Source organism: Pseudomonas cichorii, assembly GCF_015471405.1.
GTDB classification, from domain to species: Bacteria; Pseudomonadota; Gammaproteobacteria; order Pseudomonadales; family Pseudomonadaceae; genus Aquipseudomonas; species Aquipseudomonas serbiensis.
The window spans coordinates 55684-163630 of the sequence record NZ_BLVZ01000015.1 but is presented as its reverse complement, the minus strand read 5'-3'; the positions used below and the strand labels follow the sequence as shown (position 1 = coordinate 163630).

Annotated in this window: 91 protein-coding genes and 1 other RNA gene (1 of these 92 cut by a window edge); 20 read left to right on the top strand and 72 right to left on the bottom strand. The window is 56.4% G+C overall.

The window, feature by feature from the left end; translation table 11 throughout:
- From JL015_RS22400 to JL015_RS22375, 6 genes are all read right to left on the bottom strand, one after another.
- Positions 1-3926 (bottom strand): DUF6531 domain-containing protein (locus JL015_RS22400; RefSeq protein WP_201019986.1); only part of this gene is annotated, 3926 nt, incomplete at its 3' end.
- Positions 3923-4666, bottom strand: a complete 744-nt coding sequence (locus tag JL015_RS22395) for a DUF4123 domain-containing protein (RefSeq protein ID WP_201019985.1) — start codon at positions 4664-4666, stop codon at positions 3923-3925. The genes JL015_RS22395 and JL015_RS22400, both read right to left, overlap by 4 nt.
- Positions 4656-6698 carry a type VI secretion system Vgr family protein gene (tssI, locus tag JL015_RS22390; RefSeq protein ID WP_201019984.1) on the bottom strand — a complete coding sequence of 681 codons (2043 nt, stop codon included), beginning with the start codon at positions 6696-6698 and terminating at the stop codon, positions 4656-4658. Before tssI ends, JL015_RS22395 begins: the two co-directional genes overlap by 11 nt.
- 79 nt (positions 6699-6777) lie before the next feature.
- A complete protein-coding gene (locus JL015_RS22385; RefSeq protein WP_201007432.1) occupies positions 6778-7293 on the bottom strand; it encodes an Hcp family type VI secretion system effector in 516 nt (171 codons plus the stop codon).
- Positions 7294-7803: 510 nt separating this feature from the next.
- The gene (locus tag JL015_RS22380) at positions 7804-8409 is read right to left on the bottom strand and encodes a TetR/AcrR family transcriptional regulator (protein ID WP_201019983.1); all 606 of its coding nucleotides are present in this window, start codon (positions 8407-8409) and stop codon (positions 7804-7806) included.
- A gap of 129 nt (positions 8410-8538) precedes the next feature.
- Positions 8539-9555, bottom strand: coding sequence for a 1-aminocyclopropane-1-carboxylate deaminase (locus JL015_RS22375; protein WP_201019982.1), 1017 nt, complete (start codon positions 9553-9555; stop codon positions 8539-8541).
- Between the two features lie 153 nt (positions 9556-9708).
- Between JL015_RS22375 and JL015_RS22370 the strand changes: the two genes are divergently transcribed.
- Positions 9709-10215 (top strand): Lrp/AsnC family transcriptional regulator, encoded by a 507-nt coding sequence (locus JL015_RS22370; RefSeq protein WP_201007386.1) that lies wholly within the window; start codon positions 9709-9711, stop codon positions 10213-10215.
- Between the two features lie 6 nt (positions 10216-10221).
- Here JL015_RS22370 and JL015_RS22365 read toward each other — a convergent pair whose 3' ends face one another.
- On the bottom strand, positions 10222-10701 hold the full coding sequence (locus JL015_RS22365) for a transketolase (RefSeq protein ID WP_201019981.1): 480 nt from the start codon (positions 10699-10701) through the stop codon (positions 10222-10224).
- A gap of 224 nt (positions 10702-10925) precedes the next feature.
- Between JL015_RS22365 and JL015_RS22360 the strand changes: the two genes are divergently transcribed.
- On the top strand, positions 10926-11726 hold the full coding sequence (locus JL015_RS22360) for an AraC family transcriptional regulator (RefSeq protein WP_201019980.1): 801 nt from the start codon (positions 10926-10928) through the stop codon (positions 11724-11726).
- Here JL015_RS22360 and JL015_RS22355 read toward each other — a convergent pair.
- Positions 11679-12329, bottom strand: a complete 651-nt coding sequence (locus JL015_RS22355) for a LysE family translocator (RefSeq protein ID WP_201019979.1) — start codon at positions 12327-12329, stop codon at positions 11679-11681. The two genes, JL015_RS22360 and JL015_RS22355, sit on opposite strands and share 48 nt — an antisense overlap.
- A complete protein-coding gene (locus tag JL015_RS22350; RefSeq protein WP_201019978.1) occupies positions 12330-13619 on the bottom strand; it encodes a hypothetical protein in 1290 nt (429 codons plus the stop codon). It abuts the gene before it with no gap.
- A gap of 213 nt (positions 13620-13832) precedes the next feature.
- On the opposite strand from JL015_RS22350, the gene JL015_RS22345 reads away from it, so the two are divergent.
- Positions 13833-14741, top strand: coding sequence for a DUF808 domain-containing protein (locus JL015_RS22345; RefSeq protein WP_201019977.1), 909 nt, complete (start codon positions 13833-13835; stop codon positions 14739-14741).
- On the opposite strand, the gene JL015_RS22340 is transcribed toward JL015_RS22345, so the two are convergent.
- The 8 genes from JL015_RS22340 to puuE all read right to left on the bottom strand — a co-directional run bounded on the left by JL015_RS22340 (position 14671) and on the right by puuE (position 22101).
- A complete protein-coding gene (locus JL015_RS22340) occupies positions 14671-15507 on the bottom strand; it encodes a phosphatase PAP2 family protein (protein ID WP_374063460.1) in 837 nt (278 codons plus the stop codon). The genes JL015_RS22345 and JL015_RS22340 overlap by 71 nt on opposite strands.
- Before the next feature lie 51 nt (positions 15508-15558).
- Entirely contained in the window at positions 15559-16248 is a 690-nt protein-coding gene (locus JL015_RS22335; RefSeq protein WP_201019975.1) for a histidine phosphatase family protein, read from the bottom strand.
- Between the two features lie 155 nt (positions 16249-16403).
- The gene (locus JL015_RS22330) at positions 16404-17189 is read right to left on the bottom strand and encodes an outer membrane protein OmpK (RefSeq protein WP_201019974.1); all 786 of its coding nucleotides are present in this window, start codon (positions 17187-17189) and stop codon (positions 16404-16406) included.
- A 507-nt stretch (positions 17190-17696) separates the two neighbouring features.
- Positions 17697-18992, bottom strand: a complete 1296-nt coding sequence (locus JL015_RS22325) for a urate hydroxylase PuuD (protein ID WP_201019973.1) — start codon at positions 18990-18992, stop codon at positions 17697-17699.
- Between the two features lie 32 nt (positions 18993-19024).
- Positions 19025-19528: an ureidoglycolate lyase gene (locus JL015_RS22320; RefSeq protein ID WP_025259262.1), complete on the bottom strand. Its 504-nt coding sequence runs from the start codon at positions 19526-19528 to the stop codon at positions 19025-19027.
- 89 nt (positions 19529-19617) lie between these two features.
- Complete coding sequence (alc, locus tag JL015_RS22315; protein WP_201019972.1) at positions 19618-20613, bottom strand: allantoicase; 996 nt, start codon at positions 20611-20613, stop codon at positions 19618-19620.
- Between the two features lie 52 nt (positions 20614-20665).
- Entirely contained in the window at positions 20666-21181 is a 516-nt protein-coding gene (gene uraD / locus JL015_RS22310) for a 2-oxo-4-hydroxy-4-carboxy-5-ureidoimidazoline decarboxylase (RefSeq protein WP_201019971.1), read from the bottom strand.
- Positions 21178-22101: an allantoinase PuuE gene (puuE, locus tag JL015_RS22305; RefSeq protein ID WP_201019970.1), complete on the bottom strand. Its 924-nt coding sequence runs from the start codon at positions 22099-22101 to the stop codon at positions 21178-21180. The genes uraD and puuE overlap by 4 nt, the downstream gene beginning before the upstream one ends.
- 367 nt (positions 22102-22468) lie before the next feature.
- On the opposite strand from puuE, the gene uraH reads away from it, so the two are divergent.
- Together uraH and JL015_RS22295 are read left to right on the top strand one after the other, a co-directional pair.
- Complete coding sequence (gene uraH, locus JL015_RS22300; RefSeq protein WP_201006107.1) at positions 22469-22822, top strand: hydroxyisourate hydrolase; 354 nt, start codon at positions 22469-22471, stop codon at positions 22820-22822.
- Positions 22823-22909: 87 nt separating this feature from the next.
- Positions 22910-23662 (top strand): GntR family transcriptional regulator, encoded by a 753-nt coding sequence (locus JL015_RS22295; RefSeq protein ID WP_201019969.1) that lies wholly within the window; start codon positions 22910-22912, stop codon positions 23660-23662.
- A 130-nt stretch (positions 23663-23792) separates the two neighbouring features.
- Here the strand turns inward: JL015_RS22295 and guaD are convergent, their stop codons facing one another.
- The 4 genes from guaD to xdhA form a co-directional block, all read right to left on the bottom strand.
- Positions 23793-25112 carry a guanine deaminase gene (gene guaD, locus JL015_RS22290; protein WP_201019968.1) on the bottom strand — a complete coding sequence of 440 codons (1320 nt, stop codon included), beginning with the start codon at positions 25110-25112 and terminating at the stop codon, positions 23793-23795.
- 7 nt (positions 25113-25119) lie between these two features.
- A complete protein-coding gene (xdhC, locus tag JL015_RS22285; protein ID WP_201019967.1) occupies positions 25120-25959 on the bottom strand; it encodes a xanthine dehydrogenase accessory protein XdhC in 840 nt (279 codons plus the stop codon).
- A 121-nt stretch (positions 25960-26080) separates the two neighbouring features.
- Positions 26081-28435, bottom strand: a complete 2355-nt coding sequence (gene xdhB / locus JL015_RS22280; RefSeq protein WP_201019966.1) for a xanthine dehydrogenase molybdopterin binding subunit — start codon at positions 28433-28435, stop codon at positions 26081-26083.
- The gene (xdhA, locus tag JL015_RS22275; protein WP_201019965.1) at positions 28428-29882 is read right to left on the bottom strand and encodes a xanthine dehydrogenase small subunit; all 1455 of its coding nucleotides are present in this window, start codon (positions 29880-29882) and stop codon (positions 28428-28430) included. The genes xdhB and xdhA overlap by 8 nt, the downstream gene beginning before the upstream one ends.
- Before the next feature lie 263 nt (positions 29883-30145).
- On the opposite strand from xdhA, the gene JL015_RS22270 reads away from it, so the two are divergent.
- From JL015_RS22270 to JL015_RS22250, 5 genes are all read left to right on the top strand, one after another.
- A complete protein-coding gene (locus JL015_RS22270; RefSeq protein WP_201019964.1) occupies positions 30146-30805 on the top strand; it encodes a GntR family transcriptional regulator in 660 nt (219 codons plus the stop codon).
- Positions 30806-30809: 4 nt separating this feature from the next.
- Positions 30810-34298, top strand: coding sequence for a chromosome segregation protein SMC (smc, locus tag JL015_RS22265; RefSeq protein WP_201019963.1), 3489 nt, complete (start codon positions 30810-30812; stop codon positions 34296-34298).
- A gap of 251 nt (positions 34299-34549) precedes the next feature.
- On the top strand, positions 34550-35398 hold the full coding sequence (zipA, locus tag JL015_RS22260; RefSeq protein ID WP_122320733.1) for a cell division protein ZipA: 849 nt from the start codon (positions 34550-34552) through the stop codon (positions 35396-35398).
- A gap of 146 nt (positions 35399-35544) precedes the next feature.
- Positions 35545-37908 carry an NAD-dependent DNA ligase LigA gene (ligA, locus tag JL015_RS22255; protein WP_201019962.1) on the top strand — a complete coding sequence of 788 codons (2364 nt, stop codon included), beginning with the start codon at positions 35545-35547 and terminating at the stop codon, positions 37906-37908.
- Positions 37909-38046: 138 nt separating this feature from the next.
- Positions 38047-39189: a zinc-binding metallopeptidase family protein gene (locus tag JL015_RS22250; RefSeq protein ID WP_201019961.1), complete on the top strand. Its 1143-nt coding sequence runs from the start codon at positions 38047-38049 to the stop codon at positions 39187-39189.
- 107 nt (positions 39190-39296) lie between these two features.
- On the opposite strand, the gene JL015_RS22245 is transcribed toward JL015_RS22250, so the two are convergent.
- The gene (locus tag JL015_RS22245; RefSeq protein WP_122320727.1) at positions 39297-39572 is read right to left on the bottom strand and encodes a hypothetical protein; all 276 of its coding nucleotides are present in this window, start codon (positions 39570-39572) and stop codon (positions 39297-39299) included.
- Between the two features lie 455 nt (positions 39573-40027).
- Here JL015_RS22245 and ffs point away from each other — a divergent pair.
- Positions 40028-40124: signal recognition particle sRNA small type (ffs, locus tag JL015_RS22240), an RNA gene on the top strand.
- A gap of 691 nt (positions 40125-40815) precedes the next feature.
- Here ffs and JL015_RS22235 read toward each other — a convergent pair.
- The 7 genes from JL015_RS22235 to JL015_RS22205 all read right to left on the bottom strand — a co-directional run bounded on the left by JL015_RS22235 (position 40816) and on the right by JL015_RS22205 (position 47920).
- Positions 40816-41556, bottom strand: coding sequence for a DUF5343 domain-containing protein (locus JL015_RS22235; protein ID WP_201019960.1), 741 nt, complete (start codon positions 41554-41556; stop codon positions 40816-40818).
- A gap of 667 nt (positions 41557-42223) precedes the next feature.
- Positions 42224-43060, bottom strand: a complete 837-nt coding sequence (locus tag JL015_RS22230; RefSeq protein ID WP_201019993.1) for a hypothetical protein — start codon at positions 43058-43060, stop codon at positions 42224-42226.
- An 89-nt stretch (positions 43061-43149) separates the two neighbouring features.
- The gene (locus tag JL015_RS22225) at positions 43150-43665 is read right to left on the bottom strand and encodes a hypothetical protein (protein ID WP_122320721.1); all 516 of its coding nucleotides are present in this window, start codon (positions 43663-43665) and stop codon (positions 43150-43152) included.
- Entirely contained in the window at positions 43662-44408 is a 747-nt protein-coding gene (locus tag JL015_RS22220; protein WP_122320719.1) for an alpha/beta hydrolase, read from the bottom strand. Before JL015_RS22220 ends, JL015_RS22225 begins: the two co-directional genes overlap by 4 nt.
- Positions 44409-44410: 2 nt before the next feature.
- A complete protein-coding gene (locus JL015_RS22215) occupies positions 44411-44908 on the bottom strand; it encodes a PAAR domain-containing protein (protein WP_122320717.1) in 498 nt (165 codons plus the stop codon).
- A 280-nt stretch (positions 44909-45188) separates the two neighbouring features.
- Positions 45189-46991, bottom strand: a complete 1803-nt coding sequence (locus JL015_RS22210) for a glycosyltransferase (protein WP_147471842.1) — start codon at positions 46989-46991, stop codon at positions 45189-45191.
- 455 nt (positions 46992-47446) lie between these two features.
- A complete protein-coding gene (locus JL015_RS22205; protein ID WP_025259285.1) occupies positions 47447-47920 on the bottom strand; it encodes a hypothetical protein in 474 nt (157 codons plus the stop codon).
- Positions 47921-48075: 155 nt separating this feature from the next.
- Here JL015_RS22205 and JL015_RS22200 point away from each other — a divergent pair, with 155 nt between their 5' ends.
- Complete coding sequence (locus JL015_RS22200) at positions 48076-49062, top strand: helix-turn-helix domain-containing protein (RefSeq protein WP_025259286.1); 987 nt, start codon at positions 48076-48078, stop codon at positions 49060-49062.
- Positions 49063-49336: 274 nt separating this feature from the next.
- Here JL015_RS22200 and JL015_RS22195 read toward each other — a convergent pair whose 3' ends face one another.
- From JL015_RS22195 to JL015_RS22120, 16 genes are all read right to left on the bottom strand, one after another.
- Positions 49337-52678, bottom strand: coding sequence for a glycosyl hydrolase (locus JL015_RS22195; RefSeq protein WP_201019959.1), 3342 nt, complete (start codon positions 52676-52678; stop codon positions 49337-49339).
- A 323-nt stretch (positions 52679-53001) separates the two neighbouring features.
- A complete protein-coding gene (locus tag JL015_RS22190) occupies positions 53002-53475 on the bottom strand; it encodes a hypothetical protein (protein ID WP_025259288.1) in 474 nt (157 codons plus the stop codon).
- A 475-nt stretch (positions 53476-53950) separates the two neighbouring features.
- Positions 53951-55321 carry an outer membrane porin, OprD family gene (locus JL015_RS22185; protein ID WP_122320711.1) on the bottom strand — a complete coding sequence of 457 codons (1371 nt, stop codon included), beginning with the start codon at positions 55319-55321 and terminating at the stop codon, positions 53951-53953.
- 48 nt (positions 55322-55369) lie between these two features.
- Complete coding sequence (locus JL015_RS22180) at positions 55370-56395, bottom strand: NAD-dependent epimerase/dehydratase family protein (RefSeq protein ID WP_025259290.1); 1026 nt, start codon at positions 56393-56395, stop codon at positions 55370-55372.
- Positions 56392-57567, bottom strand: coding sequence for a DegT/DnrJ/EryC1/StrS family aminotransferase (locus tag JL015_RS22175; RefSeq protein WP_201019958.1), 1176 nt, complete (start codon positions 57565-57567; stop codon positions 56392-56394). Before JL015_RS22175 ends, JL015_RS22180 begins: the two co-directional genes overlap by 4 nt.
- Before the next feature lie 52 nt (positions 57568-57619).
- Complete coding sequence (locus JL015_RS22170) at positions 57620-59500, bottom strand: glycosyltransferase family 2 protein (protein WP_081741919.1); 1881 nt, start codon at positions 59498-59500, stop codon at positions 57620-57622.
- Between the two features lie 64 nt (positions 59501-59564).
- Complete coding sequence (locus tag JL015_RS22165; RefSeq protein ID WP_025259291.1) at positions 59565-60770, bottom strand: DUF1501 domain-containing protein; 1206 nt, start codon at positions 60768-60770, stop codon at positions 59565-59567.
- Between the two features lie 14 nt (positions 60771-60784).
- On the bottom strand, positions 60785-62707 hold the full coding sequence (locus JL015_RS22160; RefSeq protein WP_025259292.1) for a DUF1800 domain-containing protein: 1923 nt from the start codon (positions 62705-62707) through the stop codon (positions 60785-60787).
- A 636-nt stretch (positions 62708-63343) separates the two neighbouring features.
- The gene (gene argE, locus JL015_RS22155) at positions 63344-64492 is read right to left on the bottom strand and encodes an acetylornithine deacetylase (protein WP_201019957.1); all 1149 of its coding nucleotides are present in this window, start codon (positions 64490-64492) and stop codon (positions 63344-63346) included.
- Complete coding sequence (locus tag JL015_RS22150) at positions 64489-65166, bottom strand: DUF1028 domain-containing protein (RefSeq protein WP_201019956.1); 678 nt, start codon at positions 65164-65166, stop codon at positions 64489-64491. Before JL015_RS22150 ends, argE begins: the two co-directional genes overlap by 4 nt.
- A gap of 11 nt (positions 65167-65177) precedes the next feature.
- Positions 65178-65594: a RidA family protein gene (locus tag JL015_RS22145; RefSeq protein ID WP_025259295.1), complete on the bottom strand. Its 417-nt coding sequence runs from the start codon at positions 65592-65594 to the stop codon at positions 65178-65180.
- A gap of 40 nt (positions 65595-65634) precedes the next feature.
- On the bottom strand, positions 65635-66936 hold the full coding sequence (locus JL015_RS22140) for a flavin-containing monooxygenase (protein ID WP_201019955.1): 1302 nt from the start codon (positions 66934-66936) through the stop codon (positions 65635-65637).
- A gap of 126 nt (positions 66937-67062) precedes the next feature.
- Positions 67063-67794, bottom strand: a complete 732-nt coding sequence (locus JL015_RS22135) for a class II aldolase and adducin N-terminal domain-containing protein (protein ID WP_025259297.1) — start codon at positions 67792-67794, stop codon at positions 67063-67065.
- Positions 67795-67852: 58 nt separating this feature from the next.
- Positions 67853-68686 carry a transporter substrate-binding domain-containing protein gene (locus JL015_RS22130; protein WP_025259298.1) on the bottom strand — a complete coding sequence of 278 codons (834 nt, stop codon included), beginning with the start codon at positions 68684-68686 and terminating at the stop codon, positions 67853-67855.
- Between the two features lie 27 nt (positions 68687-68713).
- Positions 68714-69586 (bottom strand): phytanoyl-CoA dioxygenase family protein, encoded by an 873-nt coding sequence (locus JL015_RS22125; protein ID WP_025259299.1) that lies wholly within the window; start codon positions 69584-69586, stop codon positions 68714-68716.
- Positions 69587-69617: 31 nt separating this feature from the next.
- Positions 69618-71138, bottom strand: a complete 1521-nt coding sequence (locus JL015_RS22120) for an amino acid ABC transporter permease/ATP-binding protein (protein WP_025259300.1) — start codon at positions 71136-71138, stop codon at positions 69618-69620.
- A 468-nt stretch (positions 71139-71606) separates the two neighbouring features.
- Between JL015_RS22120 and JL015_RS22115 the strand changes: the two genes are divergently transcribed.
- Positions 71607-72551, top strand: a complete 945-nt coding sequence (locus tag JL015_RS22115; protein ID WP_025259301.1) for a LysR family transcriptional regulator — start codon at positions 71607-71609, stop codon at positions 72549-72551.
- 50 nt (positions 72552-72601) lie between these two features.
- Here JL015_RS22115 and JL015_RS22110 read toward each other — a convergent pair whose 3' ends face one another.
- The 3 genes from JL015_RS22110 to JL015_RS22100 all read right to left on the bottom strand — a co-directional run bounded on the left by JL015_RS22110 (position 72602) and on the right by JL015_RS22100 (position 75743).
- Entirely contained in the window at positions 72602-73099 is a 498-nt protein-coding gene (locus JL015_RS22110; protein WP_236250258.1) for an N-acetylmuramoyl-L-alanine amidase, read from the bottom strand.
- A gap of 105 nt (positions 73100-73204) precedes the next feature.
- Positions 73205-74881: an acid phosphatase gene (gene acpA / locus JL015_RS22105; protein WP_201019954.1), complete on the bottom strand. Its 1677-nt coding sequence runs from the start codon at positions 74879-74881 to the stop codon at positions 73205-73207.
- Between the two features lie 109 nt (positions 74882-74990).
- Positions 74991-75743, bottom strand: coding sequence for a substrate-binding periplasmic protein (locus tag JL015_RS22100; protein WP_201019953.1), 753 nt, complete (start codon positions 75741-75743; stop codon positions 74991-74993).
- A gap of 151 nt (positions 75744-75894) precedes the next feature.
- Between JL015_RS22100 and dnaX the strand changes: the two genes are divergently transcribed.
- From dnaX to recR, 3 genes are all read left to right on the top strand, one after another.
- The gene (dnaX, locus tag JL015_RS22095) at positions 75895-78024 is read left to right on the top strand and encodes a DNA polymerase III subunit gamma/tau (RefSeq protein ID WP_201019952.1); all 2130 of its coding nucleotides are present in this window, start codon (positions 75895-75897) and stop codon (positions 78022-78024) included.
- Positions 78025-78085: 61 nt separating this feature from the next.
- On the top strand, positions 78086-78412 hold the full coding sequence (locus JL015_RS22090; RefSeq protein ID WP_025259308.1) for a YbaB/EbfC family nucleoid-associated protein: 327 nt from the start codon (positions 78086-78088) through the stop codon (positions 78410-78412).
- Positions 78413-78612: 200 nt separating this feature from the next.
- Complete coding sequence (gene recR, locus JL015_RS22085) at positions 78613-79215, top strand: recombination mediator RecR (RefSeq protein WP_025259309.1); 603 nt, start codon at positions 78613-78615, stop codon at positions 79213-79215.
- A gap of 61 nt (positions 79216-79276) precedes the next feature.
- On the opposite strand, the gene JL015_RS22080 is transcribed toward recR, so the two are convergent.
- Positions 79277-79825, bottom strand: coding sequence for an adenine phosphoribosyltransferase (locus tag JL015_RS22080; RefSeq protein ID WP_201006163.1), 549 nt, complete (start codon positions 79823-79825; stop codon positions 79277-79279).
- Between the two features lie 62 nt (positions 79826-79887).
- Positions 79888-80622 (bottom strand): fumarate/nitrate reduction transcriptional regulator Fnr, encoded by a 735-nt coding sequence (fnr, locus tag JL015_RS22075; RefSeq protein WP_201006166.1) that lies wholly within the window; start codon positions 80620-80622, stop codon positions 79888-79890.
- Between the two features lie 151 nt (positions 80623-80773).
- Between fnr and JL015_RS22070 the strand changes: the two genes are divergently transcribed.
- Positions 80774-81238 carry a chemotaxis protein gene (locus JL015_RS22070; protein WP_201019951.1) on the top strand — a complete coding sequence of 155 codons (465 nt, stop codon included), beginning with the start codon at positions 80774-80776 and terminating at the stop codon, positions 81236-81238.
- Between the two features lie 14 nt (positions 81239-81252).
- On the opposite strand, the gene hemN is transcribed toward JL015_RS22070, so the two are convergent.
- From hemN to ccoN (JL015_RS21990), 16 genes are all read right to left on the bottom strand, one after another.
- The gene (gene hemN, locus JL015_RS22065) at positions 81253-82635 is read right to left on the bottom strand and encodes an oxygen-independent coproporphyrinogen III oxidase (protein ID WP_201019950.1); all 1383 of its coding nucleotides are present in this window, start codon (positions 82633-82635) and stop codon (positions 81253-81255) included.
- A 130-nt stretch (positions 82636-82765) separates the two neighbouring features.
- A complete protein-coding gene (locus JL015_RS22060) occupies positions 82766-83449 on the bottom strand; it encodes a sulfite exporter TauE/SafE family protein (RefSeq protein ID WP_201006170.1) in 684 nt (227 codons plus the stop codon).
- Positions 83442-83663 carry a cbb3-type cytochrome oxidase assembly protein CcoS gene (gene ccoS, locus JL015_RS22055; RefSeq protein WP_201006172.1) on the bottom strand — a complete coding sequence of 74 codons (222 nt, stop codon included), beginning with the start codon at positions 83661-83663 and terminating at the stop codon, positions 83442-83444. The genes JL015_RS22060 and ccoS overlap by 8 nt, the downstream gene beginning before the upstream one ends.
- Positions 83642-86107 (bottom strand): heavy metal translocating P-type ATPase, encoded by a 2466-nt coding sequence (locus tag JL015_RS22050; protein ID WP_201019949.1) that lies wholly within the window; start codon positions 86105-86107, stop codon positions 83642-83644. Before JL015_RS22050 ends, ccoS begins: the two co-directional genes overlap by 22 nt.
- Before the next feature lie 124 nt (positions 86108-86231).
- Positions 86232-86759 (bottom strand): FixH family protein, encoded by a 528-nt coding sequence (locus tag JL015_RS22045; protein WP_201019948.1) that lies wholly within the window; start codon positions 86757-86759, stop codon positions 86232-86234.
- A 12-nt stretch (positions 86760-86771) separates the two neighbouring features.
- On the bottom strand, positions 86772-88187 hold the full coding sequence (ccoG, locus tag JL015_RS22040; RefSeq protein ID WP_201019947.1) for a cytochrome c oxidase accessory protein CcoG: 1416 nt from the start codon (positions 88185-88187) through the stop codon (positions 86772-86774).
- A 190-nt stretch (positions 88188-88377) separates the two neighbouring features.
- Positions 88378-88830, bottom strand: a complete 453-nt coding sequence (locus JL015_RS22035; protein ID WP_201006176.1) for a type II toxin-antitoxin system VapC family toxin — start codon at positions 88828-88830, stop codon at positions 88378-88380.
- Positions 88830-89081: a type II toxin-antitoxin system Phd/YefM family antitoxin gene (locus tag JL015_RS22030; protein WP_201006177.1), complete on the bottom strand. Its 252-nt coding sequence runs from the start codon at positions 89079-89081 to the stop codon at positions 88830-88832. Before JL015_RS22030 ends, JL015_RS22035 begins: the two co-directional genes overlap by 1 nt.
- A 151-nt stretch (positions 89082-89232) precedes the next feature.
- Complete coding sequence (gene ccoP / locus JL015_RS22025) at positions 89233-90210, bottom strand: cytochrome-c oxidase, cbb3-type subunit III (protein ID WP_201019946.1); 978 nt, start codon at positions 90208-90210, stop codon at positions 89233-89235.
- Positions 90207-90401: a cbb3-type cytochrome oxidase subunit 3 gene (locus tag JL015_RS22020; RefSeq protein WP_201019991.1), complete on the bottom strand. Its 195-nt coding sequence runs from the start codon at positions 90399-90401 to the stop codon at positions 90207-90209. Before JL015_RS22020 ends, ccoP (JL015_RS22025) begins: the two co-directional genes overlap by 4 nt.
- Positions 90402-90406: 5 nt before the next feature.
- Positions 90407-91015: a cytochrome-c oxidase, cbb3-type subunit II gene (gene ccoO / locus JL015_RS22015; RefSeq protein ID WP_122320699.1), complete on the bottom strand. Its 609-nt coding sequence runs from the start codon at positions 91013-91015 to the stop codon at positions 90407-90409.
- The gene (gene ccoN, locus JL015_RS22010) at positions 91015-92457 is read right to left on the bottom strand and encodes a cytochrome-c oxidase, cbb3-type subunit I (protein WP_201019945.1); all 1443 of its coding nucleotides are present in this window, start codon (positions 92455-92457) and stop codon (positions 91015-91017) included. Before ccoN (JL015_RS22010) ends, ccoO (JL015_RS22015) begins: the two co-directional genes overlap by 1 nt.
- 361 nt (positions 92458-92818) lie before the next feature.
- Entirely contained in the window at positions 92819-93769 is a 951-nt protein-coding gene (gene ccoP / locus JL015_RS22005) for a cytochrome-c oxidase, cbb3-type subunit III (protein WP_201019944.1), read from the bottom strand.
- Positions 93766-93969 carry a cbb3-type cytochrome oxidase subunit 3 gene (locus tag JL015_RS22000; protein ID WP_201006186.1) on the bottom strand — a complete coding sequence of 68 codons (204 nt, stop codon included), beginning with the start codon at positions 93967-93969 and terminating at the stop codon, positions 93766-93768. Before JL015_RS22000 ends, ccoP (JL015_RS22005) begins: the two co-directional genes overlap by 4 nt.
- 3 nt (positions 93970-93972) lie before the next feature.
- Positions 93973-94581 (bottom strand): cytochrome-c oxidase, cbb3-type subunit II, encoded by a 609-nt coding sequence (ccoO, locus tag JL015_RS21995; RefSeq protein WP_025259327.1) that lies wholly within the window; start codon positions 94579-94581, stop codon positions 93973-93975.
- Positions 94582-94591: 10 nt separating this feature from the next.
- Positions 94592-96016, bottom strand: a complete 1425-nt coding sequence (gene ccoN, locus JL015_RS21990) for a cytochrome-c oxidase, cbb3-type subunit I (protein WP_201019943.1) — start codon at positions 96014-96016, stop codon at positions 94592-94594.
- Between the two features lie 90 nt (positions 96017-96106).
- Between ccoN (JL015_RS21990) and JL015_RS21985 the strand changes: the two genes are divergently transcribed.
- A complete protein-coding gene (locus JL015_RS21985; RefSeq protein WP_201019942.1) occupies positions 96107-96796 on the top strand; it encodes an alpha/beta family hydrolase in 690 nt (229 codons plus the stop codon).
- On the opposite strand, the gene JL015_RS21980 is transcribed toward JL015_RS21985, so the two are convergent.
- From JL015_RS21980 to JL015_RS21970, 3 genes are all read right to left on the bottom strand, one after another.
- Entirely contained in the window at positions 96797-97255 is a 459-nt protein-coding gene (locus JL015_RS21980) for a hypothetical protein (protein WP_201019941.1), read from the bottom strand.
- A 102-nt stretch (positions 97256-97357) separates the two neighbouring features.
- Positions 97358-99259: a hypothetical protein gene (locus JL015_RS21975; protein WP_236250257.1), complete on the bottom strand. Its 1902-nt coding sequence runs from the start codon at positions 99257-99259 to the stop codon at positions 97358-97360.
- A gap of 44 nt (positions 99260-99303) precedes the next feature.
- Positions 99304-101181 carry a hypothetical protein gene (locus tag JL015_RS21970; RefSeq protein ID WP_236250256.1) on the bottom strand — a complete coding sequence of 626 codons (1878 nt, stop codon included), beginning with the start codon at positions 101179-101181 and terminating at the stop codon, positions 99304-99306.
- Positions 101182-101883: 702 nt separating this feature from the next.
- Between JL015_RS21970 and JL015_RS21965 the strand changes: the two genes are divergently transcribed.
- Positions 101884-103776 carry an autotransporter outer membrane beta-barrel domain-containing protein gene (locus JL015_RS21965; protein ID WP_236250255.1) on the top strand — a complete coding sequence of 631 codons (1893 nt, stop codon included), beginning with the start codon at positions 101884-101886 and terminating at the stop codon, positions 103774-103776.
- 49 nt (positions 103777-103825) lie between these two features.
- On the opposite strand, the gene JL015_RS21960 is transcribed toward JL015_RS21965, so the two are convergent.
- The gene (locus JL015_RS21960; protein WP_236250254.1) at positions 103826-104293 is read right to left on the bottom strand and encodes a hypothetical protein; all 468 of its coding nucleotides are present in this window, start codon (positions 104291-104293) and stop codon (positions 103826-103828) included.
- A gap of 562 nt (positions 104294-104855) precedes the next feature.
- On the opposite strand from JL015_RS21960, the gene JL015_RS21955 reads away from it, so the two are divergent.
- Positions 104856-105533, top strand: coding sequence for a hypothetical protein (locus JL015_RS21955; protein ID WP_201019939.1), 678 nt, complete (start codon positions 104856-104858; stop codon positions 105531-105533).
- Between the two features lie 77 nt (positions 105534-105610).
- Here JL015_RS21955 and JL015_RS21950 read toward each other — a convergent pair whose 3' ends face one another.
- On the bottom strand, positions 105611-107176 hold the full coding sequence (locus JL015_RS21950) for a methyl-accepting chemotaxis protein (RefSeq protein ID WP_201006194.1): 1566 nt from the start codon (positions 107174-107176) through the stop codon (positions 105611-105613).
- Positions 107177-107285: 109 nt separating this feature from the next.
- Positions 107286-107947, bottom strand: partial view of a CPBP family intramembrane glutamic endopeptidase gene (locus tag JL015_RS21945; protein WP_201019938.1) — the 3' portion only. It continues 130 nt past the right edge of the window; 662 of the gene's 792 nt are visible here — the last part of the coding sequence; its start codon lies off the right edge, out of view — the gene reads right to left on this strand; the stop codon is at positions 107286-107288.

Here is a 107947-nt window from a genome sequence, read left to right as displayed (position 1 = left end):
TGGCCGTCGACGGTCTTGGCGATGCGGCGGCCAAAGGCGTCGTATTTGTAGCTGGCGACACTGCCGCCCGGCAGGCTGACGCCGATCAGGCGATGTTGGGCGTCGTAGCGGTATTCGGTGACGAGTTTCTGGCCGGCGCCACGACGTTCGCGGATCTGGTTGCCGTAGGCGTCGTAGTCGTAATGGCGGTCGCCCTGCATTAGCAGGCGGTTGCCTTTGACGTTGGCCAGGTTGGCAGTGGGCAAGTCGCCTTGGCCCAGCAGGTTACCGGCTGGGTCGTGGGCGAAGCTTTCCGGCGTGGCACCACGGACGTTGATCAGGCGGTCCAGCGGGTCGTAATGATAGCTGCGGTTGCCTTTACGGCTGTCATCGATCCCCGCCAGGTTGCCGTTGGCATCGTAGTCGTAGCGACGATGGAACAGATTACGATCCTGCTGGCTGACGCTGTGTGCCTGCAATCGACCTTGTTCGTCGTACTGATACTGGCTGAGCAACAGACCTTGCTGACGCTGTCGTTCCCGACCGCCACTGAACTGGTGAGCGGTCAGGCGCGAACCGTTGAGGTCGATGCTGCTCAACTGACCGCCGCGCTGATGGTGGTAATCCAGCGTGCTGCCGTCGGGCAGGCGGCAGTGTTTGAGCTGGCCGACGCTGTCGTACTCGTAGCGCAGGGTGCCCCAGCCCTGGTGCTCGGTGATGAGGCGGTCTTGCAGGTCGTATTCGTAAGCCAGCGGCCAGTTGCCGTCGTCGACGTTGACCAGACGGCCAAGGGCGTCGTAGCTGTAGTGAATCTCTTCGCCGTCGGGCAGGGTCTTGACCAGCAGGCGGCCTGCGGCATCGCGCTGGTACTCGGTCACTAACTCGCTTTCGTCATCGCCGAATTCGGTTTTCTTCAGCAACTGGCCGTTGAGGTCGTACTCGTACGCGGTGCGACGACCGTCGAAGCCGGTTTCCTGCTGGATCAGGCCGTTGGCGTAGTAATCGAGGTGGTAATGCTCGCCACGTTCGTTCTCGATCTCGGTGAGCAGCAGGCGCGAGTTGTCGTAGCGGTAGCGCAACTGGCTGCCGTCCGGGTTGATGCGGCGGCTGACCAGATGCAGGTTGTCGGCGTATTCGTAACGGGTGATGCGACCCAGCTCATCGCGCTCGGCGGTGACGCGGCCATACGGGTTGTAAGTGAAGGCGCGGGTGGCACCGCCTGGCAAGGTGACCTGGCTCAGGCGATTGACCGCATCCCACTGGTAATGGGTGATGGCACCGGTTTCGTCCTGACGGGTGATCTGCCGACCGAGTGCGTCGTAACGGTATTTGCGCTGGCCACCGTCAGGCAGACGCTCTTCCAGCAGTTGGCCCAGACCGTTCCAGCCCAGTTGATGACGGCTGCCATCGGGATGACGGATTTCCAGCAGACGGCCCTGACGGTCGTAACTGTAATGGGTTTCGTTGCCGTGCGGATCGATCTGCCGGGTAATGTCGCCTTGTTCGTTGCGGTCATACTGCCAGCGGGCTTTGCCGCGCAGGACCTCGACCAGTTGCCCGTCGAAGTAGTTGTAACGGATCGTTGCGTCTTCCGGCGGGATCACGGCGATCAGGCGCCCGGCGTCGTTGTACTGATACTCGGTAATGGCCCCCAGCGGATCTTTTACAGCAATCAGGCGGCCTTTATCGTCATAGGCTTTCTGGGTTTCTGCGCCATCGGGAGTGGTTTCGCTGATCAGACGTGCATTTTCGTCATGCACATAGACCTGCTCGCTACCGTCAGCGTTATGGACGGTGACCGTGCCCTTGTCGTCCCACTCATAACGCGCTTCGAGTTGTGAGTAGTTGGCCCAGTGGCGCACGCACCGTGAGAATTTGCCTTCACGTTCCCATTCCCAGAAGAAGCTCGCACCACCGGCCATTTGCCGCTTCAGAATGACGTGCTGGTCGTTGTAGCGGTAATACTCGGTTTCACCGACCGCATTGGTTGCAGACACGAGTTGGTGAAGGGCGTTGTAGTCGTAGGTAACAAGGGTCTGGATGGTCAGCCACGGGTCCTGGCGCTCCCCACGCTCGTTATATTCCGGGCGTTGTTGCTGGTGATCCACGGCAACGATATGGCGGTCGTCGTAGCGCAGGAGCAGGGCGCGGCCAGCTCCGTTGTCGATGCGCTGAATGCGGTCAACCAGGTCGTAAGTGATGTGAACCTGGTTTTCATACGGGTCGCTGATGGTGGTCAAGCGACCGGCCCGGAAATGATAGAAGCGTGCTTTTGGCCCGGCCTGGGTGAGGATCAGTTCGCCAGGAGCATCGCCCAGGTAAATGGCGGCCTGGGCAAGGCTGTTGGTGATGGCCGGACGTTGCTCGGTCGGCATAGGGAAGCGGGTCTGACGGTTTTCGTTGTCCGTCCAGAGCACGCCTTCGTCGTCCAGTTGCAGACGATGGGACAGGGAATGGCTCCAGCCGTAGCCAAGACGGCTATCGATTTCGACCGCGCTGCTGCGGTACAGGCGTGTCCATTCCAGAGGCAACAAACCACCGAGTTCGCCATCGGTCAGGGTCAGCAGTTCTTCGCCGGTCACCATCGATACCGGTTCGCCGTTGGTGCAGGTCTTGTCTGCGCACTGGGCGGGCTGCTTGGCAGGAGTTTGCGATTGCTTGGCTGCGTCGTCGGTCTTTTCCGCCTGTTCGAGGCGCGTTGCGTTTTCCGTCTTGGCCCGTGCGCTAATCTGCGCATCCGTTTCAACGGTACCGCCTGTAACGGGCGGCTTGCGCTTGGGAGCCGTCGCGGTTTCGGCAGGTTTCGGAGGGGCTATTTCAACGCTGGTCTTGCGCGCCGGGTTCATTGGCGAGTTGCCATTGAGCAGCAGAGGCTTGGCGGTTTCTGCGTGACCGGTCGCGTTCTTCTTGCTGATATTCATCAGCATGGAGGTGAAGTCTTCGATCAGCTTGATGACCTTGCCGCCGTTTTTGGCGGCATTGAGGCCCTTGGCGCTAACCCGCACGGCCAGGCCGATGCCGCCCGTCAGGACGATACCGATCAGGATGTTCAGCAGGACTTCGGTGGTCAGCTCTGCGAGAACTTCCGTGCAGGTCTGTGGCGGCAGCATCTTGACCCAGGCCACGATGGCCGCGACGTAAATCCACATCAGTGGCTCATCACTGGCGATCAACAGAGCCGTCTGGATGGCTTCCTTGGAGGCGTTATAGATCTTCTTGATCTGTTCCTCGGTGAAGAACTTTTTCAGCTTTTCGTAGTTTTCACGAGGGTGAGCAACCAGGTCGTAGAGGTTCTTGATATCCCCCCACAAGCCCATGATCGCCTTGAGAAAGCCTTTCCAGGCAGACTCCAGTTGTTGCATCGCTTTGCCGGCCATGGAAGCGTTGGTGTGCGCTTGCCACAGAGGCAGAAAGTCCGTGCTCCATTCGGTTTGCAGCCAGCCGCTCAGATCACCGATGACGCCCTGATAGGAGTTGAACAGGCTGTCGATCTGCGCACGGGTAGGGTTCGGGAAAAAGGTGATCTTGTATTGCTGATTGGGCTTGAGGCCTGGAACCTCCAGAATCCCGCTTGGGCCGATTTTCAGATCAATTGCCTGGCCGACCTCGTTTTTGCCGATGAGGAGACCATCTTCCACGGGCACCAGACGCACCGGCGTGTTGCCAATCGGCACAAAGCGCGCCGACTCGAAGCTGTGTACAAGCTTGAGCTTGCCGTTGGCCGGACAGTTGGCGTAAAGGGTGTTTTGCTGTTTGCTGTCCTTGTCCGCAGTGCCGACCTCGTCGCCCACTTTGAACTGTTGTTCGGCATCCAGCACGCCGCCGTACCAGGCTTCGGCATGCTCGCGATAATCCGCCAGGCACTTCTTGAAGTCGTTGATGATGGCCTGAGCATCAGGCTGTTTTGCCGTGAGGGCTCCGGTGATTCCGCCCATCAAAATGCTCATGCCGCCACCTCATTTTCCAGATAGGCCTTCAACAGCCCGGTAAAGTTTTCTTCCGTGAGCGGTGTACGCTTTACGAAACGCGCCACTTTTTTTTGCAGGTTGGATTCAGGGAACGAGAAGTACAGGTCGGCATGTTCATCCCGCAGCCACTGCATCATGTTGCCGATCACCGTGGATGGATTTTCAGCCATCAAACTCTCCAGCAAGTCCTTGGGCACCTCCCACCACGGCCAGTCCTTCGCTTTCGGCACTGTTCTTTGTCCGACTTCCAGAGTGCGGCCATTGATCAGATAGCGCTCGAACATCGGCATCAGTTCACCCGCCGATTCACCCAGCCCCTCAAGAATCGGATAGATATGCCGCCCGTCCCAGAACCGGAAAAACACTTCGGTCCCGTCAGGCATCTTCACTTGCGTCAGGCTGCGCAGATGCTCGAACACGGTATTGGGTTCCGAGCGCGATACCGCGAGCCAGCCCCAGTCGAGTGCATCGGTTTCGGCGATCCATTGCAGAAAACCCGCAGTGGGTTTCAGCACGGCAAGATAGGGCATCACAGGCTGCCAGTCGGCGTAAGGCGTGCCGCCCCAGATCGGGATCAGTTGCGGCGCCTGGCCTTGCTGGTAAAAGGCCTTGAGAGGTTCGGCGTCGCTGGCTGCGCTGATGATCAGGTACAGGTGCTCGCCTTGTTGCAACGGCTGTTGCTCCAGCCAGGCCTGAGGGTTCAAAAGATCAGATCGCACAGGCACCGTCCTTGCACTTCTCGCACTCTTCACAGAAAGGCGCGTTGCGTTTAAGCGTATTGATTTGTGCCGGTGTCAGAACCGCACCGGCTCTGGCGGCATCGGCCTGTTTCAACAATCCGGGCAGCAACGCCGCTATGCCTGTCCCGACGCCTGGGCTGCCGCCTGTATTGACGTTGACCGCAGGGCCGCTCATTGTCACGCCGCCCGCATCGATCTTGACGAAGCTGCCACCGGCCTTGAGGGTCAGTTCTGCGCCGGCTTCGAGCACGATTTTCAAACCGCTGCTCAGGTGGATTTCCTGACCCGCTTCGATGAACTGGCCAGTGCCTATCTTGACGTGTTGGGTTACGCCAACGCTCAGGTGGTCATCTGCGCGGGCTTCGACTTTGCGGTCGGCATAGACCGTACGATGCTCTTCAGCCTTGAACTCGCTGTAGCTGTTCTGCTCGACGGTGTCATGGCGTTCGTTGCCGACACGGATCTTCTGGTCGTTCTCGATGTTCTCGTCCCAGTCGCGCTGGGCGTGGAGGTAGATCTGTTCCTGGCCTTTCTTGTCTTCGATGCGCAGTTCGTTGTAGCCGCCACCGCCCGGTGAGCTGAGGGTCTTGAAGGTGCTGCGGGTCTTGTTCGCAGGCAACTCGTAGGGGACGACGTTTTCCTTGTGGAACAGGCAACCTGTGATCAGCGGTTGGTCGGGGTCGCCTTCCAGGAAGGTGACGAGCACTTCCATGCCGATGCGCGGGATGGCGATGCCGCCGTACTGGGCGCCGGCCCAGGCGGAGGAGACGCGCAGCCAGCAACTGGTCTTGTCGTCGGCCTGGCCTTCACGGTCCCAATGGAACTGGACTTTGACGCGGCCGTATTGGTCGCAGTGGATCTCTTCACCCTTTGGCCCGGTGACCACGGCGCTCTGGCTGCCGAGGATGCGCGGCTTGGGGTGGCGAAGCGGCGGGCGGTTCGGCACGTCCCAGGGCGTGGCCTGGAAACGGTTGCGATAGCCCTGATGGAAGTCGTCCTTGAGCGTTGTCGTGTCACTGCTGACCGACTCTTCCAGCACTTGCGGCTGTTTGCCTTCGTGGAAGATTTCCGTCAGCAGCCACAGGTCGTTCCATTTGGCCTTGGGGTGTTGGGTCAGGGCAAGGAAGTGGCCGCTGACCAGCAGCGGCTGATCGCTTTTGCCTTCGGCGAGCTGGTAGTCGCTGCGATGCCTTTCAAGAGAGCGCCTGGCCAGGTGCTTGCCACGCTCGCGGTCCACGAAACGGCCCGGATAGTCGTAGTCTTCAAGGTCGGGCAGGGCGTCGCTGCGGTTTTCGCTTTCCAGCGTCAGGCGTGGTTTTTCAAAGTCGTAGTCGCGGCGGGTGGTGCGGCTGGTGCGAGTCTCCAGGCGCATGTCGAAGCGCTTGATCACCGGGTCGTTGGCGACCATGCCGGAGTCTTGCTGATAGGCCACTGGCGCGAGTTTCGGGAACACCGTCTGGTCATCGCCGAACACCAGTTTGTGGGCCGTGTTGCTGTGCTGGAAGTGGTAGTGAATCCCTTCTTCCTCGCACAGGCGCTGGATGAAGTGCAGGTCCGATTCATCGTATTGAACGCAGTAGATGCGCTCGGGATAAACCGACCCGACTGTGAATGCGTAGGCGTTGCTCTGGATGCCATGCTCTTCAAGGACCTGGGCGATGATTTTCGGCACGCTGAGGTTCTGGAAGATACGTTGGTTGATGCGGTGCGCCAGGTAGGACAACTGCGGGCGCAGGGTCACCGAGTAGCGGGTCAGGCGTTTGCCGGAGTCACCCTGAGCGGCGCGATAGATCTGGCCGTGAATGCCACTGCCGTCAGGCGAAAGTTGCAGGAAGGCCGGTTTGTGCAGGAGCGTTTCGAGGTCCAGGGACGGCTGCTCACTGACCAGTTCGACGTCGAACACGAACGGTTGGCTGATGGCTTCCCGCCCGGTGAGGGACAGGACCTGAAGGTCGCTGTTGAGTCCTTCTACGGTCAGGCTGAAGTGAGTCTGATTAGCCGGCGCGAACATCCCTTGTTCCTCAATTCTGGAAGAGCGTAAACAACATCGACCAGCAGAAGCTGGTCGATGCTTGAAGCGTCAGCCGTTATCAGGCGACAGGCGAGCGCCAGTCATCGGAGCCCGAAGTGCCGGAGACTTCGTGGGTCCAGGTGATTTTGCGGTAGGTCATTTCGATGTCTTCCAGGTGCGTGAAATGAGCGTTCGCAGGGTCCTGGCAGTTGTGCATGTAGTCCTTGGAGCTGACGAGGATGGCGTCTTCCAGAACGGTGGTGTAGTAGTGCTCTTGAGTGCCTTGAGCGGAAGTGCGGAACCATTTGATTTCGACTTTGCTCAGGCGCTCGCCGGAAGTCAGGGCCGCTTGCAGCAGAGGCGAGGACTTGTCGAACACTTTGGTGATTTTCACCGGTTTGTGAACGCGCTGGCCGGTAGGCTGGCCGGACTGAGGGTCACGCGGGATGATCACGTCGTGATGGAAAGCCTGGACCATTACTTCGTCTTCGTGGCCTTCCTGATAGGTGTTGCCCACGGAGTCGGCGGTGAATGCGCCGGCAGTGATCAGGCCTTGTTTTTCGCCAGTGATGGACATGTACGCGGGTGTAGCCATGGGTGCTCTCCTTGCTGAAACATTGAGTGTCCCGGGAGGCGAATTCGCCAGGTGGGTGGCGATTACAGATCAAGCTTCGTGCCAGATAATATATTTACTATATAAATCAGATAGATAGGTGTTTTGTTGTCGGGTTTTCATGATTTTCACATGGAAAACCCCTTAAAAGTGCGCAAGAAGTTGCGCAGTGGTGCGCAACTTCTTGCGCACTCGTCTGTGAGCTTTTAATTACAAGGGTTACAGAGGTCTATCCACAGGATATGCACAAAAAAGTGCGCAACTTCTTGCGCATAATGGCTATGTGGCATGCCTTCGCAGAAGACGGGATTTGACTGCTCTGAATGGCTGCCTGATGAGTTGATGCTCATCAGTCAAGGCACACACACTTGCAGGAGGCAGCTTGCTGGCGAAAATACCTGAAACCCGGCAGATATTCTGTGTCTGTACGCTGAAGTCACCAGCAAGCTGGCTCCCACAGAGTGATTCTGAGCGGCATTTCAGATCACGCGATCAATCCGGTTCGCAACCTTTGAGTACCAGCCTCAGGATGGTTTGCGTCGCCGCTTCGTAGTCGCTGTCTTCAAGCTTGTCCTTGCCGGTGACGGTAGATATCTGCCAGTCGAAGTCGGCATAGGTCTGGGTCGCGGCCCAGATGGTGAACATCAGGTGATGAGGGTCCAGGGGCGCAATCTGGCCACTGTCGATCCAGGCCTGGATGCACTCGATATTGTGTCTGGCCTGGCCGTTTAGCTGCTCGATCTGTTCGGGCGTCAGGTGCGGTGCGCCGTGCATTATTTCGCTGGCGAACACTTTCGAGGCGAAGGGCAGTTCGCGGGAAATCTGGATTTTCGAGCGGATGTAACTGCTGAGCACTTCCGTGGGAACGCCTTGGGGATTGAAGGGCGTCGAGGCACGCAGGATCGGCTCGATGATGCTTTCCAGCACCTCGCGATAGAGGTTTTCCTTGGACTTGAAGTAGTAATAGACGTTGGGCTTGGGCAGCCCGGCCTTGGCGGCGATGTCGCCGGTCTTGGTCGCGGCAAAACCCTTGTCGGCGAATTCTTCACTGGCGGCGCGCAGGATAAGTTCTTTGTTGCGCTCGCGAATACTGCTCATGACCAGATTCCTGCACGGCGGGTGCGCATGGTAGCACTGAGCTCGCGCAAGGCTCAATGATGAGCCTGGGACGGCGTAGGAGCGAATTCATTCGCGAATGAATTCGCTCCTACGATAAGTCATGTGCGATCAACCATCCTTGAACAGGAAGCTGTAGGCATTGAGTGCCGGTACGCCGCCCAGGTGTGCGTAAAGCACTTTCGAGCCCTCGGGGAATTCGCCGTTGCGGACCATGTCGATCATGCCGTGCATGGATTTGCCTTCGTAGACCGGGTCGGTCAGCACGCCTTCCAGACGGGCGCAGGTGCGGATCGCATCCAGGGTGCCTTCGTTTGGCAGGCCGTATTCCGGGTACGCATAACGAGTATCGAGGACCACGTCATCGGCGGTGATTTCACGGCCCAGATCCACCAGTTTTGCGGTGTTCTGAGCAATGCGCAGCACTTGCTCGCGGGTCTGATCCGGTTTTGCCGAGGCATCGATACCGATCACCCGCTGAGCACGGCCATCGGCAGCGAAACCGACCACCATCCCGGCGTGGGTACTGCCGGTGACCGAACAGACGACGATGTAATCGAACTTGAAGCCCAGTTCTTCTTCCTGTTGGCGCACTTCATCGGCAAACCGCACGAAGCCCAGGCCGCCATAAGGGTGTTCCGAGCAGCCTGCCGGAATCGGGAACGGCTTGCCGCCACTCTCGACCACATCGGCCATGGCTTTTTCCCAGCTCGGGCGGATACCGATATCGAAGCCTGCCGAATCCAGACGCACATCAGCTCCCATGATGCGGGACATCTCGATATTGCCCACACGGTCGTACACCGCATCGGAGTAGTTCACCCAGTTCTCCTGGACCAGCACGCACTTCATGCCCAGGTGAGCGGCGACGGCTGCTACCTGACGAGTCTGGTTCGACTGGATACCGCCGATGGACACCAGGGTGTCATAACCGCCTTCGATGGCTTCGGGGATGAGGTATTCAAGCTTGCGCGTCTTGTTCCCGCCAAATGCCAGACCGCTGTTGCAGTCTTCGCGCTTGGCATACAGCTCGACCTTGCCGCCCAGATGCTCGCTGAGACGCTTGAGCGGAGTGATAGGCGAAGGGCCGAATGTCAGGGGATAGCGCTTGAATTTGGTCAGGTTCATATCGAGTCTCCAATGAGAGGAATCATTAACGTGCTGCGATGGGACCTATCATAGAAAATCGATCAATAATCGTGGTTGCAAAGAATTGTCTATTTAGGAAATGAAAGTTAGTCTCTGGAAATTGAAAATTAATTTTATTTCTAGAAAGTCCATATGAAAGCAATAAATGAACGAGGCAAAAAGCCGGACGCCGATATCACGCCGCTGCTCGACAGGATCGACCGGGCCATCCTCAAGACGTTGCAGCGTGATGCGTCCATTTCCAACGTGGCGCTGGCCGAAAAGGTCAAACTGAGCCCGCCGGCCTGCCTGAGGCGTGTCGAGCGGCTCAAGGACGCGGGTGTCATAAAAGGCGTGGTGGCGCTGCTCAACGGCGAAGCGCTGGAAGCGGGGATGGTGGTACTGATCGGCGTGGTACTGGATCGCTCGACCCCGGACTCATTCGCCCAGTTCGAGGAGGCTGCGCAGAAGGTTTCCGGCTGCATGGAGTTTCATGTGGTGACCGGGGAGTTCGACTATTTCATGTTGCTGCGCACCAAAGACAGCCAGAGCTTCAACCGGCTGCACGCCGAGCAACTGCTTTATCTGCCGGGCGTCAGGCAGATCCGCTCCTTCATGGGCTTGCGTCAGGTGCTTTCAACCACCCAGATCCCCATGTAGGCACGGTCAGGAGGGCGACATGAAATGATCCTGCAGGTAGTTCTTCACCAGATGCCGGGTCGCCGCCAGTATTTCTTCTACCTGTGAGTCCATCGAGGCCTTGGACGGGGTCTGTTCTTCCAGCTTCTCCAGCTCGAAAAAGTGCAGCTTGTGCCCGCACACCGAACCCAGCCAGGACAGATGCGCCCGATGGCTGGCTTCCACATCCAGCAGATGGCAGGTCTTGGGGATTGAACTCAGCAAGCCATTGGCTTCGCAGCTCGAAGGTTTTTGCGCACTGAAGGCCCGGTTTTCAGCATCGAGCCATTCCTCTTCCAGTTGGGTCGATTGCTTGATGACCAGATAAGCCACCTGTTCCCAGTCACTGATTTCGGTATTGAGTGTGTCGATGATGTATTGAGGCAGGTTTGCATTGGAAACGATGATGACGCCCGTCTCTTGAGAGGTCGGTTTCAACCATTGCGCTCGTTGCGAATCAGTGTGCATGACAGCCCCTTGTTGTTGGTGCAGCGATCAATAATCGGGTTTCGTGATGCAACACTCACGCCACAAGTCGGGAAGGGGGAGTTGCTCGCTTGAACCCCTGATACAAAAACGATACTGTGCGTTTGTAGGACAATCTCACTCAAGCGCCTGTATTTACTCGGCCGGCGCGGGCTCGATCTGGAGATCGGGGCAGGGACTTTCAGAGCAGTTAACGGAATAACACTATGACGCCGATCATCGAAGCCCTTTCAAAACGCCCGTTTGCCGAGTGCTCTCTGGTTTCAGCATGCAACGCTGAGTTTCCTCGCCATACCCATGAAGAATATGTGATCAGCGCCAATCTTTCCGGTCGCGAACGTATCTGGTATGACGGCCGCTCTCAGGAAGTGCTGCCCGGTCAGGTCACCCTCTATAACCCGATGACGGTCCAGTCTTCCCGATTCTGCTCGGCAGGTGCCAGGTTCATCAGTGTTCACCTGGATGCCGCTCACGTGGCGTCGGTCTTTGGCGATACCCAGGGGCCGCTGTTTGACGAAGGCGCGTTCATCGACGGTGCCCTGTTCAAGGCCATCGCTGCGCTGCACGCGGCCAATGACTCTTCCCGCCGCGAAGAGGCACCTTATGAACTGTTGGCCGAACTCTCCAGGTTTCGGGATCAAGGCAGCGTTATCGTCGAACTTGATGTGGTTTCCCGAGTTGTGGAATTCATGCTCGACAACCTTTACGAAGACATCGACCTGCAAGATATCAGTGCCATGGCAGGGCTCTCGAAGTTTCATCTGGTGCGCAGTTTCAAGATGGTGAAGTCTCTGGCGCCTATGCAGTTCCTGAAGCAGCTCAGGCTGATCGAAGTGCGCAAGAGACTTCGCCGGGGCGATGCGGCGGCAAGGGTTGCCACTGAACTGTACTTTTATGACCAGGGCCACATGTGCAATTCGTTCCGCCGGGTGATGGGCATATCCCCTAATCGCTATGCATCAATGTTCAATAACGGGCTGCGCACTGACGAACTCCATATAGCCTGAAATGACGACGTACAGGGTGAAGTAGGCAAATATCAGCGCCGATGCGATGTAGGTCCATCTGAGCATCTTTTCACCCAGCAGCTGGCCACCGTGGTAGGCCAGGGTACACAGCACCAGTGCCCAGAAAATACCTGCGCTGAAAAAGCCCGAGAGGAAGAGAACCGAGCTGTTCAGGTCCACGCCCTGTTTGGCGATGATTGCGCCGCCTACCGCAGCAAACCACAGGATCGCGCTGGGCGAGGACATCGCCAGAAAGATGCCCTTGGAGAAAAGCGCGAAATTCGTGTTGCCCCACTGCATTTCCGATCCGCTGACCCCAGCCTTGACCCGCATGGCGCTGGCAACCATCTTGAAGCACAGGTAAGCCAGTACCGCCGAGCCACCCAGCCATAGCGCCCAGCGAACCGCCTCGTACTGAAGCAGCACCGCCATGCCCGCCAGAGCGAGAATGGCGTAGACCAGGTCGCCGATGCAGGTGCCTACGCCCAGCCAGACGCCCTGTCTGAACCCGCGCTGCATCGACAACGTGATCATGGCCATGTTGGCCAGACCGATCTCCAGGCACAGTGAAAGGCTCAATAGAAAGCCGTTGTAAAACTCCACTTATGTGTTCTCCAGCAAGGACTGTTCATAGAAAAGGGTGGTTTCACAGACGGGCAGCCCGAACAGCAGATCCGCGCCTTGGGCAAGGTGGGCGCCATAGTTTTTCAGGAAGCCGTCGAAAGCCTGGATATCATCGGACATGACTGCGGTGAGCAGCGTGCGGGTGATATGGGCCATGGCCTGCGGGAACGCTTCGGAGTCTATGGCGATGGTGCCCGGTTTGAGCACCGACAAGACGCCGGCTTCTTCCAGCATTTTCAGTTGGACGTAAGCGGCGCCAGCGTCCGGGAACTGCTCTGGCCCGCGCCGCAGGTAACGGAACAGCTCCAGCACATAGAGCCGCATCATCATGACCGGGTCCAGTTCAAGCCTTTCAGCAATCGCCGGGTCCATTGCCAACATGAAACCAAACACATCGGCCACGGTTTCCTGGGCAATCATCGAGCCCCAGCGGTCATGGCGACTCAGCTTTCGGTAATCGGTGTTCTTGAGCACGATCGAGTGGCCAAGGTCATGCCCGCGGAACCAGCCGATCAGGTAACGCTCGGCGTCCTGTTCTGCTGGCAGATCAGCATCCGTCCAGCCAAAGATACCCTTCTGCTCCAGCGCGATTTGCCGGTAGAGGTTCAGGTACGTGTTGGCGAACACCACCGTGCGCTTGAACGGCGCGTATTTGATGCCCTGATCTTCGGGCATGAAATAAGCGAAATGCTTGGGGAAGGTATCGGCCTCACCGGCAATCGCACACAGATCGATGATCTTGTAAGAACAGGCTGGCAGCCGCTGAAGTTCGACGTCAAAACGCTCGGAAAGCCTGGCCACGCTGCTCTCGAAGTGATGGTCGATCACATCCGAGACCGCCTGGAGCTTCTGGTTCGGCGTTCCGAAAAATGCCGAAAACCCTGTTTCCCGTGACTTGCCCAGCCATGTCGACAGCGGCCCGACGTAACCCACCAGTTCATTCTCATTCAGTGCTGCCAGCGCGGGGCCGGCATTTTCGAGAGCCATGCACCCCATCAGCCCTTCTGCAAGCAGGCCCATGGCTTGTCTTGAAGCTTCATCCGTCAGTTGGCCGGAGGCGGTCGCCAGATGATTGGCAATCGACAGCACGATGTTTTTCACCAGCACTGAGTCTTTGCTGCCAGCGCGTTCGAGCTCCCGGATGGCATTGGACATTCGAGTGATGTTTTTCAAGGAGTCGAGCAGTTCGGGTGGGAACGTGTCGGGCTTGGCAAGCTGGACGGATCGGATCAGGTGCTGTTTTCGCCTAGGCCAGAAAATGCTGTTCATGATGGCTCCCGGTGGATGAGGGGGCCAATCAAAGCAGTCGGGACGGAGCGGGTATTGGAAATAATTGCTGTTGTGTGACAGTCGTGAATGTGGGCAAAACGTTGTGAGTCGGCGCGGGTCAGATGATTCTGAAGCATAGGGTCATACGATTGACTGTAGCCTGTGATTCAATAAGCGCCGTTTTGTTTTTCTATTTGTTCAAGGATATTGATTGTGGCTGCTGGAAGCTTGCTGACCCTGCTCGATGACATTGCAACCCTGCTCGACGATGTGGCACTGGCCACCAAAAAGACGGCGGGTGTGCTGGGCGATGACCTGGCCCTCAATGCGCAACAAGTCACGGGCGTCTCGGCCGACCGGGAGTTGCCGGTAGTGTGGGCGGTGGCCAAGGGCTCATTGCTCAACAAGGCGATTCTGGTGCCTGCCGCATTGCTTATCAGCGCCTTTGCGCCATGGGCGATCCTGCCTTTGCTGATGATCGGCGGTGCCTACCTGTGTTTCGAGGGGGCTGAAAAGATTGTCCACAAATGGCTGCATTCCGATGCAGGTCAAGAACACGAAGAGCGTAAACAGGCTGCTGGCGATGCATCAGTGGACATGGTTGCGTTCGAGAAGGAACGGATCAAAGGCGCCATCCGCACGGACTTCATCCTTTCGGCAGAAATCATCGTCCTGGCACTGGGCGTGGTTTCAAGCCGGCCGTTCCTTGATCAGGTTGGCGTACTGGTGATAGTCGCGGTGCTGATTACAGTCGGCGTATATGGTTTGGTGGCCGGTATCGTGAAACTCGACGACCTGGGCCTGCACCTGAAAAAGAGCGCCAGCTCCGCTTCGCAAAGCATAGGCAATGGCTTGCTCTGGCTGGCTCCGGTCTTGATGAAAGCGCTGTCTATCCTTGGCACCGCCGCCATGTTCATGGTCGGCGGCGGCATTCTGGTGCATGGCTTGCCGTTCGCCCATCACTGGGTCGATGGCATCACCGAAAGCGCGACCAGTGCTGTCGGCGGCTTCTCCATCGTAGTCCCGACCCTGATGGATGCCATTGCCGGAATCATTGCCGGTGCGGCACTGGTGGTCGTGGTGACGCTGGCGGGTAAGGTGTGGAAGTCGGCAAGGGGTTGAGCCTGTCGTTGCCCGGCTCAAGTGATGCCTGAAGTGCTGGTCGTCCATAGAAGAACAGGGCGGTCAGCAGTATCGTTAGCCATACCAGAATCCCGGACCAGAAGGTGTGGGACATGAAGTGCCAGCCTTGCAGGACGCGGGTCGTGCCATACACCATGCCCAGCAGCATAACCCAGCCCAACAGCTTGCGAGCATGTCGCCAGCGGTAGCGGCGGGCGACGAAGTACAGCGCCAACAGGGTAAAACCGCTTGAGGCGTGACCACCGGGCCAGCAGCGTCCTTTTCCGGCTTCATGCAGCAGGTTGAAGTTCTCGAACCATTCTTTCTTTTCCTGAGTACCGCCATACAGGGTTGTTTCGACCGGGCAGTAAATACTGGTGTGGCTTTTGAAGTAATGAACCATGCCAGTGGTTATCGCGAAGGCAACGACAACGAAGATAAAGTCACGGCGGTGACGGGCAAGAAACTTGAGCGCCCTGGCGATACGAAGTCTTTCCAGAGTGGCAATCAGGCGCTGATGTTTGTCGGCCTTCAACCTGGGCCATACAAATGAAAGCACTGCTCCGATGATTGCCAGCTCACCTGTCCAGTCCGGAATGATCCGTGGCCAGCGATGTGTCAGGTTTTCAAACAACCGGTCGTGCTGGAACGGGAATACTTGGGTAACAGGGTCGTACAACAGATTGCTGAGGGTGATATCCAGTTCGGTCAGGTCGAAGACGACAAAGACCAGAGCCGCCAGCAATAAAGGTATGCCGACATTCATCAAGTAGAAGCGATTTTTTAGAGTATTCACGCGGCCGGGTTTCCTGATGGCTTATGGATGTTGCGGCATGACGGACTTCCAGTCCTGGGCATCGAGAAAGCCCAGAATCCTGGTGCTGTGATCTTTGGGGTTAACAGCCACGAACAGGGCGCTGCCATAGTCGGGCACGGTGCGTGCCGAAACTTTCAGCGACTTCTCCAGTTGGTTGAAACACTCGCTGTGAGTGACCAGCACCATGTTGCGTTGATCGACTTTGTGCTGCTGCATGTCTTCCAGCATCGTGTGGCGACAGTTGCCCAACCAGTCCTGAGGAATGCTTGCGCCTTTGAACGCAAAGCCTGCGGTCTGGGCCGTACGCAGCAGGGGGCTGTTGAAAATGTCCGTGTGGCTCAGATCAAGGGCTCTGAACGAATTGCCCAGTTCCTGTGCTACTAACTGACCTTTACGGGTAATGCCGTCGGGTGGTCCAAGACAGGGATTGGTCGAGTGATCGCAACGCTCTGCATGGCGCACCAGAATGACCAGATCACCTTCGGCCCAGTGGGCAAGCACGCCGGCCTTGCGCAGGTTGTGGCCCAGTGAGAGATCGAGTGGGCCAGAGGGCGTCAACAGCGAGGTGCCCAGCCATATAGCGGCCAGCATCAGCGGCAGTAGCCACAGCGCTTTTGGGTCATGGGTAAGGTTTCTGTAGCCAGCGTGACTGGCAATGGCCAACTGGTCGTAGAGCGATTGGGTATTCAAGGCTGGTCGCCGTCACAAGAGGAGGACTGGACCGCAGAGTAGGGCGCGACAGGTCAATGACCGGTCAACGAGATGTGAAAAAACAATTGAGAAAGAGGGTGTTCAGTACTGGCGAGGCGGCACCGCAGTGCAACCTCGCCCGATGCTGCCTGTGATCAGAAGAACACTTTGACCAGCAGGCTTGCAGTGTTCTGGTCGGTATCAAAGGATGAAGTGTCCTTGATGCCGTACTTGTTGCTCCAGTAGTCGTATTCGATACCGACGTAGAGTTGTTTCTCAGGGAAGTTCAACGCCTTGCCCAGGTCGTACTTGATCTGTGGGTTGATGTGCAGGTTGGCGTGGTAGGTGCCACGGGCGTTCTTGTCGTTATCCACGACCCAGTCGATGAAGCCGTCGATGACCACATCGGACTTGCCCGCTGGAATGGTGTAGGACCATACCGGCGTGATCTGCCATACGCCGTCACCCGGGCGATTGCCTTCGGTCTGGCGCTGGTAGAAGTTCAGCTGGAAGTAATCGAAGCCCGGAATGTTCAGGTCAAAGCCCGGACCGATCAGGTACGACTCGTTATCGCCTTCACCGAACTCGTAGGTTGCCGCCAGCAGCACGTCCGAGATAGGGCCCAGTTCAAACTTCTGGCCGAAGATCTTGCCCATCGACAGGCGTGGCGAGAACTCACCGTAGTAAGTGTTCGGGCCGCTGGTCGCGTCTTTCTTGCCGTTGTAGAAAATCTTGTCGACGAAGAAGAAGTTATCGCCGTATTTCCAGCCATCCGCATGTTCGAAGGTGAAGGTCTGTTGAATTTCCGGGTTGACCGTGAAGTCCCGACCGTTGAGGTAGGTCAGGCTGTTGCTCTGCCATTGCAACAGATCGCCGGCCGTGGCCGAGCCTGCGGCCAGCAGACTACCGGCCAGTAACAGGCTGGAAAAAGTACGGTTCATGCGGTTGCTCCCTTGAGGTTAGATAGCTGTTCTTGAGGTGGGCGTTCTGTTTGTGACGCCTTTGCTCTGGTTGTAATAAATTGTCTGTTCGGTCAGCTTCGTGAGTTAGCAAAAGCTGAGCCAACCCCGGAGAAAAAACAGGCCGATACCTGAAACACTCAGGAAGGGGCGTTTTTTGACGGTTTTTCCGAGGGACAGGACCTGACTGAGCGGACAATTTCAGTTCAGGTGTATGAAACGGCGGCTTTTGAAGCGGCGGCGGAGAATACTGGGTGGTGAGTGCCAGCTCAAGTGCTCCAGAGCGGAGCATGACAGGCGAAAGTGGGGCGTTTTTCCTCTTGAGGTCACAAATCACTTTGTGGGAGGCAGCTTGCTGGCGACTTCAGCATACGACGCAGAATATCTGCCAGTTTCAGGCTTTTTTCGCCAGCAAGCTGCCTCCCACAAGTGTTGTTTGTGCCTTAACTGATCGGCATTAACCTGTGCGGATTCATCCGCGAAGAGTGTTCAATGAACACTGGCCCCTTGATCGATCCATGCGCCCACAAGATCCCGTTCCTCCTGGGTCATCTGGGTGATGTTGCCCAAAGGCATGATCGGTGTGGTGATGGCCTGGGCCTTGATGCGCGGGGCCAGTTGCTGGATCTGTTCTGGCGTATCGAACATCACGCCCGCAGGCGCGGCGCTGAACAGGTTGCTGGTGGGGTTGGCCGAATGGCAAACGGTGCAACGTTGCTGGATGACCTCATGAACCCTGGCGAACTCTATCCCTGCAACCTTGGCGGTTTCAGCCGGTGCGGGCGCAGCAACCGGTTCGGGGCGTTTTTCGTCGGCTCTGTAACCGCCCACGGCTGTGCCGGGAAGTGGCTGATACTCGATTTTTGCCGCCGCATCATGAGCCTTCTGCGGTTGCGCGGGGCCGGTGACGTAGGCCAGACAAATCATGCCCAGCGCCGCGAACGGCAAGGTCCAGAAGAATCTGTGGCTGTCATGTCGGGTATTGAAGTAATGGCGTACCAGCACCGCCAGCAAGGCAATCACCGCCAGGATCAGCCAGTTGTACTGGCTGCCATAGGTGCTGGGAAAGTGGTTGCTGATCATGATGAACAGCACCGGCAGGGTGAAGTAGTTGTTGTGCCGTGAACGCAGCAGGCCTTTGGCGGGCAGAGCCGGGTCCGGCGTACGGTTCTCGGCGATGGCCGCTACCAGTGCGCGCTGGGCCGGCATGATGATGCGGAACACGTTGCCGACCATGATGGTGCCCATGATGGCGCCCACATGCAGATACGCTCCACGCCCGCTGAACACCTGGCTCAAGGCGAAGGCCGCCGCGACCAGCAGCACGAACAGGATCACACCCAGCAGCGCAGGGCGTTTGCCCAGTGCCGAGTCGCACAGAAAGCTGTACACGAACCAGCCGACAAACAAGGAGCCAAGGCCGATATGCACGCCAGCGGCAGGCGAAAGGCTGCTGCCCGGAGCCAGCAGATAAAGTGTCGGGTTGGCGTAGAACACCACACACAGCAGAGCGACCCCGGACAGCCAGGTCGAATAGGCTTCCCATTTGAACCAGTGCAGGTTCTCGGGCATGGTCGGCGGCGCGAGCTTGTACTTTTCCAGGTGGTAGATGCCACCACCGTGGATGGCCCACAAGTCACCCGACAAACCGTCACGCGGGTTTGAGCGATTGAGGTTGTTTTCCAGCCAGACAAAGTAGAAAGAGGCGCCGATCCACGCCACGCCCACAATCATGTGAATCCAGCGCACGCCCAGATTCAGCCATTCCATCAGATGTGCCAGCACGGTATTTCCTTTTGCCTAGGGGCCAGGCCTTCCTATTGGTTTGGATCGAGCACCATCAACTGGCTCTCTTCAAAAAAATGCTCATCGCAGTTATTGCCGGTTCCACTGCGATCAACCACCAGGAAGTCATCCCGCTTTTCGATCGTCAGCACCGGATGGTGCCAGACGCCGCGATGGTAATTTACACCCTGCCTGCCGTTGGACACGAAGGCGCGGGTCAGCTCTGGATCAGGTACATCGCCAAGTGGCGCGACCACGATCAGAAAAGGGTTGCCGAGCAGCGGTATGAAAGCCTGGCTGCCCAGCGGGTGACGCTCCAGCATGGCAATGGTCAACGGCATCTCCAGCGCTTCGGCGCGGAAGATGCTGATGATTGCCTTGTCGTCAGGCGAGGCGGTTTCGACCTCGGCCAGACGATGAAAGCGCTGGGTCGAGCCGTTGTTGATCATGAAGTGAGCGCTGCCATCGGTTTCGATCACATCACCGAACGGGGCAAAGGCTTCTTTGGTCAACGGCTCGATAATCAGTTTGCGCATTACAGTCTCTCTGGGCCTGTAGGAGCGACTTCAGTCGCGAATGGCCATCGCCGATTCACGAATGAATTCGCTCCTGCGGGAGGGTGTGTTTATTTGGTTATTTTGCCCAATACTCGCAAGCGACTCACGCCGCCATCCGGGAATACATTCAGACGGATATGGGTGATCGGGCCGATAGCCTTGATCTGCTCGGCGAAGTCATGTTCGGCGTGCATGCTCAGTTTCTGGCTGGGCAGCAGTTCGCGCCAGAACAGGCTTTGGGTTTCGATCTGGCTGTCGGTGCCGCCTTTGACGAAGGCGCCCTGGATCGAGCAGCTGTCCGGGTAGTTGCCTTTGAAGTGCAGTGTATCGACGATGACTCTTTCCACTTCGCCCGGATGCCCCAGCGCGACGATGACCCAGTCATTGCCCGGCGTGCGGCGGCGTGCGGTTTCCCAGCCGTCGCCCATGTTCACACCGCGACCTGGGTTCAGAATGTTGCTCATGCTGCCGTAGTGCTCGTCGGAGCAGGCAATCGCACGGCCGCCATTAAGGGCTGCGACCAGATCGATCTGCTCGCTGTCGCTGACTTCTGTCCAGTCACGGAAGGGGATGCCGTGTACGCGCAGGCGTGCCACGCCGCCATCGGGGTAGATATTGAAACGCAGGTGACTGAACGCTTGATCGTTGCTGATGGCGTGGTAGTGATGGCTATTGCCTTGCAGCTCTACCGACGGCAGCACTTCAACCCATTGAGTGTTTTCATCAGGGTCGCCCGATGCCAGGAAGCAGGCTTCCAGCGAGGCGGAAGGCGGGAAGTTGCCGGTAAAGAACGAGGTGTCGATATCCACGCCCTTGATGGTGCCCGCCACGCCCAGGCGGATCACCGCGCTGTCATAACCTTCAAAACGCTTGCGCCGCGATTCCCAGCCGTCCATCCATTTGCCGTTGTCATCGAACACGCCTTCTTTCCAGACCGCAGGGGTCGGCTGGAACAGGCGGTTGGCATCGGCGAACCAGTCATCGGTGACGGACAGGACTTTGGTCCCCAGGCGTGCGTCGGCCAGATTGACGAACTTCTCGAACGGTGCGGCGTAAACTTTCATTCTTTTTGTCTGCCTTTCTCGATGGGCTTGGAAGGAATGGGCTAGGTAGTGTCTACAGGGTCAGCAAGCGAAACAGGGCAATCTTGTTGATCTCGGCCAGCGCGCAGGCGAACTCGGCTTCTGCCGAGTGATGGATACGCTGCTCGAAGGCCGCCAGGATCTTGTGCCGGTCGCTTCCCTTGACCGCCATGATGAACGGGAAGCCGAACCTGGCCTTGTAGGCCTGATTCAACTCGGTAAAACGCTGGAACTCCTCGGCTGTGCATTGATGAATGCCGGCACCGGCCTGTTCGCTGGTGCTGGCTTCGGTCAGTTCACCCTGGATGGCGGCTTTGCCTGCCAGATCCGGGTGAGCGTTGATCAGCGCCAGTTGCCGCTCATGATCGGCGTTGAGCAGGATTTCGCTCATGCGCGCATGCAGGCTTTCGACCTGATCCAGCTCAGGGCTCACGCCCAGTTCATAGGTCTTTTCAGCGACCCATGGCGAGTGTTCGTAGATATCGGCAAAGGCTGCAATGAACGCTTCACGGCTCAGAGACGAGGGCTTCAGTGTCTGGAACTGGCTCATTGCGCGGCCTTGAAAGGATGTTGAGTGTGCCAGTGGCGAGCGATATCGACACGGCGGGTAAACCAGACCTGTTCGTGGCTCTTGGCGTACTCGATGAAGCGCTTGAGTGCAGCGAGGCGGGCAGGGCGACCGATCAGGCGGCAATGCAGGCCGATGGAAAGCATTTTCGGGGCCTCTGCACCTTCGGCGTAAAGCACGTCGAAAGCATCCTTGAGGTACTGGAAAAACTGCTCGCCATTGTTGAAGCCCTGCACCTGAGTGAAGCGCATGTCATTGGTGTCCAGCGTGTAGGGAATCACCAGATGCGGCTTTCCTGTCGGGTTGTTCGGCTCCCAGTAGGGCAGGTCGTCGTCGTAGGTGTCGCAATCGTAGAGAAAGCCGCCTTCCTCCATCACCAGGCGACGGGTATTGGGGCCGGTGCGGCCGGTGTACCAGCCCAGCGGGCGTTCGCCGGTGATTTCGGTCAGGATGCGAATGGCCTGGAGCATGTGCTCGCGCTCCTGGGCTTCATCCATATTCTGGTAGTCGATCCAGCGATAGCCGTGGCTGCAGATTTCATGACCGTCAGCGACCATGGCGCGGATCACATCCGGGTGACGCTGGGCAGCCATGGCCACGGCAAAGATGGTCAGCGGGATATCGAATTGCCTGAACAGCTTGAGAATGCGCCACACACCGGCACGGCTGCCGTATTCGTACAGCGACTCCATGCTCATGTTGCGCTGGCCTTGCAGCGGTTGCGCCGCGACCATCTCGGACAGGAAGGCTTCGGATTCCTTGTCGCCATGCAGAATGTTGCGCTCGCCACCTTCTTCGTAATTGAGGACGAAGGAGAGGGCGATACGCGCATTGCCGGGCCAATGAGGATGGGGAGGATTGCTGCCGTAACCGATCAGGTCGCGTGGATAGTCAGCGCTCACTGCAAGCTTCCTTTAGGTGCGTGAAATCTGGTGCGGTACAAGCCCTGTGGCAGAAAACCGCGCTGCGCCGATTGTATACAAAATAATATCAACTTTGTAACCCGTAAAATTTCGCACGCTAGCGCTTTGAGTCATGCAATAAACTTGCCTGAGTGGTCAGCTTAAAATGAAAAACCTTAATGCTTTCCTTTGCTTCAGTGTTTTCGGCACTAAACCTCTGCTCAGAAATTTCAGGACTCACGGACGCAGGTTTTATTGTGTACAAGTTTTTTTAAAAGTGTCTTAATCGATCTCTGTCTACGATTGGCAAGCACCCTGATGGTGCATCATGCCCGCAATTCAACCATTCAACGAGGTGCTGATATCAATGGGACGATTAACCACGCATGTGCTGGACGCCGCGCACGGTTGCCCCGGCAACGGCATCCACATCGAACTTTACCGGGTTGAAGGCGAGCGTCTTGAACGAGTCGCCACGGCGGTCACCAACAGTGATGGTCGTTGCGATGCTCCCCTGCTACAGGGCGAAGCTTACCGCACAGGTGTCTATCAGCTTCAGTTTCATGCGGGCGATTACTACCGCGGGCGTGGCGTGACGCTGCCTGAGCCGGCCTTTCTCGATGTGGTGGTGCTGCGCTTCGGGATTGATGCAGGTCAGGAGCATTATCACGTGCCGCTGCTGGTCTCGCCTTACAGCTACTCGACCTATCGTGGCAGTTGATTGCACAGCGCGAGGCGCGCCCTTGTGCTGGCGCACTGTGTACAATGCGTCCGTCCTACGCCGTAAACCACTTGCACACGAGTGCCCATGAACGAACAGTCCCTGCCCCTGAAGAAACAGCCACGCGCGGTCAAGTCAGCCCGTAACGCAACCCAGGACGATATCGTCTATGCGCATATCTTCGAGGCGATCCTTGAGCAGCGTCTGGCGCCGGGCACCAAGCTGAGCGAAGAGGCACTGGGCGAAATCTTTGGTGTGAGTCGCACCATCATTCGTCGCGCCCTGTCGCGCCTGGCTCATGAAGGTGTCGTGCTGTTGCGGCCCAACCGGGGGGCGGTGGTCGCCAGCCCCAGCGTCGAGGACGCGCGTCAGGTGTTCTTCGCCCGGCGCATGGTGGAAAAGGCCATTACCGAACTGGCGGTCGAACACGCGACCGCCGAGCAACTGGCCGAGTTGCGGCAGATGGTCAGCGACGAGCGCGACAGCTTTGCCAGAGGGGATCGTGGCGCCGGGATTCGCCTGTCTGGCGAGTTCCACCTGCAACTGGCAGTGGCCGCCCGTAACGCACCGCTGATCAGCTTTCAGCGCAGCCTGGTGTCGCAGACCTCATTGATCATCGCTCAATACGAAAACGGCAATCGCACCCATTGTTCCTACGATGAACACACCCAGTTGATCGACGCCATCGAAGCCCGCGATGCCGCATTGGCCGTGGAGCTGATGATGCATCACATGGACCACATCGACAGCAAGCTCAACCTCGACGACGACGGCGCATCCGATGATTTGCATGCGGTGTTTTCGCACCTGATGGGCAAGAAGAAACCGGGCAAGGGGTAATGCCTGGTAGTCAAGGCGTACAGGTCTCTGTGGGAGGGGCCTTGGCCGCGACGACTTGCTGACAGGCAACACATCTTCAGCGCACTTCACATTGCCTGTCGCGGCCAAGGCCCCTCCCACGAAGTGTGATTCAACCCTCTCGCTGGTGCACCAACTGCCCCGCTGACCACGTCTGTTGCACCGTGCGGTCATCGCCTAATGTCATCAGCACAAACAGGATCTCTGCAATGTCCTTGGCCTGTTTCAGCCGATAGGCCAGCAGCGGTGTAGCGTTGTAATCCAGCACCACAAAGTCAGCTTCGTTGCCGGGTTTCAGGCTGCCGATCCGGTCGTCCAGCCGCAGCGCCCGTGCGCCACCCAGTGTCGCCAGATACAGCGATTTGAACGGGCTGAGCCTCGCGCCCTGCATCTGCATGACCTTGTAGGCTTCGTTCAGGGTTTGCAGGATCGAGAAACTGGTGCCGCCGCCCACATCGGTCCCCAGCCCGACATTGATCCCGTGCTTTTCAGCCCTCGGCAGATTGAACAGGCCGCTGCCCAGAAACAGGTTGGAGGTCGGGCAGAACGCGATTGCCGATCCGGTCTCTGCCAGCCGCGCACACTGTTCGTCACACAGATGCACGCCATGGGCGAACACCGAGCGCTCGCCCAGCAGGTTGAAGTGGTCGTACACGTCCAGATAGTTTTTGCGCTCCGGGAACAGGGCCTTGACCCATTCGATTTCCTGCAGGTTTTCGCTGATATGCGTCTGCATGTACAGGCCGGGATACTCGCTCAGCAGCTTGCCTGCCAGGGTCAGTTGCTCCGGCGTGCTGGTGGGCGCAAAGCGCGGGGTGACGGCGTAGCTCAGGCGGCCCTGGCCATGCCAGCGCTCGATCAGCGCCTTGCTGTCCGCATAGCTGGACTCGGGGGTATCCACCAGATAGTCCGGTGCATTGCGGTCCATCATCACCTTGCCGGCGATCAGGCGCAGGTCCAGCTTTTGAGCGGCGCTGAACAGTGCGTCTACCGACTCCTTGTGAACGCTGCCGAACACCAGCGCCGTGGTGGTGCCGTTGCGCAGCAGCTCCTTGAGAAAGATATCGGCCACTTCAGCGGCATGCACCGGGTCGGCAAACTGGCTCTCGCAAGGGAAGGTGTACGTGTCGAGCCAGTCCAGCAACTGCTCGCCATACGAGCCGATCATGCCGGTCTGAGGCAAGTGAATGTGGGTGTCGATAAAGCCCGGAGTAATCAGCGCGTCCTGATACGCGATCAGCTCGACCTCGTTGCCCAGAGTATCCAGCAGATCGGCTGTATGGCCCACTGCTGTGATCCTGCCGTCTTCGACCAGCATCAGGCCGTCGGGAAAATATTCATAAGACGCCTCAACCCCCACTTGGGCGGGGTCGGCAATGCTGTGCACGATACTGGCGCGGTAGGCTTTCTTGTTGCTTGAAACGAGGGTCATGGGCATCTCATTGCGACTGGCTGCGCCGCGAGGCGGGCAGCAGTTTGGCGACAGGTTCGGCGCTGGCACTGTGTTGGCCAAAGCTGGCGTTGTAGGTAGCGATTATTTCGGCGGCGATGGAAATGGCGATCTCGACAGGCAGCTTGCCTTTGACCTGCGCCAGGCCCATGGGGCAGCGCATGCGTTGCAGCAAGGCGGCATCAAAGCCGCGTTCTTTCAGGCGATGCTCGAACTTGACGCGCTTGGTCCGGGAGCCGATCAGCCCGAAATAGCCAAAGTCGCCGCGCTTGAGGATTGCGGCTGTCAGTTCCAGATCCAGTTGATGGTTGTGAGTCATGACAATGCAGTAACTGCCTTTGGGCAGTTGCGCGACCTCATCGACAGGCTCGTCGCTGACGATTTTCAGCACGGCCTCGGGCAAGTGTTCCGGGAACTCCTGCTCGCGAGAATCGATCCAGCGCACCCGGCAGGGCAGGCTGGCCAACAGCGGCACCAGCGCCCGGCCGACATGGCCTGCACCGAACACCGCGATCTGCGCCTGTGGCTGCCCCATGGGCTCGAACAGCAGGACATTCACGCCGCCGCAGCACTGGCCGAGGCTGGCGCCGAGGTTGAAGCGCTCCAGGCGCGTCTGCTGGCTGCCGCTGGCCAGCATGTCACGGGCGATTTCCATGGCCTTGTATTCCAGATGGCCGCCGCCGATGGTGTCGTGGATCCCCTGCGCCGTGACCACCATCTTGGAGCCCGCATTGCGTGGCGTCGAGCCAAGCTCCTCGATGATAGTGACCAGAATGCTCGGCTCACCTTGGGCCTGTAGCCTGGCCAGGGCGCTGATCCAGTCGTTCATGTGTGCCTCTGAGTTGACGGACCCGGTAGGAGCGAATTCATTCGCGAAGACGTCAGCACATCCACCGTCAATGGCACTTTCACATGCCGCTTCGCGAATGAATTCGCTCCCACGGGGATGTTCATTGAAGACGTCTCATCTGTTCACACCCCCACAAAACCCGCTCCGGCGTTGCCGGTGCATCGATGTCGGGCTGATGCCGATAATCCCCCAGGCTCGCCACCGCATCCTTGATCGCACACCACGCTGCAATCCCCAGCATGAAGGGCGGTTCGCCCACGGCCTTGGAATGGAACACCGTGTCTTCCGGGTTCTTGCGGTTTTCCACCAGGGTGACCCGCAAATCCAGTGGCAAGTCCGCCACCGCCGGGATCTTGTAGGACGCCGGGCCGTTGGTCAGCAATTTGCCTTTGTCGTTCCACACCAGCTCTTCGGTGGTCAGCCAGCCTGCGCCCTGAATGTAGCCGCCTTCGACCTGACCGATATCGATGGCCGGGTTCAGTGAGGCGCCGACGTCATGCAGGATGTCCGTGCGCAGCATCTTGTACTCGCCGGTCAGGGTGTCGACGATCACCTCGGCGCAGGCGGCGCCAAAGGCGAAATAGTAAAAAGGCCGACCCCGCGCCTGGCTGCGGTCGTAGAAAATCTTCGGCGTCTTGTAATAGCCCGTGCTGGACAGCGACACCTGGCCCATCCACGCCTGATGCGCCAGCTCGGCGAAGGACAGCACCTGCTCGCCGATACGCACATGCCCATTGCGAAACACCACATCGGCCTCGGTCACTTGATACTTCAGCGCCGCAAATTCCACCAGCCGCTGCTTGAGGATTTCAGCGGCATTCTGCGCGGCCTTGCCATTGAGGTCCGTGCCGCTGGACGCCGCAGTCGGTGAGGTGTTCGGCACCTTGTCAGTGTTGGTCGCGGTGATCTGGATACGCTCGATATCCACCTGAAACACCTCGGCCACCACCTGGGCGACCTTGACGTTCAAGCCCTGGCCCATCTCCGTGCCGCCATGGTTCAGATGGATGCTGCCATCGGTGTAGATATGGACCAGCGCACCCGCCTGATTGAGAAAGCTGGCGGTAAACGAAATCCCGAATTTGACCGGTGTCAGCGCCAGGCCTTTTTTCAGAATCGGGCTGCTGGCGTTGAAGGCCTTGATGGCTTCTCGACGCTCTGCGTACTGGCTGCTTTGCTCCAGATCGGCGGTCATTTCTTCCAGCAGGTTGTGCTCGACGGTCTGGTAGTAATGCGTGACGTTGCGCTCGGTCTTGCCGTAGTAGTTGACCTTGCGAACCGCCAGCGGGTCTTTGCCCAGATAGCGGGCGATGCTGTCCATCACTTCCTCGATGGCCACCATGCCTTGTGGGCCGCCGAAGCCTCGATAGGCCGTGTTGGACGCGGTGTTGGTCTTGCAGCGATGGCCGTTGATGGTTGCATCGCCCAGGTAATACGAGTTATCGGCATGGAACATGGCGCGGTCGACAATCGAGGCCGACAGGTCCGGCGAATAACCGCAGTTGCCCGCCAGTTCCAGCTCGATGCCCTGCAGGCGTCCGCTGTCGTCAAAACCCACGTCGTACTCGATATAGAACGGGTGGCGCTTGCCGGTCATCAGCATGTCTTCAACCCTTGGCAGGCGCATCTTGGTTGGTTGCCCGGTGAGGTGGGCAATCACGGCGCACAGGCATGCCGGGCTGGCTGCCTGGGTTTCCTTGCCGCCAAAGCCGCCGCCCATGCGCCGCATGTCGACCACGATGCGGTTCATCGAAACGCCCAGCACCTCGGCCACCAGCTTCTGGATTTCCGTAGGGTTCTGGGTCGAGCAATAGACGATCATCCCGCCGTCTTCGGTGGGCATCACCGACGATACCTGGGTTTCCAGATAGAAATGCTCCTGGCCACCGATATGCAGGCTGCCCTGCAAACGATGCGGTGCGCCTTGCAGGGCGCTGGCCGAGTCGCCACGCTTGTGGGTATGACTGTCGACCACGAAATGCTTCTGGCGCAAGGCCTGAACCACATCCAGCACTGGCTCCAGGTCTTCATATTCAATGACCGCCGCCATCGCCGCCTTGCGTGCGGTTTCCAGGTCGCGGGCCGCCACGGCCAGCACCGGCTGGCCGACGAACTCCACCTTGTCGATGGCCAGCAACGGGTCGCCGGGCAGCAACGGGCCGATGTCTTTCAGGCCGGGAATGTCTTGATGGGTAATGACGATCCGCACCCCGTCGAAAGCAAGGCACGGAGCCGTGTCGACGCTGACGATCCGCGCATGGGCGCGGTCCGAGAGGCGTGCATACACATGCAGTTGATTGGGAAACTCCAGGCGGTCATCGATATAGATGGCTTCGCCACTGACGTGCTTGTCGGCGCTGTCATGCTTGACGCTGCGGCCAACGCCGGTGGTCAGGTCCTGCTGGAACAGCGCGACCAGTTCGGCCTGGGTCTTGGGCGGTAGATGATTAGACATAGTCGGTCACCCGCGTCACAAGAGTGGGGGTTTGCAGCTCGATAAAATATTTGCGCAGCAGGTTTTGCGCGCTGAGCAGACGGTATTCCTTGCTGGCGCGAAAATCCGACAGCGGCGTGAAATCTTCGGCCAGTGCGCTGCAAGCCAGTTCGATGGACGCCGATGTCCAGGGCTGACCGATCAAGGCCCGCTCGCAGGCCGCGGCACGTTTGGGAATGGCTGCCATGCCGCCGAACGCAATGCGCGCATCGGCAATCTGGCCGTCTTCAAGATGCAGGCAAAAAGCCGCGCAGACCGCCGAGATATCGTCATCCAGCCGCTTGGACACCTTGTAGGCGCGGAATACATGGCCAGCCTTGGCGGTCGGCACAATGATCTTCTCGATGAACTCGCTTTCCTGACGTGCCGTCACCCGGTAATCGATGAAGTAATCTTCCAGCGCCAGGGTGCGTTGAGTGTCGCCCTTGCGCAGCACGATCCGTGCGCCCAGGGCGATCAACAGCGGCGGGGCGTCGCCGATGGGTGAGGCGTTGCCGATATTGCCGCCCAGCGTGCCCTGATTGCGGATCTGCAACGAAGCGAAGCGTTGCAGCAACTCGCCGAAATCCGGGTATTCAGCCTTGAGAGCTGCATGGCAGTCGGTCAGCGAGGCGGCGGCACCAATCTCCAGCCGGTCCTCGAAACGCTCGATGCGCTTCATTTCGGCAATATGGCCAACATGAATCATCACCGGCAGCGGCTTGTGAAACTGAGTGACTTCCAGCGCCAGATCGGTCCCGCCTGCCAGCAATCTGGCTTGTGGGTGCGCGCTGTACAGGTCGGCCAGATCGGCCACGGTCAGCGGCACCAGAGAACGCTTTTCGCCGTCGTTCAGTTCGCCGGTTGTCTTGGGGGCGATGCTGCGCAAGCGGGCGATGGTCTGGGCCTGACGCTGATCGAACTGGTCGGGTTGATGCTGGCCGCAGGCTTGCGCTGCAGCGTCCAGAATCGGGCGATAACCGGTGCAGCGGCAAAGATTGCCCGCCAGGGCTTCGTGGGCCTGATGGGTGTTGGCCTGAGGGCTGTTCTTTTGCAGGGCGAACAGCGACATCACAAAGCCTGGCGTACAGAAGCCGCATTGCGAGCCATGGCAGTCGACCATGGCCTTTTGCACGCTATGCAGTTGCCCTTGATGCTTGAGGTCTTCGACGCTGATCAATTGCTTGCCGTGCAGCGACGCCACGAAGGTCAGGCACGAATTGAGGCTGCGATAACGCAATTGCTCAGTGCCATGGCTGTCGGTTTCCAGCTCGCCGAGCACAACGGTACAAGCGCCGCAGTCACCACTGGCGCAGCCTTCCTTGGTGCCCGTCTTGTGCGCATGCCCGCGCAGGTAATTGAGCACGGTGAGGTTCGGGTCCAGGGTGTGCTCGGTTTTGAGCTCCTGGTTCAAAAGGAACTGGATCACGGTGCTACACCCTCGATTTCTTGTAATCGGATATGTCGATGAATTTATCAGCTTTGCTTATCGGGTCAATTTTTTTCTGACTGTAAAGTCAGGAAATTCCGTTGCCAGTCGATAAGTCACGCAACACATAAGCGACAATAAGTCTGTCACATCAATGATTTGCTTAATTCGTGCCAGTTTCACGGCCATGGCCCTGCGCCATGCCCAAAGGTTGCGATACACTCCTTCTCTTAATAAGTAGAACTGCTGCTGAAAGGAAAGACATGACGTTCAAGGCATCGGACAGCCTCGCCGAGCAAGTCGCTCAGCACATTGCCGAGCGGATCATCCGTGGCGAGCTGAAACCTGGAGAGCGGATCCAGGAACAAAAGGTCACGCAGGCGCTGAGTGTCAGTCGCGGTACAGTGCGCGAAGCTCTCTTGATTCTGGAGCGCAGGCATCTGGTGGTGATCTTGCCGCGTCGTGGTGCGCAGGTGACTGTGCTGGATGCCCATAATGTGGTCGGCCTGTGCTCGCTGATGGCCGAGTTGTATATCCTGCTCGCCACGGCGGTTGCCGAACGCTGGCAGCGCGAGTCGGATCTGGCACCGTTCATGCAAATCCAGCAACGTCTCAAGAACAGTTATGAGCGTGAGGATGTCACGGTATTCGTTGAAGAAAGCTTCAACGTCATGCGCGCCGCCTATCCGTTTGCCGACAACCCGTACCTGCAAGAGACCGTCGAGAACCTGCAACCGTCCATGAGCCGCAGCTATTACCTGGCGCTTGAACAGCGCAAGGCCGAACTGGGCGATTATCTGACGCTGTTCTCACAAATGCTTGAAGCCGTTGTGGCCCGGGACCTGCCACAGATTCGCGTAATCCTTACCCATTATTGCCAACGCAGCTGCAGACTGGTGCTGGCTGCTTTGTCCACAGGCTGAAACCATGCGTCTGAAGTGCATCAAGCTGGCGGGGTTCAAATCCTTCGTCGACCCCACCACGGTGAACTTCCCCAGTAACATGGCGGCCGTTGTCGGCCCCAATGGTTGCGGCAAGTCCAACATCATCGACGCCGTGCGTTGGGTGATGGGCGAAAGCTCTGCCAAGAACCTGCGCGGCGAGTCGATGACCGACGTCATCTTCAACGGCTCCACCAGCCGCAAGCCCGTGAGCCAGGCGAGCATCGAACTGGTGTTCGACAACTCCGATGGCACGCTGGTGGGTGAATACGCCAGCTACGCGGAAATTTCCATTCGCCGCAAAGTGACCCGCGACAGCCAGAACACTTATTACCTCAACGGCACCAAATGCCGTCGGCGCGATATCACCGATATTTTCCTGGGCACCGGCCTTGGGCCGCGCAGCTATTCGATCATCGAGCAGGGCATGATCTCCAAGCTGATCGAAGCCAAGCCCGAAGACCTGCGCAACTTCATCGAAGAAGCCGCTGGCATCTCCAAGTACAAGGAGCGCCGCCGGGAAACCGAAAACCGCATTCGTCGCACCCATGAAAACCTCGCACGCCTGACGGACCTGCGCGAAGAGCTGGAACGCCAGCTTGAGCGCTTGCATCGGCAGGCACAGGCCGCCGAGAAGTATCAGGAATACAAGGCCGAAGAGCGTCAGCTCAAGGCTCAGTTGTCGGCTCTGCGCTGGCAGGCCCTGAACGAGCAGGTTGGCCAGCGCGAGGCAGTGATCGGCAATCAGGAAATCGGTTTCGAGGCCTTGGTGGCTGACCAGCGCAGTGCCGATGCCAGCATCGAGCGACTGCGGGACGGCCATCACGACCTGTCCGAGCGTTTCAATGTGGTGCAGGGGCGTTTCTATTCCGTGGGTGGCGATATCGCCCGTGTCGAGCAGAGCATTCAGCACGGCCAGCAGCGCTTGCGTCAGTTGCAGGACGACCTGCGCGAAGCCGAGCGTGCCCGACAGGAAACCGAATCGCACCTGGGACACGACACCACCTTGCTGGCGACCCTGGGCGAAGAGCTGGAAATGCTCGAACCGGAACAGGAAATGACCAGCGCTGCCGCCGAGGAGTCGGCCATTGCCCTGGAAGACGCCGAAGCCACGATGCAGGGCTGGCAGGAAAAGTGGGACACCTTCAACCAGCAATCGGCCGAGCCGCAACGTCAGGCTCAGGTGCAGCAGTCGCGCATTCAGCAACTGGAACAAAGCATCGAGCGTCTGGCCGAGCGTCAGCGTCGTTTGAACGAAGAGCGCCAATTGTTGGCCGCTGACCCCGAAGACGCGGCCATTCTTGAACTGAGCGAAGACCTGGCCACTCGTGAAATGACCATCGACGACCTGCACCTGAACGAAGGTCAGGTGGTCGAGCAACTGGAGCAGTTGCGCGATCAGTTGCAACAGGCCAATCAGGCGCAGCAGCAGGCCCAGGGCGAACTGCAACGCTTGAATGGCCGATTGGCCTCGCTTGAAGCCTTGCAACAGGCAGCCCTCGACCCGGACACCGGCACTGCCGAGTGGCTGCGTGACCAGCAACTGGCCGAGCGCCCGCGTCTGGCTGAAGGGCTGAGTGTCGAAGCAGGCTGGGAACTGGCGGTGGAAACCGTGCTGGGTGCCGACCTGCAAGCGGTGCTGGTGGATGATTTTGCCGGGCTGGATCTGGCCGGTTTCCAGCAGGGCGACTTGCGCCTGCTGAGCCCCGGAGCCGATACCAGTCGCCTGCCGGGCAGCCTGCTGGACAAGGTCGAAAGCCCGGTCGACCTGTCGGCCTGGCTGGGGCAGGTCATGCCGGTGCAAACCCTCGACGAAGCCTTGGCCCGACGTGGGCAGTTGAGTGCCGGGCAAAGTTTTATCAGCCGCGATGGCTATTGGGTCGGGCGTCACTTCTTGCGCGTGCGCCGCGCCAGTGAAGCCCAGAGCGGCGTTCTGGCCCGTGGTCAGGAACTGCAACGGCTTGGGCTGGAGCGTGACGAACTCGAAGCGGCACTGGCGGCCCGTGAAGAACAACTGCTGTCGCTGCGTGAGCAACAGACGCAACAGGAAGAAACCCGCGAACAACTGCGTCGCCGCCTGCAAGACGAAACCCGTCAGCAGGGCGAACTCAAGGCCCAGCTGTCGGCGGCCAAGGCCAAGGTCGAGCAGTTGACCCTGCGCCGTACCCGCCTTGATGAAGAACTCACCGAAGTGGGCGAACAGCGCGCCATGGAGCATGAGCACCTGGGCGAATCCCGCGTGCAACTGCAAGACGCCCTGGACGCCATGGCTCAGGACACCGAGCAGCGCGAGCTGCTGCAAGCTCAGCGCGACAGCCTGCGCGAGCGTCTGGACCGGATTCGTCAGGAGGCGCGTCAGCACAAGGATCGCAGCCATCAACTGGCGGTGCGCCTCGGCTCGATCAAGGCGCAGCACGACTCCACGCGCCAGGCCCTTGAGCGCCTGAAGATGCAGTCCGAGCGGCTGTCCGAAAAAAGCGAGCAACTGGGCCTGAACCTGGAAGAAGGGCAGGCCCCGCTGGAAGAGTTGCGCCTCAAGCTCGAAGAATTGCTGGAAAAACGCATGGTCGTCGACGACGAAATGCGTATCGCCAAAATCGCTCTGGAAGATGCCGACCGTGAACTGCGCGACGCCGAGAAGCGTCGCACCCAGGCCGAGCAACAATCGCAACTGTTGCGTGGCCAGCTGGAGCAGCAGCGCCTTGAATGGCAAGCCCTGACGGTGCGGCGCAAGGCCTTGCAGGACCAGTTGCAGGAAGACGGCTATGACCTTCACGGCGTGCTGGCGACCTTGAGCCCCGAAGCCAGCGAGGCGAGTGCCGAGCAACAACTTGAAAACATTGCGGGGCGCATCCAGCGCCTGGGCGCGATCAACCTCGCGGCCATCGACGAATACCAGCAACAGTCCGAGCGCAAGCGTTACCTCGATGCCCAGAACGCTGACCTGGTGGAGGCTCTGGAGACGCTGGAAAACGTGATCCGCAAGATCGACAAGGAAACCCGCAATCGTTTCAAGGAGACCTTCGATCAGATAAACAGCGGAATTCAGGCGCTGTTTCCGAAAGTTTTCGGTGGCGGCTCCGCTTATTTGGAACTGACGGGCGAAGATTTACTCGATACAGGGGTGACAATCATGGCGCGTCCTCCCGGCAAGAAGAACAGCACGATTCATTTGCTGTCCGGTGGGGAAAAAGCCCTGACTGCATTGGCACTGGTTTTTGCCATTTTCAAACTCAACCCGGCACCGTTCTGCATGCTCGACGAAGTCGATGCACCCCTGGATGACGCCAACGTGGGACGTTATGCACGCTTGGTGAAAGAAATGTCACAAACAGTGCAATTCATCTACATCACCCACAACAAGATCGCCATGGAAATGGCCGACCAGCTGATGGGCGTAACCATGCATGAACCCGGCTGTTCGCGCCTTGTAGCGGTGGATGTCGAGGAGGCGATGGCCCTTGTGGATGCGTGATCTGTAACGTGATTTCGCGGGGAAATGGCTTTTTAGTGGCTCAAATATGTGAAGCGGTAGCGATAGATACTACCCTCAGGGCCAAACAGGTGTAACAGACGGTGTAAAGTTACCTTTGGTCGTGCTAGTTTAGTGACCACTTTTTTATTTCGGCGTGGGCAAAATGCCAGTTAGAACATAGACTTGGCACCACGTATTAAAGGGGTTTAGGCCCTTATTTTGAAAATTCTTCATTAGAGGCACTGGATTACATGGAAATCGGTCTGCGCGAGTGGCTGATCGTCATCGGCATTATTGTCATTGCCGGTATTCTCTTCGATGGCTGGCGCCGTATGCGCGGCGGCAAGGGGAAACTGAAATTCAGGCTCGACCGAAGCTTCTCCAATCTGCCGGACGACGATGAAACCACGTCCGCAGAATTGCTGGGCCCACCCCGCGTGCTGGATACCCACAAGGAACCTCAACTGGACGAGCAGGACCTGCCGTCGTTGAGTGCGACCCCGCGTGAGAGCAAACGCAGCAACAGCGACAAGAAGCGCAAGGACGAGCCGCAACAGGGCGACTTGAACCTGGATATGGACGGCCCTAGCCTGTTCACCGATCGCAACGACGACTTCCCGGACGACAAGCCGGCCCAGCGCATCACCGAAGACAAGGACCTGCCGCCTGTCGAAGAAGTGCTGGTCATCAGCGTGATCTGCCGTGACGAAAGCGGTTTCAAAGGGCCTGCACTGCTGCAGAACATCCTGGAAAGCGGTCTGCGTTTCGGCGAAATGGACATCTTCCACCGTCACGAAAGCATGGCTGGCAATGGCGAAGTCCTGTTCTCCATGGCCAATGCCGTGAAGCCGGGCGTGTTCGATCTGGACGACATCGACCATTTCAGCACCCGTGCCGTCAGCTTCTTCCTGGGCTTGCCTGGGCCGCGTCATCCGAAGCAGGCGTTCGACGTCATGGTCGCCGCAGCCCGCAAGCTGGCCCATGAACTCAACGGCGAACTGAAAGACGACCAACGCAGCGTCATGACCGCTCAAACCATTGAGCATTACCGCCAGCGCATTGTCGAATTCGAGCGCCGCGCATTAACCCAGCGCCGCTGACAGTAGGAGCGAATTCATTCGCGAGACGCCATTGACGACGATAGACCTTCTTCGGATGTACGGCCCTCTCGCGAATGAATTCGCTCCCACGGAAATGCCAGATTAAGCAGCCCCGGCTGCTTTTTTGCTTTTTGAGAGAACATTGTATGAAGGTCGTCGAAACCCGAATCCTGGAACTGCGCGCAGAGCTGGATCAACACAACTACCGCTACCACGTGCTGGACGAACCCAGCATCCCGGATGCCGAGTACGATCGCCTGTTTCACGAACTCAAGGCCCTTGAGGCTGAAAACCCGCATCTGGTCACCCCGGATTCCCCGACCCAGCGTGTTGGCAGCGCGGCGCTTTCGGCCTTCACTCAAGTGCGTCATGAAGTCCCCATGCTCAGCCTGGGCAACGCCTTTGAAGAAACCGACATGCGCGAGTTCGACCGCCGCGTGAGCGAAGGCCTCGACCTGCCGGCAGACGACCTGTTCGGTAGCGGCGCCAAGGTGCAATACAGCTGCGAGCCCAAGCTGGACGGCCTGGCGGTCAGCCTGCTGTATCGCGACGGCGCGCTGGTGCGTGGCGCCACTCGTGGTGATGGCACCACCGGCGAAGACATCAGCGTCAACGTGCGCACCGTGCGCAATATCCCCCTCAAGCTGCAAGGCACAGGCTGGCCTGACGTGCTTGAAGTGCGGGGTGAAGTCTTCATGTCCAAGGCCGGTTTCGAGCGGCTCAATGCCAGCCAGATGGAAACCGGCGGCAAGACCTTCGCCAACCCGCGTAATGCGGCGGCAGGCAGCCTGCGCCAGCTTGACTCGAAAATCACCGCCAACCGCCCGCTGGAATTCTGCTGTTATGGCCTGGGCCAGGTTTCTACCGAAATTTCCGACACCCATGTAGGCATGCTGAACAAGCTCAAGGAATGGGGCATGCCGGTCAGCCGCGAGCTGAAACTGGCGGACGGGATCGAAGAGTGCCTGGCGTATTACCGCGATATCGGTGAACGCCGCCTCCAGTTGACGTATGAAATCGACGGCGTGGTCTTCAAGGTCAACAACCTGGCTTCCCAGCGTGAACTGGGCTTCCGCGCCCGTGAGCCGCGCTGGGCCATCGCCCACAAGTTCCCGGCCATGGAAGAGCTGACCGAACTGCTGGACGTCGAATTCCAGGTCGGGCGCACGGGCGCAGTCACGCCGGTCGCACGCCTCAAGCAGGTCAAGGTCGCAGGCGTCATGGTGTCCAACGCCACATTGCACAACATGGACGAAGTCGCACGCCTGGGCGTGATGATCGGCGATACCGTCATCATCCGCCGTGCCGGTGACGTCATCCCGCAAGTGGTGCAAGTGGTGGCCGAACGCCGCCCGGAAAACGCCCGCCCGGTGGAGGTGCCGAAAACCTGCCCGGTCTGCGGCTCCCACGTAGAGCGCACGCAACTGGTCAAGCGCAGCAAAGGCAAGGAAACCATCAGCGAAGGCGCGGTCTATCGCTGCGTCGGCCGTCTGGCCTGTGGCGCGCAGCTCAAGCAGGCGATCATCCACTACGTCTCGCGTCGAGCCATGGACATCGAAGGCCTGGGCGACAAGACCATCGAGCAACTGGTGGACGAAAAGCTCATCGGCTCGCCCGCTGACCTGTACAAACTGCAATACGAACAGATCATCGACCTGGAAGGCTTTGCCGAAGTCTCCAGTAACAAACTGCTCAAGGCCATTGCTGACAGCCGCAAGCCGACTCTGGCGCGCTTCATCTACGCGCTGGGCATTCCCGATGTGGGCGAAGAAACCGCCAAGGTGCTGGCCCGCTCGCTGGCGTCCCTGGCGCGGGTGCGCAAGGCCTTGCCGGAAGTGCTCACCTACCTGCCGGATATCGGCCTGGAAGTCGCTCACGAAATTCACAGCTTCTTCGAGGACAGCCACAACCGTGAAGTCATCGATGCCTTGCTGGGCGAGAGTGGCCTGCAATTGCAGGATGAAGGCGAACTGGGTGCCGAGTTTGCGGCCAGCACCACCCTGGGCAGCCTGATCGACAAACTGCACATCTTCTCGGTTGGGCCGGGCGGCGCGCAGAAACTGGCCGACAAGTTCGGTACGCTGGAAAACGTGATCAGCGCCGACTGGCTGGACATGCGTCAGGCGCTGCCGGAGAAACAGGCCAAGGCCGTGCGCGAGTTCTTCGATGACAGCGCCAACGCCGAGCGGGCGCGAGCCATCGAAGCGCAGCTCAAGGAATTCGGCATGCACTGGCGCAGCGAGAAGAAAACCGTCGAAGGCCTGCCGCTGGCCGGCCAGACCTGGGTCCTGACTGGCTCGCTGGAACGCATGAGCCGCGACATCGCCAAGGAAAAGCTCGAAAGCCTGGGTGCCAAGGTATCCGGCTCCGTCTCCGCCAAAACCCACACCGTCGTCGCCGGCCCCGGCGCAGGCTCCAAACTCACCAAGGCCAACGAACTGGGCCTGGAAGTGCTGGATGAAGAAGCCTTTGTGGCATTCCTGAGCGGGCAGGGCATTGAAGTGGAATAAAGATCCCTGTGGGAGGGGGCTTGCCCGCGACAGCCATCTGATTGAATGTCCCAGGCCCCCCAAAAACACGGAACCCCTGTCACCGCCCATGATCTAGGCTCTGTACGAAATCTGTTCACGGACCCCAGGGAAACCACCATGTACCGCTTTTTCGAACAACTCAGTTCAAGGATCGCTGCCCCCTTCATCAGCGAAACAAAGCGCAACAGCAAGGTCTGGCAGTGCCGCTGCGGCCAATCGGTGTTCTTTCCCAACTCCCAGTGCCTGGCCTGCTCGGCGGCATTGGGCTATCTACCGGAACAGGAACGCATCGCCACAATCGAAGCCGCCGCCGAGCCCGATACCTGGCGCCTGAGCGAAGACCCCGGCGCAGGCCTCTACCGACGCTGCGCCAACCTGCACACGCCAGCCGCCTGCAACTGGCTGTTTCCGGCTCACAATGCAGGTGAATACTGCATCGCCTGTAGCCTGAATCGCACTATCCCGGACCTCTCTGTCCCTGAAAACCCCGAGCGCTGGCGCAAGGTCGAAACCGCCAAGCGGCGCTTGGTGGCGCAACTGATTTCCCTGGGGCTGGAAGTCATCCCCAAGACCAGCGACGAAGACACCGGGCTGGCCTTCGACTTTGTCGGCATCGACCTGGAAGGTAAACCGCCGACCACCGGCCACGCCAACGGCCTGATCACCCTGAATATCGAAGAAGCCGACGACGCCCACCGCGAAGCCGTGCGCGTACAGATGCACGAGCCTTATCGCACCTTGCTGGGGCATTTCCGCCATGAAGTGGGGCACTATTACTGGGACCGGCTGATTGCCGACACCTACTGGCTGCACGGCTTTCGCAACCTGTTCGGCGACGAACGCGCCAGCTATGCCGACGCGCTGGAGAACCACTACCAGAACGGCGCCCCGGAAGGCTGGCAGCAACAGTACGTCAGCGCCTACGCGACCATGCACCCCTGGGAAGACTGGGCAGAAACCTGGGCGCACTACCTGCACATGATGGATGCCGTCGACACCGCGCTGGGCCTGGGCATGAGTGCGCGGGAAATGGAGCTGGACTACCAGCCGTTCCCGCTGCAAGCCCTCTACGACCCCCAACACCCCGACGGCCCGGCCTTCCTCTCATTCATCAACGCCTGGATAGAACTGGCCAGCATGCTCAACGAACTGTCACGCAGCATGGGCCAGCCCGACTTCTACCCCTTCGTCCTGCCCGCACCGGCCATCGCCAAACTGCACTTCATCCACCTCGTCATCCAAGGCTCCACCACCCCGTAGGAGCGAATTCATTCGCGAACAAACCGTGAAATACCGATCAATCAGGCATACATCTCACTTGTGGGAGGGGCCTTGGCCGCGACGGCATCACCCAGGCCCCCAATCTGCTAATGCCTGACCACTGCCCTGTCCAACCCAGGCCGAAACACCTGCTTCTCCACCAGATCCAGCGCATCACAGCCATCGCTCAACAGCATCAGCGCCGCATTGGCCATATAACGCACATCAGCGTCATCGGCCCCGTCCAGACATTCCAAGAGGCGACGAGCCATACGAATACGCCGGTCAGCACTGGCAAACAGAAAATCCAGTGGGGCCTGACTGTCGATATGCATCACAGGGTTATCAGTGTTATTGCTTTTGAGCGGGACAAAGCGGGTCATGCTGCACCTCCGCAGGGCGTGAGGGCAGGGGGATTGGGTGTGATTTTGAACATGATTGATTTCTCTTGTTTTTGGGTTATAGCTACCAAAAACTCACTTCCACATGAGTGGGTGGCAGCTGTGTGCGGGTGTGGAAGACCGGTAAGAGTACCCGGCGCACCCGAAGGTGCCCCAGCACACAGCCGCCATAACACAGCTGTCGGGCTCCTGATGGTTTCCGATTGCTGATACATGCGTCTGTGTCTCTTAACGGCCGGGCTTCCACACCCCCATCGCTGATATGCAGCGACGGCGCGACTATAAGCCCCGAACCCGCTCCCTGCAACCCGCCCAGCCCTTGTGACACAAGTGCTTGAGCAATCTCGAATTTTTATCCTGGATTACGGGTTGTAACTTCGCGCCAGACCGGTACAATGGCGCGGCTCGCCGACTGGCGAGTGTCGTTATGGTGACCCCATCGGTCCCCCCGCAACGATTACCCGTCAACCTGGTCAGGCCCGGAAGGGAGCAGCCATAGCGGGAACATTGTGTGCCGGGGTGTGGCTGGTGGGGTTGCCACCTTTCTTAATAAGTCGTTGTAATTAACGTCTTACCATCCGAAAAATTTATTAAGCATGGCATGGCGCTAGTAAATCTAGGTGCTGCATCATGAAAGCTCGTGGCTCATCAGATCTTTACTACTCCTTTTGTGTACAAAAAGCATCTGTAACGCGGGTAGTATTTGCTTTTGCGTCGAGACTCTGGGGGGATCACCCTTTGGATTGTTTTTGTGCGGCTTTCCTGCGGGAGAAGCCGGAGGAGTATCTCCTCCGGCTGGTGCGTCCTACATTGGGCTGCTACGCCAGTGGGAGCACACACGCTCGAGGCGGCCGAAGCGCATCCGAGTATATGTAGTCACAAACACTGATTTGACTGGAGACATACGTCACCTCGTACACAGGTTTGTGAGGGCGATAGGAAATTACCTTTGTTGTGCTACACTCCAGCCGCTAGGACACAAATGGTAATCGGTAGAGGGACGCCCTCAACTGCCTTGCCGCGAGCTTTTTCACAGGATTTGACGCTGTCTTTGACCATTTACCTTTTCCAGAGGGGTCAGAGGAAGCATCCAATCTCAGAGAGAAAGCGGTGTCTGCCACCGCCTCGGTTCAAGTCCTTCAGACAGATGGATACCTTGAATCGGGGCGTTTCTTTTATTGGCCATCTATGTCGGCAGAATTGACATAAATGGCGCAGCCTCTTCTCATATCAAATCATCCTCTGCCTTTGCTGGTGGTGTTGCTGCCATTGTGTCTCGATAGTTTTGAAGAATGAACTCAGTCATCTTGATGACTGATGCCCATTGCCTAGCATCCATATTGTCCGGCAAATTGATTGATCCATCGTCCATGCCCATGATTGGTATGGGAATGCGGATCATTTTGGAGTTTGCATGGGGGGCAGAAGATTGCTGCTGCGTGCCATGAACTAAAGGTTGTTCTACAGGACTTGGCATTGATTTTGGCGATTTTTTCTTTGTGTTCCCGCCTGGAGCTGATGGTGCCTTTACGTGAGGGCTTACGAAAATGCCCGCGCTTTTAGCGGCAGCAAGGAAAAAGGCGACAGATTTTGTAAGTGTTGATCCAGAAATATCGTACTGGCGGAACTTATCTGCCATTTGATTTGATGTTGCATTACGAAGGTTGAATGTTCCGTCAGAAACAAAAGTGTAGGAACTTTCGATCATTTCTTTAAGTAATGATTTCGCTTGCTCCTGATCAGCAGCTATATACGAGTCAAGTAGAGCTGTGGGGACATGCTTTTCATCAATCAGATCAAACCATTTAAAGGTTGCGAGTAGAGCCGATTGTTCTGAGCCCGAGCGCTTTTGAAGGGTGCTCCGGTCAATCACAGCAGGCATAACCTCGTGATCTTTCAGCTCGCTCAAGAGGCTTTCAAAGCTGCGGTACGAAGCGTATGGCGGCCGGACAATTTTTTCGTTCATGTCTGGAATGCTTCTGTAATGATTGGCATGTGGCCATACTAATTTTTCTCCCGATCAATTTGCAAGTGGCATTTTCTCATTTTTTCAATTATGCGTTAAATCATAATGTTGTTTGAGAAAGCAAATGTGTAAAATTTATATATAAATCAATAGTTTATGCGTTTTTGGTGTTAATTTTTTTTTCTTGCGCAAAAACATAGATGGGAATTTTTCTGTCGATTGGCCTTTTTTGTGTGTGTCAGACGTTTTCAGGCCGTATGGGTGGTAAATCAACAATGACCGCCTCATTCGTACGGTTCACATGTTTAGTAGGGGAGGCTCTATACGGAAGAATTGTGGCGAGCACTGCAATGCATCAGTCAAGGAGGTTATGGCGGTAACGCCTTTCGCGAGTTTGTTGAACGCGCCAGGATGTGGCGACTTCTTTCGGGTAGATGAGTATGAGCTCGATGGCATGGTGCTGGTTGTGCCAGCAGGCTGGTGATCCGCGCTTTATGCTGCATAGCGAGGCTGCATACGTAACCGATGCAGTTTCCTGTGCTAGTCGGTAGCCACCGGCACCGTTTTAACCACAGCATCATTAACCTCCGTCAATGGTCGTCGCCAGACGTGCTGTCCTCCCATTCGGTAGCACAACCTCTTCTGCTTGTTGTTCAACGAACCATCTTCAATCTTCCGCAAACACTTTAATGCTCTCAGCCACATGCGATCTCACCCTATGTGTGAAGCCCTGAGCATCGCTGACACCTTGTTCGATGCTGCCGTCGGCGCGCTGGATGGCGTAGGCGTGGTTAGCCATGGGTTCGCCGGTGGTTTCGTTGATGAGTTTGAACTTGTCGCTGAAGGGGGCCGAGAAGAAGGTGTCGTCGATGATGACGATAGGCGCAGGCAGAGGGATTCCAATCGCCGGGAATATTAAAGTAGGAGGCCAGCGATCTGCAATAAATGGCTGCGCGGTAGGTAGGGGGCTTTCAGTGATTGAGTTATTTTCTCTCACTTTTTCCAGTATTAGCGCTGATGGGATAAAGAAGGTATTGGTGTAGTAACTATCGTATCCCCATGAAGCTGTGAGACGGACTTTGCAAGGGATTGATACTTGGTCCTCAATCAATGCTTTTATGTCGTCGTACTCCCTCAGAATGCTTTCGCTGCCTTTTTGGTTGGAATAAGAAAAATACACTTCGGAAGTGAAGTCGCGGTTTAGCCTGCTTTGATTTTTTGCCTCTACTAAGCCACTGGCTTTTGTTTTAATGACATGATCTGTAGAAAAGTATGTATCGCGATCCAGAGAGCACGTCAATACTGGGCGTTGTTGGTTGCTGTTTTCGTAATTGTTGAAGGCGCGCATCAGGTCAATGCTTGAGGTAAATTCAATCGTATAAAGGTTATTGGGGCCTCGCTCAAAAGACGATAACCTAAGCTCTGCGCGTGGGATGTTTGGCGTTTTTGCGCAGGCGGTACATAAAAGTGCTATTGCGAAAATAAAAGAGTGATATATGCTCATGTGCTAAAAGTCTGTTGCTAGCGTCAATGATTAGGTTTTATGCAGACTTTAACTCTTGTACTGGACCTACGAATAGCCATTTGCGATTCTCACTTGTTAATCTGCTCTAGAATGAGTCTGGAGGGAATAAAAAGTATATTGGTGTAGTAGGCTTTATATCCATACGCCGTTATGAATACTCTGCAAGGGATTGACTCCTTTGCCTCAAGTAGTGGTTTAAAAGCCTCGAAGTCGTTTAAGTCCCGTTGAGTGCCATCAGGATTGTTAAAGCGAAAGATAAGCTCGGAGGTGAAGATGTAGTTTGGTCTTGTTGAACTTTTTGCCTCTACTCGTCCTGTAGCACCTATGTTGATGGGGGCTTCTACTGTAAGTTGTGCATCAGGATCCAGAGAGCAGATGAAGCTGGGGTTTAATTGGTTGCTATTTTCATAGTCATTGAATGCATACTGCAGATCCACGCTTGAGCTGAAAGTGACAGTGTAAGGGTATTTGGGTGCTGGTCCGAATGATAAAAGATTAAGGTCAGCTACCGGTATTTGTGCTGTTTTTACGCATGCGGTGCACAAGAGTATGCTTAAAAAAAAGAAGCTACGATATATGTTCATTGGCCAAAAATACCGTTTATTGAATCATAAATCAGATCGCACGCGGATTTTGTTCCGTCAACGGGTTCAATGAACATTCTGTTCGCTGCGTAGTGGTGTATGTCAGCAGTTTTATTTATCGTTGGACATGAAGTTATATTCCAGTGTTCTCCAAAGCTCGCGACACCATCTGATGAATCGGGTTTGCTGGATTTTGCCCGAATATTAATCCATGTTTCAGCAACGGGTGACGGTTCTGACATATAGATGTCTGAGCCTAGCGATACGAGAAGACCTTCCCCTACCGGATCCAGTGTGACCAGGAACTTAATGGTATAACCGGCCTCCGACAGGATTCTTGATAGGTGAGCCCCATTCCATCCGCCTAAGCTATGCCCCACGATATAAACCGGGCATGATTTGTTAGGTATTTTATCAATGAAATTCTTCTGGATATCGCTGGAACCTTTTGCATGCTTATAGCTTTTCACCTCGCTGATATATTTCGGTAATAGATTTTTAGCATATTTAACCTTACTGTCCAGAATGGCTTGTGCATCGTTAACGTTTTTAAAGGGCCCCTGAAAATAATACGACTCCTGATCCGCCGCTCCCCCAATAAAAAACACCACCGCCTTCTTCTCTGCCACCGGCACCGTTTTAACTACGGCATCATTAACCGCCGTCAACGTATGCGTCGTCGCCACACACGCTCTCTTCCCGTTTGAAAGCACAATCTCTTCTGCTTGTTGTTCAGCGGCCATTTTCAATCTTCCACAAACAGTTTGATGTTTTCAGCCAGATGCGAGCTGATCATGTGGGTAAAGCCCTGTGCATCGCTAACGCCTTCTTCGATGCTGCCGTCGGCGCGTTGGATGGCGTAGCCGTGGTTGGGCATGGGTTCGCCGGTGGTTTCGTTGATGAGTTTGAGCTTGTCGCTGAAATGCACGGGCATTGGCAGCAGCCCGCTGAAGGGGGCCGGGACGAAGGTGTCGCCGATGATGACCGTGCCGGAGCCGCCAATGATGATGTTGCCGTGGGCACCGGTGCTGTCGATTGTCGCGGCGTTGAGGCCGTTGATGAAGACCGTTGAGCTGACGCCGCCGGTGATGGGGCTGCCGCAGGCGGATTTGTCGGTCATGCGGGCTGCGGGGAGGCCGTCGAAGTTTACATCGGGGGAGCCGCTGGCGATCGGGTTGGTGCCGTGCCCAGGCAGTGGGCAGCTGGTGGGGTCGCCAAGGCGGGCAGCAGGTTTGCCACTCATGCGAAATTCCATTTCAAAGTGTCGGATAGGTCTGACTGGCAAGCCGGATCGTTCACAGCTTCTCAGCGATGGCATTTTAAGTGCGTACCCGACGTTCAGCAATGGATGACGTCTGTCTTCCTGGAGCATGTGCGACGCCAGTAGCGGATCACTTCCCGCTTCGTTGGGGGCTCACCAGGCTCACGGAGATCATACAAGGCCTCCGCCGTTACCCATTACGCAAGCAGTTGAGTGTCAATAACTCAACTGCTGATTCAGTGCAGTGTATGGGCTGGTTAAGTCATAAATTTTTCGGTAGTGATTTTTCGGAAAGATAAGCCGCCCACCCCGCTCCTAGAAAGGTTGTAGCGGTCCAGAGCCCAGCCATTCCTGCCAAGGTTATTAAATTAGGTAACTCGTCATAATAATTAATGAGTCCTCCCATCGTCAGGGCAACAAAAAATATGCCAACCTTGAGTTCGGTTGCGACCGAACGCAACATCCGTCCTGATTCTCGTGCTTTAGGGAATTTCTCGGTTCTGTTCCATGGAAGGGAAATTTTCACGAGCGGTGCCAGGAAGCCGCACATGTTTGTCCATCTCAAGGCATTCTCGATAAGGATACTATTCAAGAAGTCTTTGACCCGTACGCCGCCCATCATCTGGAATGTAATCCATTTGTCACCATAAAGCAGTGCCACGCGGGCCGCACTGAATATGATGGATGAAACCAGTATACTGAAAGGGATGTCCGACTCGGCCCATGCGGGGAAAACCGTTATCGCCAATACGACGATAAGCATGTTCAAGGGTATGGCGAAGCGGTGTAGATGGGTACGCATGATCAAAATGAAAGTATTCCATTTCATTTGTCCTAGGGTCAGCGCGGATAAATAGCCTCGCCAATGATGCAGTAACTGTTGTGTCGGGCCTGCTGCCCAGCGAAAAATCTGTTTCTTAACGGCTTCAAATGTTTCAGGCAACAGTCCGCGTCCTGCCGTATCGCCCAACACATTTCCCTTATAGCCCGCCAGCCCCATTCTTATTGTGAGTTCAGAGTCCTCTGTCAAGCACCACTCACCCCATCCGCCTATTTCAGTAATAACGTCGCGACGGAACAGGCACATGGTTCCAATCGATAGGCCAGCGTCATATTCATCCAGCGCAGGCAATACCATTTTGGGGTAGGGCGTATAGGTGTAGTAAGACCCCGCCAAAAAAACGTTTTCTTCGTAGCTATGATAGTCATGACTGAGTTGGACATAGCTGATATCCGGGTCCGTGAAAAGCTTTTGATACTCCTCAAAGTAAGCTGACTCCACGATGTAATCTGCGTCCACAACGGCAATAAATTCTGTATGAGACGGTGACTGGCGAAGCGCATAGTTCAACGCACCTGCTTTGGCACCCGTGATTCCTTCGACATGCCTGAATGATACGGACTCGCCCTTGACTTCACAGTGCGCTTCCAACGGTTGCCAGATCTGCTCATCTTTAGTGTTATTGTCGATGACCAAAAGATGTGACTGTCTCCCCAAGTTGTTTGCAATGGCATCAATAGACATTTTGACGACTTCGGGAGGTTCTGAATAAGAGGGCAGATGGACGCACACGCTGTCGAAATCACTGCGCTCTGCCAACCGCTCGCGAGCGCGTGTCATTTTCGGGAAGTGCATGTTGAATTGAGGAACATTTAACAGAGGCTTGAAGGGGGCCGTGAGCATCATATAAATAAATGAAAATAGTATTCCGACAACAATTGATCCCTCTATTTCAAGGGAGGCATAATGGATGACGAGGGCTGTCAGCATTAAGAAAAAGGGCAGATACTCTACGGTCGTGACTGCTATGCCCATTGTATTGGTTAAAGGTAAAAACCATTTTCGTGTTTGAATTGCCAGGGTCAGTGAGACCGATGTGCCTATTAAAATAAACATCGCCTCTTTAAAGGGTAGAAACGCGCTGGGTGCAATGACGATGATGAGCCATAGGAGAGAAATGTTGACTTCACCTGTTCCCCTGACGTGATGGGCTAAGCGTTTAATTGTCAGGACGAGTGTTGCCCAAGCCGCGAATAATAATCCGACTGTTATATGATATTCCACGTTGTGCTCCCACAATGATTTTGGATGCGTAAAGGAAATGAATCAATATCTATCAGGGTGTTGGCTGTTTATGCAGACGCTCATCAGTGTCAATTGACTGTTGCCGCAGCGTGTATCGAACACGCCTTGTTTCAGGGCGAACATTGTCTTTTATAGAGAACTGCCCAGTTTTACTTATGGCTCAGGGTTTATTTTGATCCGTTCGTTATCGGCTTTTTGGGCGTTATCGAGGCTGCCGGCATCGAACCGAAGTGCAAGTGTGTTTGCATATGCTTCTGTTTTTCTGAAGCAGGCACCCCTGTATTCAGGCCGTTTCACGGGTATTTATTTATTGATTTCAATGGGTTAGTGCGCAACTGATCATCGTCGAACTTCCCTGGGCTCCTTGATAAATCAAAACGATGGAACCGTTCCACCTAGGCAGGCAGATTACGATCGGTGGATATTTATTTTCGTTAGCTGACGGTGTGTTTAAGTAGTTCTCTGTGGGCGAGATTGCGGAGGTGGCGTTCAGTGACTCCAAAACAATTGGCAATTTTCTGCGCAGGCATGTCTTCTGTAATTGCCTGTTGTATAGCCACTTTTCTAAACGCATTAAAGATACCCCAGGCAGAGGGTATATCAAGGCTGCCACTGGCACCGACATGAGTAATGAATTGTTTGTGTGTTTTTTCTGAAATAATAATTTCTATCTTTTTTAAAAAATCTTGATGGGATTTATTTATGTACAAACGACTTCCTCCATAACGTCGGATAAAACAGGACATTGTCAGAATGCCGTCATTTTCGGCCAGCTCGGCAGCCAGCCAGGGCAGGGTGCATAATAACGCATGTCGATGCACTAAATAGAATCTCTCTATTTGCGAAAAGCGATCGTCATCCCGGTCTGGTAAGCCAGAGAAGAGCGTATAGAAGTCTATGTCGGCCATGCATCAATCCTTGTCGTATCAAGAGAAAGTAAGAAGCCAGGTGTGATGTCTTAAACGTCTTGGTACATCTTATCTATGAGCACGGTGTTCTGGCTTGTCTGAACAGGTCAAAGAATTGATTGTGCGAGCCATGGTTCGGTCAAATAGGAGTTAAAATGAACAAGGCATCTGTGTGGGCGTCGGAATTTTCTCCGGAGCAACGTGTTTTTCAATGGTTTTATATGTTTAATGAGAATGTCTGTAATTTTCCCACGGACCTCTGGGAGAAGAGCTTCAAGATTCATGGTGTGACGGAGGGTTTCAACGCTCATTTCTACGCTCAGCAGTTCGGTGAATTCAATGTAACCTCGCTGCGTTCTACGCCATGGAAGATTGGTTGTAGTGGATTGCCTGAGACGCACTCGCTTCCTGCAAGGAGATTTTTGGTTTTTCAGCGAAAAGGAAGTATTCAGTACGTTCAGAATAATAAAATGATCACCTTACAACCCGGTGATTGGGGATTGTTTAATCTCGGGGTCGAAACTGAAGTGCTTCTTCATGAGGATGTGCACTTGATCATGATGACCTTTCCGGCAAGTCAAATAGATTCAATACTGTCGTTGGTCGAGATGCAACTGCCTTTCCGTTTTGACAGCACGCGTGAAAAGAAATCACAGTTATTCTACAACTCTGCATTGACACTCATTTGCGACGAGTTGACATACGGGGCGGAGACAGGAGAGCGTATACTGCAAGCATTGATTTATTTGCTGAAGGAGACTATCGAGAGCTATAGCATCGTGCCCTTTGATTTGGCGAAGTCAAAAAATAGTCATTACAGGGATTTGAGTATCCAGTATTTGAGTGCGCATTTGGATGATATGTCTTTTTCGGTCAGTAAAATGGCGAAAGCATTGAGGTTTAGCGTGAGGACGCTCAATCGAGTGATGAGGGATGTGCACGGGGAAAGTGTAGAAAAGCTGTTGTGGAAAATGAGGCTCGAACAGGCAAGTCAGGCGTTGAAATTGCGCAGCAATGATCGCTTAAGCCTCACGGATATCGCGTATTCATGTGGTTTTAGCAGTGCTTCGCATTTTTGTAGAAAGTTTAAAGAGTGCTGGGGCGTTACACCAAGCCAGTTCAGGATGCAGCACAGGTGTTAATGAAGTTAATCAGGCTCACTTTAGAGCTCTGTGAAGGACCGCCGGACAAGCCGCAAGCGGATGGCATCGTGACCTGAAATTTTATCGAACTTTTCACGATATAGTCTCCCTGTCTACTCAGTAAGGCCAGTGTGGAGCCTATTGTCAGTATTTGCAGCCAAGCCACGTTGCTCTACTGTCCGTCTTTCCTGGTTAAGTCCCGTGCCGCATCGGACTGATAGGCCGCGAGACTTTCAAGAAAAACTGCTGGCAGCTTGGCTGTAGTTCTTATCCGTTAGTGATCAGCTTTTAAGAGCCCTGCCATAGGCACGAATACGCCAGGCTTGTGCTGCTCTTTCTCCGAGGTCGGCTCTCGTAAATTGGGATGCCATCCGGTTGCATCGATACCAGGTTGAATCAGAAGTTGAAAGCCGTCCGAGAAAAAGGCATCGACAGGTTCCTTTCCGGGATTGAAGGCCCAATAGTTGCGCTTGCCATTTTTCTCGAAGACGGCATAGAACGGCAGATTACAGGTTATGGATTCCACCGGTTCACCGAGTTTGGCAAGCGTTGCAATCCATAATTGTACAGTGCCGGGGTGTAACGACCACTCTGTCAGTTCCGATTCAGAAAAACGATCAATAGTCGCCTGTGCGGCCGAGGTATTGGTCAATGCCTGAGTCATCGCCATTACGTTTCCCCAGCGCGGCCCATTGTGATCCCAGTCAGCATAAATTTTGTTTAGCACAGCCTGTAAATGCGGATTGCCATATAAATAAGTCGAACTTGCCTGGATCGGCAGGAGGTTGACACCCAGGGCTTCGGTCGGGCGAACATCAAACCAGGACCTGCAGCTTGCTCCACTTGACCATAACATTCCAACAAAAGGCTGCGCAAAATTGTCGGGAAAACTATCGTCCCAGCGATTGAACCAGTAATCGAGTGTTGTTTCGCATTCGGCGGTATAGAGCATGATGCCAAGATCTTGAATTTTTTGATCTTCCAGTAAACCGCCTAGCAGTGCTACCGATGCGGCAAAATTGATCGATTCGCTTGACGGCTCGGCGTTAAGTCCTTGGGAATAGGCACCACTGCCATTACCCCAAGAGTGACCCGAATAGGCATCAAAGCACCGCATGAACGGAAAGAGGGTGCTGTCACGCTCAGGGTTGGCCACATCGCCTATTATTTTTAACAAAACAGTTTTGATTTCAGGACGATTAATCCAGGCGCGATCGTGCAGTCCTACGGCGGCGGCCGCTCTTAAAAAATAACCATAATAATAGATATGATCATTCATGTGCTCAGCCACTCCGTGTACCGAGCAGGGCGTAAATAACAACGTCGTCCACTGTTTGTCGTAGTAAAAGCCTGTTTGGTCGCGCATTTCAAAATAGCTTTCCAGCTTGTATTTGATGGTTTCTATAAAATGCTGAACAGCTGAATCATGGCCAACGTACCGAGCAGTGTTCGCCATGTCTGCCAGGCGAACAAGTGCTTTACCGGCCCAATATCCATCGTCTGATGAATACCCTTCCAAGGGACGTTGCCATAAGGCTGTTGTTGCGGATGCAGTGTGGGCATCGTCGATCAATTGATAGGTGTGAGCTGTCGCATCGACGATCGGTGGAAGGTAGGGCAGGAAGCTGCGCTTTTTCATGTCTACCGAGAATTCAGTTACATCAACAAGGGTCATGAGTCCGCGTGCAGAGGCATAATGACCAAGGGCGACAAGCCCGCTGCTTCGACGCCACTGATGCGGTAACAGCGCTTGCAGAAAGCCGCCACTTTGAGATTCATCATCATTGTGCATCGCGAAATGCATCTGAACGCGTTTCTCTGAATGATCCACTTCCCACTCGAAGCCTTTGTCCACTGGTCTTCTTGTCCCCTGAAGAAGGAAGTGCTTTAGCAGTGTTCCCTCTAGATCGGGAAGAACGTGCACGGTCACGGCGGAGTCGTGTTTGACACCCCGGACGCCCAGCGTTTTATTATCTTTGCACTCCCAAGAGCAACCTTTGTAGCAAATCAAATACTGCACGTCTTTGGAAGTTGCAATAATCGCCTGGTCATCAGGGCAGGCAGAAAAGTGGGTGGTGTGTTCAAAAGAGATGTCCAGATGTGAAGGGCCCTCAAACCAGAAATGAACAGAGGGACAACCCTGAACAGCTCGCATGGTCATGCGCTGGTTTTTCCCCTCCCAAACAACATCCACTGTTCTGTCGGAGTAATCCTGTACGCCGAAGCTTACTGCCTCATCCTCTGCCAAGCGAAGGGTCAGGTCATGTAAAAAAGGCAGTTCAAATGTTCGGTTATCTGGTGTGATTTGCACGGCTCTTGGATAGCCGATTTTCATGCCGCTCTTCGTCGCCTGGAAACATAGCGGCAAGGCATACATCCTTTCGCAAAACTGCTTTTCTTCTGCTTGCCACAACATAGGAGTCCACCATTTATGTGTAGTGGGCAGCTTTTGCATTAAACCTGCGATCCGAGGACGGGCAGGCTGCATACGTCCAGAGCGAGATTGGGTTGCGGGAACAGGTTGTCTCTGGCTTTGCTCATCATCCCACAGGTACTCCTGAACCCTGTCCAGAGCCCAAAGATCATTGCCGGAAATTGACTTCAAGTCGCCGCAATCTTCATTGGAGAACGTTTGGAGTGCGTAAATGGTTCTCAACTCTTCGGTCAGAATACCGCTTGAATCCTGGCGTGCGGTCAACAAAATAGCAGCGGCTTCATGCGGCTTCATTCCTTGTTGTACACGCCGGTAGAGATGAGCCTCCAGTGTTCTATGCTTTTCGCAGAAATAGTTGAGATTGATGTTTGCCTGGTGCATTCGTTCGGCTTTCGCCTCACGTAATCCTGCATCGCCGAGTTTGTGTATTTGGTGATAGTTTACAGCCGAATTTTCAAAGCTAATGTGTCGTCCCTGCTGGATAAGATTTAAGCAAAAGTCAACATCTTCAACACCCCAGCCCTTATAGGTTTCGTCAAAGACGGCTTCTTTGCCATAGCGTCTGTCAAAAGACATATTGGCTGTTGTCCCCCAAATCCAGGGCATCAACTCAGCACACAAAGAGGGCTCTCCTGGTGAGTTGTCAATTTCATCCCCCATCACCCATAATTTCAGGAACTCATCAAAATCATTCATGATTTGTCTGGGCGAAATGAGTGCCTGCCATGTGTCATCGGGTAAGTATGGAAATGAGAATCCGGCAGAAACGCTAAGGCGTTCATAATCAGTTGGTATCAGGGGCAGAGCGTTCCGCCAAATGGTCAAGGCTCGTTTCTTCCATCCAATGCAGATCACGGAGGGGTCACGCTGCAACGCTGCACGATGCTGCTCGACAAAATCAGGTGCGGCGATTCGGTCATCATCACAAAGAATAATTAAATCTCCTGTGGCTTCTTCCAGGCCTGCATTACGTGCGGCTGCGCGGCCACCACACGCCTGAGATCGAACCCGAATCGGCAGTCTATCGATATAGTTCCGAATAACATCAAGTGTATGATCACTTGATCCATCATTAATGATGACAATCTCATCCGGCGCCTCAGTTTGAGAAACCAGAGAGGCGAGCACAAGATTAAGGTATTCTGCTTTGTTATGGGTTGGGATGATGACAGACGTTCGCAAGGTATTCTCCTCGATAGTGTTGACGTGGTTTTGTTTAGGCTGCGCGAAGGCAGACAGTCGCTATTCAGCGATGCCGTTTTGTGTTCGAGACTGCTGTCAAAGCAGGTGTCTTATTTGTAATTGGGTGGCAATACGTGCCCATCAATTAAAATAGAAATCCCTACCGCGGTACCCTGGGTATTGCATAAGTTAACAACTTGCAGGTGACTTTTTCAGCGTTTCCTTGCACAGATCTGCATGGTTTTCAGGGTTTAAATGGTTAGAGCTTAAGCATCGTGGCACTTCCCTGTGGCCTTGATGAATCCCCCTGTTGGGCCGCAGAATTAAATGGCAGCGCGTTTAAGTAGTTCTTTATGAGCGAGATTTCGGAGATGGCGTTCAGTGACACCAAAACAATTGGCGATTTTCTGTGCAGGCATATCTTCTGTAATGGCCTGCTGTATGGCTACCTTTCTCAAGGCGCTGAATATTCCCCATGCAGAGGGAATATCAATGCTTCCACTGGCACCTGCGTGAGTGAGCAGTTGTTTATAAGTTTTTTCTGAAATGATTATTTCTATTTTTTCTAAAAAATCGTGATGTGATTTGTTTATATATAAGCGACTTCCTCCATACCGGCGGATAAAACAGGACATTGCCAGAATTCCGTCATTTTCAGCCAGCTCAGCAGCGAGCCAAGGCAGCGTGCATAATAGCGTAACCCTATGCTGTGAATAGAAACTCTCTATTTGCGAAAAGCGGTGATCATGACTTTCAGGCAAGCCGGAGAAAAGCGTATAGAAATCTATGTCGGCCATACAGCTATCCTTGTCGCACTAAGAGAAAGTAAGCATTCAAAATGCCATGTCTTAATCGTCTTGGTAAAGCTTATCTAAGGGCGCAGGGGGCTGGCTTGTCTGAACAGGACAATGAGTTGATTGTGCGGGCCATTGATCGTTTAGCCAGGCAATAAAAGGAACACGCCGTCTGTGCGAACATCCGGTTTTTACCCTGGGGTTCTGAAGGCGTGTGTTTCAAGGTTCCGGTATTGTGGCGGGTTCAGCGCTCATTGACATCCCCCGCCTTTCGGTGAGGTTTATGTGATTTTTCTGAGTTTTAATTCAAGAGGGATTGCTTGAGATGAATAAACTTCCCTGCACTTTTTTCGGTCATTAATGGCGGAGTATTGAGGTTTAGCGTGAGGACACTCAGTAGAGTGATGAGGAGAGGCGGCGTTACACCAAGCCCATTCAGAAAGCCGCGCAGGAATGGATGGTTTTCATCAGGCTCACGTCAGAGAAATTTTAAAGGAACGCTGACGGACAGAATGGATTCGTTGCTCTTGAGTGGAATGCTGGAATAGCCTGATTGTTGGGGTGATCCATTGGCGCTGTTCCGGTATCGTATGTGGCGAAAGTCGAATTGTGTGTAACGATCGCTTCCCGTGCGCAGCTTGTAAGCGATGCTGTATCGCCAAGCCTGTTCTGTGAGTGATGTCTGTTGTTGAATGTCGATAGACCCGGCAGGGCGGGCATTCCAGGCGTAAGTGTGGGCAATACCGACTGTCAGTCCTCGCTCTTCCTTACTCAATTTGTATGTGATGCCTGTATACAGGGCGCGCTCGCCATGTGCATTGAAGTCTGAACGGCTATCCCACCCTATATCCATGCGACCGTTGGATGATCCATAAGCGGGTGTCATGCGTGGTGTGAAATATCCCATCGATCCTTCTGCTTTCACGGAGGTAGCCTCTATCCGCCACCCCAGTGAGCCTTGGGTGGAACCAATAGTCAGGGCTTGCAGCCACGCCAGGTCGGTATACTGTGCGTCTTCCTGTTTCTGGTCTCGTGCAGCATAGAGCTGATAGGTCATGAGTGCCGGCATGAGCGTGATATTGACAGGCCGTGAGACTTTAAAGAAAAACTGCTGACGGTAACCTTGTGCTTGTCCCCATGCGGCTTCAACTGAGTAGTCTTTGTCATCTTGATATTTTAATCCCAGAGTGTGCAAGTAATGTATTCGGGTTCTCCCATCGCCTTGTAAAAAAGAGTCTGTCTTTGTATACCATGGTGCTTTGTATTGATCGCTCCAAAAATAAGACATTTCAAGAACACCTGACGGCTGTGGCAGTTTTACGCCGGCTTCCAAACCGCGATAGGTTCCAGGTACGAAGCTCCAGTTTGTCGCCAATAAGCCTTGACCGTGGGGTTGTAAATACCCAAGTCGAGCCCAGAACGGGCCTGATCTCCATTTGCCGGCAGCCTTGTAGTAGCTCCAGCCTGCCCTGTCCCCTGAGTAGCGTTCTTCGGACAACTGTTTTTCTTGAGACAGTCCCATTGTGTTGGGATGAATACTGCCTTGGCTTGCCGTCAAGGGCGCGCTGCTGAAAAGGCCTATATCCAGCCCTAGGGTATTTAGAGCATACCCTGATGTAATGTCTATATGTTGTGCAAGAACAGCTTGTTTCAATGTGCTTTTGACGTCGCTGTTCTGTGCCGTAGCGTCCCATTCATGACGTGTACGTTGCCAGTAATTAAGGTGGCTTGTTACTTGAGTCTGCTCATAAAAACCTTCCTCGGTTGTCTTGCACTCTGCTATTTTTCCCCACGCGCTTAGGCCCATAAATAGCACTGAGCTTATTGCCTTGTTCATGCGTTTAAACATTGTGAGGCTCCTCCTATCACTGACGAGCAGGCGTCAGTGATTCAGCAATCAGAGAATTCGGCCTCGTAAGCTCAGTCTTGTCAGTCGCTCTTCCCACTCCATCAGATTTTTATACCAAGGTGCGGTAAAGCAGGAAGGATCACCCGGCATATTTGACTGCGTGGTCAGTTCGGTGACGATTTCTTTGATTCCAGCCTCAATGTCGATTGAGGGTGTGAATTTTAATTGTTTCCGAGCTCGATTAAAGTTCAAGCAGTAGTCACGGCTGTCTGCGTTGTTAGGGGCAATGATGATCTGTGCAGAACTTACTTGTTGTGCAACGCACTCGGCAATTTGTTTAATGGTGTAATTCAGCGTATCGCCGCCCACATTGAATATGCGTTCGGGCACTAACTCTGTGTCAAGCTCAAGTGCCAGCAGCACAGCCCGTGCGACATCCCGAACATGAATGAAGGGTCTTTGCTGGCAACCATCACCGTCGATTCTTATCACGCCTTCACGCATCGCCATATGCGTCATGGTGTTGACGACCAGGTCATAACGCATGCGTGGAGCGAGGCCAAACACCGTTGCATTGCGCAGCATGACAGGTTGAAAGTGTGTGTCGCCCAGCGCTAACAGGCTATTTTCCACCTTAAGTTTCAGTTCCGCATAAAGGCTTTGAGGAACGCAGGTCGCTTCTTCTTGCAAAGGTTCATTTCCGGACCGCCCATAAACAGAGGCCGAACTCATGTAAACGTAGTTTTTGACTCCGGCTTCCTTGGCCGTCCGGGCCAGATGGCAGGCACCCTCGTAGTTGATCGAATACGTTGCATGACGTGAGATCAAGGCTGCCGGGTCGTTGCTGAGTCCGGCCAGGTCCACCACGGCATCGACATGCTCAAGCAGAGAGGCCTCTATTTCGCGTATATCTCCCCGGATTACCAGAGTTGACGAAAGCTCAAAATCACCATTGCGCCTTCCGAAAAAGAAACGGTCAAACGCGATGACTTCATAACCGCTTTTAACCAGAAGCTGGCATAAGACAATACCGATATAACCGCCAGCGCCTGCTACCAGGATTTTTTTACTCATGATGCGACCCCTTGATGATCCACCACTGGAAGTCCTGATAAATAAAGCGTGTATAGCAATGCGACTATCCGATCGCATTCGGCTTCGCTCATGTCGTTATAGATAGGCAGTGCCAGGACACTGCAGGCGAGTTCCTCTGTCAGTTTCAGATCGGTTTGCAGGGGGGAGGCATACGCCGGCATCAAGTGGCACGCTGGCGAGTAATACTTGCGAACCATCACATTGGCCGTTGCCATAGTGTGTTGTAGTTCATCCCGATTCATTCCATAGTGTTCGGGGTCTACGCGTACCGGGAGGTATTGCCAGACCGGTTCCTGTTCCCCTGTCGGCTGGCATACATTCAGGCCAGGTATGCCTTCCAAACCCTGAATCAGACGCGCAGCAGCTTGGCGTCGGCATTTGAGTTGCAACTCCAGAGATGGCAACTGAGCCAAGCCGACAATCGCATTGATTTCACTCATCTTCCCGTTGAGCCCTACATATAGGCATTCGCCCTGATCGCTTTGACCAAAGTTGCGAATTGCCGCTACGCGGCTCATCAGTTCAGCGTCATTAGTGCATACGCAACCGCCTTCCAGAGTGTTGAATGGCTTGGTCGCGTGAAAGCTGAAAATCTGCCCATCGCCGAATCCACCAATGCGCTGACCCTGATAAAGGCTGCCAAATGCCGGCGCGCTATCGATGAACAACCGCAGCCCGTTCTGTTTAGCAAGTTTCTCCAGAGACTTGTAGTCGTTTGCATAACCGTAGACATCCACTGCTAGAATGGCTCCAGTGTTTTCGGTTATTTTTCGTTCTATGTCGCTCAGATCCGCGAGGGGGCAATCGAGGCTCTGGATTTCTGCGAACACAGGGATGGCACCTGCAATAACAATGGCATGCACCGAGCCGACAAAGGTAAAGGAGGGAACGATGACTTCCTTGCCTTTGAGATCAGCGGCCATCAGCAGCGCGATCAACGCCTGTTCTCCGTTGCAGAACGCCAGAGTCGGTACCGATAGATAGTCGCTCAGTCGAGCTTCAAATGTTTTGAGTTGAGGACCTCCATTGGTGACGACGCCACTGTCCATGCTTGATTTGAAACGGGGGGCAAGAATTTCAAAAGGAGCAAAAGTGGGTCGTACTATTCCCAGGCGTTTATCGGTCTCAGGTTTCAGCGTATAGGGATTCATGGTCATGACTCCAGTTAATGGATATTAAGTGCAGAATTAATAACGGGAAGGGTCAGGTTCTTTGACGTACCGCGTCGTAAGCCTGAGTGCATACACTTATAAAGGCCGCGATCCCGATGCGGACGAAAAATAATGAAAGAAGTTGTACGCAGACCATCCAGGATGACATCGGAACAGCAAGTAGAATCAAACTGGACAGCGCGACACTTGACAGAATCCAGATCCATAGCAATTGGTCACGTGTTCTCGACCAGCGTCGAGCCCTGTCAGGCGCTGCATGTTTTGATACCAGTCCCTTGGTGCCCCAACTGATGTCACTGATATTTGCCAGTGAATAAGAAGTCATATAAAGGTTGAAGACGGGCAGCAGTACAAGATAGAGACCAAACCAGCGGCCGACCTGTCTCAGGTGTCCCCAGGATTGGGCGACGATGGCGATGATCACGAACAGGAGTGTGGCACCTATGAAGTAAAGGCTTTGCAATGTGCTTCCCCAGAGTGTCAATGCCCAGCCGGACACCATGACAATCCCCAAGGTACAGATAGCGGTGATATGCCACCGTTCCCCTCTGCGACTTCCGATATTAATTTGTCGACTGATGAGCAATACACTGGCCCATAACAACAGGAATCCCGTGGCTGCCCAATAGCCGTTCGATTCGGCGACGTGCGCGGCAGTACCGATTTTCGTGCTGGTGTAGGCAACGCCTGTAGCCATTAATACCGTAATAAACACAGGCATCATCAGTTGTGTTGCAAACTGCATCAGCCCCCAACACAATGACAGTAATACTCCAGGAATACGCTGTGTTGAGATGCTGTGCTGCTTCATCATTTTCGGTAGTTGTTTTGCCGAACTCAGGCGGGCCGCCACCGTGCTATTGATCCAGCGCCTGCGTTGCCTGATAAGTTCGCCAAAGTCAGGACACAAGTCCGTTTCTACCTGCGCCTGCGGGCAATAACGGACGGTACTGCTATGTTGTAGGTTCTTGACCAGCTCAAAACCCATGACTCGATCTTCGGCCAAGAACAAATTGCACTCGAGTAGTCCTTGGGGTTCCAACCCTCTTAAATACTCATCAATGGGGGCTCGCTCCTGACTTTCAGGCTCACAGAAACTCTCCCAGCGAATCAGGCTGCATTGTCCTGGGACCACCTCCAGATAGCGGCACAGATTACCTACGGGCCAATCGCTGACTTTTTCCCAGAGATAATCGGCGTATTGCCAGTTTTGCTGGAGGTTCATGTTTTCAGGCACAGGGGTCAGAATGCAGGTGGTTACCGCACCGCACTCAGGTTCGTCGTGCATGTGTTGCAATAAGTGCTTAAAACAATCTGGAGCGGGAATAGACCCTGCATCCAGTTGCATTGCGAAGCGTGCCTTGACCTTGCTGCCAATGCCCCAGAAGAACCAGGCATGGCTGTCGAGTTTGCTGGCATTATGCAGCTTGGTAGCCAGTAATACGGTGATCGATGCACTGGACTGCTCGCCGACCCAGTCTTTCCCACAACGTTCGAGTAACTCATTGGCAGGCAGGTTTTTGCCTTGAAGTATTATCCTGTTTTCAGCTTCTGCCAGTGCTTCATCCATTGGTTGACGCCGGGGGGAGAGCCCCAGACTTTCAAGCAGCAGGGTGGTCGAAGCATCTACGCAGTGCATACCATCAAGTACTATACACACCACGATCCTTGGGACCGGTGCGGCCATGTATCTGGCAAGTTGAATCTGATTGCGTGCCACCCCTGCCAGCGTGTCAGCCACGGCTTGGGCTTGTTCGTTGTAAAGCGTCAGGCACACCAGAATATCGGCATCAGTGGTGGGTAATTCGCCAGCGATAATAGTATTCTGGCTGCAGAACGTCTTGCGCTGGAAGTGTCTTTTCCAACGTTCCACTTCTTCATTATGTTGTGGCTCGACAGCGGTTAGTTGCATATGAGGTTCCTCGGTTTTACGCCGACGCTTATCAGGCGCGTGGGCAGAAATGGCACGATTAAGTTCAGAGTTTTATGCCCAGTGCCGCGATAGAATCGGGAGCATTACTACTGGCCGACAGCCCCCAAAAGTTTTGAATGATAGAAGCGTAAATGGCACGAAAATCGGTGGTGAATTTTAGGTTTCCATCGCTATCAAGATCTTGCAGCGAACTTTGCTGCCCCCATAAGCCTCCCGATACACTGCCTCCGCATAGCAGCACTAAACCACTGGTGCCATGGTCGGTGCCTGCCGAGGCGTTTTCCTGTGGACGACGACCGAACTCGGAATGCACCAGAATCAGGCTGTCCTTCCATGCACTCATTTCCATAAGTCCCTTGCGCAATGACAGCAGCAGGGTTTGCACTTTACCGAGTAAGCGCTCATGTTCGCCGCGCAGACCCGAATGTAAGTCGAAGCCGGATAGACTGAGTTTGAACAAAGGGGCGTTGATGTCGTTTTCAATCAGCCATAACAGTAGCGCCGCCTGCATGTTTTGAGGTTCCGTATAACCATCCTTTGTGAACCACGCATTAAAACGATTAGGTGTTTTAATTTTGCGACGTATCCGTTCCCGCAGAGTTGCACTTTGATCCAGCAATTGTTCAAGGTGGTGTGCTGCCGGGTTCTGAGTTCCGAGGGTTGTCGATATCACAGGCCGTGTCTGCGCACTGAGAAACGATTTGCTGTCTTGCAAGGTCAAGACTTGGGCACCCCTGCTTTGCATCAGGTCCTGATTGCCCGAAAGAATGATGCCGTCAGCATCTTGAGCGCTCATGTGGATACGGTGGGTCGAGATCACTTGGCCAGCCCATCCGGAATGTTGACCTGCTTCCAGAGATCCCGATGCCCATATCGCCGCAGAGCCGAAATGAGACAAGTTGGGCTGCGGATAACCGACGTCCTGAACGATTGCCAGTTCTCCACGTTGGAAAACCTCGGCGATATCCTTCCATGCCGCATTCAAAGCCAGCTCTGTCGACAACGGAACGATGTCACGGTTGTTTAACGCCAGGTTGGGTCGATAGCGTTTGTAGAGAGGATCCGTGTAGGGAACCAAGGTGTTGAGCGAATCATTACCGCCAAACAACTCAATCACAATGAGTCGTTTGTGGGGGGGTAACTTCTGGTTTTCGGTTGCCGACAACGATAACGGTAATGCGATTCCCGCCATTCCCAAGGTCAGACTTTTTAACAACAGACGTCGAGAAAACAAACAAGAGTCAGACATTAAGCCCCCTTTAGCTATTTCAGGTTGTAGGCCGGGTCGAGAGTCAGTGCTTTGACTGCTTGTAGGCCGGACTCCAGCAATGGCAGTTCGATTCGTAATGGCGCGCTTGCCAACACTGAGTTGAAAGATATGTTTCCGGCTGATGTCTTGAGGTTTGGAATGCGTGCGGCAGCTATTGGAAGGCAAGGTGTTACACGGCACTGGAGCTGTTGTCGTCCGGTACCATATTCAAGGTTTGAGTTGAGTGGGGCATGGCGGTCTTCCAGAGTTGCCTGTTCTGCTTGAATGGGATGACTGACTTCGAACACCAGGCTCAGATTGCAGTAGAACGAGCCCAGCGGTGAGTCAGCCTGGCAACCTGAGCCGGCGGTAGTGGACCAGCGAGCTTTTTGGGGGGAAAAGCGATAACCATCCAGAGCTATCCAGTTGACGAAAAGATTACTGCCGGTACTTTGTACGTCCATAGTCACTGTTACTGTATGGATATTTTCAGGCAGCTCTTTGCGTGGAATACTCACCCATTCCCACATGGGTTTCAGGTTTCCAGGTTCATTTGAACTCAATTCATGTTGGGTATTAGCACCGAGTTTCGCTTCAAAGGTCTTGATGATCTGATTGTTGACCGACACTTTAAAGCGCACAGGTGTGGTGGTGTATTCGGACGCAAAGCGCACCTGCAAGGCGTCGGCTTGTGGACGCTGTTCAAGGGTTTGCACCGCTTGCCAGAGGCGCTGTATGACACGTTCTCGATCAGTGAGAGTCTTGCTGCTCAACCACTCCAGCCCACCACGCCAGCCCTCGACTGAGGGTGCCATGAACGGTGCTTGTCCCAGGGCAGCAGAGTAATCGACCAGAATCTGCTGATCCGGTAGTACCAGTTCAAATGTGCGAGCGAAACCTATCACCAGTTCCAGTGGGGACTTAAGCAGTACGCCGCGATTGCGTTCATCCCAAAAAGCCGGACTCAATAATAGATCCTGAAGCAGAGCCCGAATGTCATAGTCGCTGTCGCGCAGAACCTGAGCCAGACGCTCGACCTCCTGCGGAGCTGGAGTCAAGGAGACGAATTCGTTATAAAACCGTTGTGCCAGACGCTTGGCCGTTTGTGGTTGTTGGAGCAGGATATCGACCAACTCGTCCAGCTCTTTGTCACTGTTGCCATTTATAGTTTGGCCGAGCACACGTTTTTCGGCACGGTCTGCTGTCTTTTCATCAAACCGATAACGCCATTGTTGTTCAAACGCAACACCATGTCCGGCCAAGACTCGGGCTACTTGTCTTACGTCCTCTTGGCTGTAAGTGCCAATTCCCAATGTGAATAGTTCAAGGAGTTCGCGTCCCAGATTTTCATTAGGACGGTGCTTTGTATTATGAACATTATCTAATCCGCTTAGCATCATTGGGTCTTGCAGTACTTGACGTGTCAGGCTGCGAAAGTTGCGATTGCCTGTATCCCGGAATAGCATTAACTGTTCTAGGAATGGTGCGGTGATGTGGGTTTTGTCGAAGCGTGAAACAAAAAGGTTATGCCAAAACAGGGTCATTCGATCCGCGAAAGGTGAGGGCGTTACAACCATTTCCTGTAACCACCACGCTTGCAGTTGATTAATTTCGTTGATACGTAGAAATGTGGTTTCGCGATCTTGCCATCCCTCGGCCCAATAGTTTGGGTGGGGTTGGCGTGTGAAGGCTGGTGGTTGTGTCCATAATGGAGCATCCAGAGACTCAAGCAAGCGTTCTACTGCCTGTTCGCGACTCAAGTGCTGATAGAGTTCCCTGTCGGAAGGGCTGGCACCAAAGCCGGTGCGACCCAGCAGGTGGGTTGTTTCATCTGGCGTCAGTGCATGAGCATTGCAGGCTATGATTGAAAGCAGGGTCGACAGAGCGACGGAGAATTTTTGTCCCGAAAGTGCTTTTGGTATGGAGAAGAAAGACATGGTGTTCCCCTGCTGTCTGGGATCTGCTGACGGGGAACATGGTTAAACTTATCGCGGCTTACAACAACTCGGAACGGTTCCCTAGAGTACGTATTGCTTGTTTTTAGTCGAAGTTGAATTTGAAAAAAAACGCTATCGGCTGGATTTTTCTCAAAAAATAAATTTGAAACAAGAGATTTCGTTCTTTTTATTTTTAATGAGGATCTGACGAAAAATCCCAAAGGTTATTGAGATATTGACTTCGCTTTACTTGAGGGGCTTAAGTATTTTTGGCTGGCTTGTTTGGGCCTTCTTCAAAGGGTGCTAAGTTAAGGTCGGCTAGTGAGAGGTTTGGAATTTTTGCACAAGCGGTACACTAGGTGGCTATTAAAAATGCAAAGCTACGGTGCGTGTTCATTTGTCAGAAAATACCATTGATAGACTCGGTAATGAGATCGCACGCAGACTTTTTCCTGTACGGGGTCTATAAAAATCCCGTCCGCCGAAGCATGGTGAATGTTAACGGTTTTGTTTGTCGTTGGTCCCTTAGCGATGATCCAGCGCTCTCCAAATTCGGCAACAGGCGAGGGCGTAGAGAGATAGATATTTGAGCCTGGCCATACCCATAACCCCTCACCCAAAAAGTTATTGATGACCTTAACGCTGTGCAAACACCAGCACTTGCCTCAGCATCTCATCACACGCCTCAAGCTGTTCAACACTGATGAATTCATCCGGCTTATGCCCTTGTTCCATGCTCCCAGGCCCGCAGACCACGGCCGGGATTCCTGCTTGGTCGAACAGTCCGCCTTCGGTGCCGAAGGCGACGGTGCCGAATGCTCGGGAGCCGCAGAACTGTGCGATCCACTCCGCTGCGTGGCTTTGCATCGGTGTGTCCAGGCCTGGGTAGCTCGACAGTTCGGTGAATTGGATGTCGCTCTGTCCACTCACGGCTCGCATGGCTGGCAGGAGGTTGTGTTGGGCGTAGGTGTGCATGGCGGTGACGATCTGGCGTGGGTCCAGTGTCGGGAGCGAGCGGACTTCAAAGTCGAAGTGGCACTGTGCGGGGACGATGTTCAAGGCGGTGCCTCCGCCGATCACGCCTGTCTGCACGGTGGAGAAGGGCGGGTCAAAACGCGGGTCCTGTGTATCGGCTTTTAATGCTTCCCCAAGACGGCCCAGTTCGCAGATCAGCTTTGCGGCGTATTCGATGGCGTTGACGCCGCTGGGTGCATGGGCCGAATGGCAGGCGGCTCCGTGGACTTCGCAGCGCACGGCGACTTTGCCTTTGTGCCCAAGCACCGGTTTGAGCTCCGTGGGTTCGCCGATCACGCACAGCAGCGGTTTTACGGGGCGAGCATGGAGCGTTTCAAGCAATGAGCGCACGCCCAGGCAACCGACTTCTTCATCGTAGGACAGGGCAATGTGTACCGGCAGGCGCAGCGAAGCTTGTGCCAGCGCCGGGACCAGTGCCAGTACGCAGGCGATGTATCCTTTCATGTCGGCTGTGCCGCGACCGTAAAGTCTGCCGCCATCTTCGCTCAGCTCGAACGGCGGGAAGGTCCAGGCCTGGCCGTCCACTGGCACGACATCGGTATGCCCGGACAAGACGATGCCCGGCACGTCGGCCGGGCCGATTGTGGCAAACAGGTTGGCCTTGGTCTTTTGCGCGTTGTAGATCAGCTCGCAGGCGACCCCGAAGCTGTCGAGGTAATCACGAACAAAATCGATCAGGGCCAGGTTGGACAGGCGGCTGGTGGTGTCGAAGGCCACCAGTCGCGCCAACAGCTCGCGGCTGGTGCTCATCGATCATCCCCCGGTACGCCGTAACCCGGTGCGCTGGCAGGGTTCAGGGCGCGGTCGATGTAGTCCTGCATTTGTGGCCGGTAGGCTTGCCACAGGTTGTTCAGCGCTTCGATGGGGTCGTGGTCGGTCCAGTCCACGCGCAGGTCCACGATGGGCCAGGAAGGTTCGCCGACCACTTTTACTGCCGCCGAGTGTACCGGCCCGGCTTCGCCGCCTGCCGCCAGGCCTGCACGCATCGCTTGCAGCAGGCGTTCGGCCAATGGCCCTGTGGTTTCCTCGAAAGCCTTGATCATGGTGTCGATGACTTCCGGGCTTGCGAGCATATTGCCAGCCACCACGCACTGATCCCCGCTGCGTGCGTTATTGATGCCCAGCGTTTCGCTGCCGCTGAAATGCGCGGTTCGTCCCTGATGGTCGATGGCTGTAATTTGCCGATACTCGCTGAAGGCGTTGCCCGCCAATGCCTGTTCCAACGCCTCGGCTGGCGGCAGGCCTTGCTCGATCAGCTCCAGTGTTTGAGGCCCCAGTGCGGGCAGGGTGATGTTCTGCGAGGACACGGCCCCAACTCCAGCGCGCAACCAGGGGCAGCGTGCGCCCACGGCGATGCTCGATGAGCTGATGGCGATGCCCAACTGGCCGGTTTCTGCGCAGCGTGCAGCAATGGAAAAGGTCATGGCAGCGCTCCTTATTCAGGGATTACGGCGATCACGTCGATTTCCATCAGCCATTGCGGCTGACCCAATGCCGATACCACCAGCCCTGTGGAAATGGGGAAGACCCCTTTGAGCCATTTGCCGACTTCGTGATAGACCGGCTCGCGGTAGCGCGGGTCGATGATGTAGGTGGTGGTCTTGACGATGTGCGACAGGTCGCTGCCTGCTTCTTCGAGCAGTTGCTTGACGTTTTTCATCGCCTGATTCGCCTGTGCGGCGGGGTCGCCAAGGCCGATCAGGTTGCCGTCGAAATCGGTGCCGACCTGGCCGCGCACGTACACGGTGTTGCCGGCACGCACGGCCTGGCACAGGTCGTTGTTCAGGCTTTGGTTGGGGTAGGTGTCCTTGGTGTTGAACATGCGGATGCGAGTGTGAGTCGGGGTGCTCATGTGAAACTCCTGGGGAGCGATTCGCGCTCCTGTAAAGTGATCAGCCGTTGACGTTGCGCAACTGGACGACAGGGGAGGGCATGACACGTTTGCCCTGGTCGTACGATCGGTATTTGTGTTGAGTGGCGATCTGGTCAGCCACATGTTTGGCGTCGTGCCACACGCCCCAGATAAAGGCGGAGCCGCGTCGCGACAGCCACGGCAGGCCGACGAAGTACAAGCCTTGCTCGCTGGACACGCCGCGCTGGTGGCGAGGTTTGCCCTTGGCGTCGAAGGCATCGAGTTGCAGCCAGCTGTAATCCTGGGCATAACCGGTGGCCCAGATGATCGAGGTGACACCAACTGCGGCCAGATCCAGTTCCTGCAACGGGTGAGTGATGCAGTCGGCATCGGCCACTCGCTCGCGGGCCGAGGGCTCCAGTGGCAGGTCCAGGCCGTTGCGCTGCGCATAGGCATCGGCGGCATCGAGCAGTGACAGGTAGTTCTCGTCACCTCGGTCGAGGTTGTCGACGAGGTCGTTCTGGAAGCGCACCTTGCCATCGGCAAAGCTTTCGGTCAGGCCGGTCAGGGTCATGCCGGCTTGGGCCAGACGACGGAAGTCCACGGTGTAACCGCCACGCGCACCGCTGACCGCAATGGTTACGTGCTCCTTGCCGGGCTGCACGGTTTCGCTGTCCCACAGGCCCAGCACGCCCAGCCACCAGCAGAAGTCTCGGCCACGGTAGGCGCGTGGCGGACGGTCGTGGGGGCCGACCGACAGGTAGACCTGACGGCCAGCGAGCAGCAGTTCTTCGGCGATCTGTACGCCGGAAGAGCCAGCGCCGACTACCAGCACTGCGCCCTCCGGCAGTTGTTGGGGGTTGAAGTAGTGGGCCGAGTGAATCTGGTGCAGGGTGTCATCCTTGGGGGCAATCGCCGGGATGACGGGCTTCTGGAACGGGCCGGTCGCTGATACCAGGTGGTTGACCAGGTAAGTGCCTGCGCTGGTTTCGACGGTGAAGCCGGAACGCCCCTTATTACGGGTCACGCGCTTGACCTCTACGCCGGTCTTGATGGGCGCATCGAATTTGCGTGCATAGCGCTCGAAGTAATCGGCGACTTGCTCCTTGCCGGCGAACCCATCCGGGTCCATGTCGAATTCAAGGCCAGGAAAGCGGTCATGCCAGGCTGGGCCGTTGGCGACCAGCGAATCCCAGCGGCCACTGCGCCAGGCTTCTGCAACGCGGTGTTTTTCCAGTACCAGATGCTCGATGCCAAGGCGGCTCAAGTGCTCGCTCATGGCTATGCCAGCCTGGCCCGCGCCCACGACGAGTGTGTCGATTTCTGTGATTTTCTCGGTCATCCTGGCCTCCTTCAACAGGCCGTTTTCGACGTGTTGGTGCCGTAAAAAAGTAGCGAAACGTCAGGGCGCAGGCGCAAAGAGTCCTACGGCATCCGCAGACGTGTATCGAGTCAGTAACGGGTGTTGTCAGTCGACCAGCGAAGGGTCCTGCTGAATCATCAGCAGCTTCATTTCTTCAAAATGCTGGTGAGAGAAATCGGTGATTTTTTCCCAGTCACGGGCGGTTTTCTCCGCGACGTCGTCTGGCAGAATTTTCAGCGGCTGGCCTGTGGACCATGCCGTTACCAGAATCTGGCAGGCGCGCTCCAGGGTCCAGATATCGTCGAAGGCCTCGCCTACGGTTGGGGCAATGACGATCACGCCATGGTTGCCCATCAGCAGACGGTTCTTGCCTTCCAGCAAGCCGGTCAGGCGTGCGCCTTCGGCTGTGGTGTCGGCCATGCCGCCGTAAAGTTCGTCCACGGCTACGCGGTTGAAGTAGCGGGCGGTGTTCTGGTCGATTGCCGGAATGTGCGGCTTGGCCAGGCACGCCACGGCGGTGGTGTAGACCGGGTGCAAGTGCAACACCACGCGGGCATCCGGCAGGCGCTGGTGGATCTGCCCATGGATGGACCAGGCGGTGGCATCTACATCGGGCCGGTGGGCGGCTTCGGCATCATCGGCATCCAGCAGCAACAGGTCGCTGGCGCGCAGCCGCGAGAAATGTTTCCACTTGGGGTTGAGCAGAAACTTTTTGCCGTCGGCTGACAGGGCGGCGCTGAAATGGTTGGCAACGGCTTCGTGCATGCCCAGGTGGGCGATGATGCGAAAGGTCGCCGCCAGGTCGATGCGCGTCTGTTCTTCAAAGTTGAGGGCCATGGTTATTGCACTCCGGTAGAACGTGCCCGCAGTGACTGCCGGGCACGTTCATGGGCTATCAGGGTTTTGGCATCAGCGTGGCGATGTCGTCGGCAGTCGGGGCCTGGAACTTGTATTTCTCCAGCAATGCGGCGTATTCCGGGGTCTTGCTGTATTTCTCAAGGCCTTCGATCAGGGCGTTCTTGACCACATCGTTGCCCTTTTTCACGCCGAAGCCGTTGAGCACCGGGTAGATCAGGGTTTCAGAGGAGATCACCACCCGGTTGCCGAGTTTCTCCACCACGCCGCGAGCCACGGCCGCGTCGGTGATCTGTGCTTCAACCGCGTGGGCCAGCATGGCCTGGGTCGTTTGCGGGTCGGTGCCGTATTCGCTGATCGCGATAGGTGGCAGGCCGTTTTTCACGCAGTACTCGGTGGAGAGTTTCTGCAGTTGTTGCAGCCAGGAGGTTGCTGCCATGGAGCCGATCTTGTGGCCACAGAAGTCTTCCGGGGTCTTGGGCTGATAGGCGCTGCCCTTGACCGCCAGGATGGACTCGCCGCTTTTGAGGTAGGGAATCATGTCGATGACTTTCAGGCGGTCGGCGGTGATGTACATCGACGAGTTGGTGATATCGAATTTGCCGCCCTGCAGGCCACCGATCAGGTTGGGAAAGCGGGTGTCGATGTTCTCTGCCGTCATCCCCATCACTTTCGCCAGCCCGTCGAGAAACTCGATGTCGAAGCCGGCTGGTTTGTTCTTGTCCATGTATTCATAGGGGAAGAACGTCATGTCGGAACCGGCGATGATCTTGCCCGGCTGCTGGAAAGCCGAGGCCATCGATGCGGACATGGCAAGCGCAGCGCCCAATACAGCCAGCGCAACGGGACGAACAATCAGGCTTGAAAGCTTCATGGGTATTCCTCGCAGAGTGGGTAGGGTTCAGGCAGTGGCGACGTCGTTTCCGGCTTGCTGCACGAAAAACGAAGCGCCCTTGGGTTTCTGTGGCAGGCGAATCTGGTGCACGGTGCTGCGAATCAGGCCGCTTTCCTCGCCCGCCACCATCAAGCCGGTGTGCTCGCTGGGCAGCGGGTTTTCACCGAAGGGCAAGGCGTCTTCGGCGGCATAGACGCTGATGAACAGGGTGCGTGGGAATTCGGTTTCATTGGGGCTTGAGGCGTGCAGCAAGCGGGTGTGCATGAAGCACACCGAGCCCGACGGGCCATAGCAGGCGACCGGTTGCTGGCAGTGCTCTTCAATGACGGTTTCTTCAACCGCACCGGTAAAGCGGCCGTTCTGCCAATGGGACCAGAGCTCTCCCTTGTGGCTGCCCGGCACTACGTTGAGCGGGCCGTTTTCCGGGGTCACGTCGCTGACCATCAGCAGGGCTGTCACCAGGTCGTCGTTGCTGTGTGGCGTGAACAGGAAGTCTTGATGCCACTTCACCTGCGTGGCGGTGTGAGGCAGTTTGGAGTTGATCTTGCTGTGATGAAAACGGGTGCCGCTGCCGCCGATCAGTTGCGCGGCAATGGTTGCCATGCGCGATTGAAATGCCGTCTGGTAGTACGCCTGCGAGATTTCCGTGGGTGAGGTCACGCGGCGCAGCGACGGGTGATCGGGGCGATGGTCGCTTTCCAGATCGAAACGTGGTCGACCATCCAGGGTCTGCCCCCAGGCCTTGTCCTGGCTGCGGCTGTTCTCTACCCACTGGTCGAAGTCTTGCTGTAGCGCGGCCACTTCATGGGCGTTCAGCACGTTTTCCACCACGAGAAAGCCCTGTTCGTGAAACTGGTCTATCTGCCATTGCTCGATCATGTTCTTTTCCCATCAAACAAAACGTTAAGGTTCAAGCCAACGAGACATCTTTCAGAAAAGCTTCAACACGCGGGTGCTGGCCGTTGCGCAGCGCCTGTGGGTTGTCGTCGCACACCACGCGGCCCTTCTCCATGAACACGATGCGATCGGAGACCTTGAAGGCGAAGTTCATCTCATGGGTCACGATGACCATGGTGATGCCCTCTTGCGCCAGGGTTTCGATGACCTGCAGCACCTCGTTGACCTTTTCCGGGTCCAGTGCCGAAGTGGGTTCGTCGAACAGCATGATTTGCGGACGCATCATCAAGGCACGGGCAATCGCCACTCGTTGCTGCTGGCCGCCGGACAACTGATGCGGGTATTTCCAGGTGTGTTCCAGCATGCCGACCTTGTGCAGCAGCTCGTAGGCCTGTTGCTTGAGCTCATTTGTCGGGGCCAGGCGGTGGTAACGCGGGGCCAGTAGCAGGTTGTCGAGCACGGTCAGGTGCGGGAACAGGTTGAAGCTCTGGAACACCATGCCGATCTTCATGCGGTGCTCGGTGTGTTCCACGTAACGCGGTTTCTGTGCGCCCTGGCGGGTCAGGTGAATGAAGGGCTGGCCATTGACCTTGATGTCGCCGTTATCAATCTGCTCAAGACCGTTGAGCAGGCGGATCAATGTGGTCTTGCCCGAGCCCGACGGCCCGATTACCGACACCACTTCACCGGGCTGGATCTGCAGGTTGACGGCCCCCAGCACTTCGATGTCGTTGTAAGCCTTGTGCAGCCGGGTCGCCTGGAGTGCAGGGCCTTCGAAGTCTGAGACGGGGCGGTCAATGGCGGCGCGCTGTTGGGTAGCGAGCTTGAGCATGTCGGCGTCCGGTTCGCGCACGACCTTGCGCTGCGTCACGTCCAGGTAGCGTTCAAGGCGTTTGAGCAGGAAGTCGAACACAGTAACGATCAGCACGTAGTAGAAGGCCACTGCCGCCATGGTTTCCATGACCAGGAAGTTCTGCGAGTAGAGGCGCTGGCCTACCATCAGGATCTCGGTCAGGGAGATCACCGACACCAGTGAGCTGAGTTTGACGATGGAGATGTATTCGTTGGTCAGCGACGGCAGCGCGACACGAAGCGCCTGGGGAATCACGATCCGCCATTGAGTGCCGACAAAGCTCAGCCCCAAGGCTCTGGCCGCTTCACTTTGCCCTTTGGCGATGGAGAGCAGGCCGCCGCGATGGATTTCTGCGACGTAAGCGGTTTCGCATATCACCAGGGCGATGAGGCCTGCCCAGAACGGGTTGGCCAGCACGGCCGAGGTGGCTGGCACGACCTGCGGCAAGTTATAAATGAATATCAGCAGGACCAGTAAAGGCAAACTACGAAATAGCCAGATATAGGCCCGGGCTGGCAAGTTGATCAGGGGCTGGGATGATTGTTTGGCCAGCGCCAGAACAAACCCCAGAACAATACTTATTACCCACGTCAATACACTGAGCTGAATGACGGTCCAGCTCGCCCTCCAGAACTCGGTATCGCTGAGCAGACTAAACATGTATTTCCAGTCAAACGTCATCGTCAGTTCGCTCGGCAAGTGAATAGTGATGGGCGACGTCCTGTCGAAGTTGATAGTGAACGCTCTCTGTTCTCCCTTCTGTGGCCATCATGATTGATGCCAAGTCCACTCGCCAAATAGTAAGTTTTGGCCCATAGCATAGGAAAATCCTAAGCAGATACTAGTCTGATAATGACAAGCGCCTCGGGGCTCTGAAGTTCGGAGCCTGAATAGCGGATTTTATGCATCTGAAGTGCGCACTTTTAGGGCGGTCAATCAAGCGCTCGGGCACGACTGCGCGCATTCAGTGCGCCGTCTGTCGTGCTGCGAGGCCCGTCATTACTGGGGTTTATCAGCGCGTAGCAGGCTGTATTATCGGTAACAGGCGATGTGATTAACGAATTGACGCAAAACCTGGCTGCTGGCATGGTCTTCGCTAGGGTATAGGTAAAAGCTATTCAGGCAATGCGGTACAAAGCGGGGTAAGCAGTGACTCACTTTACATTGAAACAGCTCAAGTATTTTGTCACTGCAGTTGAAATGGACAGTATTGCCGAAGCCTCGCGACAGTTGCATATTTCTCAGCCTTCCATTTCAGTGGCTATCAAGAATCTCGAAGAGGCATTTGAACAGCCTTTGTTTGTACGCCACCATGCGCAAGGTGTTTCCCTGACGTCAGGTGGCGGGAAAGTATATGAGAAAGCTAAAGAACTCTTGCGACTTTCCGAAGAACTTGAACAGAACTCGCGCGCGGATAACAAACATGTCCGTGGCACTATCGCTATTGGTTGCTTTGAATCGGCTGCGCCACTTTATATGCCCCGGCTGGTTGCAGGTTTCAAGCGTTTATACCCCGATGTCACTATTCAACTGTGTGATGGCGAGCAACACGAATTGATGCACGGGCTGCACCGTGGCCGTTTCGATCTGGCGTTTCTGTACGATCTTGAGCTGGGCGCCACCATCAATAAAGAAGAGTTGAACGCGCCGCACAAGCCTTATGCACTGCTGCCGGCAGCTCATCCTCTGGCACAGAAAAAAACCGTCACGCTGCACGAGCTGAGCCAGGAGCCGATGATCCTGCTGGATGCCGTACCCAGCAGAACCTACTTCATCGATATCTTTACGGAAAAGGGCTATTCGCCCGTGGTTGCGTACAGTTCACCGTCGATTGAAATGGTGCGCTGCATGGTCGGCCAGGGGTTGGGTTTTTCGGTATTGGTCACTCGGCCCTGCACCAACATGACTTACGACGGCGAGCTACTGGCCCAACTTGATATTGAAGATGATATGCCAGCGTCGACGCTGGTCATGGCCTATCTGCGCAACAACCAGCCAACACGCGCTACCCGGCTGTTTATGGATTATTGCCGCACTGTCGAGCTGGCCCCGCCTGCCAATGTTGCAGCGAGGGTGATCGAACCCTGTGCATGAGGCAAGCAGGTGCTTGCCTCATGCAGTGGTAAGAGCTTTGCACTGATTGCTTAACGCGCGTCAGCTCGACTCGCCCACCATTCGCTTACATCAAACGAAGGACACGCCTTGATGAACTCGTCAGGCGTGATCTTGCCGTCGCCATTGCGATCCGGCGACAGGTCGCGGTGGCCGAGGATGCGTGCAGCGGGGTAGCGACCCTGGAGTTGCTGTAACAGGGTTTCAAGGGTCGCAAACTGCGCGAGTGTGAAGTTGTTTTCCGGTTTGTTTTTGGCATCGACGCCACCTGCCAGGCAAACACCGATGGAGTTGCTGTTATGGCCTCGTACATGGGCACCGATGGTGCTTTCTGCGCGTCCGGTTTCCAGTTCGCCATTGCGGCGGATGACGTAGTGATAGCCCACGGTGTCGAAGCCGCGCTGGATATGCCATTGGGTGATTTCACGCACGCCGATGTCTGCCGTGGCGCGGGTTGCCGAGCAATGGACGACGATGAGGTCGGTACTGGCCCGATCCTTGAGAGTTGAAGGGGTTGAGGTCTGGTTCATGGGCTGCATTCCTTGCAAGGTGATTGGAGCCTTGTAAGGAATACGAGAGCGACATGTGCCTCAAGTCAGCCGCCGTGTACAGCGGCTGACAGGCTTTTCGGTCATTCAGGTGGGAAATTGCAGTGCATTGGTCAGGTCGCCCATGGGTGTCTGGCCACGGGCAGCCATGGCGTCGTCGCGACGCTTGAGGCCATCGAGCTTTTCCAGGCCATGAATGCGGGTGATCAGGCGCAGGATCGAGGCGGTGTCGTAGACGGTGTGGTCCACGGTGCCTTTACGGGCAAAGGGTGAGACGACTATTGCCGGGATGCGTGTGCCGGGGCCGAAGCGGTCACCTTTGGGTGGCGCGACGTGGTCCCACCAGCCGCCGTTTTCGTCCACGGTGATGACGATCACCATGTTTTCCCACTGCGGGCTGTTGCGCAGCACTTTGATGACCCGGTCGATATGCCGGTCGCCGGAAGCGACGTCGGCGTAACCGGCGTGCAGGTTCAGGTTGCCTTGAGGTTTGTAGAAGGTCACGGCCGGCAGATTGCCGGCTTCGGCATCGGCCAGGAACCTGTTGGTGCTCGACTCATCGCCAAGACCGCCATCGCGCAGGCGCTTCTTGCGCTCGGCCGGGTTTTGCGGGCCTTGTTGCTTGAAGTAGTTGAACGGCTGATGGTGGTACTGGAAGTTGGGGATTTTCGGGATGCCGGTGGAGTCCTTGAACTCGTCGAGGGTGACTTGCCAGGCACCTGCATACCAGGCCCATTCGATGCCTTGCTTCGACAGTTTGTCGCCGATGTGGTCGTGGCTCTGGGGCACCAGCACGTTGGCCAGGTCCGGTTTTGAGTAATCCGGGTTCTGCGGGTCGCGCAGCCAGGTCGGCCAGTAGGGCGGGGCCAGGGTGTTGACCGCGTAGCCGTCTGGCGTGAGGGCGCTGGGGCCGAATTGTGGCGGACCTTCCATGGCGCTGGCCGGGGATTTTTCCAGTGGCTTGAGGCGCGGGTCCAGCGGGTCGTCGCTTTGCAGGGTGGCGATCTGGGCCTTGGCGGCAGAGTTGGCGGCGTCCGGGTAGAACGGCGCGGTGGCCGAAATCAGGTATTGGTGGTTGAGGAACGAACCGCCGAAAGCGCCCTGGAAGAAGTTGTCACACAGCACGAATTCCTTGGCGACGTCCCACAGACGTAGCGAATACTGGCTTTGCGGGTAAGTGCCCATGGTCAGCCCGCCGGCATCGGCCCAGGCCACGAAGCGATCATTCTTGCCTTCGTTGATCTGCATCTGGTTCTGGTAGAACACGTGCCACAGGTCGCGGGTCACCAGGCTCAGCGGCAGGTCTTCGCCATGCGGGCCTTTGAGCGGGAAGGGCGCGTTGGGCAGGTTTTCCTGGTATTGCACGCCAGCCGGGTAGGTGACGCCATCGACCGTCTGCGGCCCGACCTGCAATACGCCGCCCCAGGCGGGTGGCAGGGTTTTCAGCAGGGTGCCGTCGCGGTCGTGTTGCTGGTAGTCGGCAGGCTTGAGGGCCGACAGCGGCTTTTCGACGCCGGGGAAGTCTGCGAACAGATTATTGAAGCTGCGGTTCTCGGCGTAGATGACGACGACGGTCTTGATGTTCTTCTTGAGTGCCTTGTCCAGCTCGGCGCCAGTCAGGTGTCTTTCAGTGCCAGAGGCGTTTTTTTCGCTGGCTGTGGCGTAACCGCCGAGGGTGACGCCTGCGCCCAGTGCCGCCATTCCTCCCAGAAAACGGCGACGGCTGGGGTTGGTCTGTGAGTCGTCGTCTGGTTTGTCGCTCATGCGGATTACCTGCTCGCTTTAATTGTTACTAAAGATTTCCGTGAGCGTATCGAGGCTATATGACGATATTGCTACAGGAATGAGTGCCGCAAGCAGGGTAGACGATTCTTCATGGAGCGCGCGGCGCGGTATAGCGATCGATGATCTGCTGGATCTCGCCGGAGACTTGCATGCGCACCAGTGTGCGGAGGATTTTCTGTACGGGGATGTCGGGGTCATTGCGCACGATGCAGCCCGCGGGCTGTTCACTGATCAGTGAAACGGCCTTCAGGCGTTTGTGGTCGGGCAGGTCGCGATTGATCCAGTCCATGATCAACTGGCTGGCGATGGCATAGTTGTAGCGGCCCGCGATGAGTTTGCGCAGCGCGTGCTCCTGGCTGCGTGCGTCTTCGCGGACCAGTTTGTGGTTGTCGAACAGATGCTCCATGGTCGGGTAGTTGTAGCCGAGTACGGTGCCGATGGTTTCGTGATCGAACTGATCCGGGTAAGGCCCGGCAGCGGTTTCAGCCGATGCGATCAGCAAATCGCGCTGATACAGGATCGGCAGGCTCCAGAGATAATCCCCCGACAGGTTCGGCACCCAGGCCTGGGCGGTGTAGCAGCGGATATCCACTTCGCCGCGATCCAGTGCCGGCTGGACACGCAGGCGCGGCAGCACGTGGTACTCGGCACTACGTCCCACCTGACGGGCCAGGCTCTGCATGATGTCGAACAGAATGCCGGAAGTGGGCTGGTGGTTTTCAATGCGAATCAAGGGCATTGACCAGCTTTCGGCTACGGAAAAGCGCAGCGGTGCTTCGGCGGCAACGCTGAACGGGCTGAATAAGAGGAGAGCGATCACCATGATCGGACTTCGGCGCATGCAGGGCCTCTCTACTACATAGGGCCTTTATAGAGGTCTTGATGCATTCATTTGTTCAGCTTAGTCAGATTAACCTGGGACACCAGATGCAATTTTGCCCTTGCTCCGCTAGCATTAGCGGTCTTCCGCTTCCCAGTTGCGACGGTTTTCAATGAGTTATCAGGTTCTTGCACGTAAATGGCGTCCGCGCTCGTTCCGCGAAATGGTCGGCCAGACTCATGTGCTGAAGGCCCTGATCAATGCGCTGGACAGCCAGCGGTTGCACCATGCCTATCTGTTCACCGGCACCCGTGGCGTCGGCAAGACGACCATTGCGCGGATCATCGCCAAGTGCCTGAACTGCGAAACCGGCATTACTTCAACGCCTTGCGGCACGTGTTCGGTCTGTCAGGAAATCGACGAGGGTCGTTTTGTCGACCTGATCGAGATCGACGCCGCGAGCCGGACCAAGGTCGAGGACACCCGCGAGTTGCTGGATAACGTCCAGTACGCACCGAGCCGCGGACGCTTCAAGGTCTACCTGATCGACGAAGTACACATGCTGTCCAGCCACTCGTTCAACGCGCTGCTGAAAACCCTTGAAGAGCCGCCGCCCTACGTCAAGTTCATCCTGGCGACCACCGACCCGCAGAAGCTGCCTGCCACGATTCTGTCGCGCTGCCTGCAGTTTTCGCTGAAAAACATGACCCCCGAGCGCGTCGTCGAGCACTTGAGCCATGTGCTGGGTGTCGAGAATGTGCCGTTCGAGGACGACGCACTCTGGCTGTTGGGCCGTGCAGCCGATGGTTCGATGCGCGATGCCATGAGCCTCACCGATCAGGCCATTGCTTTCGGCGAAGGCAAGGTCATGGCCGCCGATGTGCGGGCGATGCTGGGCACGCTGGATCATGGTCAGGTTTTCGATGTGCTGACTGCCTTGCTTGAGGGCGATGCACGCGGGCTGCTGGAGGCCGTGCGTCATCTGGCCGAGCAGGGGCCGGACTGGAATGGCGTGCTGTCGGAGATTCTTAACGTCCTGCATCGTGTGGCGATTGCCCAGGCGTTGCCCGAGGGCGTCGATAATGGCCACGGTGATCGTGACCGCGTATTGGCCCTGGCTCAGGCATTGCCTGCCGAGGACGTACAGTTTTACTACCAGATGGGCCTGATCGGACGTCGCGATCTTCCTCTGGCGCCTGACCCTCGCGGCGGCTTTGAGATGGTGCTGCTGCGAATGCTGGCCTTCCGTCCTGCCGAGAGCGCCGATGCGCCGAGACAGCCGCTAAAGCCAGTGGGGATCAACCAGGCCGCAGTTGATTCCCGACCTCCGGTGGCTGGTGCGACTGCTGTTGCACCGGTCGCGCCTGTAGCGCCTGTTGCAGCCGCGCCCGCACCGGTTGTCGCGCCTGTGCCTGTGGCTGAAAAGCCCGTGCCAGTGCCACCGCCTGTTCAAGAGGCAGCTCCACCTGCGCCGGTCGAGGAAATCGATCTGCCATGGAACGAGCCCAAGGCGCCTGTTGCCGAGCCCGTGCCTGAGCCGGTCGCGCAGCCAGAGCCCGAACCGGTGCTTGAAACCGTGGCCGAACAGCCCGAGCTGACCCCGATGCCAACGCCCGAGCCTGCCAGCCCGGTGCCGGACGCGCCGCAGGTCCAGCATCCCGAGCCGGTTGCCGAGCAGCAGGTCACGCCGGGCATGCTTGAAGCCATCCCGGACTCGGCGTATCTGTCTGCGCCGATGGATCGCGACGACGAGCCGCCTGTGGATGACGACTATGTGGAGCCGGATATCGATATCGATCCCGCTTCCTATAGCTATCTCGATGAGTTGGCCCACGAAAGCGTCACCGAAGCCGAAGCGCCAGAACCCGAGCCTGCACCGGCCGCGATGCCGGCCACGGGCCTTGCGCTGCAATGGCTGGAAATGTTCCCGCAATTGCCTATCTCCGGCATGACAGGCAGCATCGCCGCCAACTGCACGCTGATCAAGGCCGAAGGCGATAACTGGCTGCTGCACCTGGACCCGGCTCACAGTGCCTTGTTCAATTCGACTCAACAACGCCGTCTCAATGAAGCGTTGAACCAGTTCCATGGTCGTACGATCAATTTGAGTATCGAGCTGATCAAGCCCGAGCAGGAAACACCTGCCCAGGCCGCGTCCCGCCTGCGTGCCGAGCGTCAGCGCCAGGCCGAGGCTTCGATTCACGCTGATCCGTTCATCCAGCAGATGTTGCAACAGTTTGGCGCAGTGATTCGAGAGGATACGATCAAGCCCGTGGACGCTCCCGTAGCGCAGGCTCATTAACTGACGGCTCGACGCTTGTGGCGTCGCGCAAACGAACCATCCATTTTCGAGGAGATATCCCATGATGAAAGGTGGCATGGCTGGCCTGATGAAGCAGGCCCAGCAAATGCAGGAAAAAATGGCCAAGATGCAGGAAGAACTGGCCAATGCTGAAGTGACCGGCCAGTCGGGCGCAGGCCTGGTGAGCGTGGTGATGACCGGTCGTCATGACGTCAAGCGCATCACTCTGGATGACAGCCTGATGCAGGAAGACAAGGAAGTGCTGGAAGACCTGGTTGCCGCCGCCGTCAACGACGCCGTGCGCAAGATCGAGCAGGCCAGCCAGGAAAAGACTGCCAGCATGACTGCGGGCATGCAGTTGCCGCCGGGCATGAAACTGCCTTTCTAAGGCCGGCTCTCTGTACCGATAAATGCCAGGCCCAGTGCCTGGCATTTTTTTGCGTGCCTTTCGCGAATGAATTCGCTCCTGCTGTGGGAGCGAATTCATTCGCGAAGAGTCCCGGGACGGCATCTGTGGCAGGTGTGGTTGACGCTTACTGCAAGGCGCGGGTATAAACCGCGTCTTGTGTTTTCGTCGGACCTTTCTCCATGAGCTTCAGCCCCCTGATTCGCCAATTGATCGATGCCTTTCGCGTCCTGCCGGGTGTCGGTCAGAAAACCGCTCAGCGCATGGCGTTGCAGTTGCTGGAGCGTGATCGCAGTGGCGGTTCTCGTCTTGCGCTGGCATTGAGTCAGGCCATGGAAGGTGTCGGTCACTGCCGCTCATGCCGCACGCTGACCGAAGAAGATCTGTGCCCACAATGCGCGGACCCTCGTCGCGACGACACGCTGCTGTGCGTGGTCGAAGGGCCGACGGATGTCTATGCAGTCGAGCAGACGGGCTATCGCGGTCGTTACTTCGTGCTCAAGGGGCACTTGTCGCCACTCGATGGTCTTGGGCCTGAAGCCATCGGCATTCCACAATTGCTGGAACGCATCAACGAGCAGGGCACTTTCACTGAAGTCATTCTGGCCACCAACCCGACAGTGGAAGGTGAAGCCACAGCGCATTACATTGCCCAGTTGCTCAACGACAAAGGCCTGATCGCCTCACGCATCGCCCATGGCGTGCCCTTGGGTGGCGAGCTGGATCTGGTGGATGGCGGGACACTGGCCCATTCGTTTGCAGGGCGCAAGCCGATAGCCCTGTGATAGGTCGTTCGCGGCCAAGGCCCCCCACGGATTATGTAGGAGGGGCCTTGGCCGCGACTGTTTACTGCTCGTTCAACGCAAAGTTGGTCAGGCAGAAGGTCGGGATATTCATGTCTACCAGACGCTGAGAACCACCCAGTTCCGGCAGGTCGATGATCGCTGCGGCTTCGTGGATGTGCGCACCCATGCGGCGGATCAGGTTCGCGGCTGCAATCAGAGTGCCGCCCGTGGCGATCAAGTCATCGAACATCACCACTGAGTCGCCATCGCACAGGCTGTCGGCGTGTACTTCCAGGTAGGCTTCGCCGTATTCGGTCTGATACGCCTCTGAGAGTACGTCAGCCGGCAGTTTGCCTTGCTTGCGGAACAGGATCAGCGGCTTGTTCAGTTCATAGGCCACGACCGAACCGATCAGAAAACCACGGGCGTCCATGACGCCGACATGGCTGAAGTCGGCATCGATATAACGCTGCACGAAGCTGTCGATCACTTGGCGGGTGGCCTTGGGCGACTGGAAGAGCGGGGTGATGTCGCGAAAGACTACGCCGGGCTTGGGGAAGTCTACGACCGGGCGAATCAGGGATTTGAAGCTCAATTCATCGAAAATCATTGCGTATGATCCGGGGCGAGTTTGGCCGGTAGTTTAAGCCGACCAGCCCCGGATCGCACGTTTCAACTTTCCATTGCCCCGCCAGCCAGGGCACAGAGCTGGATCGGGTCCAGGATATGGATTTCCTTGCCTTCGGCTGCAATCAGCTGGTTCTGCTGGAAGCGGGTAAACACGCGGGATACGGTTTCCACGGCCAGGCCCAGGTGATTGCCGATCTCGTTGCGGGACATGCTCAGGCGGAACTGATTGGCCGAGAAGCCGCGTGCCCGGAAGCGTGCCGAAAGGTTGATCAGGAAGGTCGCGATACGCTCGTCAGCGGTCTTTTTCGACAGCAGCAGCATCATTTGCTGGTCGTCGCGGATCTCACGGCTCATGACACGCATCAGTTGCCGACGCAGCTGTGGAAGCTGTACGGACAACTCGTCAAGGCGCTCGAAGGGGATCTCGCACACTGAGGTGGTTTCCAGTGCCTGGGCCGACACCGGATAAGCCTCGGAGTCCATCCCGGACATGCCGACCAGTTCGCTGGGCAGGTGGAAGCCGGTGAGCTGTTCTTCACCGGCGTCACTGATACTGAAGGTTTTCAGGGCGCCGGAACGCACGGCATAGACAGAGGAGAAGGTATCGCCCTGGCGAAACAGGAATTCGCCCTTTTTCATCGGGCGACCACGTTTGACGATCTCGTCGAGGGCATCCATGTCTTCCAGGTTCAACGACAGCGGCAGACAGAGCGGCGCGAGGCTACAGTCCTTGCAATGGGCCTGGCTGTGAGCACGCACTTTGACTGGCTCGGACATCACTTAATTCCTTGTGGGAAATCACACATAGGTCGTAAGGGTAACTCACGCACAGTGGCTTAGACCAGTGTGCAAAGTGTTCTCTGGTATCAAGGTTATTTCAAATGTGTCGATAAACTTACACGGTTTTAAACTTCAAGCAGGTCTTGCCATGTCATTGTCAGGCTCAATCATCGGCGCCATCAGTATTCGCACTCCTGCCGCCCAGACACCTGTCGCTTCTGTTCAGCCCGAAGCTGTAGCACCTGTAAAGGAAACGAAGGGCATTCAGGTAGATTTATCGAGTGCAGGCAAGGCCGCGGCGTCTTCGTCGTCGAAAAACTCGGATATCGAGCAAAGCGGTCTTCCCGAATCGGTCCAGAAAATTCTCAAGGCCATACGCGAGCTGCAAAGAAAGATCGCGGAAACCCTGGAGAGAATTCAGGAAGTACTCAACGACAAGAGCCTCACTTACGACGAACGCCAGACCCAGGCCACGGCCCTGCAAACGGTGTTGGGCATGTTGCAGCGGCAGGTGAGCAATTCCACCGCTGACATGGCCAATCTTATGAACCAGATGCATGCCAGCGATTCTGACAAGATCAAGGCCGGTATTCTGGTGATGGCCAAGATGTAAGCATCAACGGCGGTTCATATCACCCGCGAAAACCGCTGACGGTTCTGCTGGTTCAAATAGTTGTCGAACACCATGCACACCGAACGCACCAGCAGACGACCGGCTGGCAGGATGTTGATGCCGCTTGTGCCCAGCTCGATCAGCCCGTCCTTTGCCATTTCCGCCAACTGCGGCCACTGCTCATCGAAGTAGCTTCTGAATTCGATGTTGAAGGCTGTTTCGATCTCGCTGAAATCGAGGTCGAAATGGCAGATCAGTTGCTGGATCACGGCGCGTCTGATCCGGTCATCTTCTATGCAGACCAGCCCTCGCTTGGTTGCCAGTTGGTCGCTGGCCAGCAGTCCCTGATAGTCGTTCAAGTCGCTGCTGTTCTGGCAATACAGATCACCGATCTGGCTGATCGCCGAGACGCCCAGGCCAATCAGATCGCAATGGCCGTGGGTGGTGTAACCCTGAAAGTTGCGTTGCAGGGTCAGTTCTTCCTGGGCGACGGCCAGTTCGTCATCGGGCAGGGCGAAATGGTCCATGCCGATATAGCGATAACCGGCCTTGGTCAGTTGCTCGATGGTGCGTTCCAGCATCAGCAACTTGGTTTCCGGGCTGGGCAGGTCGGCGTTATCGATGCGCCGCTGGGGCATGAAACGCTCGGGCAAGTGGGCGTAGTTGAACACCGACAAGCGATCGGGTTGCAGGCTGATGATTTCGTTGACGGTATGGGTAAAGGCTTCGAGGGATTGCTTGGGCAGCCCGTAGATCAGGTCGATATTCACCGAGCGAAATTGCAGGGTGCGTGCGGCTTCGACGATGGCACGGGTTTCTTCCAGGCTTTGCAGGCGATTGACGGCACGCTGGACGGCCGGGTCCAGGTCCTGCACTCCCAGGCTGACACGGTTGAAACCCAGCTCACGCAGCAGACCCATGGTGGACCAGTCGGCTTCGCGAGGGTCGATCTCTATGCCGTAGTCGCCGGAGTCGTCATCGAGCAGGTTGAAATGCGTGCGCAGTTTCGCCATCAACTGACGCAGTTCGTCATGGCTGAGAAAGGTCGGCGTACCGCCACCAAAGTGCAGTTGCTCGACCATCTGACCGGGAGCGAGATGGCTGGCCAGCATCTGGATTTCCTGTTCGAGCCGTTGCAGATAAGTGTGGGCGCGACCACGATCCTTGGTGACGACTTTGTTGCAGGCGCAGTAGTAGCAGATGTTCGCGCAGAACGGGATATGAACGTACAGCGATAGAGGACGCAGGGCCTTGCGGCTGTCACGCAGGGCATGAAGCAGGTCGAAGGCACCGACTTGTGTGTGAAATTGCACTGCGGTTGGGTAGGACGTGTAGCGCGGTCCTGCCAGGTCGTAGCGGCGGATCAGATCTGAATCCCAACGAATGGCGTCGAGCATGCGGGCATTCCCCCGGATAGGCTGGCAATGCAGGTGAGTCTACGGAGCTGATTGTGGAAGGGTGTTGATGTGCGTCAAATACGCGCGGAGGGTGGTCATGAAACTGTCTGCTCGATGTGCAAACAGATTCTCAATGCCCCATGAGCCAGTGCTGATGGGGGCCGGGCAGGGTCCACAGGCCGAACAGGATCACCAGCAGGCCACCGGCCATGCGAATACCGCGTTTGCGCAGCAGTGCCGTGGTGCGTTCGGCGGCCAGCCCGGTGGCGAGCAGCACGGGCCAGGTCCCAAGGCCGAAGGCGAGCATGAGCAAGGCGCTATCGATGGCATTGCCCTGGCTGGCCGACCACAGCAGTGTGCTGTAGACCAGCCCGCAAGGCAGCCAGCCCCACAGTGCGCCCAGCAGCAAGGCGCGTGGCAGGCTCGATACTGGTAGCAGGCGGGTCGCAACGGGTTGAATGTGGCGCCAAAGGCCGCGCCCCAGGCGTTCGATGCGTGTCAGGCCGCTCCACCACCCCGCGAGATACAGGCCCATGGCAATCAGCAGCAGGGCGGCGATGACCCGCATTGCCATGGCCAGCGGGCTGTTGGCAACGGCCCAGCCTGCCAGCCCGAGTAACAGGCCTGCGCTGGCATAGCTGAAGATGCGCCCCAGGTTGTAGGCCATTAACAGGCGAAAGCGGCGACTGCGTTGCTCCTTGGGGATGGCCAGGGTCAAGGCGCCCATCAGGCCTCCACACATGCCCAGGCAATGACCGCCGCCCAGCAGGCCAAGTATCAGGGCGGAAAGCAGAAGGGGGGCGAGTTCAAGCATCGGGCTCTATCTCGTCCTTCTTCTGTGGCGGGCTCTTGCGTGAAGCTTCATCCAGAGCGGCTTGATGGTTGGGGTCCTGATCGTCGAACAGGATGCTGTGGGCCGGGCCTTCCATGTCGTCGTATTGCCCGCTGTCCACGGCCCAGAAAAAGACATAGATCGCGATGGCGACCAGCAGCAGTGCTGCGGGGATCATGATGTAGAGTGCGGGCATAAAGCCTCCGGAACCGACTGCCGAATGACGGGTGCCGATGCCTGAATGTTGGGCAAGCGCGTCAGACGCAAGGCGTTGAGTACAACAGTCAGAGAGCTGATGGACATGCCGACGGCTGCCCAGACAGGTGTGATCCAGCCCAGTGCTGCGAACGGCAGCATGAGGCCATTGTACAAGCCGGCCCACAGCAGGTTTTCGATGATTACCCGGCGTGTGCGCCGCGCCAGACTGAAGGCCTGTACCAGTGTCTGCAAGCGGTTGGACAACAGGACCGCATCGGCACTGGTTTTTGCCAGATCCGTGGCCGAGCCCATGGCGATGCTGATATCGGCGGCGGCCAGTACGGGCACGTCATTGACGCCATCGCCCAGCATCAGCACCTTGCGGCCTTGTTTGTGCAGGTTTTGCAGCATGGCCAGTTTGTCGTCCGGGCGCAGACCGGCGTGGGCTTCGTCGATGCCCAGTTCGGCGGCAACGCTGGCGACCATGGGTGAGCTGTCGCCAGACAGCAGCAGGGTTTTCCAGCCTCGCGCCTTGCAGGCCTGCAAAAGCTGGCTGGCATCTGCGCGCAGGCGGTCGTCCAGAACCAGCCACGCCAGTGGGGCTCTGGCATCGCCCAGCAACAGCCACTGGCCGGGCTCATTGGGGATGGACGGAACCTCGCTGGCACTCAAGGCGCAGACGAACCCCGGCTGACCGATGCGCAGGCGATAGCTGCCGACAGTGCCTTCCAGGCCAAGGCCCGGTGTGCTGTGAACGTCTTCGGCGGCAAGTGGGGCGCGCCCGAATGCTCGGGCGATGGGGTGTTCCGAGCGGTTTTCCAGTGCCGCGGCCAGGCTCAGGCAGGTATCGGCATCCAGTGTGCCGAGTGGTTTGATGCTGCGCAGGGTGAGACGGCCTTTGGTGAGGGTGCCGGTCTTGTCGAAAATCACGGTGTCGATCTGGTTCAGCCCTTCGAGCACGTGGCCACGGGTCAGCAGCAGGCCGAGTTTGTGCAAGGTGCCGGTGGCGGCGGTCAGGGCGGTGGGTGTCGCCAGCGACAGGGCGCAGGGGCAGGTTGCGACCAGCATTGCCAGGACAATCCAGAAGGCGCGGGTCGAATCGATCTGCCACCAGCACAGGCCGATGACTGCGGCAGCGATCAGCGACCCGAGCAGGAACCATTGGGCTGCGCGGTCGGCTATTTCTGCCAGACGGGGTTTTTCCGTCTGGGCGCGCTCCAGCAGACGCACGATGGCCGAAAGGCGGGTTTCATGGCCCAGCGCCAGGACATGAATCGTGAGCGCGCCTTCGACATTGAGCGTACCGGCAGTCACGCTATCGCCTGTGCTGCGCGACTGCGGCAGGTATTCGCCGGTCAGCAGCGACTCGTCGACGCTGGACTGGCCCTCCAGCACCTTGCCATCGGCCGGTATGACTGCGCCGGGATGCACCAGTATTTGGTCATTCAGGTGCAGCTCGCTGAGCAGGATTCGTTGGGGCTGGCCGTTATCGTCCAGGCGCAGACAGGATGCGGGCAGCAGGTTGACCAGTTGTGCGGTGGCAGCGGCGGTACGTTCCCGTGCGCGTCGCTCCAGATAACGGCCAGCCAGCAGAAACAGCGCAAACATGCCGACCGCATCGAAATACAGCTCGCCGGTGCCGGTGATGGCGGTCCAGATTCCGGCCAGATAGGCGCCGCCTATGGCCAGCGACACGGACACATCCATGGTCAGGTGGCGAGTACGCAGGTCGCGCAGGGCTCCCCGAAAGAAGGGCGCGCAACTGTAGAAAATGATGGGCGTGGTCAGGAACATCGCGACCCAGCGCAGGATGGCATGCATCTCGGGGCTGAGGTCGATATTGAATTCCGGCCACGTAGCCATGGTCGCCATCATCGCCTGAAACCACAGCAGCCCTGCGACCCCCAGTTGACGCAGGGCCAGTCGGTTTTCCCTGGCCAGTTGTTCGGTGGCGCGGTCGGCCTGATAAGGGTGAGCGGCGTAGCCGATGCTGCGCAGTTCGCTCAGCAACTGGCTCAACGGCAACTGGCTGTCTGCCCAGCGCACATGCAGGCGATGGCTGGACAGATTGAGCTGAGCTTCGGCGACGGCGGGCAGGCTGCGCAGATGGCGTTCGATCAACCAGCCACAGGCCGCGCAACTGATGCCTTCCATCAAGAGCGTGGTTTCGGACAGTTCGCCTTCATGACGTACGAACCCTGCCTGCACATCGGGGCGGTCGTACAGTTCCAGCTCATCCACCAGTTGTGCGGGCAGGCTGTCTGGGTTGATCGAGGTTTCGCTGCGGTGACTGTAGTAACTTTCCAGCCCGCCAGCGACGATGGCCTGCGCCACTGCCTGGCATCCCGGGCAGCACAGTTCGCGGGTTTCCCCGAGCACGATGGCGGTGAATCGGCTGCTGGATGGAACGGGCAGCGCGCAGTGGTAGCAGGGTGTGGTCATGGTCTTTTAAGTGTTGCCAAGTCAGTTTGGTACCTGTGGGAGGCAGCTTGCTGGCGACTGGGCCCAGTCGCCAGCAAGCTGCCTCCCACATCATTACCTGCCATGCGCCCGATCTGTTCCCACCTCAATTCTTTCCTTGCAGCGGTTCATCGCCCAGGTTCAGGGAGGCATTGCGGCTGACCTGTTCCTCTTCAAACAGACGCCAGGTCTGGCCGTTTTCCGCACCCAGCAGTTCGACGAAGCGACGGCCTTCGATCCTGTCCTGCAACTGGCCGATGTAGCGGCCGGGCTCGGAGGGGCTGCGGGTCAGGAAGATCCGGCGGTCCTTGTCCGGCTGAGTCGGGGAAATCAGGTTCAGTTCCAGGCGTTCAGGCTGGCTGTTGCCGCTCAGGTGCAGTTCGGCTTCGCCTGTCAGGTCGTCCAGGTGAATGCTGGCGCGTACCTTGAGCGTCTGGGCCAGCAACTCGCGGTTGAGCGAGCGGTTGATGCCTTTGCCTGCCTCGTAATAGTTGTCGTTGACCAGATTGTCCGGGTTGTTGACGGCAATGGTCACCATCGCAAGGCTGAGGGTCACCGAGCAGGCCAGGATGCCGATGATGATCCATGGCCAACGGTGCTTGTACCACGGGCTTGAAGCGAGTGCGACTGACATGGCGGGTGTCCCTTAGCGTATTTGTGGGCCGATGAAGCGGCTCCTGGCTTCGACATGGGTGTCGCTGTTGTCGATGTCCTTGAGGATGAAGGTGACCTCGTTGGTGCTCGATGGCATTTTTTCCGGTGCGCTGGACAGCTCCACCGCAATACTGAGGATATCGCCTGCGGCCACCCTGAGTTCACGTCGGCCCTGCAGTTTCAGATCCGGCAGGCCGGTCGCATCGAGGACATAGGTGTGGTCGACCTGATCCTTGTTCATCACCTTGAGGCTGTAGACGTTTTCGATGCGTCCTTCGGCATTTTCGCGGTACAGCACGCGGTCCTTGCTGACATCGAAACCCACCAGCGAGCGCATGAAGAAGGCGCTGGTCAGGAAGCCGATCATCAGCAGCAGAACCAGGGCATAGCCAATCAGGCGTGGACGCAGTTTGTGGGTGACCTGACCTGACAGGTTGTGCTCGGTGGTGTAGCTGATAAGGCCACGCGGGTAACTCATCTTGTCCATGATGGTATCGCAGGCATCGATGCAGGCCGCGCAGCCGATGCATTCGATCTGCAACCCTTCGCGGATGTCGATGCCGGTCGGGCAGACCTGAACGCACATGGTGCAATCGATGCAGTCGCCCAGGCCTTGGGCCTTGTAGTCCACATCTTTCTTGCGCGGCCCACGGCTTTCCCCACGACGCGGGTCGTAGGAAACGATCAGGGTATCCTTGTCGAACATGACGCTCTGGAAGCGTGCATACGGGCACATGTGAACGCACACCTGCTCGCGCAGCCAGCCTGCATTGCCGTAAGTGGCCAGGGTAAAGAAGCCGATCCAGAAATAGGCCCAGCCGTCGGCTTGCCCTGTGAACAGTTCGATGCTCAGGTCGCGGATGGGGGAGAAGTAGCCGACGAAGGTCAGGCCGGTCACGAAGCCGATCAAAAGCCAGAGGCTGTGCTTGCCGAGCTTGCGCAGGAACTTGTTGGCGCTCATGGGCGCCTTGTCGAGTCTGATGCGTTGGTTGCGGTCGCCTTCGGTGACTTTTTCACACCACATGAAGATCCAGGTCCAGACGCTTTGCGGGCAGGTATAGCCGCACCAGATTCGCCCGGCGTAGACGGTGATGAAGAACAGGCCGAAGGCGCTGACGATCAGGATGCCCGACAGCAGGATGAAGTCCTGTGGCCAGAAGGTTGCACCGAAGATGTAGAACTTGCGCTCCGGCAGGTTCCACCACACTGCCTGATGCCCGCCCCAGTTCAGCCAGACCGTGCCGAAATACACCAGAAACAGGGCAAGCCCGCCCAGCATGCGCAGGTTGCGAAACCGGCCTGTGAAAGCGCGGGTGTAGATGTTTTCTCGCGCGGCGTAGAGGTCGACGGTCTTGTCGTCATTCCCGGGGGGCGGGGTGATGTTGTGTACGGGAATCCGGTTGTTCATTGGGGCGTCCCACGGCAGTGGAAAAGTGCCACAGCCAGTACGTGCCGACTGAGGTCAAGAGCGGTTTCTTATGGCGTCAATGATACGCCTGCCCTTATACCTCACGTCTGCGACCTTTGGTCGCGTTGGGTTCCTTAAACGGTTCGTGTAAGTGATCTGGATCAATTGACAGGCTAATCAGTGCCTTTGGTCAGCGTGGTGCCGCTCGGTAAGGTGCCAGTTCTTCGTGCAACTGACTGATCCATGGGTTGAGCACCGTGACACCGCATTGCTCGAAGTCGGTGGTGTTTCGGGTCACCACTTTCATGCCGTGAACCAGGGCAGTGGCTGCGATCAGCGCATCGCATTCGCTGCGCGGGTCGGGAGCATGCAACTGGGCGCAGCGTTTGGCTACGATGGTATCCACGGCCAGGATTCGCCCGGCGAATGCCTTCAATACGTGATGCTCCAGCCATGTGCGCAGTGCCGCGCCCTGAATGGGGTCGCGGCGTTCGATGCGCAATATGCCAGTTTCCAGCTCCATGATCGTGATGGCCGAGATAAACAGGCTGGCGGATGCATGGTTGTTTGCCCAGCGGACGACATTGGCATCCGGGTTTCGCTTTCTGAGTTCGGATACCACGTTGGTATCGAGCAGGAACATCAGGACAGGTCCACGTGGCGAGGTGTGATATCGGCCCGTTGTGGCTCGAATTCGATATCGATGTCTCCTGGCATGGTCAGCATGTCGACGATGCTGACAGAGCTGCCGGTCAGTTTTCGATAGTCCTCGATGGAGAGCAGGACGTGGGCCGGACGCCCCCTGTCAGTGATGAAGACCGGACCGTCGTTCGCAGCCTTCTTGGCCCCGCTGGTGTCCTGATTGAATTCGCGGCTTGAGAGCGTTGTTGTCATGAAGGTGACCTCCTGGAAGCCATGTAGGCATGTTTCTATATTTATGACTCACGCAGTCTATTCGTGTAGAAACGTGACTACAACAAAAAACTCTTGTCCAAATGCAACAGCCCCGCCGAGTGCCGTGCGGGGCTGTATCTGTCGAGCCGGATCACTGAGGCTCGGCGGGTTTCTCCTGACGGGACAGGCTGTAGATGTAAGCGGCCAGCAGATGAACCTTGTCATTGCCTTGGGTCGCTTCCTGGGCAGGCATCTGGCCCTGACGACCGTAGCGGATGGTCTGTTGCAGTTGCGCAAAGCTTGAGCCGTAGATGAATGCACCCGGATGAGTAAGGTCTGGCGCGCCCAGCGCTTGCATGCCTTTACCTTCCGGGCCATGGCAGGCAACGCAAGTGGTCGCGAATATCTTCTGGCCAGCCACCGGGTCAGCCTTGGCGCCTTCAGGCAGTTTTCGACCGTCGAGCCGGGTCAGGATGTAGGCGGATACGTCGCGAACGCCTTGCTCGCCGACCACTTCGCCCCAGGCGGGCATGACGGCATGACGGCCGTTCATGATCGAGGTCTTGATGGTTTGCGGATCGCCGCCCCAGCGCCAGTCGGCATCGGTGAGGTTGGGGAAACCGTAGGCGCCTTTGGCATCCGAGCCATGGCAGACCGAGCAGTTGGAGGCGAACAGGCGTCCGCCCATTTTCAGGGCTTGCGGGTCCTTGGCGACGTCCTCGATGGGCATTGCGGCATATTTGGCGAACAGCGGCCCGAATCTGTTTTCAGCGCGGGCGATTTCCTTTTCCCACTCATGAACGCCGGTCCAGCCTTGCTGGCCATCTGAAAACTGGCGCTGCTTTTCATTGTCCGCATAGTTGTAACCCGGCAGCAGGCCTTTCCAGTTGCCCAGGCCCGGATACAGTGCCAGATAGCCCAGAGCGAACACGATGGTGCCCACGAACAGCATGAACCACCAGCGAGGCAGCGGGTTGTCGTATTCCTCGATGCCGTCGAAGGAGTGGCCTACGGTTTCTTCGGTCTGATCATCGCGCTGGCCTTTGCGGGTTGCCAGCAGCAGCCAGGTCAGGGCGAAGATTGTGCCCAGGGTCAGAACCGTTACATACAGGCTCCAGAACGTGGTCATGCTTTCTTGCTCCCGGCGTTTCTGGCTTCTTGTTCAATATGCTCGGTGGCTTGCGGATCGTCCGCGAACGGCAGCATGGTCGCGTCGTCGAATTCAGCCTTGCGCCTCGGGCTGAATACCCACAGCGCCAGCCCGATAAAAGCCACCATCACCACCAGTGTGCCCAGACCTCGAATCATTCCGATATCCATCGCGTTCACCGTTTGCTCTTGATGATTGTGCCAAGGCCTTGCAGGTAGGCCACCAGTGCGTCCATTTCGGTCTTGCCTTTCACGGCGGCTTCGGCACCCGCGATGTCTTCATCGGTATAGGGCGTGCCGAGGGCGCGCAGGACTTCCATTTTCTTGGCGGTTTCCTTGCCGTCGAGTTTCTTCTCGACCAGGAACGGGTAGGCCGGCATTTTCGATTCGGGTACCACATTGCGCGGGTTGTACAGGTGAGCGCGATGCCAGTCGTCCGAGTAGCGCCCACCGACGCGGGCCAGGTCCGGGCCGGTACGTTTTGAGCCCCACAGGAACGGGTGATCCCAGACGCTTTCGCCGGCCACCGAATAATGACCGTAGCGCTCGGTTTCGGCACGGAACGGGCGGATCATCTGCGAGTGGCAACCCACACAGCCGTTGGCGATGTAGACGTCGCGGCCTTCGAGTTCCAGGGCGGTGCGTGGCTTCATGCCTTCGACCGGTTTGTTGGTCACGTCCTGAAAGAACAGCGGCACGATCTGGGTCAGACCGCCAATGCTCACGGCAATGACCATGAAGAAGGCCAGCAGGCCAATGTTCTTTTCGAGTACTTCATGTTTCATCAGTGAGCCCCCGCAACAACGATTCGGGCGGCAGCTTCGGCTTCCTCGGGGTCCGACGCACGTACGGTGCGCCATACGTTCCAGGCCATCAGCAGCATGCCGCTGGCAAAGAACGCGCCGCCGATCATGCGCACGACATAGCCCGGATGGCTGGCATGCAGGGCTTCGGCGAACGAGTAGGTGAGGGTGCCATCGTCGTTGATGGCCCGCCACATCAGGCCTTGAGTGATGCCATTGACCCACATCGATGCGATGTAGAGCACGGTACCGATGGTGGCAAGCCAGAAGTGCGCATTGATCAGGCCGATGCTGTGCATCTGCGAGCGACCGAAAACTTTCGGGATCATGTGATAGACCGCGCCGATGGAGATCATTGCCACCCAGCCCAGGGCACCGGCGTGGACGTGGCCGATGGTCCAGTCCGTATAGTGCGACAACGAGTTCACGGTCTTGATAGCCATCATCGGACCTTCAAAGGTCGACATGCCATAGAACGCCAGGGACACCACCAGAAAGCGCAGGATCGGGTCGGTGCGCAACTTATGCCAGGCGCCGGAGAGGGTCATCATGCCGTTGATCATGCCGCCCCAGCTCGGGGCCAGCAGGATGATCGACATCACCATGCCCAGTGACTGCGCCCAGTCCGGCAGGGCGGTGTAATGCAGGTGGTGCGGGCCGGCCCAGATGTACAGGGTGATCAGTGCCCAGAAATGCACGATGGACAGGCGGTACGAATAGATCGGCCGCTCTGCCTGCTTGGGCACGAAGTAATACATCATGCCCAGAAAGCCTGTGGTCAGAAAGAAGCCTACTGCGTTGTGCCCGTACCACCACTGGATCATGGCGTCGGTCGCACCCGCGTACGCCGAGTAGGACTTGAACAGGCTGACCGGCAACGATATGTGGTTGACGATGTGCAGCATGGCGGTCACCAGAATAAAGGCGCCGTAGAACCAGTTGCCGACATAGATGTGTTTGGTATTGCGGCGGGCGATGGTGCCGAAGAACACCACGGCATAGGTGACCCAGACAATGGCCAGCAGAATCGCTATCGGCCATTCGAGTTCGGCGTATTCCTTGGTGGTGGTGTATCCCATGGGCAGGGTGATGATTGCGCTGACGATCACCGCTTGCCAGCCCCAGAACGTGAAGGCAGCCATGCCATCGGAAATCAGCCGCGTCTGGCAGGTTCGCTGCACCACGTAATAAGAGGTGGAAAACAGGGCGCAGCCACCGAAAGCGAAAATCACAAGATTGGTGTGCAGTGGTCGCAGGCGTCCGAACGTGGTCCATTCCAGATCGAGGTTAAGGTCAGGCCAGACCAGTTGTGCGGCAATGAAAACGCCGAGCCCCATGCCAATGATTCCCCAGACCACCGTCATGATGGCGAACTGGCGGACCACCTTGTAGTTATAAGCAGTCGGGCTGATTGCTGTGCTCATTTCCAGGGTTCCACGGTTCAGTATTTATAGGTATCCAGAGGGCCACGAACCTGTCTACGGCAGATGCCGGACAAGTATTTGCGCTTAAACGATGGCCCTTTGAGGCATGTTCCCGGAGACACTGGAACACTGCCGAAGCGGACCGAAAAAGGCGGGATGGACAGGTCGATGACACATGCCGGTAAATGCGTGAAGCATTCACTTCCCATGACCTGTGACCAGCTAATGCCAGTCCACTGCGGGCAAGCTTAGTCGTGAAAGGCGGGCATGGGAAGTACAGAGCAAGGGCGCGAAACGTGTGCTGAAGAATTGCGCACCCCGTTGCAGGGTGCGCAATTCTTTGTTGCAGCGGGCTGAATCGTTACTGTGACTGCTTTTCCCTGCGCTCGAGTTGATCAGGACTCTGAGAAAGGCTGTACACATAGGCGGCCAGCAATTGCACCTTGTCATTGCCCAGCAAATCGGCCTGAGCAGGCATATGACCCTGGCGACCAAGACGAATGGTCTGTTGCAGTTGCGCAAGGCTGGTGCCGTAGATGAAACCGCCCGGTTGTGTCAGGTTTGGGGCGCCCATCGCTTCGACACCTTTACCTGTAGCACCATGACAAGCTACGCAAGTCGAGCTGAATACTTGCTGTCCGGCGGACAGATTGGCGGTGTCATCGGCAGGCAGCGGCAGGCCGGCCAGAGAGTGGCGAACATAAGCGGCGACGTTCTTGACGCCTTCTTCACCGATTACCGGCCCCCACGCAGGCATGGCGGCGACTCGACCCATCATGATGCTGTTCTTGATGGTGTCGGCACTGCCGCCCCAACGCCAGTTGGTGTCGGTCAGGTTAGGGAAGCCATAGGCGCCCTTGGCATCCGAGCCGTGGCAAACCGAGCAGTTGGAGGCGAACAGGCGTCCGCCCATTTTCAGCGCCTGTGGGTCCTTGGCGACTTCCTCCAGCGGCATGGCGGCGAATCTGGCAAAGATGGGACCGAATCTGGCATCGGCCCGGTCCATTTCCTTTTCCCACTCATGGGCGCCGGTCCAGCCGTTTTCGTAACCGGGCAGGATGCCTTTCCAGTTGCCCAGGCCGGGGTAGAGGATCAGGTAGCCAACCGCGAACACCAGAGTGCCGGCGAACAGCATGAACCACCATTGCGGCAACGGATTGTCATACTCCTCGATGCCGTCGAAGCTGTGGCCCATGGTCTGGTCGGTACTGCCCTTGGTTTCGCCTTTGCGTGTGCCGATCAACAGCCAGGTCAGCCCGATCAGGCTGCCGAGGGTCAGCACGCAGATATAGGTGCTCCAGAAGGTGGTCATGGCTGATTACTCCGCACGACAGGTTGTTCCGTTTCAGGTTTCGCGTCAGTGCTCAATGGATGAGGTTCGTCGGCAAAGGGCGCCATGCGAGCCTCGGCGAAATCCGGGTTGCGTTTGCTGCTGGATACCCACAGGGACATCCCGATGAAGGCGATCGCCACTACCAACGTGCCGAGGCCGCGCAAGTCTTGGATGTCCATGGCTCACCTCTTGCTCTTGATGGAAGTGCCGAGCACTTGCAGGTAGGCCACCAGTGCATCCATCTCGGTCTTGCCCTTGAGGCTGGCGACTGCGCCGGAGATATCTGCATCGGTGTAAGGCACGCCCAGAGTGCGCATGGCGCGGATCTTGGCTTCGGTATGGCTGCTGTCCACTTGTTGGGTGACCAGCCACGGGTAAGCAGGCATTTTCGATTCCGGCACGACGTTGCGCGGGTTGTACAAGTGGGCGCGGTGCCAGTCATCCGAGTAGCGTGCGCCAACCCGTGCCAGGTCCGGACCGGTACGCTTGGAGCCCCACAGGAACGGATGATCCCAGACGCTTTCGCCCGCCACCGAATAGTGACCATAACGCTCGGTTTCGGCCCGGAACGGACGGATCATCTGTGAGTGGCAACCTACGCAGCCTTCGCGGATATAGATGTCGCGACCTTCGAGTTGCAGCGCTGTGTAGGGCTTCATGCCCTCTACCGGTTTGTTGGTCACGTCCTGGAAAAACAGCGGTACGATCTGGGTCAGGCCACCGATGCTGACGGCCAGTACCATCAGGATCATCAGCAGGGTGACGTTCTTTTCGATCACTTCATGTTTCATGGTCAGATCCTCAGGCCATCTGCGCGGCAGCGGTGGCTTCGGCCGGGCTGGAGGCCCGCACGGTGCGCCAGGTGTTGTAGGCCATCAGCAACATGCCGACGAAGAAGATGGCGCCTCCGGCCAGCCGGACGATGAAGCCCGGGTGACTGGCTTGCAGGGCTTCGACGAAGGAGTAGGTGAGGGTGCCGTCCTCGTTCACGGCGCGCCACATCAGGCCTTGAGTGATGCCGTTGACCCACATCGAGGCGATGTAGAGCACGGTGCCGATGGTGGCGAGCCAGAAGTGGGCGTTGATCAGGCCCATGCTGTGCATCTGTTGGCGACCGAATACCTTGGGAATCATGTGGTACAGCGCGCCAATGGAGATCATCGCCACCCAGCCCAGAGCGCCAGCATGGACGTGGCCGATGGTCCAGTCGGTGTAGTGGGAGAGGGCGTTCACAGTCTTGATGGCCATCATCGGACCTTCAAAGGTCGACATGCCGTAGAACGCCAGGGACACCACCAGAAAACGCAGGATCGGGTCGCTGCGCAACTTATGCCAGGCGCCCGACAGGGTCATCATGCCGTTGATCATGCCGCCCCAGCTTGGAGCCAGAAGAATCAGCGACATCACCATACCCAGCGACTGCGCCCAGTCTGGCAGGGCGGTGTAATGCAAGTGGTGCGGACCGGCCCAGATGTACAGGGTGATCAGCGCCCAGAAATGCACGATGGACAGGCGATAGGAATAGACCGGACGTTCGGCCTGCTTGGGCACGAAGTAATACATCATCCCCAGAAAGCCCGCCGTCAGGAAAAAACCTACCGCGTTGTGCCCGTACCACCACTGCACCATCGCATCGGTTGCACCGGCGTACAGCGAGTAGGACTTGGTCAGGCTGACCGGAATTTCCAGGTTGTTGACGATGTGCAGCAGCGCTACGGTCAGGATGAATCCGCCGAAGAACCAGTTGCCGACGTAGATGTGTTTGGTGGTGCGCTTGGCCACGGTGCCGAAGAACACGATTGCATAGGCGACCCAGACCACGGCGATCAGGATGTCGATCGGCCATTCCAGCTCGGCGTATTCTTTTGAAGTGGTAAAGCCCAGGGGCAGGCTTATGGCAGCCAGTACGATTACCAGTTGCCAGCCCCAGAAGGTGAAAGCAGCCAGCTTTGGCAGAAACAGTCGGGTCTGGCAGGTGCGTTGCACAGAATAGTAGGAGCTGGCGAACAGCGCGCAGCCACCAAAGGCGAAAATGACTGCGTTGGTATGAAGTGGACGCAAGCGACCAAAGCTTGTCCACGGCAAGTTGAAGTTGAGCTCAGGCCAAACCAGTTGGGCGGCCAGAAAAACGCCGAGGCCCATCCCGACAATTCCCCAGATCACCGTCATAATGGCGAACTGGCGAACCACCTGATAGTTATAGGCGGTACTGTTAGTTGTGTTCATTTAGGTGTGTATCCCATCCAGCTTGGTCGGGGCCATTACGCACGGTTATAGCTCCGGGTTATTGGCAGACTCATCAGAAGCGAGGCAAGCATGGGCAATGGGCAAGGTGCCTGCATTGACAGGGATCAATGCGTACAACTGGCGCAGGACAACGGCTGGATCTGGACGGCGGCGCAGCCGGGAGCAGGGGATGGCAAGGCAACGCTGATTCTGGCCCATGGGGCTGGTGCGCCCATGGACAGCGATTTCATGAACGACATGGCTGCACACCTTGCTGCACAGGGCGTCAACGTCATGCGCTTCGAGTTTCCCTACATGGCTCAGCGGCGTCTTACGGGGGGTAAACGTCCTCCCAATCCTCAGGGGCAGCTACTCGATTGCTGGCGTCAGGTGCATGAGCGTGTGCGACCTCATGTCGCTGGACGTCTGGCCATCGGAGGCAAGTCCATGGGGGGAAGAATGGCCAGCCTGCTTGCCGATGAACTGAAGGTCGATGCGCTGGTGTGTCTGGGCTATCCGTTCTATGCCGTGGGCAAACCCGAGAAGCCTCGCGTGGCGCATCTGGCCGATCTGCAGACCCCGACCTTGATCATTCAAGGTGAGCGGGATGCATTGGGTGATCGTGAAACGGTGCAGGGATATGAGCTATCCACTTCAATCGGGTTGCACTGGTTACCGACCGCCAATCATGATCTCAAGCCCCTCAAGGTGTCGGGCCTGAGTCATGAGCAGTGTCTGGTTGAGTCTGCGCAGCGGATTGCAGAGTTCCTGCTGGCCTGATCACTTGCAATACACGTCGAAAGAGCCGTCCGTGACCTCGAAATCAACCGCCGAGATACTGAAGCTGAACACCCCTTGCAAACGCTGACTCTGAGGGTCGGCCTCGATCAGCGTGAAAGCACCGGCCTGAAAATGCGCAGAGTGATAAATGACGCTCTGCCAATGCGGGCTTTCGTTGTAGACCACCTTGATGCGCTCATTACCCGGCAGGTCGTAAGTGCCGGGTTCCAGGTCCTTATCGAAAAACAGACCGATGCTGGTCCGTTTATGGCCGACCTTGCCGTCGGCGATTATTTTCCAGATCCAGTGACTGGGCGCCTGTGAAAGCTCCGGGCGCAACGTCAACCTGCCCAGCAGGGAGGAAACCAGTAGCGGTTGCTTGTTGACGCTGACCTTGAAACTGCCTTCGCAAGAGGGAGGGCGCACGAAGCGTTTGGGGGGAATGACAGGGTGGCGCATGGTCTGGCTCTTGGAACGTGACGCGCATAGATGGAAAGAGGGCGTTACGCCTTTCAGGTAACGTAACGCCCCGGGATATTTCAGCCAGGCCGCAGTCGGCTACTAGCGGATAGCGACGCCAAGACTGGCATTGTGATGCAGCAATTTGAAGTCTGCGCCTGTGACCAGATTTTTCACGTAGTACCATTTCCAGCCCATAAGGTTGGAGGCTGCTACCGTGCCGGACCAGTAATTGCCATTGCCCATCGGCCAGCTTCTGCCATAGGCCGTGTGGATTTCATTGAGCTCATAGATGGACGGAATGCGCGCGCCTTGCGCCTCGGCGGCCGTTGCCATCTTTGTGAAGGAGCCCGCACCAACCCCCAGGCAGTGAACGACGCCGGTAACGGTAACCTGATAGCTCTTTATGGCTCCAAGACTGTCCGTGACCGAAATGGTTGCCGTGCCTTTGCCACGTGCAGAGGTCAGGCCATTGCCGTCTACCTTGGCCACCAACGGGTCGCTTGAACGATAGAAGTAAGGTGCCTGGCCACCGCTGGCTGTGCGTTGGACGGTTGTGTCCGACGGCATGGCTGGCAGAAGGTCGGGATAGCCCGGCAACAGATAGACCTTGCCCTTCAGGGTGACGGGTGAGGTGTCGAACTCCAGCTCCTTGCTGATCTTCAGCCACAGTGTCGAAGACAAGGCTGCGGTGCCTGCGCGAGTGACGGTGTAAGTGACGGTCGCTGCGCTGCTGGCCACGATCAGGGATTTGGCGATGGTGAATTGCAGCTCGGTATTGCCTCCCACCACCTGTGACGGCGTGTCGTAAGCCGTTGCGCCTCGCCAGTTGACCACTACGCTATCGCCAGTGCTCATGCCTGTGTAGGACACACGAACGGTTGCACCGGATTCCGGGATTCTTGAGGGAATCACCACGCCATCGGCGCCGACAGTGTCCATGGTGGGAGCAGGCAGTTCTATGTGCGTATCAAGAACCTTCAGGGCCAGGGTTTCAGACTGTTGCACCGTCCCGTTGAGGCGGCTGACGGTATAAAACACGTTGACTGTCTGACCTGCGTTGGCGTTGACCAGTGCTGCCGTGAACACAAGCTCCTGGATCTTGCCCACGTCGGCGGCTGTGATGATTTTTTCCCGGGTATCGCTGCCCTTGGGGCCTTGCCACTGCACTGTGACCCGCTCACCCGCGGCAAGGTTGGCAGTGGTGCCGATCTGTACGGTGGCACCATTGACCGTATTGGCCGGATCGAGGGTATCGCCTTTGGCTTCTTTTACCGTCGGGATGGGGAGTGGTGATTGTACGGATAGCTGCAGCGTGACGAGCTTCTCCTCCGAGTTCATGGACACATTGCCCGCCTGATCGGTCACGGTGTAGTAGACGGGCGCCTTGATGTCACCAATGGTCTCCAGGAACGATCTGACGAAATCCACATTCACCCGCTGCAATCCCATATCGTCCTTGTTGACCATGGTGATAGGGCCGGGAATCTGATTCCAGTAAGTGCGAATGACATCGCCTTCCTTCATGCCGTTGTAACTGGCAATGCTTCCCCTGAGCACGTTATGCACGCTTTCCAGCTCATCGGAAGTCAGCCCGTCGTCAACGAAGGCCGGGAAGAGGATCGGGCCGAGGTGCGGGTTGCCGGGAGCGGTGCGGTCGATTTCGAGGCGCGTTGCTTTTGACGTGTTCATGACCTGGCTTTCCGGGTTTGCCGTCTCATAGGCAACCTTGTGAACACCTTCGGTCAACAGGGCAATGGGAATCTCGAGTGTCAATTCATCGCCGGGCAGATGACTGTCCAGAATCGGTTTCTTGGGACCGGCTGTCATGCCATCCCATAACAGTTGGTAGGTATAGTGGGGCTGAGCACCTTCCCAAACCTTGAGCTTTACAGTGACGGGCCTGTCGAGAAATTCGATGGGCAACACTCCGTTTTCGAGTGCGGCAGGAATTTCCGGTGCTTCAAGTTCTCCTTCTCGACGAGGAGATATAGACGTATTCATACTTATATTCCTTATTTTTATAGCGTGCGGATCGCTCACTATCTTTATTGGAAAGGAGGAATCGGGCAGGTCGGTTGAACCGAATCGAGCATGTTCACCGGCGCACGTGTAACTTTTGAAGTAACAGCACTCTGATTACTGCCTGCTGGCGGTTCAACGCGGAAACTGGCTTCTGCAAAACCCGTGCAGAGAGTACGAAGGTTGCGGTCGGGAACCGTAAAGGTATAACCGTTTGTTACATCGTTTTTATCCAGTGTCCGGTCGGCGGTATAGTTGGAAGCATCAATCGGATTATTGTTTTTATCGAAACCCTTGAAGGTCAAGAACAGTGTCTGGCCTTCGTCGATATTGATATAAGGCGCAATGTGCAGGTCTGCCCCATTGGGGTTGAGAATCGGGGCAATGAAACCCACGTCATTAAGTTTGAAGGGCGGGCCATCAAGACCTTCAGAGCCACCCGGAAGTTCCTCCTTGGACCTGACCGTCACAAGTTGCACCGGGCACTTTACAGGGTTGGGATTCCCGGCACGTGTCACCGTGTAATGCACAGGAATTTCCGCACCGGTTCCTTGTGCCCTCATGATTGCATTATCGATCGGAACAAGAAGGTCCCGGGCAGCAGCGATATCCGTTGCCCTGATTTGATACCATTGGAGCTTTTGTTGATCTCCCCAGAACAGATTCAGGTTATCGCTGATGGCAAAGCCGGTATTCCACTTCACGACCCCCAGCGCATTGAGTTCATAGTCTTCTTCGTCAATGAAGTTGTCCGTGGTGTTGGGGCTTTCCACGCTGGTGCCCTGGACGATAAAGGTTTCCAGCGGTGTTGGAATCGGCAGCGTCAGGAAAACATCGATGGTACTGCTCAGGGAAGTACCTGCCAGGTCCAGTTGACGTGTAACTTCGTAGAAGACTTGCACAGAACCCACAGGGTTTTGATTGAGTGTCTCGTAGGGAATACGTAACGAAAGCACAATGTCTTCGTTTTCGTTACCCGGTGGAAGAGCGACCGGAACCAGTGGATTATTCTGCCCCCAGAACAACCTGATCATGTCAAAAGGGCTGGCACCCGGATACTTGGGAATATCCACCTGAACGCCTGCCTGTGCTTCTGCATAATCGATCAGGGTTCCTACTCCGGGGTCGATGATCGGAGCCGGGAAGTTGGCCGGAATATCCTGCAGCTTTAGGGTTATGGGCACAGGATTTGAGTCGATGGACGCGTTGCCTGCCCGGTCGAAAACCTTGTATTTGACCAGTTGTTCCGTTTCTCCCAGGCTTTCCAGAAAGGCACGGGTAAAGGTAATCGCGACCCTGTCCAGGCCCATGTCATCTTCAGTGACGGTGGCTTGCGGGCCAATAGTCGTGCCCCAGTAAGTCTGGACCACATCATGCTTTGCCATGCCGGTGTAGCCGGCAATCTGAACGTCCAGCTTCCCGCCCAGTTGCGCAAGTTCGGCCGCGGTCAATCCATTCTGTACTTCCGGGGGAAACAGGATGGCGCTGAGCTCCGGTTTTCCGGGAGCGGTCAGGTCAATCACCAGATTGAATATATTGGATTCGTTACTGACCTGACTCTCTGGGTTAAATGTTTGATATTGCAGTGTATGCGTTCCTTCGGTCAGGAGGTCAACAGGGATTTCCAGCGTCAGCGGATCCCCTGGTCGCTGAGTATCAAGAATCGATTTCACTGGACCTGTTGGTTCGCCATCCCAATAGAGTGCGTAGGTATAACCTGGCTGAGCGCCTGCCCATACTTCCAGGTCTACAATAACCGGTTTAGTCAATTCGGATATTGGTAAAAGCCCGGGCGTATCTTCGTCATGAAAAGCGACGGCTACATCCGGAGCTTTCAGGCTCTCATCTTGTTCACGAGCGTTTTTGTCAGCAATGATGATGGGGAGTTGCGGTTGATGTTGCATGCTTGTTTCCTTGAAATAATTTTAAAATAAGCCCTGTAGGCGTTTTCGTATCAGGGACAGTCTGCCAGCTGAAAAGATGATATTGGCCAATGGATTCTCTAGCTGCGGAACTGACGTAATCGATTTTTTTGGTGTTCGTCAATGGGGGTGGTAGATATTTTTACGGTGTTAAAGGTTTTTTCTGGTTGTGAACTAGAGGCTGTAGGAAATTCTGTAGGATAAATGTTTTGTGTATTTGGGAATGCTCCTACTTTTGTGCTTGGGTGTTCCGGGTTTTTAGGTGCGGTCTGATAAGTAACTCTCCTGCTTCCATATTCGGGAGTATGAAAGGTGCTTTATAGAAAAAGTGTGGAAGAAAAGAAAAAGGTCTTGTCTACGGTTGTGTTTCTGGGGGCGATGGCTGCGCTGGAAGTTATAGCTGATGACGAGGTTGTCTGGGTGAATGTTGCAGGCCATGGGGTCATGGCTACTATTCCGGTAGATGGTCGAGAGGAAACGGTAGATTCCTCCACGCCCGTTCATTCTTATTCTGTAAACCGTAATGGGCTACTGAATGTTCTGAGTGGTGGTGTGGCAGATCATGTACTGGTTGATAACTCCAGGTTGGTGGTCAACTACGGAACAGTGAATAGTGGCGTCGATGCCACTGACAGTCGGATTACTCTGGATCATGCAATTGTCAGAAATGATAAGGGTGTCGGCATGTCACTCGGAACCCGAGAGATAGGTGTCAATCCGGGAACCTGGGCCAAGATAGACGACAGCGATATATCCGGCCTCAGCTATGGCATAGGCTTGAGCCAGCTAAGTCGGCTTGAAATGAGTAATACCAGGGTCTATGGCGCGGTTTCGGCCGATGGCAGGTACGGGGAAGGGCTGCTCGTGTCAGGAGGCGATGCGGTCATTACGGGATCAAGCCATATTCGCGGTGATAGAAATGGCATCAGAATCATTGAAGGGGTGTTTATCCCTGGTAATGGCAATGCCGGTGTCACCAGCACTGCTGTGATCGATCATTCGATCATCGAAGGAATCAATGGCGCAGCGATCAGGATCGACAAGTCGGATCAGTTTGGTGCGATCGTCGATATAGCCGTCCAGAATGGCTCAACCCTGCTTTCCGGCAACGGTAACCTTCTGGAGGTCGCTGACCGCAGTACGGCTAATTTCAAGGTCGACAACAGCAACCTTACCGGCAATTTGATTGCCGATGACAGCAGCACCTTGAACGTCACCTTGCAGAATCAGGCCCAGCTCACAGGCGACATCATCAATGGCAATAGCCTGGCTGTTGATTCTGGTGCCCACTGGCAAATGGTCGGTGACAACTCGGTCGAGTCACTGAGCATGAACCGCGGTGGTGTGAGTTTTGGCGAGGACGGGTTTCATACCTTGTCGTTGGGCGAGCTGTCCGGGAATGGTTTTTTTGCCATGCGAGTCGATCTGGATAACGGTGTCGGGGATCTGCTCGAAGTGAACGGACAGGCCAATGGCGAGTTCGGGTTGCGGGTCCACAACACCGGAGTCGAGGTGGTATCGCCTGATATGGAACCCTTGAAGGTCGTACATACCGAAGGTGGCAATGCGCAGTTCAGCCTGATCGGCGGTCGGATCGACCTTGGGACTTACTCCTATCTGCTGGAGCAGCAGGGCAATGACTGGTTCATCGTCGGTAATGACAGGACCATCAGCCCTTCAACCAGCGCGGCTCTTGCATTGTTCAATGCCGCGCCGGTGATCTGGATGAGTGAGTTGTCGACCTTGCGCAGTCGTATGGGAGAGGTGCGTGCCAGCGGCCAGGGAGGCGGGTGGATGCGTGCTTATGGCAATCGTTTCAATGCCACGACCAGTGATGGCGTCGAGTATCAGCACAAGCACCAGGGGTTGTCGCTGGGTGCGGATGCGCCGCTTGAGGTCAGCCATGGCCAGTTATTGCTGGGTGTCATGGGTGGCTACAGCAGCTCCGATCTTGACCTGAACCGTGGCACCACGGGCAAGGTCAACAGCTACTATGTCGGCGCCTATGGCACCTGGCTGCTGGATGACGGGTACTACCTGGACGGCGTACTCAAGTTCAACAACTTCCGTAACAAGTCGGATATCGCCATGAGTGATGCCAGCAAGGCCAAGGGTAATTACAGCAATAAGGGAGTGGGGGCATCGCTGGAGTTCGGGCGGCATATCGCGCTGGCCGACGATTACTTCCTGGAGCCTTTCGCTCAACTGGCCGGTGTCGTTATCCAGGGTGATCAGTACCGAATGGACAATGGCCTGCAGGCGAAAAACAGTGATACCCAGTCGGTTATAGGCAAGGTCGGCAGCTCTGTGGGGCGCAACATCGCGCTCAGGGACGGCGGTGTATTACAGCCTTATTTGCGTGTAGCGGTGGCTCAGGAGTTTTCCCGCAGCAATGACGTCAAGGTCAACGACTCGCGCTTCGATAACAACCTGTTCGGTTCGCGTGCCGAGTTGGGGGCGGGCGTTTCTGTTTCATTGTCAGAGCGTCTGCAATTGCATGCTGACTTCGATTACATGAAAGGCAAGCATGTCGAGCAACCTTGGGGAGCTAATGTAGGGTTGCGACTCGCGTTTTGAGTGTTTCCCTGCCAATCAAGCCCCCGGTGAGCGATCACCGGGGGCTTTTTCATTTGCCCGGATGACGACGTTTCATGCTGCGTTTACGTCGGCGTTGTCTGGGAGTGATCGGCGCATGCTTGTTGACCGTTACGCGCAGGACGGGCGAAGTGCCGATCAAATGGTTGGCGCGATGTATTTCATAGTAGATATCCACTGGGCCGTATTGGGCGTAGGGAATGAGGTTGTAGGTAATACACAGTATTCGCACGATGGTGCTTCTACCCAAAGGATGAAGCAGTGGCGTTGAGGATTGGTGAAGGCCCCAATAGAAGACGATGAGGTCCTCACGCTGCATCAGTGGCGAGTAGGGGATATGAATGGATATACCGGCATGAATCTGTTCGCAGGTAATCGCATCCGTATTGATGGACGGCACTATCGGTGCCTTGAGGCTGGACGATATACAGGGTTGTTCCGGCAAGGCTTTTGTTTTATCGGTTGGCGGCAGTATGTCGTCTTGAGTAGGTTTGTCCATTGGGGTGCCTGTATGAAAGTTTTAATGTTCTGGATGAGGCGCTGGGGGGTGTGGACATTAAAAATACAGACAGGAATCTGGTCAAACGAGTGGCCTGGTCGATGCCTGAATAGAGTGCTTGATGATGTGCTGTTACAAATAAAGTTTCAGAGCGGGCGGGTCGCTGGTAATGGTGCGTAATAGAGCGTGATGCGTTGTTTAAAGAAGATGCATGTTTGAAATTTTTTGAAATAGGTTTCAGTTGCAGTTACAAGATTGTTGTGGGTTTGGCGTGTTTTTTACTGCGCATGGAAGCTACATACACCTCTATCAGAAAAGTCCTTCTAAAATATTTTATGGCTGTAAATTCAAATGAATTTATGCTCCGTGGTTCAATACTTGAATGAGTGTGGTTTTTATGGGGGGCGCAAGGCTCAGGCTGCTGCAGGCGCTCAGGTTCAAGGGTTTTGGTTGATGGGCGTGGCTGGGAGTGTGAAAAAATAGTTGGGCAGACAGCGAACTATTTGAAGAAAACAGCATCATATCAATGTGCCACTTTGGCATCTCGCATGGAACTTGGATCATGGCTGGTTTCTTCAAAATCCCTCGTGCTGTTTCCCGTGTTCGCGTCCTTGCTTTATTGATTGGCGGCCTGGCGTTTTCAAACGCCAATGCCGCTGTTGAACTCGATTCTTCCCGTGCCAGTAGTTCCGATAATATCGTGACGAGCTTTACCGAGTTCGGTAGAGGAACTGCCTTGCGTAACTCGGATTTCACGGTTGGCAATATTCAGGAGATAAGGACAGGCACGAACAGTAATACCCGTGAACTGGAAAGTTTGAAGAAAGTTGTCGAGGAACAGGCCAAGGCCATTGAAGAACTCAAGCGCAATAGCAAGGCTTCTGCTTCAAGCAGCAGTTCCAGTGATAGTGAAATTTCAACTCTCAAGCGCAAGCTTGATGAGCAGAGCCGCAGCATCGATAAGTTTGAAGGGCAGGTGAATGACTTGAAGCGTAGTTCCGGGTCAAGTAACAGCTCCAGCTCAAGTGAACTGTCCAGCCTCAAGAGCAAGGTCGATGAGCAGGGGCGCGACGTGGCCAGGCTTGAGGGGCAGGTGAATGACTTGAAGCGTAGTTCAGGGTCAAGTAGCAGCTCCAGCTCAAGTGAGCTGTCCAGCCTCAAGCGTGACCTCAGCAGTCAGCAGAGTGAGTTGAGTAATGTGAAACGCTCCCTCGATGACCTTTCCCGCAAGGTGAAATAAGGCCGCACAGTTTCAAATCTCGTAAAAAAGCCCCGGTAAATCAGTATTTACCGGGGCTTGTCTTTTTCCGTGCAGGCTTATCGATTGAAGCGTTCAACCAGCGAATATTGCGAATTGGCGGTGTCGGTCAGCTCGGCGCTGAGCACTGCCGAGCGATGAGCCTCGTCGGACGTCTGGTCGGCCAGCTCGGCAATGGTGGAGATATTGCGGCTGATCTCTTCGGCCACCGAGCTTTGTTGTTCGGTGGCTGTGGCGATCTGAGTGGCCATGTCCGTGATGTTGGCGACCGCTTCGCTGATGCCCACCAGCGCCTCGTCGGCTTCCAGTACCCGCGCAACACCTTCCTCGGCCTGACGATGGCCTGAGTTCATGGTCTGCACGGCATTATTGGCAGTCTGTTGCAGTTTGGCGATCAGGCCATGGATCTGTCCGGTGGACTCAGTCGTGCGTTGTGCCAACTGACGCACCTCATCGGCTACCACGGCAAAGCCGCGGCCCATTTCCCCGGCGCGTGCCGCTTCGATGGCTGCGTTGAGTGCCAGCAGGTTGGTCTGGTCGGCAATGCCTTTGATCACATCGACCACGCCACCGATTTCATCGCTGTCCTTGGCCAGTTGCGTGACGGTCAGGCCGGTTTCGCCCACGGAAGTGGACAAGCGTTGAATCGCGTCACGGGTTTCCCCGGCAATATCACGGCCACGGAGCGTCAGTTGATTGGCCTGCTGGCTGGCATCGGCTGCCCGCTGCACATGGCTGGCGACTTGCTGGGTGGTGGTTGCCATCTGGTTGATCGCGGTTGCCACTTGTTCTGTCTCGACCCGTTGACGCTCCAGCCCGGAAGAGCTTGCATTGGCCAGCGAGTTGGATTTGCGTGCCTGGGTATTCAAGTGTTCGGCGGTGTCCTGCAAGCGGGTCAGGCAGGTTTTCAGCCGTGCTTCCTGGCTGAGGATCGACATTTCCAGACGGGCCTGCGGGCCCCGGCTGTCGGTATACATCTGCGCGATCAGCGGGTCCGAAGTGGTTTGTTCTGCCAGACGCAGCAGGCGCTTGATACCGCGCTGCTGCCAGGTCAGGCCGAGCAGGCCCAGCGGCACGGACAATACGGCGGCCAGAATGAAGCCCCAGTGAGAGTTGAGCCAGGCTCCGATCATGAAGCTCAACTGGCTGACAAGGATGAACGGCAGCCAGTCCTGCAGCACCGGCAGCCATTTATCGCGGCCAGGAATGGCCGACTTGCCTTTATTGATTCGTGCATACAGCGCTTCGGCACGCTTGATCTGTTCGGCGGTCGGTTTGACACGCACGGACTCGAAGCCAACCACCTGCTTGTTCTCGAACATTGGCGTCACATAGGCGTTGACCCAATAGTGATCGCCATTCTTGCAGCGGTTCTTGACGATACCCATCCACGGCTGGCCACGTTTCAGAGTGGTCCACATGTGCTCGAAAACGGCCGGAGGGACGTCAGGATGACGAACCAGATTATGCGGAGCCTTTATCAGCTCTTCATGACTGAAACCGGAGACTTCCTGGAAAATCTCGTTGCAGTAGGTGATCACGCCTTTGGTATCGGTGGTAGAAATCAACCGCTGTTCAGCAGGAAATGTCCGCTCACGTTGAGTGATTGGCTGGTTGTTACGCATGGCTTTCGGTCCTTCGATCCAATAGGCTTCGGAGAGTTATCGGCAAACTTACCTGTAAATTGAGCCTGTTAAGCGAAATGATTAGCGATTCATTGTCATCCATCAATGCTTATCGATTGAGCATCGGGTAGGTGAACAGGCCGAAATGCACCAGATTCAACCCCAGGTGAGTGATCACCGAGGCCAGCAGGCCACCGAACCGATAAGCGATGCCATAACCTGCCCCAGCCAGGCTCGCGAGCAATATCCATTGCCATCCCGAGCCCGCATGGGCAAGCCCGAACAGTATGGCAGCGATACTGATGGCAAGTGTGCTACCAAACCATAGTTTGTTAAAAAATTGTTGCAATGCACCTTGCAGATAAGCGCGGAAAAACAGCTCTTCGGTCAATGTCACCAGCAGCAGATTATTCAATAGCCAGAGTGTGCCGTGTTCCGGCCATTTTGCAGACCAGCCGGTTACCCCGAGGGCTACTGCCGTTGTCATGCACAGTACGCTGGTGGCGATCAGCGTGCCGGCTGCGACTTTCAGTGAGCGGGCAACGCCTGTTGACGCCAGTATCCAGGGGCAGAACAGCAGTATCCAGAAGCCGATCAGGGGTTTGTCCAGATTCAGGGACATGGAGAAGGGCGCGGCTTCAGGGCTGAAGCGAACCGCGTCGAACACTTTTGCGTTGTTGAAACCGGGCAACAGATGGCTGGCCAGCGCAATGCCCGTGACAATGAAGGTGGCATGCCCAAGCCCGCGGACAATCCTGTTCCCCGACTGCC

Excerpts from the sequence above, each read along its gene's own strand:
- tssI (WP_201019984.1), bottom strand. The coding sequence starts at position 6,698 with ATGTTCGCGCCGGCTAATCAGACTCACTTCAGCCTGACCGTAGAAGGA.
- JL015_RS22385 (WP_201007432.1), bottom strand. The coding sequence starts at position 7,293 with ATGGCTACACCCGCGTACATGTCCATCACTGGCGAAAAACAAGGCCTG.
- JL015_RS22380 (WP_201019983.1), bottom strand. The coding sequence starts at position 8,409 with ATGAGCAGTATTCGCGAGCGCAACAAAGAACTTATCCTGCGCGCCGCC.
- JL015_RS22375 (WP_201019982.1), bottom strand. The coding sequence starts at position 9,555 with ATGAACCTGACCAAATTCAAGCGCTATCCCCTGACATTCGGCCCTTCG.
- JL015_RS22370 (WP_201007386.1), top strand. The coding sequence starts at position 9,709 with ATGAAAGCAATAAATGAACGAGGCAAAAAGCCGGACGCCGATATCACG.
- JL015_RS22365 (WP_201019981.1), bottom strand. The coding sequence starts at position 10,701 with ATGCACACTGATTCGCAACGAGCGCAATGGTTGAAACCGACCTCTCAA.
- JL015_RS22360 (WP_201019980.1), top strand. The coding sequence starts at position 10,926 with ATGACGCCGATCATCGAAGCCCTTTCAAAACGCCCGTTTGCCGAGTGC.
- JL015_RS22350 (WP_201019978.1), bottom strand. The coding sequence starts at position 13,619 with ATGAACAGCATTTTCTGGCCTAGGCGAAAACAGCACCTGATCCGATCC.
- JL015_RS22340 (WP_374063460.1), bottom strand. The coding sequence starts at position 15,507 with ATGAATGTCGGCATACCTTTATTGCTGGCGGCTCTGGTCTTTGTCGTC.
- JL015_RS22330 (WP_201019974.1), bottom strand. The coding sequence starts at position 17,189 with ATGAACCGTACTTTTTCCAGCCTGTTACTGGCCGGTAGTCTGCTGGCC.
- JL015_RS22320 (WP_025259262.1), bottom strand. The coding sequence starts at position 19,528 with ATGCGCAAACTGATTATCGAGCCGTTGACCAAAGAAGCCTTTGCCCCG.
- alc (WP_201019972.1), bottom strand. The coding sequence starts at position 20,613 with ATGAAAGTTTACGCCGCACCGTTCGAGAAGTTCGTCAATCTGGCCGAC.
- uraD (WP_201019971.1), bottom strand. The coding sequence starts at position 21,181 with ATGAGCCAGTTCCAGACACTGAAGCCCTCGTCTCTGAGCCGTGAAGCG.
- uraH (WP_201006107.1), top strand. The coding sequence starts at position 22,469 with ATGGGACGATTAACCACGCATGTGCTGGACGCCGCGCACGGTTGCCCC.
- JL015_RS22295 (WP_201019969.1), top strand. The coding sequence starts at position 22,910 with ATGAACGAACAGTCCCTGCCCCTGAAGAAACAGCCACGCGCGGTCAAG.
- guaD (WP_201019968.1), bottom strand. The coding sequence starts at position 25,112 with ATGACCCTCGTTTCAAGCAACAAGAAAGCCTACCGCGCCAGTATCGTG.
- xdhC (WP_201019967.1), bottom strand. The coding sequence starts at position 25,959 with ATGAACGACTGGATCAGCGCCCTGGCCAGGCTACAGGCCCAAGGTGAG.
- xdhB (WP_201019966.1), bottom strand. The coding sequence starts at position 28,435 with ATGTCTAATCATCTACCGCCCAAGACCCAGGCCGAACTGGTCGCGCTG.
- JL015_RS22270 (WP_201019964.1), top strand. The coding sequence starts at position 30,146 with ATGACGTTCAAGGCATCGGACAGCCTCGCCGAGCAAGTCGCTCAGCAC.
- smc (WP_201019963.1), top strand. The coding sequence starts at position 30,810 with ATGCGTCTGAAGTGCATCAAGCTGGCGGGGTTCAAATCCTTCGTCGAC.
- zipA (WP_122320733.1), top strand. The coding sequence starts at position 34,550 with ATGGAAATCGGTCTGCGCGAGTGGCTGATCGTCATCGGCATTATTGTC.
- ligA (WP_201019962.1), top strand. The coding sequence starts at position 35,545 with ATGAAGGTCGTCGAAACCCGAATCCTGGAACTGCGCGCAGAGCTGGAT.
- JL015_RS22250 (WP_201019961.1), top strand. The coding sequence starts at position 38,047 with ATGTACCGCTTTTTCGAACAACTCAGTTCAAGGATCGCTGCCCCCTTC.
- JL015_RS22245 (WP_122320727.1), bottom strand. The coding sequence starts at position 39,572 with ATGACCCGCTTTGTCCCGCTCAAAAGCAATAACACTGATAACCCTGTG.
- JL015_RS22235 (WP_201019960.1), bottom strand. The coding sequence starts at position 41,556 with ATGAACGAAAAAATTGTCCGGCCGCCATACGCTTCGTACCGCAGCTTT.
- JL015_RS22230 (WP_201019993.1), bottom strand. The coding sequence starts at position 43,060 with ATGAGCATATATCACTCTTTTATTTTCGCAATAGCACTTTTATGTACC.
- JL015_RS22225 (WP_122320721.1), bottom strand. The coding sequence starts at position 43,665 with ATGAACATATATCGTAGCTTCTTTTTTTTAAGCATACTCTTGTGCACC.
- JL015_RS22220 (WP_122320719.1), bottom strand. The coding sequence starts at position 44,408 with ATGGCCGCTGAACAACAAGCAGAAGAGATTGTGCTTTCAAACGGGAAG.
- JL015_RS22215 (WP_122320717.1), bottom strand. The coding sequence starts at position 44,908 with ATGAGTGGCAAACCTGCTGCCCGCCTTGGCGACCCCACCAGCTGCCCA.
- JL015_RS22205 (WP_025259285.1), bottom strand. The coding sequence starts at position 47,920 with ATGGCCGACATAGACTTCTATACGCTCTTCTCTGGCTTACCAGACCGG.
- JL015_RS22200 (WP_025259286.1), top strand. The coding sequence starts at position 48,076 with ATGAACAAGGCATCTGTGTGGGCGTCGGAATTTTCTCCGGAGCAACGT.
- JL015_RS22190 (WP_025259288.1), bottom strand. The coding sequence starts at position 53,475 with ATGGCCGACATAGATTTCTATACGCTTTTCTCCGGCTTGCCTGAAAGT.
- JL015_RS22185 (WP_122320711.1), bottom strand. The coding sequence starts at position 55,321 with ATGTTTAAACGCATGAACAAGGCAATAAGCTCAGTGCTATTTATGGGC.
- JL015_RS22180 (WP_025259290.1), bottom strand. The coding sequence starts at position 56,395 with ATGAGTAAAAAAATCCTGGTAGCAGGCGCTGGCGGTTATATCGGTATT.
- JL015_RS22175 (WP_201019958.1), bottom strand. The coding sequence starts at position 57,567 with ATGAATCCCTATACGCTGAAACCTGAGACCGATAAACGCCTGGGAATA.
- JL015_RS22170 (WP_081741919.1), bottom strand. The coding sequence starts at position 59,500 with ATGCAACTAACCGCTGTCGAGCCACAACATAATGAAGAAGTGGAACGT.
- JL015_RS22165 (WP_025259291.1), bottom strand. The coding sequence starts at position 60,770 with ATGTCTGACTCTTGTTTGTTTTCTCGACGTCTGTTGTTAAAAAGTCTG.
- JL015_RS22160 (WP_025259292.1), bottom strand. The coding sequence starts at position 62,707 with ATGTCTTTCTTCTCCATACCAAAAGCACTTTCGGGACAAAAATTCTCC.
- argE (WP_201019957.1), bottom strand. The coding sequence starts at position 64,492 with ATGAGCACCAGCCGCGAGCTGTTGGCGCGACTGGTGGCCTTCGACACC.
- JL015_RS22150 (WP_201019956.1), bottom strand. The coding sequence starts at position 65,166 with ATGACCTTTTCCATTGCTGCACGCTGCGCAGAAACCGGCCAGTTGGGC.
- JL015_RS22145 (WP_025259295.1), bottom strand. The coding sequence starts at position 65,594 with ATGAGCACCCCGACTCACACTCGCATCCGCATGTTCAACACCAAGGAC.
- JL015_RS22140 (WP_201019955.1), bottom strand. The coding sequence starts at position 66,936 with ATGACCGAGAAAATCACAGAAATCGACACACTCGTCGTGGGCGCGGGC.
- JL015_RS22135 (WP_025259297.1), bottom strand. The coding sequence starts at position 67,794 with ATGGCCCTCAACTTTGAAGAACAGACGCGCATCGACCTGGCGGCGACC.
- JL015_RS22130 (WP_025259298.1), bottom strand. The coding sequence starts at position 68,686 with ATGAAGCTTTCAAGCCTGATTGTTCGTCCCGTTGCGCTGGCTGTATTG.
- JL015_RS22125 (WP_025259299.1), bottom strand. The coding sequence starts at position 69,586 with ATGATCGAGCAATGGCAGATAGACCAGTTTCACGAACAGGGCTTTCTC.
- JL015_RS22120 (WP_025259300.1), bottom strand. The coding sequence starts at position 71,138 with ATGACGTTTGACTGGAAATACATGTTTAGTCTGCTCAGCGATACCGAG.
- JL015_RS22110 (WP_236250258.1), bottom strand. The coding sequence starts at position 73,099 with ATGAACCAGACCTCAACCCCTTCAACTCTCAAGGATCGGGCCAGTACC.
- acpA (WP_201019954.1), bottom strand. The coding sequence starts at position 74,881 with ATGAGCGACAAACCAGACGACGACTCACAGACCAACCCCAGCCGTCGC.
- JL015_RS22100 (WP_201019953.1), bottom strand. The coding sequence starts at position 75,743 with ATGCGCCGAAGTCCGATCATGGTGATCGCTCTCCTCTTATTCAGCCCG.
- dnaX (WP_201019952.1), top strand. The coding sequence starts at position 75,895 with ATGAGTTATCAGGTTCTTGCACGTAAATGGCGTCCGCGCTCGTTCCGC.
- JL015_RS22090 (WP_025259308.1), top strand. The coding sequence starts at position 78,086 with ATGATGAAAGGTGGCATGGCTGGCCTGATGAAGCAGGCCCAGCAAATG.
- recR (WP_025259309.1), top strand. The coding sequence starts at position 78,613 with ATGAGCTTCAGCCCCCTGATTCGCCAATTGATCGATGCCTTTCGCGTC.
- JL015_RS22080 (WP_201006163.1), bottom strand. The coding sequence starts at position 79,825 with ATGATTTTCGATGAATTGAGCTTCAAATCCCTGATTCGCCCGGTCGTA.
- fnr (WP_201006166.1), bottom strand. The coding sequence starts at position 80,622 with ATGTCCGAGCCAGTCAAAGTGCGTGCTCACAGCCAGGCCCATTGCAAG.
- JL015_RS22070 (WP_201019951.1), top strand. The coding sequence starts at position 80,774 with ATGTCATTGTCAGGCTCAATCATCGGCGCCATCAGTATTCGCACTCCT.
- hemN (WP_201019950.1), bottom strand. The coding sequence starts at position 82,635 with ATGCTCGACGCCATTCGTTGGGATTCAGATCTGATCCGCCGCTACGAC.
- JL015_RS22060 (WP_201006170.1), bottom strand. The coding sequence starts at position 83,449 with ATGCTTGAACTCGCCCCCCTTCTGCTTTCCGCCCTGATACTTGGCCTG.
- ccoS (WP_201006172.1), bottom strand. The coding sequence starts at position 83,663 with ATGCCCGCACTCTACATCATGATCCCCGCAGCACTGCTGCTGGTCGCC.
- JL015_RS22050 (WP_201019949.1), bottom strand. The coding sequence starts at position 86,107 with ATGACCACACCCTGCTACCACTGCGCGCTGCCCGTTCCATCCAGCAGC.
- JL015_RS22045 (WP_201019948.1), bottom strand. The coding sequence starts at position 86,759 with ATGTCAGTCGCACTCGCTTCAAGCCCGTGGTACAAGCACCGTTGGCCA.
- ccoG (WP_201019947.1), bottom strand. The coding sequence starts at position 88,187 with ATGAACAACCGGATTCCCGTACACAACATCACCCCGCCCCCCGGGAAT.
- JL015_RS22035 (WP_201006176.1), bottom strand. The coding sequence starts at position 88,830 with ATGTTCCTGCTCGATACCAACGTGGTATCCGAACTCAGAAAGCGAAAC.
- JL015_RS22030 (WP_201006177.1), bottom strand. The coding sequence starts at position 89,081 with ATGACAACAACGCTCTCAAGCCGCGAATTCAATCAGGACACCAGCGGG.
- ccoP (WP_201019946.1), bottom strand. The coding sequence starts at position 90,210 with ATGACCACGTTCTGGAGCCTGTATGTAACGGTTCTGACCCTGGGCACA.
- JL015_RS22020 (WP_201019991.1), bottom strand. The coding sequence starts at position 90,401 with ATGGATATCGGAATGATTCGAGGTCTGGGCACACTGGTGGTGATGGTG.
- ccoO (WP_122320699.1), bottom strand. The coding sequence starts at position 91,015 with ATGAAACATGAAGTACTCGAAAAGAACATTGGCCTGCTGGCCTTCTTC.
- ccoN (WP_201019945.1), bottom strand. The coding sequence starts at position 92,457 with ATGAGCACAGCAATCAGCCCGACTGCTTATAACTACAAGGTGGTCCGC.
- ccoP (WP_201019944.1), bottom strand. The coding sequence starts at position 93,769 with ATGACCACCTTCTGGAGCACCTATATCTGCGTGCTGACCCTCGGCAGC.
- JL015_RS22000 (WP_201006186.1), bottom strand. The coding sequence starts at position 93,969 with ATGGACATCCAAGACTTGCGCGGCCTCGGCACGTTGGTAGTGGCGATC.
- ccoO (WP_025259327.1), bottom strand. The coding sequence starts at position 94,581 with ATGAAACATGAAGTGATCGAAAAGAACGTCACCCTGCTGATGATCCTG.
- ccoN (WP_201019943.1), bottom strand. The coding sequence starts at position 96,016 with ATGAACACAACTAACAGTACCGCCTATAACTATCAGGTGGTTCGCCAG.
- JL015_RS21985 (WP_201019942.1), top strand. The coding sequence starts at position 96,107 with ATGGGCAATGGGCAAGGTGCCTGCATTGACAGGGATCAATGCGTACAA.
- JL015_RS21980 (WP_201019941.1), bottom strand. The coding sequence starts at position 97,255 with ATGCGCCACCCTGTCATTCCCCCCAAACGCTTCGTGCGCCCTCCCTCT.
- JL015_RS21975 (WP_236250257.1), bottom strand. The coding sequence starts at position 99,259 with ATGAATACGTCTATATCTCCTCGTCGAGAAGGAGAACTTGAAGCACCG.
- JL015_RS21970 (WP_236250256.1), bottom strand. The coding sequence starts at position 101,181 with ATGCAACATCAACCGCAACTCCCCATCATCATTGCTGACAAAAACGCT.
- JL015_RS21965 (WP_236250255.1), top strand. The coding sequence starts at position 101,884 with ATGTCACTCGGAACCCGAGAGATAGGTGTCAATCCGGGAACCTGGGCC.
- JL015_RS21960 (WP_236250254.1), bottom strand. The coding sequence starts at position 104,293 with ATGGACAAACCTACTCAAGACGACATACTGCCGCCAACCGATAAAACA.
- JL015_RS21955 (WP_201019939.1), top strand. The coding sequence starts at position 104,856 with ATGGCTGGTTTCTTCAAAATCCCTCGTGCTGTTTCCCGTGTTCGCGTC.
- JL015_RS21950 (WP_201006194.1), bottom strand. The coding sequence starts at position 107,176 with ATGCGTAACAACCAGCCAATCACTCAACGTGAGCGGACATTTCCTGCT.